Source organism: Curtobacterium sp. 24E2 (genome assembly GCF_016925595.1).
GTDB lineage: Bacteria > Actinomycetota > Actinomycetes > Actinomycetales > Microbacteriaceae > Curtobacterium.
Window position 1 is genome coordinate 3,589,952 of record NZ_CP068987.1, and the last position, 112,213, is coordinate 3,702,164.

Consider the following 112,213-nt stretch of genomic DNA (forward strand, 5'->3'; position numbering starts at 1 on the left):
GGGACCGTGCGATGGGGCAGCGCTCGTCGCCGCCGAGGATGCCGAGCATGCGTTCATCCTAGCTGGGTTCGATTTCTGGACACACGTGCTAGGTTCGGGTTCCGTACTCAACTTCTCTCGTCTGGAGCCCCTCATGACCGACCTCACCAACGCCATCGTCCTCGTCACCGGAGCGAACGGCGGCCTCGGCGCCGAGTTCGTCCAGCAGGCCCTGGACCGCGGCGCCGCCAAGGTCTACGCGACCGCCCGCACCCCGCGCACCTGGGACGACGAGCGCATCGTGCCGCTCGCCCTCGACGTCACCAGTCAGGAGAGCGTCGACGCCGCAGCCCGCGCCGCAGCCGACACCACGATCGTCGTGAACAACGCCGGGATCGCCGGCGCCGACCCGCTCGTCGACACCTCCGTCGAGGAGGTCGAGCGCATCTTCGCCACGAACGTCTTCGGCGCGCTGCGCGTCGCCAAGGCCTTCGCCCCTCGATCGGCGGCGGCGCACTGGTCGACGTGCACTCGGCCCTGAGCTGGATCGCCCTCGCCGGTGCGTACTCGGCATCGAAGGCGGCGTTCTGGTCCATCACGAACTCGCTCCGCCTCGAGCTCACACCCCAGGGCACCCAGGTCGTCGGCGCACACCTCGGCTACACGGACACCGGCATGACCGCGGGGCTCGACGTCGAGAAGTCCGACCCGGCCGACATCGTTCGGCTCATCTGGGACGCCGTCGAGGCCGGCGAGCACGAGGTGCTGGCGGACCAGGTCAGCCGTGACGTCCGCGCCGGGCTCAGTGCGCCGCTGACCGCGCTCTACCCGGCGCTCGCGACCGCTTGAGGCTCGTTCTCGTCGGGGCGGTGACGGTTCTGGTTCGCGAACACCGGGATGCGCGAACCAGGACCGTCAGTCACCGCAGGCGACTTCCCTCGCCCTGCAGGTACCCTGGCCCGATGACGGCGGGGAAGCGTCTGCTCGGCAGCGCGGCGGGTGGACATCCCGCGGGCGCGCTACGGCCTTCTGGGTGACGGCGGCGCTCGGGACGGTCGCGGGCTACGCCACGTGGCTCTGGCTGTACCTCGCGTCGGACGTCGACAACCGGCGTTCGGCTGACGACTACGCTCACCCGAACGAGGGCGCCCTGTCACTCGGTCTCCCCGTCGTGGTGCTGGCGCACGCGATCGGCTTCGGGTTGCTCCTGCTCACCGCCCGACGCGCCCGTCGCGACCGTCGGTCGGCGTGGTGGTTCGCCGCGGTCGCACTGCTCACGGGCTCCCTCGTCGGGATGGCGGCGCTGATGCCGCTCACCGAGGGCCACCTCCTGATGCCGTACCCGCCCGCGTTCGCGCCGTGAGCGCCACGGCTCAGCCGCGGGCGCCTCTGTCGGTGATGTCGCGGTTCACTTCGGCGATCGCGGCGCGCTCCTCGACGGAGATGCCTGCGGCAGCCAGGACGCGGCTGAGCACGCCGCTCTTCCGCTCGATGTAGTCGTCGATGTCCTCGGCCTCGGCGGCCGCCCGGCGCTTCACGGCGGCGTACTCCTCGCGCAGGACCGGGTCGGCGCACAGCACGTCGCGGACGGCGAGGTGGTTCCGGAGCGAGAGCGATCCGGCGGTGGCGACGTAGGTGTTGCTCGGGGCGAAGCGCTCCGGTGTCCGGAAGGCCTGCCGGTCCGGGACACCGAGGTCTCCCCGTGCCTCGAACCCGATCATGGCCAGCGCTGCGACCGCCGCCGCGACTTCTTCGGGATCGACCACGATGTCCACGTCGATGACGGGCTTCGCTGCCAGGCCGGGTACCGAGGTACTGCCGACGTGTTCGATGCTGCGGTACCGAGCGCCGGCGGCGTCGAGAGCCGCGGCGTACGCGTCCCGCAACACCGCGAACCGCTCGGGCCACGACGGCTGGTACTCGACGACCTCGATCATCGAGTGCGCCGCGTGGCAGGCGGTGGTGCGAGGAGCTGGAACATGACGTGGTCGCGCCATGCTCCGTCGATCGTGATGTACTCCGGCGCGAAACCGTACCGGGTGAAGCCAGCGGACTCGAGGGCACGCTGCGACCCGATGTTCTCCGGAAGGGTCTCCGCCTGGACGCGGTGGAGTCGGAGGACGTCGAACGCGTGGGCAGCAGCAGCGGCGACGGCGCGGGAAGCGTGGCCCTGGCGCAGCCGGTCAGCGCGGATCCAGTACCCCATCGCGCAGGACTGCAGGGCCCCGCGGGTGATGCCGCTCAGCGTGATGCGCCCGAGGAGTTCACCGTCGGTCGACTCGATCACGAACGGGACCGCGGTACCGGCACGCTCCGCAGCGAGCGACTGCACGATGACGTCGTGCTGGCCCTGCTCGGTGAAGTACGCCGGTGCCCGGGACGGCTCCCACGGTCGGAGGTGCTCGGCGCTCGCGGTGATGACGGCGGCGAGCGTCGCCGCGTCGTCGACGCGGAGCAGGCGCAACCGGGTGTCCATGGCGGAGGGTGTGGGATTCGAACCCACGAGACATCTCTGCCCACCTGTTTTCAAGACAGGCTCCATCGGCCGCTCGGACAACCCTCCAGTGACGCGACCACGTGGCGAGACGTGACCGCGTCCCGGGAAGTCTAACGGGCCTCCCGTCCGCCGTGCGCGTCAGCGCATGCCGGGGTCAGCGCGGCAGGGAGTCGAGCGCCGCTGCCAGGCCGTCGTCGGACACCCCACCGGTGAGTTCGTTGCCGGCGTCGACGACGTCGTCGGGCGCCTGGCCCATCACGACGCCACGGCCTGAGGTCGAGGCCCACCGCAGCATGTCGATGTCGTTGCGACCGTCGCCCGCGGCGAAGACGCGCGACCGGGGGATGTCGAGCCACTCGCGCACGCGTTCCATGGCGGTGGCCTTCGTCACGCCCTCGGGTGCGATGTCGAGCCACGCGGTCCAGCCGACGGTGTACGAGACCTTGTGCAGGCCCATGTCCTCGACGATCTGCAGGAACTCCTCGAGCCCGTGCTCCGGCGAGATCACGACGACGCGGGTGGCCTCGACCGTGAGCAGCTGCTCGAACGGCACCAGCTCGCCGGCGTTCGTCATGGTGTCGGCGGGGAAGTTCTCGGACAACCGGAAGTGGCCGGTCTCGTCCTCGACGCCGAAGGCCGCGTTCTCCAGGGCGCCACGGATGGTCTGCAGGACGTCGCTCGGGTCGAAGTGCTCGACGTGGATGCGCTCGTAGGACCCGTCCGGACGACGGGCCAGGGTCAGCGCGCCGTTGGCGCAGACGAGGTACTTCGGCTCGATGCCGAGCGTCTCGAGCAGCGGCACCGTCATGCCCTCGCTGCGGCCGGTCGACAGCATGACCTCGTGCCCGGCGGCCTCGGCATCGCGCACGGCGGCGACCACCGCCTCGGTGATGACGCCGTCCTCGCGCATGGTGGTGCCGTCGATGTCGAGCGCCACCAGCCACCGCTTCGTGCGGGCGGGAGCACCGGCGCCCGCGTCCTGCGCTGAACCGTCGACGAACCGCCCCTGGGAGGTCATCGGGGTTCGATCAACTCGACGCCCCCGAGGTAGGGGCGCAGCACCTCGGGCACGACGACGGAGCCGTCGGCCTGCTGGTGGGTCTCGAGGATCGCGACGATCCAGCGGGTGGTCGCGAGGGTGCCGTTCAGGGTGGCGACCGGGGCGGTCTTGCCGCTCTCGGTGCGGTACCGGATGTCGAGGCGACGGGCCTGGAACGTCGTGCAGTTCGACGTCGAGGTGAGCTCGCGGAAGGTGCCCTGCGTCGGGACCCAGGCCTCGATGTCGTACTTCTTCGCCGCGCTCGTGCCGAGGTCACCCGCGGCGACGTCGATCACGCGGTAGTGCAGCCCGAGGTCCTGCAGCATCTGCTCCTGGTACGACACCAGCTTCTCGTGCTCGGCCTCGGCCTGGTCCGGGTGGACGTAGGCGAACATCTCGAGCTTGTTGAACTGGTGCACGCGCAGGATGCCGCGGTTGTCCTTGCCCGCTGAACCGGCTTCGCGCCGGTAGCAGGTCGACCAGCCGGCGTAACGGTGCGCGGTGTTCTCGATGTCGAGGATCTCGTCGGCGTGGAAGCCGGCGAGGGCGACCTCGCTCGTGCCGGTCAGGTACAGGTCGTCGGCCTCGAGCCGGTAGACCTCGGCCGCGTGCTCACCGAGGAAGCCGGTACCCGCCATCGTCTCGGGGCGGACGAGCGTCGGGGTGATGAGCGGTTCGAACCCGGCGGCGATGGCGCGGTCGAGTCCGAGCGACATGAGCGCGATCTCGAGCCGTGCGCCGAGGCCGCGCAGGAAGTAGAAGCGCGACCCGGAGACCTTCACGCCGCGCGGGATGTCGATGATGCCGAGGTGCTCGCCGAGGTCGGCGTGGTCCTTCGGCTCGAAGTCGAACTCGGGCTTGGTACCGACGGTGCGGAGGGTGACGAAGTCCTCTTCACCACCGGCGGGGACGCCGGGCAGCACGACGTTCGGGATGGCGCGCACGACGGAGTTGAAGGTCTCCTCGGCCGCGGTGACGGTCGCCTGGGCTTCCTTCACCCGAGCCGAGAGCGCCTGGGCCTGCTGCACGAGCGCGGCCTTCTCGTCCTTCGGGGCCTTGGCGACGGTCTTGCCGAAGGCGTTCTGCTCGGCGCGGAGCGACTCGAACGCGGTGATCGCGCTGCGTCGGGCGGCGTCGGCGGCGACGGCCTCGTCGACCACGGCGACGGATGCACGGCGGGACTCCTGCGAGGCCTTGATGACGTCCGGGTTGTCACGAAGCAGCTGGGGATCGATCACCGCTCCATCCTAGAGGCGGCGACATGGGGAGGAACCCGCCGCTCGCAGCGTCCGGTCGGTACCGTTGGTCGCATGTCGACCCCTTCGGAGACCGCGCCCGCGGACCAGGACGCCCTCCCCACCGAGCACCGGACGGCAGCCGTGGTCTACAACCCGGTCAAGGTCCACCTGCCCACCCTCAAGGCCACCGTCGAGCAGCACCAGCAGGAGGCCGGCTGGTCCGAGACCCTGTGGTTCGAGACCACCGAGGAGGACCCGGGCGGAGGCATGGCACGCGCAGCACTCGACGCCGGGGCGGACGTCATCGCCGCCGCGGGTGGTGACGGCACCGTGCGCGCCGTCGCCGAGGTCGTGCACGGCTCCGGTGCTTCACTCGCGCTGCTGCCGAGCGGGACCGGCAACCTGCTCGCCCGCAACATGAAGCTCCCCCTCGACGACCTGGCCAGCAGTGCCCGCACGATCTTCTCCGGGCACGACCGGGCGATCGACTTCGGACTGATCGGCATCGAACGGCCCGACGGTGCCCGCGAGCAGTTCGGCTTCGTCGTGATGGCGGGCCTCGGGCTCGACGCCCGGATGATCGCGAACACCCGCCCCGAGCTGAAGAAGCGCGTCGGATGGCTCGCCTACCTCGACTCGCTGCTGCGCTCCGTGCGGGACACCGACGGGTTCGAGTTCAAGTACCGGCTCGACGAGTCGGCCCGCAACGGTTCGGTGCGTGCGCACTCGGTCATCGTCGGCAACTGCGGCATGCTGCAGGCGAACGCGATGCTGCTGCCCGACGCCGAGATCGACGACGGCGTGTTCGACATCGTCGTGATGCGCCCCCGCGGCTTCTTCGGCTGGGTGCGGATCGGTGCCCGCGTGTTCTGGGAGAACGGGATCCTGCGCTGGTTCCGGCGCTCGGCCCTCTCCGAGACCCTGATCGGTCGACGCATCACGACGGCGGCGAAGCAGGAACGCCCGCTGCGCTACATGCGCGGCGAGGAGTTCACGCTGCGGCTCGAGAAGCCCGACGAGTTCGAGATCGACGGCGACCCCGTGGGCGAGATCACGGCGTTCCGTGCGCGGATCGACCCCGGTTCGCTGACCGTCAAGGTGCCGACGGTCGAGCCGAAGCCGAGCTGGGTGCGCGGCCGCAAGCGCTGAGCGGCGCGGCCCGTGCGGCCCGTGCGGCGTTGCTCACTCGGTGCGAGGTTGTTCGGGCGCACGGAGTGATCAACCTCGCACCGAGCAGCAGCGACCGACCGACCGACGAGCACAGCGCCGCGCGGCAGCACAGCGCCGAGCGTCAGCCCGCGTCGGGCTCGCCGGACACGATCGCACGCAGCCAGTCCCGGGCCTCGACGAACGCGGCGTCCGAGTAGCGCGCCGGAACCTCGGGCTGCGCGCCGTCGGCTCGCGGGTACGACCCGAGGAACGTCACGCGCGGGCTGAACCGACGCAGGCCGAGCAGGGCGTCGGCCACGCGCTCGTCCTGCACGTGCCCGTCCAGGTCGATGACGAACCGGTAGCGGCCGAGCTCGTCACCGATCGGCCGCGACGACAACAGCCCCATGTTGATGCCGCGGGTCGCGAACTGCTCGAGCATGTCGACCAGGGCGCCGGGGTGGTCGGCGGGCAGCTCGACGATGACGCTCGTCTTGTCGGCACCGGTCGGCTCGGGCAGCGCCAGCGTCTTCGACACGAGCACGAAGCGGGTGACGGCCGAGGCGTTGTCGCCGATCGACGACGCGAGCACGACGACGTCGTGGTGGTCGGTGATGCCGGGCGGTGCGACGGCGGCGTCGGCGGTGGGGTTCGCCTCGAGCAGGGCGAGCGCGGCGGCGACGTTGGACGACGCCGGGATGTGACCGTGGCCGGGCAGGTTCGCCTCGAGCCAGTTGTGGGTCTGCGCGTACGCCACCGGGTGGGCGTTCACGGTGCGGACGTCGGCGAGCACGGTGCCGGGGCGCGCGACGAGCACGAAGTCGACCGGGACCAGGTACTCCCCACGATCCGCACGCCGGGGATCCGGGCGAGGGCGTCCTGCGTCGCGCTGACGCCACCGTCGACGCTGTTCTCGATCGCGATGACCGCACCGACCGAGCGGCCGGACATGACGTCGTCGAGGGCTTCACCGACGTTGTTGACGCTCCGCCACGGCTTGCCTGCCGCGGCCTCGACGAGCTTCAGGGCCGCCTCGGTGAAGGTGCCGGCGGGTCCGAGGTAGGAGTACGTGTCGGACGGCGCGGCGGGGTCGGTCATGGGCCGAGCCTATTGCAACGACCGAGCCTGCAGCCCCGGGCGCACAGCGCCGTTCAGTCGGTGCTGGCGCCGGTCAGCCGGGCCTCGCAGATCGCGGTGTCGTCGTCGTCCCGCGGGTACGTCAGGGCAGCGAACCGCCCCTCGGGGTCGAGCCGAGTCAGCAGTGCGGCCGCGATGCCGTCGAGCTGGACGACCTGCTCGTCGCTCAGGGCGTCGATCACGACGTGGCGTGCGGTGCGGACGTGGTCCGGAGCGGCCTCGACGATGGTGGCGTACCCGGCGTCGGTGAGCCGGACGTCGGTCGCCCGGCGGTCCGAGGTCGACGGGCAGCGCGTCACGAGCCCGCGCTTCTCGAGCCGGGACACCACGTGCGACAGCCGGGGCAGCGAGGCGTTCGTGGCCGAGGCCAGGGCCGACATCCGCAGCGTGCGGCCGTCGGTCTCGGAGAGCATCGCGATGACCATGTAGTCGAAGTGCGTCAGGTCCGCGTCACGCTGGAGCTGCTGGTCGAGCGCCGCCGGCAGCAGTTCCATGACGGCCACGAGCTTCATCCACGCGCGCAACTGCTCGCGGGTGAGCCACGGGGTCTCGTCGGTCATGTCGGCATCCTACCGAAAGGTTGTCGCTTTAACCAGTGGTCTGCGAGCCGCGCACGACAGATCGCCGCGCCCGGACCACCCCGATGACGAGCACCGCCACCACCACGAGCAGCAGCACGCCCTCGACGATCAGCAACCGCGTGCCGTAGTCGAACGGCAGGATCGTGGGGTTCTTCTGCCCGTGCCGCTTCGCCGCGATCTCGGGCAGCACCACGAGGGCCAGCACGCTGCCGAGCACGATCGCCGTCTGCACCACGACGAGCACCCACGCCCGGAGCGACCGTCCCGCGCGACGCAGGAGCAGTCCGGCGCCGACGACGAACGGCGACAGGATCGCGTCGTGCAGGATCACCGCGCCGAGCAGCCAGGCGGCCAGCCCGCCGATGCGCTTCGGGGACACGGACGTCACCAGGACGTAGGCGCCGAACGCGATCACCAGCACACCGAGCACGACGAGCACGATCCGTGCGGCCTTCACCGCAGCACCTCGATCTTCTCGATCCACTTGGTCTGCAGCACGCCCGGTCGCCCCGGGGCGATGATCCGCGCCGGGAACCCGTGGTCCAGGTCGAGCGTCGAACCGTTCAGCTCGAGCGCGACCAGGGTGGTCGGGTCCTCGGCGTACTCCGGCCCCATGTCCATGATCCGGTAGCCGCCGTGCCGTTCCAGGCTCGTGACGCGCACGTGCGAACCGGGTTCGGCTTGCACGGCGCCGAGCAGGTCACGCATCCGCACGCCCTTCCAGCTGGCCATCTGGCTCCACCCCTCGACGCACGAGATCGGCAGGTCGACCTCGGTGGTGCCGAGCGCGACGAGTTCCGCGCGCACGAAGGTCCGCGTCACGTCGAGTCCGACGACCGTCAGCGTCCAGTCCGCGGCGGTCGCGCTGGCGAGCACCCCGCCGCGCGGGCGGTGCGGTTGACCGGCAGGCCGTTGGCGCCGAGACCTCGCTGGCGCGCGCCGAACACGTTGAACGGTTCGGCGAGCTTCGAGGACTGCCCCGCCGTCAGGGCGACGACGCCGACGACCGCGGCCGTCACGCCGCCGAAGAACCCGCGTCGTGCGATCCGCTGGCGTCGGCCCTGTGCGCGCTCGTCGACCGACCGGGAGGCCCGGGTCGGCTCCGGCACGTCGGCCGTCGGCTGGTCCGGGGCTGCGTCGACCGCGTCGACGCCGTCGATCCAGCGGAACACGCGGCCGAGCAGGCCGGGGGCCGTGGAACCGGCCGTCTCGGCGACCGCAGCCGGCGGGGCGGACGCGGGGCGGGCCTCCCGGACGGGTGGGAGCAGCTCACTGCCGGACGCGGGATCCGCGATGAACCGGCCCTGCTCGTCGTAGGAGTCGCGCTTCCGCCAGTAGCGGGCGATCACCGGCAGCTTCGACGCGATGTGGATGACGAGCGACCCGATGATCACGTACGCCATCGCGTTGTGGGCCTGGCGGAACGGGAACGGCCACGGGTACCACTGGTACGTGTTGAGCAGGCCGGTCGTGACCTGGATGATCGACGCCGACACGAGCACGGCGATCGACAGCCGCTCGAACAGGTGGAGCACGCCGCGCACCGGCGGGACCTGCACCAGCGCGGGCATGACGGTGTTGAGCTTGGCCAGCAGCAGCGGGATGATCGCGATGCCGGTGGTGATGTGCAGGCCCTGGGTGAACTGGTAGAGCTGCGTCGGCCGGGTCGGGAACCGCATCCAGCCGAGGGGCTCCTGCAGCAGGTGACTGTAGATGCCGGTGCCGAAGCAGACCACGAAGGCGATGCCGAGCAGTCGTCCGAGCACCACCGCGGAGCGCGCGTTCCGGTTCGGCGAGGCCAGTGCGGCCCGCGCCTCGAACAGCAGGTGCCGCACGCCCGCTAGCCTCGACGGACCATGAGCGACCGACTGCGTGCCGTCCGACCGTCCTCCGCCGTCGGCCCCGGTGCCCGCCTCGCCCTCGTGGGAGCGGTCGTCGGAGTACTCGCCCTCGCGGGCGTCATCGCCTTCGGCGTCACGCATCTGGGGTTCCTCCGATCCGACACTCGTTCGTCATTCGTTGCGTGGACGCTGATCGCTTGGACGGTGTTCGTGATCGCCGTGCTCGCGCTGCGGTTCGTGCCCGCCCGGTGGACGACCGCCGTGGTCGTGGTCGGGGCAGTGGTGGTCGGTCTCGCGGCGTTGGCCGGCCCCCGAGCACGAGCACCGACTCGGCGCGGTACGCGTGGGACGGCATCGTCCAGCATGCCGGAGCCTCACCGTACGCGCACACACCCCAGTCCACGGCACTCTCCGGGCTGCGGCCGGACTGGCTGTTCCCGGACAAGGTGAACGGCACGTGCGACGACCTCAAGCCCCGGTTCCGTGGCCTCGGCGACGGTGCGGACGGCCACTGCACCCCGATCAACCGCCCCGACGTGACGACGATCTACCCGCCGATGGCGCAGCTCTGGTTCGCCGCGGTCCGCGCCTTCGTGCCGGCGACCGCGCAGTACATGCCGTTCCAGGTCGCGGGGCTGCTGCTGTCGCTCCTCGTCACCGTCGCGCTCGTCGTGGTGCTGCGGAAGACCGGTCGCCCGACGTGGTGGGCCGCACTCTGGGCCTGGTCGCCGCTCGTGGCCTCCGAGGCCGTGACGAACTCGCACGTCGATGCCCTCGGCGCGGCGCTCGCGACCGCGGGTGCCGTGCTCGTCGCGTTCGGCCGACCGATCTGGGGCGGGATCGCGCTCGGAGCGGCCACGGCCACGAAGCTCATCCCCGCGATCGTGTACCCGCCGTTGCTCGGCCGGTGGCGTTCCTGGTGGGCGATCCCGGTCGGGATCGCCGTGTTCGGGCTGCTCTACGTGCCCTACGTGCTCACGACCGGGCTCGACGTGCTCGGGTACCTGCCCGGGTACCTGAGCGAGGAGGGCTACGAGGACGGCTCGCGCTTCGCTCTGGTGTCGATGGTCTTCCGCGGCGACGCCGCAACGGTGGTGGTCGGGCTCGCCGTGCTGCTCGCCGCCTTCGTCGCGTGGCGACTGTCCGACCCGTCGCGGCCGTGGTCCGGCGAGGTCCTGATGATCGGCGTCACCTTCCTCGCCGTGACCCCGCGCTACCCCTGGTACGCGCTGCTGCTCATCCCGTTCGTGGTGCTGTCCGGGCGGTGGGAGTGGCTGTCGATCGGGCTCGCCATCGCGCTGCGCGGGGTGTGGCCGTCGACGGACGCCTACCGGTGGTGGCTGCTCGCCGCCGTGGCCGTCATCGTGGTGGTGACGCTCCTGCGCACGAGCCGGTCGGACTGGCGACGCTGGTGGGAACGGCTGTCGTTCCGGCGCGTCGAACACGTACGCTGAGCCGCATGGCACCCGCGACCCTGCTCGGCACGACCGTGGACCCGGCGTCCGCCGGGCTCGTCGACCGCTTCGGGCGTCGTGCGATCGACCTGCGGGTGTCGCTGACCGAACGGTGCAACCTGCGCTGCACCTACTGCATGCCGGCCGCCGGGCTGCCCTTCGCCCCCGACGACGCCCTGATGACCGCCGCCGAGATCGAGCGGCTGGTCCGGATCGGGTCCTCGCGCTTCGGCGTGCGCAAGGTGCGCTTCACCGGTGGCGAGCCGATGCTCCGGCACGACCTGGTCGACGTGATCGCCCGGTGCGCCGCGCTGCCCGACGCCCCGGAACTGTCGCTCACCACGAACGCCATCGGTCTCGCCCACCGCGCCCAGGCCCTGTACGACGCCGGGCTGCGGCGCGTGAACGTGTCGCTCGACACCGTCGACCCGGACGTGTTCACCACCGTGACCCGCCGCCCGTTCCTCGACAAGGTCATCGCCGGGCTGTCCGCCGCCCACGACGCCGGCCTCGACATCAAGGTCAACGCGGTGCTGCTGCGCGGGATCAACGACGAGGCCGCGCCGGAGTTGCTGCGCTGGTGCCTCGACCGGGGCTACGAGCTGCGGTTCATCGAGCAGATGCCGCTCGACCCCGACCACGCCTGGGACCGCACCGAGATGGTGACCGCGGCCGAGACCCGGGCGATGCTGGCGTCGTCGTTCGTGCTGACGCCGGACGAGGCCCCGCGTGACGGCGCCCCGGCCGAGCGGTACCGGGTGCACGCACGCGACCACGCCGCTGCGTCGGGCATCGGCGTGCTGCTCGGCACCGTCGGGATCATCGCGAGCATCACCGAGTCCTTCTGCGCCGACTGCACCCGCACCCGGTTGACCGCCGACGGCAACGTCCGGAGCTGCCTGTTCTCCGACGCGGAGACCGACGTCCTCGGGCCGATGCGCGCCGGGGTCTCCGACGACGAGGTGACCGAGCTGTGGCGCCGGGCGATGTGGGCGAAGCCGCGCGACCACGGCGACGACAGCGACGAGCTCGTGCACCCGACGCGCGGCATGAGCGCGATCGGCGGCTGAGACATGACCACGATCCGGTTCTTCGCCGCTGCCCGTGCGGCGGTCGGTGCGGACACGCTCACCACCGCGGCCGGCACTCTCGACGAGGCGCTGCGCGAGGTCACCGCCACCGACCCGTCGCGCTGGAGTGCGCTGCAGGAGCGGTGCTCGTACCTGGTCGACGGCGTGACGACCCGCGACCGGGCCACCGCGCTCGATGGGGTCGCGGTCGTCGACGTCATGCCCCCGTTCGCCGGCGGCTGAGCGGCCCCCGCTCGTTCTTTCCCAGAGCGCCCGCGATGCCTGGTGTTTCCGGGCGTACCGGGGCAGAACTTCCGACCAGGTACGCCCGATCCGGCCAGGTACGCCGCCCGCCCGCCGCCGCCCGGCCGCCGCCCGGCCGCCCGGCCGCCCGCCCGGCGGCCGCCGCCCCTACGGCGAGACGGACAGCACGATGAACGCGGCGAAGATCACCAGGTGCACCCCGCCCTGCAGTCGCGTCGCCCGACCCGGCAGCACGGTGAGCACCGCCGCGACGATCGTCAACGCGAGCAGCACGATCTGACTCGGCCCGAGCCCGAGCAGCAGCGTGCCCGGCATGAACAGCGACGCCACCGCGATGGAGGGATCGTCAGACCGATCGACGCCATCGCCGACCCCATGGCCAGGTTCAGGCTCGTCTGGATCCGGTTGCGGGCGGCGGCCTTCGACGCCGCGATGCCCTCGGGCAGCAGGATGAGCAGGGCGATCACGACGCCGACGAACGACGGCGGGAACCCGACCGCGGCGACACCGGCCTCGATCGCCGGCGACTCGACCTTGGCGAGCCCGACGACGGCGACGAGCGCGACGACGAGCAGAGCGAGCGAGGTCATCGTCGCGCGTCCGGTCGGCCGGGCGGCGTGGGCGTCCTCGGACTCCGTGAGCACGCCGCCGGAGCGGTTGACCGGCAGGAAGAAGTCGCGGTGGGCCACGGTCTGCGTCACGACGAACAGCCCGTAGAGCACGATCGACGCCACCGCGACGAAGACGAGCTGCGTCCCGGTGAAGGACGCGTCGTCGGTGCCGGTGGTGAACGTCGGCAGCACCAGGGTCAGGACGGCGAGCGCGGCCACGGTCATCGTCGCGGCACTCGCGCCCTCCTGGTTGAACCGGACGGTGTTGTGCCGGAGCGTCCCGATCAGGATCGCGAGGCCGACCAACCCGTTCATCGTGATCATCACGGCCGAGAACACCGTGTCACGCGCCAGGGTCTCGGCCTGAGCACCACCGGAGCTCGACAACGAGATGATCAGCGCGACCTCGATGATCGTGACCGCGACGGCGAGCACGAGTGAGCCGAAGGGTTCCCCGACCCGGTGTGCGACGACCTCGGCGTGGTGCACCGCCGCGAGCACGGTGGCGGCGAGCACGACCGCGACGATCGCCACGACCACGGTGCCGAGTCCGTAGCGGCCGTACGAGAACGCGAGCACGACGGCCGCCAGGATCGGGATGGCCACGGGCCACGCCTTGGGGAACCAGGAGGTCATCCGTCCATTGTCTCAACCGCGCGGCGCGTACACCGCCAGTTCCGAGGCCGGGACGTGCACGCGGACTGCGTCGCCGGGTCCGATCCCGAGTGCCGTGACGCGCGACAGGGTCAGGTCGGCGACCAGGTCACCGGCGCGCACCCGCACCAGACCGTCGCGCGGTTCGAGCGACGTGACGGTGCGCTCCGGTCCGGAGCCGTCCCGCGTGAGCACCGCGGCCGTCGGGTGGAAGGCGCCCAGGGCGGGCCGACCGGGAGGCACGGCGTGCGTCCCCGACGCCAGCTCGCCCCCGCCGTCGGTCGCGATCCCACCCGCGGTGGCGGTCCCGCGCACCAGCGCGAGTCCGGAGAACGCCGCCGCGAAGGCACTCGTGGGCCGTCCGAGCACGGCCGTGGGAGTGCCGTCCTCGACGACCCGGCCGTGCTCGACGACGACGACCCGGTCGGCCAGGGCGACGACCTCGACCGGGTCGTGCGTGACCAGGACGCTCGGGCGCCCGCCGATCGCGGTCCGGAGGGCGGCACGGACCTCGTCGCGTGCGGCGACGTCGAGCGCCGACGTCGGTTCGTCGAGCAGCAGGACCGCCGGGTCGGTGGCGAGCGCCCGGGCGATGGCGACGCGTTGTGCCTGGCCGCCGGACAGCGCGTCGGGGCTCCGTCCCGCCAGGTCGTCGATGCCGACGTCCGCCAGGGCACGGAGCGCGCGAGCACGGGCCGCTGATCGTCGGACGCCGGCTGCCCGCGGGCCGAACGCCACGTTGCCGATCACGTCGAGGAACGGGAACAGGTCGGGCCGCTGGGCGACGAGTCCGATGCGGCGGCGGTGGGCGGGGACGGTTCGCCGCCGGTCCGACACGACGGTGCCGCCGAGGGCCACCTGTCCGGCGTCGATCGGCAGCAGGCCGGCGAGGGCCTCGACCACGGTGGACTTGCCCGCGCCGTTCGGCCCGATGACGGCCACGCACTCCCCGTCGCGACCTCGAGGGCGACGTCGACCCCTCGTCGCTCGACGACGATCCGCGCGGTGACCCCGGTCACGCTGCCACGCCCCGGGTCCGGAGCGACGAGGCGCCGATGACCACGACGGCGACCACGACGAGCACGACGGCCAGTGCCACGGCCGTGTCCGGGTCGACCTCGCGCTGCAGGTAGATCTCCAGCGGCAGGGTCCGGGTGACCCCCTGCAGGCTGCCCGCGAAGGTCAGGGTCGCGCCGAACTCGCCGAGCGCTCGCGCGAAGCAGAGCACCAGCCCGGAGACGATGCCGGGCAGGACCCTCGGGGTCGTGACGGTGAGGAACGTGCGGGTGGGACCGGCACCGAGGGTCGCGGCGGCCCGCTCGTACCGGTCCCCCTCGACGCGGAGCGCGCCCTCGATCGAGGACACCAGGAACGGCATGGCGACGAACGTCTGCGCGATGACGACCGCTGTCGTGGTGAACGCGATGTGCAGGCCGTGGTCGTCGAGGAACGCGCCGATCACGCCGAGGCGACCGAACGCCGCCAGCAGCGCGAGTCCGCCGACGACGGGCGGCAGCACGAGCGGGAGCAGGACGACGGCGCGGGCGATCCCCACCCACCGTGATCGGGACCGGGCGAACAGCACGGCGAGCGGGTAGCCGAGCACGAACGCGACGGCCGTGGCGGTCAGGGCGGTGCCGAGGCTGAGCCCGAGGGCAGTCAGCGATGCCGTCGAGGTGACGAGGGCGACGAACGACGACCAGTCGACCCGACCGAGCATCGCGAGCACGGGGACGACGACGAACAGGCCGCCCAGCACCGCGGGCAGCGGGAGCCACCAGGCGACCGGTGGCCGTCCGTCAGCCCGCGAGGCCACGGGTCACGGCTTCCCGAACCCGGCGGCGGTGAGTACCTTCTGGCCGGTGTCGGACCGGACGTAGTCGGAGAACGCCTGCGCGAGCTCCGGGTCCTCGGACTCCTCGAGCACGCCGATCGGGTACGTGTTGACGGCTCCGCTCGACTCGTCGAACGGGACACCGTCGACCTTGCCGTCGGCACCCTGCACGTCGGTCACGTAGACCAGTCCGGCGTCGGCCTGACCGGACTCGACCTTGCCGAGCACGTCGGTGACGGACTGCTCCTCGCTGACGGGCTGCAGGTCGACGCCGGAGGCGGACTCGACCTTCGCCGTCGCGGCACCGCACGGCACCGGGGCCGCGCACGTGACGAGCTGGACGCCGGAGCCGGTCAGGTCGTCGAGGCTCGTGATGCCCTTCGGATTGCCCGGCGCGACGGCGATCTCGAGCACGTTCGTCGCGAAGTCCCGCGGCGATCCGCTCGCCAGGTCGGTCGACGACAGCTTCGCCATGTTCGCCTCGTCGGCGGACGCGAACACGTCGGCGGGGGCACCGTTCTGGATCTGGGTGACGAGGTCGCTCGACCCCGCGAACGAGAACTCGATCGAGGTGCCCGGGTGGGCGGTCTCGAACTGCTTGCCGAGTGCGGTGAAGGTCTTCTGGAGCGACGCGGCGGCGAAGACGGTGATCGAACCCGACACGGCTGCGTCCCCGCTCGACGACGAGGACGGCGACGACGACCCCGCCGGAGCGTCAGCGGTGGAACACGACGCCAGGCCGAGCGCCGCGACGACGGCGAGGGCACGAGCAGCGAGCGGGAACGACGGGTCATCGGGGGTCCTCCTGGTGGGTGGGCGCCTCGACGGTGACCATCGTGGCCTTGACGGACGCCACGGCGACGGACCCGACCTCGAGCCCGAGGTCGCGCACCGCCTCGGCGCTCATGAGCGAGACCACGCGGTGCGGGCCGCACTGCAGCTCGACCTGCGCCATCACGGTGTCGACGACCAGGTCGGTGACGATGCCGACGAAGCGGTTCCGTGCCGAACTCTTCACACCGGTGTCCGGGGCGGCCAGCTCGGTGCTCCGCGCCCGGGCGTACTCGGCCACCTGCCGACCGTCGACGACGGCGCGACCGGCGTCGTCGGTGGCCCGGTCGAAGGTCCCCCCGTCGACGAGTCGGCGCACGGTGTCATCACTGACCCCGAGGAAGGCAGCAGCGTCGCGTATCCGCAGTTGCGTCATGATGCGACGATCCTAGCCGCGGAAGCGGCGCTCTGGACCCGATCCGTGTCGGATCAGGACATGCGCCCGATCGCCGCGGGCAACCCTTCGCGGCGCCAGGCCTCGAACCCGCCGTCGAGGACCACCACGTGCCTCCAGGCCGGTTGGGCGGCAGCCCACGCGTCCGCACGCGGACCACGGGCGCAGTAGACGACCACGTCCGCCGCGTCGGTGTCGTCGGTGACGGCTCCGGCGACCACGCCGTCCACCCGTTCGGCGTCGGTGCGCACGTCGACGACGACCACCGGATCCGCGGGGTCGGCCAGGCGCGCGGCGAGTGCGGACGGGGCGATGCGCTCGGTCCGGGACGGAGCGACCGCGACGGGACGGCGTGATGCCGGCCCGCGCCGGACGGTGCTCTCGCTCCACCGCCAGCGGCGTGCATCGACGGTCAGGACGCGTCCGAGCAGCGGTTCGCCGGTGCCGGTGACCAGGGCCAGTACCTGTCCGGCCATCACCGCTCCGACGGCGCCGCACAGTGCCGGGACGACGCCGTCGAGGGCGCAGGAGCCCTCGTCCGGCAGGGCTTCGGGGTGCAGGTCGTGGAAGTCGACGCCGTCCGGTCCGGCGTCGCGGAAGACGCTGACCTGTCCGTCGTGGCCGAGCACGGTGCCCCAGACGAACGGTACGCCGGCGTCGGCGCAGGCGTCCGAGACGGCCCGGGTGACCAGGACGGCGTCCGCCGCGTCGACGACCACGTCGTGCCCCGCGACGAGCTCCGGGGTGAAGGACCCGACCACGGCGACCGCGTCGAGTTCCGGGTCGACGGCGCGGGCGCGGGCGACGGCGACCTCGGCCTTCGACGATCCGACGTCGACCGCCGTGAAGAGCGTCTGACGCGCGAGGTTCGACGCGTCGACCACGTCGGGGTCGACGACCGTGAGCCGTCCGACCCCGGCGAGGTACGCGACCACGGGAGCCCCGAGGCCGCCGGCCCCGACCACCAGGACGCGTGAAGCGGCCAGCCGCCGGAGCCCGACGGCGCCGACGTCGGACAGGGCAGCGGTCCGCGAGCCGAGCCGTGTCCGCCACGGGGAGAGTGCTGCGACCGGGGCGACGAGGGGGTCCATCCCGTCATTCTCGCCGGTCGCGCCGAATCCCTGCATGTGAAAGCTCAGCGGAGGATCGCGGCAGATGCTCAGAGCCGCTCGGTACGGTCTCGGACGTGAGCTCTCCCCGCACCGGCACCGTGACCGTCCGACGCCCGACGTCGGACACCTCGGTACGCGCCCGGTCGCGGGCACTCGCGCTGACGGCCGTCCATGCCCTCGCGCGCACGCCGGAGATCACCATCGGCGCGCTCGGTGTCGTCGTCGCCGCGGCCTTCACGTGGGTGCCGTCGGTCTGGTACGACGAGGCCGCCACGGTGACGAGTGCACAGCGCAGTTGGCCTGCCCTCTGGGCGGAACTGCAGAACGTCGACGCCGTGCACGGTCTGTACTACGCGCTCATGCACGTCTGGTTCGCCCTGGTCGGCTACACCCCGTTCACCCTCCGCTTCCCCAGTGCCCTGGCGATCGGGGTCGCCGCCGCGCTCGTGGTGGCGCTCGGGCGGCGGCTCGGTGGCGTCCGGTTGGGAGTCGTCTCCGGTCTGGTCTTCCTGCTGCTGCCCCGCGTCGCCTGGGCCGGTACCGAGGGCCGCCCGTACGCGACCGTCACCACGTTCGCCGCGCTGCTCACGCTCGTCGGCCTGACCGCGGTCCGTCGCACCCGGGTCCGGCACCACGCGACGCGGTGGTGGGTCGCCTACGGCGTGCTCGCGGCCGTGGCCGTCCTGTTCAACGTCTACCTGTCCCTCGCCGTGGTGGCGCACGGCGTCGTGCTCGCCTGGACCGCTGCGGCCGACCGGGCGGCCCGTCGACAGGCCGCGGTCACCGAGCGCACCGGCACCGTCCGTTCGGCGATGGTCGACCGTGCCGTCGTCGTCCGCTGGGCAGTCGCCGCCGCGGCCGCAGCCGTGGTCGTCCTGCCGTTCATCGGGCTCGCGGCCGGTCAGGCCAAGCAGGTCGGCTGGATCACCGGCATCGGGTGGGCCACCCTACGGCAGGTGTTCGCGACGGCCTGGTTCGGCGTCGTCTACCCGTACGCGACCCTCGGCTGGGTGCTCATGATCGTCGCCGTCGTGCTGACGGTGCGCGCGGCCCGACGCCCGTCGCCGGCAGCCCGCGACCTGCTCCGCATGCAGGCCGTCCGGGTCGCCGTGCCCTTGACGATCCTGCCCACCGCACTGCTGGTCGCCGCGACCGCCGCCGGCGAGCACCTGTACTCCCCAAGTACGCGAGCATCAGCCTGCCGTTCGTGGCGCTCCTGATCGGACTGGCGATCACGGCCATCCGCCCGCGACGCTGGATCGCGATGGCCGTCGTCGCCATGGTCCTGGTGTCCGTACCGACGTCGACGATCGTGCGACTGCCGCACGCCAAGCAGTCCTCGCACTGGGCGAACGCCGCGGCGGTGATCGAGCGCGAGCGCAACTGGGCGACCGACTCCGACGAAGGTGTCATCTACGGCAGCGTGTACGGGCACCCCACCACGACCGCGCAGGTCATCGCCGACGCCTACCCCGAGGCCTTCACCGGCATGCGGGACCTCGCCGTCACGAGCACGGGAGCCGAACGCGGCCAGCTCTGGAACACGAACGGCGACATCGCCACGACGGTGCCCGCTCGCCTGGACGACATCGACACCGTGTGGTTCGTCGGTGCGACGTCGCGGAACATCCGCCCGCAGGTGTCCGAGACGCTGAAGGCCCAGGGGTTCCACGTCGTGCGCTGGTGGCACGAGGACACGGTCATCCTCTGGAAGTACAGCCGCTGACCGTCAGGACGGTCAGTGCACGACGCGGGCGCCGTGCACTGGACCGGTGGCACGGAGCGCGACCAGCCCGGCGGCGCTGAGTTCGACCTGCAGTTCGAGCGCGGCGTCGCGGTCGCCGACGAGGAACGCCACCGTCGGACCGCTGCCCGACACCAGACCCGCGAGCGCTCCGGCCTTCTCGCCGACTTCGAGGGTCGACGCGAGACCGGGCTGCAGCCGCATGGCCGGGGCCTGCAGGTCGTTGTGGACGCAGTCGGCGAGCAGGTCGGGGTCGCCGGCGCGCAGCGCCTGCAGCACGTTCGACTCCACCACGGGGTGGGACGGCGCCGGTGCGATGTCGGCGCGGTAGCGCTCCCGGTGCTCGTCGAGCGCACGGTAGACCGCCGGGGTCGACAGGCCGTCGTCGCTCAACGCGAGGACCCAGTGGAACTCGCCCTTCGCCAGCGCGGGGCTCAGTTCGTCGCCGCGCCCGGTGCCCACGGCCGTGCCCCCGGCGAAGGCGAACGGCACGTCCGCGCCGAGCTGTGCGGCGAGACGGAGCAGTTCTTCGCGCCCGAGGGCGGTGCCCCAGAGCGTGTCCACGGCGAGCAGCGTGGCCGCGGCGTCCGCCGAGCCCCCACCCATGCCGCCGGCCACCGGCACCTGCTTGTCGATCGTCAACCGGACCCCACCCCGGTGCCCCGCGGCGTCGGCCACGAGCCGGGCCGCACGGATCGCCAGGTTCGACTCGTCGACCGGCACGTTCGACGTGTCGATCGGACCGGTGAACGTCACCGAGAAGTCGTCGGCGTGCTCGGCCGTGACGTCCTCGTACAGCGACACGGCCTGGTACGCGGTCGCCACGTCGTGGTAGCCGTCGTCCTGCAGCGCACCGACGGACAGGAACACGTTGATCTTGCCGGGGGCGCGCGTCCGCACGCGGGTCGGGGCGGCCAACGTGGTCATGCCCCCAACCTATCCCGCTGCGGCTGCCGCGAAGCCCCGCGCCAGGTCGGCGAGGACGTCGTCGATGTGCTCGAGGCCGATCGACAGCCGGATGAGCCCGTCGCCCACACCTGCAGCGGCGCGCTCCGACGACGTCATCTGCACGTGGGTCGTCGACGCCGGGTGCACGACGAGCGACCGGACGTCACCGATGTTCGACACGTGGTCGAACAGCTCGAGGGCGGCCACGAACCGCCGTCCGGCCTCGACCCCGCCGTCCAGGTCGAACGCCAGGACCGCCGACGGCCCCTTCGGCACGTAGCGCTGTTGCAGGTGGTGCCACGGCGACGACGGCAGCCCCGCGTAGTGCACGCCGAGCACCTGGTCGTGCGCGTCCAGCCACGACGCGACGGCGGCCGCGTTCGACACGTGCCGGTCCATACGAAGGGACAGCGTCTGGATGCCCTGCAACACCAGGAAGGCGTTGAACGGCGCGATCGCCGGACCGAGGTCGGCGGAGAGCTTCGACCGAGTGCGCTGGATGAATGCTCGCCGCCCGAACTTCGACGCGAAGTCCGTGTTCGCGAACCCGGACTGCTCGGTGGTCGCGAGCTGCGGGAACCGGTCGGCGTGGGCCGCCCAGTCGAAGTTGCCGCTGTCGACGATGAGCCCGGCGATGGCGCTGCCATGACCGGCCAGGTACTTCGTCGCCGAGTGCACGACGATGTCCGCACCGTGCTCGATCGGACGGACCAGGTACGGCGTCGCGATGGTGTTGTCGACGATGAGCGGGACGCCGGCGTCGTGCGCGACCCCGGCCACCCCCGCGAAGTCCAGGACGTCACCGCGCGGGTTCGGGATCGACTCCCCGAAGAACGCCTTCGTCTCCGGACGCACCGCGGCCGCCCACTCGTCCAGGTCCGTGGGGTCCTGCACGAAGGTGAACGCGATGCCGAGGTCGTGCAGCGTCGACGCGAACAGCGTGTACGTCGCGCCGTACAGCGAGGCACTCGACACGACGTGGTCACCGGCCCGGGCGACGCCGAGGACGGCCAACGAGGTGGCCGCCTGGCCGGACGCCAGGGCGAGCGCACCGACGCCGCCCTCGAGGTCCGCGATGCGCCGCTCGAGCGCGGCCGCCGACGGGTTGTTCACACGCGAGTACGTGTGCCCCGGGGCGTTGAGCATGAAGCGGTCCGCCGCGTCCTCACCGGACGGGTAGACGAAGGCCGCGGTCTGGGCGATCGGCGGGACGTTGCCACCGAACCCCGGATCGGCCTTGAAGCCCGCACGGATCTGCCGGGTCTCGAACGCCCATCCGTCCTCGGCGCTGGTCTCCGCGTCCCCCATCAGGACTGCGCCCCGACGGACGGGCGGACGAGCGGGATGACCTGTTCGCCGAAGCGGTCCATCTCCTCGAGCTGCGGCGAGAACTGCAGCAGCAGCGTGTCCACCCCGGCGTCCTCGAACTCCTTGATCCGGGCAGCGACCTGCGCCGGCGTGCCGACGAATCCGGGGCGCAGGCCGCGGTTCGACACCGAGTAGTCCTCGAGCGAGGGGACGTGCTCGAGCTGCGACTTCGAGATGAAGTCCTGGTACGACTCGTAGGCGTTGCCGTGCTGCACGTCGGTGATCCGCGCGAGCTCGGCCTGTGCCTCTTCCTCGGTCTCGCGGACGATGACGTACGCGGCCATGCCGAACGCCTCGAACGGCGGCAGCCCGGCGTCGACGCGGCGCTGCTTCATCTCGGCGATCTTCGTGCGGAGTTCTTCGACCGTGCCGCCGTGGGTCACGTAGGCGTCGGCGTACCCGGTGATCGCGGCCTTGCCGGCCTCGCTCTCGCCGCCGGCGTAGATGCGGGGCGTCACGCGCGGCTTCGGCTCGAGGTGGGCGTTCTGGACGTCGTAGTACTCGCCCGAGAACGAGTACGGCGTCTCCCGCCACATCCCCTTCATGACCTCGACGAACTCCGCCGTCCGCTTGTAGCGGTCGTCGTGCTCCGAGAAGATGCCGCCGTACTGCTTGGCCTCCTCCGCCCACCACGCGCTCACCACGTTGAACGTGAAGCGGCCGCACGAGATGTCGTCGATCGTCGCCGCCTGCTTCGCCGTCACCGCGGGCAGGTGGTAGCCCGGGCGCATCGCCGCCATGATCTCGAGCCGCTCGGTCGTCGCCGCGATCGCCGCCGCGAGCGACCAGGCCTCGAGCGACGGCGCCGCCGTGCCCTTGATGTCGTTGAGGTTGAGCTCCGGCACCAGCGTCAGGTCGAAGCCGATGCGCTCGGCGCGCTGCGCCAGGCGCTTCACGTAGTCGAAGGTGACCGGCATGTGCTCGTTCTCGACGTTGCGCAGCCAGCCGCCGAAGAGCGGGGTCCAGTATCCGAATCGCACGGGGTGGGTTCCTTGGGGAGGTGGGGAGTGCCCGGGAAGGGGCGCGGAACGGACTGGAGGCGCGGGGCGGGCCCGCCACGGGCCTCCAGACCGGTGGTTCTTGCGTGCTCAGGCCGTGAGTTGCGCCGCGTACTGCGTCTCCAGCAGGCCGCCGAGGTAGCGCGCGATGGAACGCGGGCCGGAGGCCGGCGCGGACTCCTCGACGGCGGGGTTGTAGTTCGTGTTCGTGTTGATGTCGTAGACGACCGTGCGGCCGTCGGTGGTCTCCATGAACTCGACGCCCGCGATCGTGATGCGCTGGTCGGCGAGGAACGTGCGGAGCTGCTGGACGAGCGGGTGCTCGGCGGTGACCTCGGTCCGGACGCTGAACGCGCTCGGCTGTTCGGCTCCCGGCACGTCACAGACTGCTCCAGCGATCACCTGGGGGACCTCGCACGCGTCGGCCGGGCACAGCTCGAAGCTGCCGGCGCTCGTGTCGACGCGGACGGCGTACACGAACTCGCCGCCGACGAACTCGACGCGGGTGATGAAGGGCTCACGGGCCGTCAGGAACTCCTGCAGCAGCGTGATGCCGTCGACCGGCGCCTCGAACTCCGGGGAGTCGACGTAGGCGTCGAACTCGGCGAGCGAGTCGAACCGGCGGACGCCCAGGCCCTTGCCGCCCTGGTTGTGCTTCGTGATGAACGGGACGTCCTGGCCGTTCGTGAAGTCCCGTGCCGCCTGCTTGAGCGTCGTCGTGCCGAACACGGCGGTGGTGCGGGGCACGTCGAACCCGGCGTCCTGCAGCAGCCCGTGCTGGGCCACCTTGGAGACCTCGAGCTCGAGCACGTGGCTGCCGCCGACGACCTGGCGACCCGCTCGTTCGAGCCAGCCGAGGACCGCGCGGGTGTACTCCTTGCTGTGCTCGTGGCCGCGGGTGTGGCTCGACGCCGACATGCGGGACCAGTACACACCGGGCTCCGGCTCGGCACCGAGGTCGATCTGTCCCTCGGTCAGCAGGATCTCCTGCACCGGGACGCCCTCGGCCTCGAAGGCTGCGGCGAGCGGCGGGAACCACTCGGGGTTCTCGTGGATGACGTACACGCGGGGAGTGCTCACCCGCCCACCCTAGGCACGGTATACCGCACGCGGCCAAGTGTGTGACGCGCGGTTGCTTCGTGTGGTGGGGTCGGGAGGGGGAGCGAGAGCCGGGGTCCGGGTCGCACGGTGCGCGCTTGTCCGGCCGGTGCGAGGTTGATCGCTCGGTGGCGGGATGAAGCGCGGCACCGAGCGGCCAACGGCGCACGGGACCATCGACCTCGCACCGTGGGGGCTCGACCAACCTCGCACGAGCCGGGCGGACCCGCACCGTGCGCGGCGTCAGTGCGCGAACGCCTGCTGGCCGACGACGCCGAGGAGCTCGAGCTTCTGCGCATCCTCGGACCCTGGGGGTGCGGTGAAGAGCAGCAGCGCCTGCGCCTGGTCGTCGGTGTGCAGGACCTGGCAGTCGACGGTGATCCGGCCGAGCGCAGGCTGCACGATCGTCTTGTTGTCGGACCAGCGGCTCGTCACTTCGTGCAGTGCCCAGAGCTCGCGGAACTCGGGGCTGCGGGTCGCGAGCTCGGCGATGAGCTCGGTGGCCCGACGGTCCCCCGGTCCGGCCAGCCCCACCGCCGCCCGCAGCGACGCCACCACGACCCGGGCCAGTCGCTCGTGTTGCTCCGGCGCGTACTTCGCCAGCTCGTCGCCGGTCACGAACCACCGCCATGCCTGGTAGCGCTCGTTGCCGGGCAGGTCGACGGACGACCCGAGCAGCGCCGCGGCGAGCCGGTTCTCGACCAGCGTCTCGCCCAGGTGACTGACCACGATCGCGGGGGTGTCCTCGAGGCGGTCGAGCACCCGCAGGATCGCGGGGTCGACGTGGTCGGCACGGTGCATCCGGGTCGGGGCGTTCTGCCCGGCGAGGTGGAACAGGTGGTCGCGCTCGTCGAGACTGCAGCGGAGCGCCCGGGCGATCGCGGCGATCATCTGCTCCGACGGCTGCGGCCCACGCTGCTGCTCGAGGCGCGTGTAGTAGTCGACCGACATGCCCGCGAGCGCAGCGACCTCTTCGCGCCGGAGACCAGGCGTCCGGCGTCGTGGTCCCTGGCCGAGGCCGACGTCCTCGGGGCGCAGCAGTTCGCGGCGACGGCGGAGGAAGTCGGCGAGTGCAGCGCGGTCCATGGTCCCGATTGTCGTCCGGTTCCCGCCGCTGTGCCAGGGATCGCCGATCCCCCGATGACCGAGGTCTGGCAGGGCCGTCGAAGACGGCGCATGGTGGTGGACATGGACATCACGAACTCCACCGTCTTCATCCCCGGCGCGACCTCCGGCATCGGCCTCGCCCTGGCCCAGCGCCTGCAGGCCGCGGGCAGCACCGTCGTCATCGGCGGGCGTCGTCAGTCGCTGCTCGACTCGCTCGCCGCCGAGCACGGCTTCGGCACCGTGCAGATCGACGTCAGCGATGCGGCCTCGATCGAGGCCGCTGCCGCCTCGGTCCTCGAGACCCACCCGTCCTTGGACACCCTCGTCACCATGTCGGGGATCATGCGCAACGAGGACCTGCGCTCCCCGACCACATCCACGACGCGCTCGAGATCATCCAGACCAACCTGGTCGGCACGATCCGCCTCATCGACGCGTTCCTGCCGCACCTGCTGACGCAGCCCGCCTCGACCATCGTCACGGTGTCGTCCGGCCTCGCGTTCGTCCCGCTCACCGCGACGCCGACGTACAACGCCACGAAAGCCGGCGTCCACTCGTACACGCAGTCGCTCCGTCAGCAGCTGCTCGGGACCCCGGTGTCGGTGCTCGAGCTCGCTCCCCGGCGGTGTCGACCGACCTGATGGGCGGAGCTGACTTCGGCGGTATGCCCCTCGACGCCTTCGCCGACGAGGTCCTCGCGCTGCTGGAGTCGGGGGCATCGCCCGAGATCCTGGTGCAGAACGTGCTGCCGCTCCGGTTCGCCGAGCGCGACGGCACGCACCAGCAGGTCTTCGAGGCGATGGCGTCGCGCGCGCACTGACCCGCGGCACGTCAGTCGGCCGCGCCCTCGCCCAGCTCGTCGCGAGCGATCCGGCGGTCGAGGGCGCGGTTCAGCACGGGGAGACCCGTCGCGATCACCGCTCCGCCGAGCGCCCAACCGACCGGCACCTGGTGCCAGCGGGTGATCGCGTAGATCGCGGTGAACACCGTCACCGTCAGCGCTGTGCGCAGGAGCCGGTGCACGCGGTCGCGGTGCACGCGCGGCACGGAGTCGACCGCCGTCGTGTCCGGTTCATCGGTGTCCGGCCCGTCGTCCAGGTACGCGAAGGCGACCCCCACACGACGATGCTCAGGCCGAGCACCACCGCGACCCACGCCCCGTCGCTGGACGGATCGCGGACGACGACCGACGCTGCGAAGCAACCGATGGCGAGCCCGCCGAGCACGGCGATGATCGTGATCCAGCGGGGGAGGGTGATGCGAGGCACTCACCGATCGTAGGGCCGAGGCGACCGTGCGCGCGGTCCCCCGTTCGCGGCGTCTGGGTCCGGCGAGCAGCTGCTGCAGTTCGGCCTCGGCGTCGCCGCGTCGATCAGCGCATGCCACTCGCCCGGTGACTTACCCGTCTACTCCGCAGCCGCCAGGACCGTCCGACCGAGCCGCACGAAGTCGTCGACACCGATCGCCTCGCCCCGGGCCGTCGGGTCGATGCCCGCCGCCGTCAGGACCTCGGAGGCGTGGGCGCTGCCACCGAGCACACCGGACAGGCTCTGCCGCAGCATCTTCCGCCGCTGCTGGAACGCCGCATCGACCAGGGTGAACACCCGCGACCGCAGCCGCTCGTCTCCCGGGGGCTCGTGCCGGTCGAACGCCACGAGCACGCTGTCGACGTTCGGGACGGGCCAGAACACCTGCCGGCTGACGAGCCCGGCCGTGCTCCACGAGCCGTACCAGGCGGCCTTGACGCTCGGCGACCCGTAGACCTTGCTGCCCGGGCCCGCCGCGAGACGGTACCCGACCTCGGCCTGCACCATCACGAGCGACCGCTCGATCGACGGGAAGGTCGCGAGCAGGTGCAGCAGCACGGGCACCGAGATGTTGTAGGGCAGGTTCGCGACGAGGTGCGTCGGTTCGGTGTCGAGGTCCGAGGCGGCGACGGTCATCGCGTCCTGCTGCACGACCGTCAGCGTCGCCGCCGGCTGCAGCGCGCTGACCGTCGACGGCAGCTTCGCCGCGAGCCGCTTGTCGATCTCGACGGCGGTGACGGGCGCGCCGGTCTCGGTGAGCCCGAGCGTCAGGGAGCCGAGGCCCGGCCCGATCTCGAGCACCTGGGACGACGGCGTCACGCCGGCGACCGACACGATCCGTCGGACGGTGTTGGCGTCGTGCACGAAGTTCTGCCCGAGCTTCTTCGTCGGGGTCACGTCGAGTTCGGCGGCGAGTTCCCGGATCTCGGCCGGGCCGAGGAGCGCGCCCACTACTCGTCCACCGTCACGGGCTCGGCGTCCCACGCGCCGTAGACGAGCTCGGTGTTCGACGCGATCTGCGCGGCGAGCATCGAGGCATCGGTGCCGAGGGTCTCCGCCATCGACCGCAGGGTGAGCGGGATCAGGTACGGGGCGTTCGGCCGGCCGCGGTACGGCGTCGGGGTCAGGAACGGCGCGTCCGTCTCGACCATGATCAGGTGCCGTGGCGCGACGACGAGGGCTTCGCGGAGCAGTGCTGCGTTCTTGAACGTCACGGTGCCGGCGAACGACATGTACCAGCCGCGCTCGGCACAGAGCCGAGCCAGGTCGGGTCCGCCGGAGAAGCAGTGGAACACCGTGCGCTCCGGAGCCCCGACGCGGTCGAGCACCTCGACCACGGCGTCGTGCGCGTCGCGGTCGTGGATGGTCAGCGCGAGGCCGTGCTCCTTCGCGATGCGGATGTGCTCCTCGAACGAGCGGATCTGGGCGTCGCGCCCGTCCTCACCGGTGCGGAAGAAGTCGAGACCGGTCTCACCGATCGCCCGGACACGGGGCAGTGCCGCCAGGGCCTCGATCCCGGCGAGGTGCTCGTCGAGCAGCCCCTGCTCCTGCAGCGAAGGGGCCTCGTTCGGGTGCAGTGCGACCGCTGCGAGCACGCGGGGTTCGCGGGCGGCGATCGACGCGGACCACTGCGAGGTCGCCAGGTCGGTGCCGACCTGCACGACACCGCGGACGCCGACGCTCGAGGCACGGCCGAGGTGCTCGCGGTAGTCGAGCGCCCCGTCGCCACCGTCGGCGATCTCCATGTGCGTGTGGTTGTCGTAGACCGGGACCACGAGCGCCTCGGGCAGGGGCGGGTAGGTCAGGTCGCGCTTGGAGCCGTCCCCGTCGCCACGGGAGCGGAGGTGGGCGTCGGTCACGCGGCGCCCTGCTCTGCCTGCTCGATGCGCGGGAACAGCCCGCTCTCGAGCGGGACCACCTGGTCGGCGCCCTGCCACTCGAAGGCACGATCGACACGCTGCTCGGCGATCGAGCCACCGGCACCGATCGACGCCCACAGCTTCTCGGTGGCCTTCGGCATCACCGGGGAGAGCAGCACCGCGACGGTGCCGAGGCCACGGAGTGCCGTGGTCAGGACGGTGCCGAGCCGCTCGCGGTTCGCGTCGTCCTTCGCCAGGGCCCACGGCTGCTGCTCGGTGATGTACCCGTTCAGGGCGTCGACGAGCTCCCAGACGGCGGCGATCGCCTCGTGCGGGGCGAACGCGGCGATGGCTGCGTCGGCACGCTCGGTGACCGACACCGCCAGGGCGTCGACGGCTTCGTCCGACTCGGTCAGCGGCCCCCGCGCGGGCACTGCGCCGTCGAAGTACTTCTGCAGCATCGCGACCAGGCGCGAGGCCAGGTTGCCGAAGCCGTTCGCGAGCTCGGCCTGGTACCGCGCCGAGATGTCCTCCCAGCTGAAGTTGCCGTCCTGCCCGAAGGTGATGGCGCGGAGGAAGTAGTAGCGGAAGGCGTCGGACCCGAAGGTGTCGGTGATCTCCGACGGCGCGATGCCGGTCAGCTTCGACTTGGACATCTTCTCGCCACCGACGAGCAGCCAGCCGTGACCGAAGACGCGCTCGGGTACGGGCAGGCCGGCAGCCATGAGCATCGCCGGCCAGATGACGGCGTGGAAACGGGCGATGTCCTTGCCGACGATGTGCACGCTCGGCCACAGGCGCTTGAAGGCCTCGTCGTCCTCGGTGCCGTAGCCCAGCGCGGTGACGTAGTTGAGCAGGGCGTCGAACCACACGTACAGGACGTGGTCGCTGTCCCACGGGATCTTGATGCCCCAGTCGAAGCTGGACCGCGAGATCGACAGGTCGCGGAGGCCCTGCTTCACGAACGAGATGATCTCGTTGCGGACGCTCTCCGGTTGGATGAACAGCGGGTTCGACTCGTACAGGTCGAGCAGGCGCTGCTCGAAGTCCGACATGCGGAAGAAGTAGTTGCGCTCGGACAGCACCTCGACCGGGATCGAGTGGATGGCACAGACCTGCTGTCCCTCGTACGCACCGGTGCCGGGGACCAGGTCGCTCGGCTGCTTGTACTCCTCGCAGCCCACGCAGTAGAAGCCCTCGAACTCGCCGGCGTAGATGAAGCCGTCGTCGTAGAGCTTCTGCAGGAACGCCGTCACGCCGCGCTCGTGGCGCTCGTCGGTCGTGCGGATGAAGTCGTCGTTGGCCACGTCGACGGTGTCGAGCAGCGGCTTCCACGCCTCGGTCACCAGGCGGTCGGCCCATTCCTGGGGCGTGACCTCGTTCGCCGAGGCGGTGCGCAGGATCTTCTGCCCGTGCTCGTCGGTGCCGGTGAGCAGCCAGGTGTCGTCACCCCGCTGCCGGTGCCAGCGCGCGAGGACGTCCGCGGCGACCTCGGTGTAGGCGTGCCCGATGTGGGGCACGTCGTTCACGTAGAAGATCGGCGTGGTGATGCTGAACGAGGACCCGTCGGACATGCGGACCATCCTACGGGCGCGCGGAACCCGGATGACGCGCGCGGCGGTGGACTGTGGAGAACCGGATCCGGGAGGCCCGTGGCGGGCCCGCCCCGCGCCTCCCGACCGGCCGACGCGAACGTGACGAGCCCCGCTCAGCGCGCCGCAAGCGCCCCTTCGTACAGGTCCCGCTTCGACAGCCCGGTCGCGTCCGCGACCGCCGCTGCGGCCTCCTTCATGCGCATGCCGGCGGCCACCCGCTCGAGGACGAGTCGGACCCCGTCGTCGAGCGTCGCCTCCTCGGTGGCCTCGGCGGCCCCGGCGACGACGATGCAGATCTCACCCCGGACCCCCGCTGATGCCCACGTGACGAGCTCGTCGAGCGGACCACGACGGACCTCTTCGTACAGCTTCGTGAGCTCGCGGCAGACCGCTGCGCGACGGTCGCCCCCGAACCCGACGGCCATGTCGGCGAGCGTCTCGGCCAACCGGTGCGGCGACTCGAAGAAGACCATCGTGCGCTGCTCCCCCGCGAGCGCCTGGAACGCACGGCGACGCTCCCCGCCCTTGCGCGTCGGGAACCCCTCGAACGTGAAGCGGTCCGTCGGCAGTCCGGAGACGGCGAGCGCCATGAGCACCGCCGACGGGCCGGGCAGTGCCGTGACCGTGACGCCCGCGGCGGCCGCTGCCTCGACGAGCGGGAAGCCGGGGTCGCTGATCGCGGGCATGCCGGCGTCGGTGAGGACCACGACGTCCTCGTCACGGGCGAGCTCGACGACCTCGGACGCCTTCGCCCGTTCGTTGTGCTCGTGCAGGGCGATGAGCCGCGGACGGTTCTCGATGCCGAGGGCGCGCATGAGGTGGATGGCGGTCCTGGTGTCCTCCGCCGCGACCACCGTGGCGTTGGAGAGGGTCTCGACGAGACGGCGCGAGGCGTCCCCGAGGTTGCCGATGGGGGTTGCTGCGAGGACGATCACGCCACCCATTGTCGTCGCAGCACCGACGCAGCGCGGACATGCGCTCGATCCGTAGGATGCTGAGCGATGACCAGCGAGCTGACCGACGACCGCACGGCCGTGCCCGACGGGCCGGTCGGCTCGCGCCTCGACGACTGGTGGGGGCGGGTGCTCTCCACCGCCCAGCGCGTCGCGGTGTGGCGTTGGGCCGGACCGATCGCGGTGACGCTGCTCGCCGCTGTGCTCCGCCTGGCGAACCTGGGGAACCCGCACTCCCTGGTCTTCGACGAGACCTACTACGTCAAGGACGGCTGGTCGATCGTGCACCTCGGCTACGAGGGCACCTGGCCGGCGAACCCGAGCAGCGACTCCGCCCCGACGACCGACGACCGGTTCTCGAGCGGTGAGACGGACATCTTCACCAGTGCTGCGGAGTTCATCGCGCACCCGCCGCTCGGCAAGTACCTGATCGGGCTCGGCATGCTCCTGTTCGGGGCGGACAACTCGTTCGGCTGGCGGTTCGCCGTCGCCGTGCTCGGCATCGCGACGGTGTTCCTCACCGCCGTGATCGCCCGGTCGCTGTTCCGCTCCACCCTGGTCGGCACGCTCGCCGGCGGCCTGCTCGCGATCGACGGCCAGGCCATCGTGATGTCCCGCGTCACGCTGCTCGACGGGATCCTGACGTTCTTCGTCGTGCTCGGGTTCGGGGCGCTCCTGCTCGACCGGCGCCGGAGTCAGCGGCGGCTCGACGACTGGGTCGCCGAGCGGGTCGCCGCCGGCCGGGACACCCTGTGGGGGCCCGTGCTCTGGTGGCGCCCGTGGCTGTTCGCGATGGGGCTGACGATGGGGTTGGCCACCGCGACGAAGTGGTCGGGGATGTACTTCCTGGCCTTCTTCGCCGTGTACTCCGTGCTGAGCGACATGCTGATGCGCCGCCGTGCAGGGGTCGAGTTCTGGTCGTCGAGCGCGCTGCTGCAGCAGGCCCCCGTGTCGTTCGTGCTCACCGTGCCGATCGCCGCCGTGACCTACGTCGCGTCGTGGACCGGCTGGTTCGTGTCGAAGGACGGCTGGGACCGGAACTGGCTGGCCTCCGGAGGAGAGCGCTGGACCGGGGTGCTCCGGTGGGTGCCGGACAGTCTGCAGAACTGGTGGCACTACCAGTCGGAGATCTACGACTTCAACATCGGGCTGCACACGCCGCACTCGTACCAGGCGAACCCGCTGCTGTGGCTCGTGATGCAGCGCCCCACGTCGATGTTCTACGTCGGCACCGACGCCGGCCAGGACGGCTGCTCGGCGAGCCGCTGCGGCGAGGCGATCACCGGCGTCGCGAACCCGTTCATCTGGTACGCGGCGGTCATCGCGACCGTGGCACTGCTCGTGCTCTGGCTCCTGCGCCGACAGTGGCAGTACGGCTTCGTCCTGCTCGGCGTCGCCGCGGGCTACCTGCCGTGGCTGATGTACGTCGACCGGACGGTCTTCCAGTTCTACACGATCGCCTTCGAGCCCTTCATGGTGATGGCACTGGCGGCGGCGATCGGGTTGGTGCTCGGGTCACGGTCCGATCCGCGGCCCCGACGGACCCGGGCGGTCGTCTGGGTCGGCGTGTACCTGGTCGTGGTGGTGCTCGCGTCGGCGTACTGGTACCCGATGTGGACCGCGATCCAGGTGCCGTGGGACTTCATCCGGTCGCACTACTGGCTGCCGAGCTGGCTGTAGCGCGCGTCGGGTCGGCCCGGCGCACTGGTCGCGACCAGACCGCCGGACGGGAGGCACGGGTCGGCTCCGCCACGGGCCTCCCGTCCGGAGTCGGTTGGCACCCGAGCCGCGCGCGGTCCGCGGTGACGCGTCAGGACTGCGCGTGCAGCGCGCGCTCGATGGACTCGCGGTCGAGCGGATCGCCGACCATGCTCGGCGCGGTCCGGGTCTGCGGCAGGACGCCCTCGATGAGGAGTTCGGCGTACCGACGCCAGGCGTTCGGGTCGTGCTCGCGGGTGGCGTCCGCGACGGCGCCCACCATGGCCGTGAGCATCGGCAGGTCGCGGTAGTCGAACCCGGCGCGGACCACCCCGGCGGTCTCGGCCCGACCGATGATCGCGGAGACCTGGCGCTCCAGCCGGTCTCGCTCCTGCACGATCGACGGACGCGCCTTGCCGGCACGCACGATGGCGTCGGCGAGCGCACGGTCGCGGGCGCGGAACTCGAACACCCCGGTCAGGTAGACCCGCAGGGCCTCACGCGGGTCGACGACGTCGGCGGCGCGGGCGGCCGCGTCGTTCATCGCCTCGAACTTGGTGGCGAGCAGCGCCTCGATCAGGGAGTCCTTGTCGGCGAAGCGTCGGTACACGGTGCCGACGCCGACCCCGCTTCGTGCGCGATGTCGTTCAGGGTGACCGACAGCCCGCGCTCCGCGAAGCACTTGCGAGCGGTCTGCAGGATCAGCTCGCGATTGCGTGCCGCATCGGCGCGCAGCGGGCGCTCGAGGTCGGGCGCGGACTCGGTGGTGCTCACGGTGCCGAACCTAGTTGAACTTTCTGGGAATAAGTGGATGCGGACCTTCCGTTTCGGTCTACACTGTCGACAAACGGATGCGGCGCATCCGTTTGACACCTCCCCTCTTCGAAACGCCCGACGGTGCGCGCTTCGTGCTCCCCCTCCAACCTTCTCGAAGGAGGCTGCCGTGACGGCAGAACACACCGTGCCGACCCCCACCGGGGCAGCACCCACGACCTCTGGCCCCACCCCCGCCAAGAGCAACCACCGCTGGATCGCCCTGGCGGTCATCGCCCTCGCCCAGCTGATGGTCGTGCTCGACGCCACCATCGTGAACATCGCGCTCCCGTCGGCCCAGGCCGACCTGGGGTTCGGCACCGACCAGCGCCAGTGGATCGTCACCGCGTACTCGCTGGCGTTCGGCTCGCTCCTGCTGCTCGGCGGGCGCCTCGGCGACCTGTTCGGCCGCAAGAACACCTTCATCATCGGCCTGGTCGGCTTCGCGGTCGCATCGGTGCTCGGCGGCCTCGCCGACTCGTTCGGCCTGCTCGTCGCGGCGCGCGCCCTGCAGGGTGTCTTCGGCGCCCTGCTCGCACCGTCCGCGCTCGGCATGCTGACCACCACGTTCCGCGACCCGAAGGAGCGCGGTCGTGCGTTCGGCATCTTCGGCTCGATCGCCGGTTCCGGTGCCGCGATCGGTCTGCTCCTGGGCGGCGTGCTCACCGAGTACGCGTCGTGGCGCTGGTGCCTCTACGTCAACGTCGTCTTCGCCGTGCTCGGCGTGATCGGCGCACTCGTCTTCATGGAGAAGCCACCGAAGGTCGACCGCCCGCGCATCGACGTCGCCGGCGTCATCACCATCACCGCCGGCCTGGTCGGCGTCGTCTACGGTTTCTCGAACGCCGAGACCAACGGCTGGGACTCCCCGTCACCATCGCGATGCTCGCCGGTGGCGTCGTCCTGATCGCCGCGTTCGTGTTCATCGAGACCCGTGTCGCGCACCCGCTGCTGCCCCTGCGGGTCGTGCTCGACCGTGACCGCGGTGGGTCGTTCATCGCGATCGGCCTGGTGGCGATCGGCATGTTCGGCATCTTCCTGTTCCTGACCTACTACCTCGAGCAGACCCTCGGGTTCAGCTCGCTGCAGACCGGTCTGGCCTTCCTGCCGATGCCGCTGTCGATCATGATCTCGGCGACGCAGATCGGTGGGCGACTGCTGCCGCGCATCGGCCCGAAGATCCTGATCTTCGCCGGTGGCCTCGTCGCCGCGATCGGCCTGCTCCTGCTGCTGCGCACCGACCTGGACAGCTCCTACGCGGGCACCGTCCTGCCGGCGCTGATCGTCATCGGACTCGGCATGGGCACGATCTTCTCGTCCGCGATGAACACCGCGACCACCGGAGTGGCCCGAGCCGACGCCGGTGTGGCCTCGGCGACGGTCAACACCATGCAGCAGATCGGTGGCTCGATCGGCACGGCGCTGCTGTCGACGATCTTCGCCGACGTCGTGAAGAACAGCCTGACCGGGCTGTCGGCGGCACCCACGAAGCTGCAGCAGGCCCAGGCCACGCTCGACGGCTACCACGTGGCGTTCGGCATCTCGGCCGGTGTGCTCGTGCTCGTCGCCCTCGCGGGTGGCCTGCTCATCAACCGGCAGTCGGTGCGGCTCGACCGGCTCGCCCACGCTGCGTCCACGACGACCGGGAGCATCCCCGCCGCCGCGCACTGACGCGTCAGCTCGTCCGAACGGCCCGTCCTGGTTCTGCCGGGGCAGGCCGTTCGTGCGTGTGGGCGGGGCGGGGGCGCGGGCTGGGGTGCGGGTGCCGCGTCGCGCGGGTTTTGCGACGTTCCACAAGTCGTTCAACGCGTGGATCGTCGGAACATGCACCCGCAGTCATTGCGCACGCGCCACCACCCGCGCCCCGGTTGCGCAGTGTGTCGGTTTCCCTGTCACCCGTCAGTGGTCCGCATTATCGTGTGCGGCATGGCCCCCGTCCTGACCTCGCCGCTCGTGTCGACGCAGTGGCTCGCCGACCACCTCGGTGGTGACGAGCTCGTCGTCCTCGACGCCTCCGTGCACACGGTGGGGACCGGACTCGAGACGATGTGGCACTCCGCGGTCGACTCCTACGAGCAGCGCGGGCACGTCCCCGGTGCCCGCTTCGCCGACCTCGTCGACGCGTTCTCCACGCCGGGCGCTCCGGTGCCCTTCACCCGCCCGAGTGCCGAGCGGTTCGAAGCAGCTGCTGGTGACCTCGGCGTCACGAACACCTCGACGGTCGTGGTCTACGACGACAGCGTCGGCGAGTGGTCAGCACGGCTGTGGTGGATCTTCCGGTCGTTCGGCTTCGACTCGGTCGCGGTCCTCGACGGCGGGTTCACGAAGTGGCGCGACGAGGGCCGGCCGGTCCGCGTCGGTGCACTGCGCCAGGCGCCCTCGCCGGCGAAGGCGGTCGATGACGACAGCGTCTTCCTCGCCGGTGAGGAACGCCCGCTCTGGGCCGACCACGCCCGTGTCCGCCGAGCCGTGTCGGGTGAACAGCCCGCCGCGCTGGTGTTCGCGGCGCCCGAAGCGGCCCTCGGCGACGAGCACCCGCCGATCATCCCGGGAGCACCCCGATCACGGTGGACACCCTGGTCGACCCGGACACCAACGCGTACCTGCGCGGGGCGAAGCTCGCCGCGGCGTTCGCCGCGGTCGTCGGCCAAGACGAGATCGTGACGTACTGCGGGGTCGGCAGCGCCGCGTGCGTCGACGCGCTGGCGCTGACCGTGCTCGGCCACGACAAGGTGACCGTGTACGACGGGTCGCTGCTGGACTGGTGGCGGCACGAGCCCGAGGCACTCGCGTCCTGAGACTCCGGACGACGGCCGCCGGACGCTGGACGCTGGACGACGAACGACGGCCGCCGGACGCCGTCCCGCTAGCGTTGGGGCATGAGCTCCAGACGCGCGGTCATCCTCGGCGGTACCGGCGGGATCGGTTCGGCCGTCGCGCGTGAGCTCCTCGACGCCTCCGGGCGGGGCGGCGACGACTGGCAGGTCGACGTCCTGGCCCGCCGCGGTGGCCCGGCAGCCGATTCCCTCACTGCCCGTGGCGCGACCTTCACCGCGGGTGACCGACGGGACACGAGCACCCTGCGCGACCTCCTCCGCCCCGGCGCGGACCTGCTCGTCGACACCGTGGGGCTGACCCGCGACGACGCGACGCAGCTCCTGCCGTTCCTCGACGACGTCGGGTCCACCGTCTTCGTCTCCTCGCGTGCGGTCTACGCCGACGAGCAGGGCCGGCACGCGAACTCGACGGACAAGCCGGTCTTCGGCGCCGCGGTCACCGAGATCCAACCGACCGTCACCGCGGGCAACGGCGACCCGACCAGCCGTGACGGCTACGGCGCGGCGAAGGTGGCCTCCGAGCAGGTGCTGCTCGACCATGGCGCCCCGGTCACGGTGCTGCGCCCGTCGAAGGTGTACGGCGTCGGCATCGGCCGTCCGCGCGAGTGGTTCGTGGTCCGCCGGGTCCTCGACGGCCGCGAACGCATCCTGCTCGCGGACCACGGCCGCGGTGTGGACCACACGACGGCGGCGAGCGGCATCGGCTCGCTCGTCCGACTGGTCGCGGACGCTCCGGACCGGCGCATCCTCAACGTCGCCGACGACACCGCTCCGACGGCGCTCGAGATCGTGCGGACCATCGCCAGTCACCTCGACCACCGGTTCTACGAGGTCCTGCTCGACGCCGACGCCCCTGCCTTCGTCGGCACGACCCCGTGGTCGTCGCCGTCACCGTTCGTCCTCGACACGACGGCGGCACGCGCGCTCGGGTGGCAGCCGCCGACCTTCGCGTCCGCGGTCCTGCCGGAACTCGACTGGTTGGTGGAGACCGCGCAGTCCACACCGGCGGACGGTGACGTGCCGTGGGCCGACGACCCGTTCTGGGAGCGCATGTTCGACTACGGCCCCGAGGACGCTGCCCTCGCGCTCCTGTCGATGGGCCTCGGGTGACGGTGCCGAGCACGCCCCGCCCCGAGGTCCTGTTCATCGGCGGGCGGTCCGGTGTCGGCAAGTCCACCGCTGCCGAGGCACTGCACGATCTGCTCGTCGCTGCCGACGTCCGCCACGCGGTGATCGAGGGTGACCTGCTCGACCTGGCACACCCGGCACCGCACGTCGAGCACCCCGAGGCGCGGCTCGCCGAACGGAACCTCGCCGCCCTGTGGACGTCCTACCGCGAGGCTCGGCCACCATCGGTTGGTCTACACGAACACCGTCTCCGTGCTCGAACACGAGCGTCTGGCGGCCGCCATGGGCGACGACCCCGTGGTCACGACGGTCCTGCTGCGAGCGGCAGACGGTCCCACCGCCGAGCGCCTCGCGCGACGGGCAGGTGGCGAGGTCCCGCAGGCGCAGCTCGCGCACAGCACGCGGACGGCCGGGAGGCTCGACTCGGCTTCCGGGGACACGGTCACCCGGGTGGACACGGACGGTCTCACCCCCGCCCAGGTCGCGCAGCGTCTCGCCGCGCTGACGGGGTGGCTCCCCGCTGACCTGGCGTCCGGCAGCTGTGGACATCGTCAGTCCGTCCACAGATCGCGGCGATCGCTGGCCCGCTCAGTCACCACGGGGCACGCTGGAGCCATGAACGACAACCGACTCGGCACCTCGGTCAGCCCGTACCTCCGGCTGCACGCCGACAACCCCGTGGACTGGCGCGAGTGGGGCCCCGAGGCCTTCGCCGAGGCACGTGAGCGCGGCGTCCCGGTCCTGGTGTCCGTCGGCTACGCCACGTGCCACTGGTGCCACGTCATGGCGCGCGAGAGCTTCGCCGACCCGGAGATCGGTTCGCTGCTCCGCCAGGACTTCATCGCCGTCAAGGTCGACCGCGAAGAACGTCCCGACGTCGACGCCAGCCTGATGGCCGCCGCGAGCGCGTTCACGCAGCAGCTCGGGTGGCCCCTGACGACGTTCCTGACGCCCGAGGGCCACGTGTTCTTCGCCGGCACCTACTTCCCGCCGACCCCGGTCGGTCAGGTGCCCGCGTTCCGACAGATCCTGGCGGCGGTCCTCGACGCGTGGACCGAACGGCGGCACGAGGTCGACGCGAACGCCGCGGCCATCGCGACGGCGATCCGGCAGGGGGCCGAGGCGGACGCGACCACCCGCGCGGCCGAGGGTGCTGACGGAGCCGACCCGCGCCTCCCGTCCGTCGATAACATCCGGGCCGTCACCGGTCAGCTCTCGCAAGCCGAGGACACCACCTACGGTGGTTTCGGCGGCGCACCGAAGTTCCCGAGCACGCCACTGCTGGAGTTCCTCGCCGACGCAGCACGCGACGGCGATGCCGAGGCCGACGGCCTGCTCGACCGGTCGCTCCACGCGATCCGGGCCTCCGAGCTGACCGATGCGGACGGCGGTGTCTTCCGGTACGCGACCAAGCGCGTCTGGAGCGTGCCGCACTACGAGCGGATGCTCTACGACAACGCCGGGCTCCTCGCGGTCGCCGGGGCCGAGCAGGCGCGCGGCATCGCGGACTTCCTGCGCGACACCCTGCGGCAGGACGACGGGGCGTTCGTCGCCGCGCAGGACAGCGAGTCCACGATCGACGGCCAGCGAGTGGAGGGCGAGTGGTACCGACGGCCGCTGTCGGAGCGCGTGCTCCTCGACCCGCCACCACTCGACGACCAGGTCCTGACCGGGTGGAACGGCCTGGCGATCCGCGGACTCGCGATCGCCGGTGACCGTCACGACGACCCCGAGATGATCGGCCTCGCCCGGGATGCAGCCGATGCACTGCTGCGGTCGCACGTGCGCGACGGGCACGTCCTGGTCCGCTCGAGCACGCCTCGCGGCGCGTCAGCAGCACCGGCGACCATCGAGGACGTCGGGCTGCTGGCCGAGGGTCTGCTCGAGCTCGCCCTGGTGACCGGCGAGGTCACCTACGCCGTGGCGGCTCGTTCCCTGGTCGACGACGGCCTGGCGAACCGCTTCGACGTCGACGCCGTGCTCGCAGGAGCGGGCACGGCGACCGAGGAACAGCCGCAGACCGCGATGCGCTCCGGTACGGTGGCGCTGGCCGCAGCGGCAGCCGGCCTCGCGGCGTTGACCGGCGACTTCGCGTACCGGACGGCGGCCGAGCGGTTGGTGGCCGACCGCGCGGCGACGGGTACCGAGCGGCCGCTCGGGCACGCCGACGCCCTCGGTGTCGCACTCGGGCTGCAACGACCCTCGCGCGAGGTCGTGGTCGTGGCGTCGGACTCGCACGACCCACTCCGCGATGCCGTCCGCGCCGCGCGCCGACCCGGCACGGTCATCGCTCGCGTGACCCCGACGCAGGCTGCGGAGTGGGCGGCTGCGAAATTCGAGCTGTTCGAGGCACGGGACGCGCTCGACCCGGCTGCGTACGTCTGCCACGACCGCGTGTGCGCCCTGCCCGCTCGATCCGCGGCGGACCTGGCCGCCGGGCTCGCAGCACCGGCGGCGTGACGGTATCCTGGAATGCTCATGTCTCCCACGCCGCCAGTCATCACGTACCCGCCCGAACTGCCGGTCTCGCAGCGGCGGGACGACATCGCGGCTGCCATCCGTGACAACCAGGTCGTCATCGTCGCGGGGGCCACCGGCTCGGGCAAGACCACCCAGCTGCCGAAGATCTGCCTCGAGCTGGGGCGCGAGCACATCGGACACACCCAGCCCCGTCGGATCGCCGCTCGCACCATCGCCGAGCGCGTGTCCGAAGAACTCGGCAGCGACCTCGGCGACCTCGTCGGCTACCAGGTCCGGTTCACCGACAAGGTGTCGTCGAACACCCGCATCAAGCTGATGACCGACGGCATCCTGCTGAACGAGATCCACTTCGACCGCGACCTGAAGCGCTACGACACGATCATCATCGACGAGGCGCACGAGCGGTCCCTCACGATCGACTTCCTGCTCGGGTACCTCAAGCGGCTCCTGGTCCGGCGGCCCGACCTCAAGCTCATCATCACGAGCGCGACGATCGACCCCGAGTCCTTCTCGAAGCACTTCGGTGACGCCCCGATCATCGAGGTCTCCGGGCGGACCTACCCCGTCGAGATCCGGTACCGCCCGCTCGTGTCCGAGGACGCCGACGACACCGACGAGGACGACGAGACCGACTCGCGCACGGCCGACCGCGGCGGGGCGAACGGCGCCGACGACCGCGACACCCTGCAGGGGATCACCGACGCACTCGACGAACTCGCGCGCGAAGAACCCGGCGACGTGCTCGTGTTCCTGTCCGGCGAGAACGAGATCCGCGACGCGCAGGACGCGATCGAGGGCAAGCGCTACCAGGGCACCGAGGTCCTGCCCCTGTACGGCCGGCTCTCCGCCGCCGACCAGCACCGCGTGTTCGACCGACGCACCACGCCGGGGATCCGCCGACGCGTGGTACTCGCCACGAACGTCGCCGAGACCTCGCTGACGGTGCCCGGCATCAAGTACGTCATCGACACCGGGACCGCCCGCATCTCGCGGTACTCCCCACGCGCCAAGGTGCAGCGGCTGCCGATCGAGGCGATCTCGCAGGCCAGCGCGAACCAGCGTTCGGGTCGAGCGGGCCGTACCAGCGCCGGCATCGCGATCCGGCTCTACTCCGAAGACGACTTCGAGCGTCGCGACGAGTTCACCGACCCCGAGATCCTGCGGACGAACCTCGCCGCGGTGATCCTGCAGATGATCTCGCTCGGGTTCGGCGACATCGAGTCGTTCCCCTTCCTGCAGCCGCCGGACTCCCGTGGGGTGAAGGACGGCCTCGACCTGCTGCGCGAACTCCGCGCCGTCGACAAGGACGGCCGGATCACCAAGTCCGGACGACAGCTCACCCGGCTGCCGATCGACCCGCGGCTCGGCCGGATGGTGCTCGAGGCCGGGCGGCAGGGCGTCGGTCGCGAGGTCGTCGCGGTCGTCAGCGCCCTGAGCATCCAGGACCCCCGCGAACGCCCGCTCGAGAAGCGCGCCCACGCCGACCAGATGCACGCCCGCTTCGCCGACCCGACGAGCGACTTCCTCACCCTGCTCGCGCTGTGGAACTACATCGAGGACAAGCAGGACGAGCTGTCGTCGAGCGCGTTCCGCCGGCTCTGCAAGGCCGAGTTCCTCAACTACCTGCGCATCCGCGAGTGGCTGGACCTCTACCGCCAGCTCTCCCGCGCCGCGAAGCAGGTCGACGTCCGGGTCGGGCAGTCCCGCTCCGACGACGGCGACGCGGTGCACCGGTCCCTGCTCGCCGGTCTGCTCAGCCAGATCGGGCTGCGCGACCGCGAGAAGCGCGACTACCTCGGCTCGCGGAACACCCGGTTCGTGGTGTTCCCGGGCAGTGTGCTCGCGAAGAAGCAGCCCGATGCGGTGATGGCGGCCGAACTCGTCGAGACCAGTCGGCTGTTCGCACGGACCGTCGGCCGGATCGACCCCGCGTGGGTCGAGCCCCTCGCCGGTGACCTGCTGAAGCGCACCTACGGCGAACCGCACTGGGAGAAGAAGCAGGGCGCGGTCGTCGCCTACGAGCGGGTGACCCTGTTCGGCGTACCGATCGTGCAGCGGCGCCGGGTGCAGTACGCCCGGATCGACCCGGAGCACTCGCGCGAGCTCTTCATCCGCCACGCCCTGGTCGAGGGCGAGTGGGAGTCGCAGCAGGCGTTCGACCGTGCCAACCGGAAGCTCCGCAAGGAACTCGAACAGCTCGAGGAGCGCACGCGTCGGCGCGACATCCTGCTCGACGACGAGAACGTCTACGAGTTCTACGACGCCCGCATCCCCGCCGACATCGCGACGACCCGTGACTTCGAGGGGTGGTGGCGGACGACGCGCCGCGACCAACCGGACCTGCTCACGATGCGCCGGGCGGACCTCCTGGACGAATCCGCTGCCGAGGCGGCGGAGGACGACGTCGAGTACCCGACCCAGTGGCGGAGCGGCGACCAGCGACTCGCGATCCAGTACCGCTTCGAGCCGGGCGCGCAGGACGACGGCGTCAGCGTGCAGGTGCCGCTCGCACTGCTCCCCGCATGCGCGAAGAGGGCTTCGACTGGCAGGTCCGCGGCCTGCGCAAGGAGCTCGTGACCGCCCTCATCAAGTCGCTGCCGAAGCAGATCCGCAAGAACGTCGTGCCTGCAGGCGACTGGGCCGAGAAGATCGTCGCCGAACTGCCCGACGACGCCCCGACCGAGCCGACGGAGTCATTCCGCGCGACCCTGGCCAAGGCGATCCAGCGGATGACGTACGTGCCGGTGTCGGAGTCCGACTTCGACCTGTCCCGCGTGCCGTCGCACCTGCTGCCGACCTGGGCCGTCGTCGACGAACGTGGTCGGCGGGTCGAGGCCGGCAAGGACCTGTCGGTCCTGCAGACGAAGCTCAAGGACCGCACGCAGCAGAGCGTCGCCTCCGCCACGGTGCGGGCTGCCGGACAGCCAGGAGGCGCGGCTCGCGTCGCCGCCGCTGGTGGCGGTGCCGGGGTGGAGCAGTCCGGCCTGACGACCTGGCCGGCCCAGGACCTGCCGCAGACCCTCGACACCAAGCAGGCCGGTGGCGTCATCCGCGCGTACCCGTCCCTGGTGGAAGAGGGCTCCGGTCCGAAGGCGACCGTCGGGGTGCAGTTGCTCGCGACGCCGTCCGACCGGCAGGTGCGCATGCCCGCCGGGGTCCGTCGCCTGGTGATGCTCGCGGTGCCGTCGCCGGTGTCGTACATCCAGTCGCATCTGACCGCGCAGGAGAAGCTCGCACTCGCTGCGAGCCCGTACGCCTCCACGAACGCACTCTTCGACGACGTGCTCGCGGCCGTCGTCGACGCGGTGATCCGTCGCGCTCACCCGGACGGGCTCGTGTTCACGAAGGCCGCGTTCGAAGCGGTCCGTGACGCTGTGTCGGCGACGGTCGTCGACACGATGTTCACGGCCGTGTCCGAGCTCGCTGCCGTGCTCCTCGCCCAACGGTCCGCCGAACGAGCACTCAAGCAGGCGAACTCGATGTCCCTGCTCGGTGCGCTGACGGACATGCGCCAGCAGATGGAGCGTCTCGTCTCCCCGGGGTTCGTCTCCGTCGCCGGGACCGACCGGCTCCGGCGCATCCGGGTCTACCTGCAGGGTATCGAGGCACGCGTGCAGAAGCTGCTGCAGAACCCCGGGCGCGATGCCACGTGGATGCGCGAGGTCACCGTCGCCACCGACCGCTACGTCGACGCCGGCGGGGCCTTCCCTCCGGCAGTCGGTTCGCACCCCGAGCTCGTGCACGCGCGGTGGATGCTCGAGGAGTTCCGCCTCAGCCTGTTCGCGCAGGAACTCGGCACCGCCGAGACGGTGTCGTTGCAGCGGATCACGAAGGCCCTGACCGCGGCGCGCTGACCGGTCTACCGTGACGGCCATGATCGGCACACTCGACATGGTCGTCCTGGACTGCGCAGACCCTCGCGGCCTGGCGCGCTTCTACGCGGAGCTGCTCGGCGGCGAGATCGTCGGCTTCGACGAGGACTGGGCCGAGGTCGCGCTCCCCTTCACCGACCAGCGGCCGCTCCTGGCGTTCCAGCAGGTCGAGGACTACCGCGCACCGGAGTGGCCCGGCCAGCTCGTCCCGCAGCAGAGCCACCTCGACGTGAAGGTCGAGGACCTCGACGACGGCGAGGCAGCGGTCCTGGCGATCGGTGCGACCGCCACGGGATCGGCGACGGACACGTACCGCGTCTACCTCGACCCGGCGGGCCACCCGTTCTGCCTCATCCGCCCGAACGACTGATCAGGCTTCGGTCGCCAGGCCCTCGACGACCTGCACACCCGGCAGCGCTCCGAGGACGGAGCCGGGCAGGAACACCTTCGCGCCGCGTCGTCCGGCTCCGATCACCGCATCCGGTGCATCGAGCACGCGGGAATCGACGTACACCGGCCAATCGGAGGGCAGCCCGATCGGGGTGATCCCGCCGTACTCCATGCCCGTCAGCTCCACGGCCTGGTCCATCGGCGCGAAGCTCGCCTTCCGCACGTCGAGCAGCTTCCGGACGACAGGGTTCACGTCGAGGCGGGTGTGGGCGAGCACGATGCACGCGGCGAACCGGACGTCCTCGCCGCGCTTGCCCGCGACGATGATGCAGTTCGCCCCGCCGTCGAGTGGGAAGCCGTAGGCCTCCGAGAACGCAGCGGTGTCGGCCAGGTCAGGGTCGATCGGAGCGGCCTCGATCCGTTCGGCGACGCCGGCGGGCAGTGCGGCGAGCGCTGCGGCGACGGGTGCGGCCAGCAGTCCCGGGGCGGTCATGGCAGGAACCCGTTCGAGCGTCGGCATGGCTCCACCCTAGGCACTGCCCGCTCGCGCGAGACTGACGGCATGACGGAGCTCCGACCGATCGACCTGGACACCTGGCCCCGACGCGAGCACTTCGAGCACTACCGGCAGCGTGTGCAGTGCTCCTACGAGGTGACCGTCGACGTCGACGTGACGGCGTTCGTCGCGGCGGTCCGCACGAGCGCGGCGAAGACCTACGCGTCCCAGATCTGGGCGATCGCGACGGTGGTCAACCGTCACGCCGAGTTCCGGATGCAGCTGCTCGACGACGGCTCCCCCGGCGTCTGGGACGTCGTGCACCCGATGTTCACGGTGTTCCACCCGGACACGGAGACCTTCTCGGCGTTGGTCGTGCCCTACGACGAGGACCCCGGCCGGTTCCACGCCGCCGCGGTCGACACGATGGATCGGTACCGGGACGACGTCCGGATGTTCCCGCAGGACGACCGGCCCAGGAACGTGTTCGACGTCTCCACCTTCCCCCGCACGTCGTTCACGGGGTTCGCGCTGCACGTCCGCGACGGGTACGACCACCTGTTGCCGATCGTCACGCTCGGCCGCTACCGGATCGAGGGTGACCGCACCGTGATGCCGATGGCGCTGCAGATCAACCACGCGGCGGCGGACGGTTTCCACACCTCGCGGTCGGTCCAGGAGCTCGAAGACCTGTTCGCCGACCCGTCGTGGCTCGTGTGACGGTCCGACCCGCGCTGCCGACCGATGCGGCCGCGATGGCCCGCGTCCACGTCGCATCGTGGCGGACCACGTACCGCGGCCTGATGCGGGACGAGGTCCTCGACGACCCGTCCTTCGTCGCCCGTCGCGAAGCGTTCTGGACGGCGGCACTCACCGATGCCCGGTTCGCAGCGAACCGGGTCGCCGTGGCCGAACACGAGGGAACGGTCGTCGGCATCGCCATGGCGGGTCCGGCGACCGGCGGGGCGGGTGCCGGAGAAGTGCACCTCTTCGTCCTCTACCTGCTCGACGGTCACCACGGATCCGGCGCTGGCAGCGGGCTCCTCGACGCGGTGGTCGGCCCGGACGAGCGGGTCACGCTGTGGGTTGCCGACCCGAATCCGCGTGCGCAGGCGTTCTACCGCAAGCACGGCTTCGCGCCGGACGGCAGCGAGCAGGTCGACGACGGCGTCCGCGAGGTCCACATGGTCCGCGCTCCAGTGGCCTGAGTCCCGCGCCGGGAGCACAACGGCCCCATGACGAACGCCGTGGTGCACGTCGAACTCATCGGCCCCGACCCGGAACGGTTGCGCGCGTTCTACGCCGCACTGTTCGGGTGGGATGCGCCACCCGGGGCGCCGGTCGCTGCGGCGGTCTCCGATCAGACGTCGTACTCGTTCCTCGACCTCGTCGACGGCGCGGGTCCGGTCGCGGGCGGCATCGGCGGCGGTCCGGGCTTTGCCGCGCACGCGGTCTTCTACGTCGGCGTCGATGACGTCGCCGCCGCGCTGCAGCACGCGGAGCGCCTGGGCGCGTCGGTGGCACTGCCACCGACCCGGAACGAGGGCGGCGGGGTCACCGTCGCGCACTTCCGCGATCCTGCGGGCAACCTGGTCGGGGTGGCCGGGCCACGCTGACGGACGGGAGGCCCGTGGCGGACCCCGCCACGGGCCTCCCGTCCGTCCTTCCCCTGCTCAGGGCCGCGCACGACGACCGCGTCTGGGCGCCGCACCACGCGACGACCGCCCCGTCAGGACGACCGCGCCGCCAGTGCCTGCTGGTTCTCGCGCCGGATCGCGTCGCCGCCCCGGCGACGCCACTCCCGCACGGTCCCCTTCCACGACGACACCTTCGCCCGCCCGAGCAGCACGTCGTTGATCGCGTTCGTCGCGAAGGTGCCGAGGGCCGGGCCGGTCGTCGAGTTCGTCGGCGAGTACAGGCCGTAGGCGGGGTTCGGCAGCCCGCGGTCGACCCACGACGACAGCGACTCGTACACGGTGTCCGTCATCGTCGGGTTGCCCGAGTAGTACAGCGGCAACGGGCACTCGGTGAAGTACTGCAGCGGGAACTCGCCGAGCGCGGTCTCGCTGTTGCCGGTCTTCGTGAGTACCGGGGCTCCGTCGCGGTACTCGAAGTCGCGGCCCTCGATGCCGAACTTGCGGTACATCCAGGCCTCGGTACCGAAGGGCGACGCGCACCAGTTCAGGACCTCGAGAAGCATCTTCACGCGGTCCTCACCACCGGCGGCGACGGCCGCGATCGCGTTGTTCGGATCGCCGAGCCACGGCTTCGGCTCCGCTCCGGACGGTCCGACGAAGGGGGCGATGGTCAGTTCGAGGCCGCTGCCCGGGGTGGCCTGCTGCAGCAGTCCGGGGATGGCGCTGTACGTGTCGGAGAGCATGAGGGCGGAGCCCTGCACGAACCAGACCTTGCCGTTGTAGGCGGTGATGCTGTCCGGGTGGACGAGGTCCTCGGCGATGAGCTTCCGCGACACCTCGAGCAGGTCCTGGTACTCGTCCTGCTCGTACATGTGGGTGAACCGGCCACTCTCGACCTGCCACTGGTTCGGCAGCCCGAGCATCGGGCCGAGGACGTTCGTCGGCACCGAGGCCAGGGCCCACCGGTTGCTGTGCGGGTCCGAGACGTCGCGGCAGACCTGCACGAACTCGTCGACGCTCGAGAACGCGGGGTCGACGCCGAGGGCTTCGAACCGGTCCTGCCGGCGGTACAGGGCCTGCGACGTCAGCGGTCCGCGCGGGACGGGGACGCCGTAGATGCCGCCGGAGAAGACGGTGCCGCGCCACGACGCGGTCGGCAGGTTCGCGAGGTACGGGTAGTCGCGGACGCCGCTGCCGGACAGGTGCGGACTGAGGTCTGCGGCCTTCGCTTCGAGGAACTGCGGCAGGTACGGGAACGACCCGAACACCGTGAACACGTCGCCGAGGGTGTCGCCCGCGACCTGCGTGGCGAACTTGTTGCCGAAGTCGGCGTTCGGCGTGATGGTGAGGTCGAGGTCGATCCCCATCCGCTGGTCGAGCCCCTGCCAGTACGGGTTGCTGCCCTTCGAGGGCGGCACGGGCGAGTTCGTCGGCACGCTGCCGTGCACGGTCGAGCCGTCGCCCGGCGTGCCGTCGGTGGGCACGAGCGTCGCCGGGATCGTCCGGAACGCGCTCGGCATGAGGGCGCTCGTCTTCGGGAACGCCGGCTCCGGCCCGCCGGCCCACGGCACGTAGTCCGGCAGCGTGACCGCCCGGTTGATCGCCGTGACGTCGGTCGAGCGGGTCACGGTCGAGCAGCTGGCCAGGAGGCCCGTGGCTGCGACCCCGAGACCGCCCGCGATGAGCGCGCGGCGGGTGATTCCGTTGTTCGTCACGCTGGTCAGCCCTTCACCGCACCGGTCAGGACACCCTTGGCGAAGTGCCGCTGCAGGAACGGGTAGACGATGAGGATCGGCACGATCGAGACGACGAGGATCGCCATCTGGATCGAGGCCTGCGGAGGGAGGGCGTCAGCGGACGCCCCGAGGTCGGCGCCGCCGAGCTGCGCGTTGTTGATCACGTAGGTGCGGAGCACGAGCTGCAGGGGCCACTTCGCGGTGTCGTTGATGTACAGCAGCGCGTTGAAGAACGCGTTCCAGTAGCCGACGGCGTAGAACAGGCCGATGACGGCGAGGACTGCCTTCGACAACGGCAGCACGATCCGCCAGAACACCGCGAAGTCCCCGGCGCCGTCGATGCGTGCCGACTCGAGGAGCTCCTGCGGGATCGCCATGAAGAACGACCGCATCACGATGACGTTGAAGGCGCTCAGGGCCGTGGGCAGGATGAGCGCCCAGTACGAGTCGAGCAGCCCGAACTGCTTGACCACGAGGTAGTTCGGGATGAGCCCGGGCGCGAACAGCAGACTGACGAGCACGAGGCCGAGCACGGCGCCCGACCCGTAGGAGCCCGGACGGCTGAGGGCGTAGGCGAGCATCGCGCTCACGAACAGGCTGATGAGCGTCCCGACGGTGGTGATGCCGATGCTCACGACCAGGGCTCGGGTGACGACACCGCCGGCGAAGATGCTCTCGTAGGCGCTGAGGTCGAAGCCCTTCGGCCACATCACGAACCCGCCGGCGTCGTTCACCTGGCTGGTGGGCGCGAGGCTCGTCGACACGATGCCGACGAACGGCAGGATCACGACGAGGCAGATCACGAGCAGGACCGCTCCGGTGAGCAGCCGTCCGGGCAGCGGAGCCGCGTCCGGACCACCGCGCCTGCGCTTCTTCGCCCGTGGGACGGTCACGGTGTGCGTGGCGGTCATCGTGACTCCTTCTGGTAGACGCCCGCTTCGCCGAAGACGTGCGCGAGCTTGTTGGCGCCGAGCACGAGCAGCACGCCCACGACGCCCTTGACGAGTCCGACGGCCGCGGCGACGCCCCACTGCCCGCCGAGCACGCCGTTGTTGTAGACGTAGGTGTCGAGGACCTCGCTGGCAGCGCGGCCCACCGCCTGCTGCTGCAGGATGATCTGCTCGAAGCCGACGGTGAGGGAGTCGCCGAGCCGCAGGATGAGCAGCAGGATGATGATGCCGCGCATGCCGGGCAGGGTGACGTGCCACAGCTGGCGCCAGCGCGAGGCACCGTCCATCTTCGCCGCCTCGTACAGGCTGGCGTCGATCGAGCTGAGGACGGCGAGGAACAGGATCGTCGCCCAGCCGGTGTCCTTCCAGATCACCTGGCTGGTGAGCAGGGCGATGAACCCGTCGGGGTTGCCGAGGAAGTCGATCGCGTCGCCGCCAGCGGAACGGATCGCGTTGTTCACCAGCCCGGAGCCGCCGAGGATCTGCTGGAACACCGCGACGACGATCACCCACGACAGGAAGTGCGGCAGGTACAGGATCGACTGCACGACGCCCTTGATCCGCTCGGACAGCAGCGAGTTGAGCATGAGCGCCAGGACGATCGGTGCGGGGAACACGAACACGACCTGCACGAGGGTGATCACGAGGGTGTTCCGGAGCGCGCCGAGGAACTCGCCGTTGCCGTCGAACACCACCGAGAAGTTCTCGAACCCGACCCACGGGCTCCGGCCGAGCGGGACGAACGGCAGGTACTCCTGGAACGCGATGAGGTTGCCGAGCAGCGGCAGGTAGTGGAACCCGAGCAGCAGGGCGACACCGGGCAGGCCCATGAGCAGCAGCACGCGGTCGCGGCGGATCCGTTGCCAGGTGCTCCGTCGGCGGAGCCCGGGGTCGGGTGGTGGTGCGGTGTGCGCGGTGTTCGTCGCGCGGACGTCGAGCTTCGTCACTCGGTGGCCTCCTCCGTTGGATTCCTGCAGCGACCCTGGCGTGCGGAGTTACAACGTGGCAATCCGTTGCCAGAACTTTCCACCGGCGACCCCGGACGATTCCGAGATTCGTGTGAGCAGGGCTCGACACGGTAGGTTCGCTGCGCGCGGCCCGGACCGCGCGCAGCATGCAGAACAGGGGATGGGCTCGTGACCCTCGCGCCGCCGCGCACCGCGCGTCACTCGCCGGTCGCCCGCCATCGCTCCGGTCGAACCAGACGTCACCCCGGCACCGCGGCGACCGCGAAGAACCTGCGGCTCGAGGTGCAAGCCGTCCGCGCCATCGCCATCGCCGCGGTGGTGCTCTACCACCTGTTCCCCGGCGTCCTGCCCGGCGGCTACATCGGTGTCGACGTCTTCTTCGTCATCTCCGGGTTCCTCATCACGGCGCACATCGTGAAACCGCTCGCTGCCGGCCGGTTCAGCTTCCGCGCGTTCTATGCACGTCGAGCGTGGCGACTGCTGCCCGCCTCGATGGCGACGCTCCTGGTGTCGGTGATCCTGACGGCGGTCTTCGTCCCGCGCACGCTCTGGATGGACTTCGCCGAGCAGATCATCGCCAGCGCGCTGTACGTCGAGAACTGGGCCCTGGCCGGCAACTCGGTCGACTACTCGGCGCTGGCATCCGACTCGAGCATCGTCCAGCACTTCTGGTCACTGTCCACCGAGGAGCAGTTCTACGCGGTCTGGCCGCTCGTCCTGTGGTCCTGCGCCGCACTGCGGTACCGACGCCGCCGCCGGAACGGTGTGTCCCTGGCACCCGCGATCGCCATCGCGCTCGGCGCCGTGTTCGTGCTGTCACTGGCCTACTCGATCTGGGAGACCGACCGGTCCGCCGCCGCCTACTTCCTGACGACGACGCGGGCGTGGGAGTTCGCGGCCGGTGGTCTGCTCTGGCTCGGGTTGCAGCGCGTCCGGATCCCCGACGCACTCGCGGCGACGATGAGCTGGTCGGGGATCGCGCTCATCGCCGTCACCACGCTCACGTTCGACGAGTCGACGCCGTTCCCGAGCTGGACCGCCCTGCTGCCGATCGTCGGGGTCGCGCTCGTCATCTCCGGCGGGATGCCCGAGGCGCCGTGGGGACCGGGGTTCCTGTACCGACTGCGCCCCGTGCAGTGGCTCGGCGACGTGTCGTACTCGCTCTACCTCTGGCACTGGCCCCTGCTGATCGTGATGCCGTTCGTCATCGGACTCGGAGCAGGGACGGCGACACCGCTCTGGGCGAAGGTCCTCGTCCTCGTCCTCGCTCTGGCGTTCGCCCACCTCTCACGCCGACTCATCGAACTGCCCGTCATCGCGTTCTCCAGCCAGCGGATGCGCGCCCCGCGCCCTCGACACCGCGGCGTCCTGGTGCTCGCGATCGCCGGGATGCTCGTGGTCGCGGTGCCGGCTGCCGGCATGTACGGCTCGGTCGCACGGGAACAGTCGGCCGGCACCTCCACCGGGGTCACCACGGCGTCGGACGGCACCCTCTCGAGCCCGGCCTGCCACGGAGCCGCCGCGATGCAGCCCGGTGCCGACTGCCCGCAGGTGGCAGCGGCCGACATCAGCCCGAGCCCCGTGCAGGCCGCGAACGACGCCTTCGCCGACACGACGGGCGTCGGGTGCCAGATCGCCGGCGAGGACACCACCGTCAAGGGCTGCGAGGTCGGCGACCCCGACGGCACGGTCCGGCTCGCGATCGTCGGCGACTCGCACGCCGCCAACTACGTGCCGTCCCTGGCGCTCATCGCCCAGGCCGAGCACTGGAGCCTGACCACCTACCTGCACTCCGGCTGTCCCATGACCCGCGCGCTCGTGACCCCGTCGTGCAACACGTGGAAGGCCGACACGCTCGAGCGGCTGCAGCGGGAGCGGTACGACGTCGTGTTCGTCGCCGCGATGTCACGCACGCCGTGGCCGCACGGCATCGTCAGCGATGCCGCCGCCCTGACGCCCGAGGTCCGCGACGACGCCGCGGCGGCCTACGCCACGACGTGGAAGCGGCTGCAGCAGGCCGGCTCGAGCGTCGTCGCGCTGCGGGACAACCCCGACCCGGGCATCGGCGGGGTGTCCGACGTGCCGAGCTGCGTCGAGCAGCACGGCGACGGTGCCGCGTGCGACTTCGCCGAGGCCGACGGGCTGCTCGACGACCCGGTCGCCCAGGCCGCGAGGTCGACGCCCGGTGTGACCCTCATCGACTCGAGCGCGATGTTCTGCGCGGACGGCACCTGTCCGGCGGTGATCGGCGGCGTCGTCGTCTACCGCCAGGTGCAGCACGTCACGCAGACCTACGCGCGGTCCATGGCGCCGTTCCTGCAGCCCGAGGTCGTGGCGGCCGTCGCACGGGCCCGCGCCGGCTGACGTCCGGGCCCGCGCCGGCTGACGCCCGGGCCCCGGCCCGCGCTACGCTCGTCCCGATGCGCGCAACCGTGCGGGACGTGGCCACCCTCGCCGGGGTGTCGCCGAAGACCGTCTCCAACGTCATCAACGGCGGCGTGGTGGTGCGCCCGGAGACCCGCGAGCGCGTCGAGCGGGCCGTCGCCGAACTCGACTACGTGCCGAACCTGTCCGCCCGCGGGCTGCGGAACGGCCGCTCCGGTGCGATCGCCCTGACCCTGCCCGAGATGGGCAGCGCCTACTCGGCCGAACTCGCGCAGTGGTTCGTCGAACTCGCCCGCGAGCGCGGGTGGGTCGTCCAGCTCGACCAGACCGGCAACGACCCGGCCCGCGAGCGCGAGCTCGTCTCACGAGCCCGCGCCCACCTCGTCGACGGCCTCGTGCTCAACCCGGTGTCGCTCAGCGCGAGCGTCCTGGCCTCGACCGAAGGGCTGCCGCCGACCGTCGTGATCGGTGAGGTCGAACCCGAGCACGTCGACCAGGTGCACGTCGACAGCCGGGCCGCCGCCGAGCAGGTCACCGCCTACCTGGTGTCCCGGGGCCACCGCCGGATCGCGGTCGTGGGTGCCGCCCGATCGTCCGAGCCCACCGCCACCAGCGAGCTGCGGGAGCGCGGGTACCTCGCCGCGCTCGCCGCCGCCGGGATCGAACCGGACCCGGCGCTGCGGGTGCCGCTGCCGTCCTGGACGACGAGCGCGGCGGCGACGGCGTTCGCGGCCTGGCTCGACGAGCACCCCTGCCCGACGCCGTGTTCGCGTTCACGGACTCGATCGCGTTCGGCGTGCTGCACGTCCTGGCCGCCCGAGGCGTCCGCGTCCCCGAGGACGTCAGCGTCATCGGGTTCGACGACATCGACGGTGCGGCGTACGCGATCCCCGCGCTCAGCACGGTGTCGTTCGACCGACGGGCGTTCGCGACGGCAGCACTCGACCTGCTGACCCGACGGATCGAGGACCGGGGCCTGCCGCCCGAGACCGTGGTGGTGCCGCACCGCATCGTCGAACGCGCGAGCGTCGCTGATCGCTGATCGCTGATCGGCGTACGCTCCGCGGCATGACCAGCGAAGACGCCTCGATGCCGACGCTCGCCGCGACCGTCCTGCAGTCCCCGGAGCCGATCGCCCTCGCCCGGTTCTACGGCGCCCTGACCGGGTGGACCGTGTACGAGGACGACCCGACCTGGGCCCGCATCCGCCCCGCCGAGGGCCCCGGCCTGTCCGTGCAGTACGAGCCCGAGTACGTCGCGCCGACCTGGCCCGGCACCGCCGACGCCCCCGGCATGCAGTTGCACCTCGACTTCCAGGTGGAAGACCTGTCGGCAGCCGTCGCCCGCGCCGAAGAGCTCGGTGCCACACCGGCCGCGTTCCAACCGCAGGACGACGTCCGGGTGCTGCTCGATCCCGACGGGCACCCGTTCTGCCTGTTCCTGCCCGGGGCCTGAGGCAGGCTGGCCGCGCCCCGAGGTTCCACGACTCGCCGGGTGATCATCGCCGAGGTTCCGAACTGCGGCGAGCCGAGCGCCGACATGCCGAGATCTCGGAACCTCGGGGACGGGACGGGCGCGGGGACGGGCGCGCTTCAGGCCGGGTCGGCCGCCGCCAGCACCGCGTCGCGCGTGCGGACGTCACCGAGGATCCGGAAGTGCCCGCCCACCGGCAGCCGCACGTTCGTCGCTCCGGACAGTTCACTGCCCTCGGGGATGAGCGTGTCGAACACCCCGTAGACCGAGGTGATGCGGGCGTTCGCGTCGAGCTCCCGCGCCAGTCCGGCGAGCACGGGGTCGGCCGCCCGGAACACCCGCAGGTGCCGCACCGGAGCGAGCCGCGCGTAGCCCGACCCGGCGAAGGGCGTGGACACGGCGACCATGCGGTCGATGCGGCCGTGGTCGTCGAGCTGGGTCATCGCGTACTTCCCGATGAGTCCGCCCTTGCTGTGCGCGAGCACGAGCACGTTCCGCAGGTCGTGCTGCTCGAGGTACGCGAACACGTCGCGCGCCGAGTCCGGCACCGGCCGCAGGTTGTGCCGCAGCACCGGCAGCACGTGCACCGGGTGCCCGCGGTCGTGCAGGGCGTCCATGAGCGGCCGCATGAAGTGCCAGGTCTCGTAGACGCCGGGGATCACGACGACGGGCTGGCCGTCGCCGGTCCGGTAGTCGTCAGCGGTGGTGGGTCCGAGGCTCCGCACCTGCCACGAGATCGCGTACCACCAGTCGAGTGCGGCCCACCTCGCGCGTCGCAGCAGCGGGATGCCGGGAGGCACGGGTCGGCCCGTGCGCGCCGGTCCCGTCGCCGAGGCGGTCGGCTCGGTCATCGGATGTCCTGCGCAGCGTGCGAGCGTCGGAACTCGCCGACGAGTCGGGCGAACGCGACGGGTTGCCGCTCCTGCACGTGGTGCGGCCCCGGGAGTTCGACGAACGATCCTCGCGGTGCACGGGCTGCCACGCCGACGGCCCAGTCACGGCGCACGATCGGGTCGTCGGTGCCCCGCACGACGAGGACGGGTCGGCGCACCTCGGCGATCGTGTCCTCCAGCCGGTAGCGGAGCATCGGGCGCAGCTCACGGATGTACTGCCGGACGCTCCGCAGGTAGTCGGTGACGAGCACGCCGTTCATCCGGAACCCTCACCCGCTCCGTCGCGGAGCAGGTCGGATGCCACCAGCGGCAGGGACCGCCGCTCCACCGGGATCACCGGGCTGACCAGGACGACGGAGCCGACGGCCCCGGGGTGCTGCCGGGCTGCCTCCGTCACGACCTGCGCACCCATCGACTGCCCGACGAGCACGAGGTCGTCGGCACCCCGCGCACGGACGGCCCGGACGACCAGGTCGCCGAGTTCGGCCATCGGCAGGGTCCGGCCGGCACCGGGCAGCCCACCGAAGCCGGGCAGGTCGACGCTGACGGTGCGGTGGGTCGTGGCGAGCGCACACTGTGACCGGGCGAACGAGCGATGGGACATCCCGATGCCGTGGACGAGCACCACGGTGGGGGCGACGTCGCTGCGCACACGTCCGGCGGGCGCCGCGGTGTGCAGGCGCACCGGCAGGCCGTCGATCCGGATCGTCTCCACCTTGGCGCGCACGAACCGAGGCTACGCGGCGGTTCGCAGCACTGGATCAGCGTCGTCATCGGCCACGCATAGGCACGCGGTGTGCACTGCCTCCCATGAGCGACACCACTCCCCTGAACGGCCACGAGCCGGGCGACGCCGCCCGCACGCCCTCGGCAGCGGCACCGGCCGGCTGGGGGTCGGCCCCGACGCCGACCTCGACCGCCACGCTGGACACACCCGCACCGGCACCGGCACCGGCACCGGACCAGTACGCCCAGCAGCCCTACCGCTCCGACGCCGGATCGTGGAACGCCGGCGACCCGAACGGCGCCACTCCGTGGTACGGCGCCTCGGCCCCGACGAACCGGAAGAGCGCACCGAAGCCGCCGTGGTTCTGGCCCGTCCTGGCTGCGATCGTCGGACTCGCAGCACTGCTCGTCGGCGGTGGCATCGGCTTCGCCATCGGGCACGCGATCGGTGGGAACCAGTCCCAGTCGACCACCCAGGTGCCCGGCACGAACGGCGGGACCAACGGCGGCACGAACCAGTTCCCGGGCAACGGCACCGGGCAGCTCCTCGGGTACGGATCCGGCAGCGGCACGGACGGCAGCAGCGACAGCGGCACCGGCAGCTGATCCGCAGTACGCTCCGGCCATGCGCAAGGTCACCGCAGGGCTGTTCACGTCGGTCGACGGCGTCGTGCAGGACCCGTACGAGTTCCAGTACGACAGCTTCGACGACGAGCTCGGGGCCGGGATGGGCGCGTTCATGGCCCGCACCGACACCGTCCTGCTCGGCAGGAACAGCTACCGCGAGTGGTCCGAGTGGTGGCCGGCGCACCCCGACGACCCGTTCGGACAGTGGATCAACCCGATCGAGAAGTACGTGGCCTCCACGACGCTCCGCGACGACCTGACGTGGCAGAACACCACCAGGATCCCGGGCGACCTCGACACCTTCGTCCGCGAGCTCAAGGAGCGCGACGGGGCCGACATCGCGGTGTGCGGCAGTGTGAGCGTCGTCCGGCACCTGCTGTTCGCGGGGCTCCTGGACGAACTGCAGTTGATGGTGCACCCGGCGATCGCCGGCGCCGGCCGGAAGCTCTTCGAGCCGACCGACCCGGCCACGCGTCTGCGGCTGGTCGACAGCACCGTGACGAGCAAGGGGAACGTCGTGAGCACCTACGCACGGCTCGACGCCTGACGGAGCCGACCCGGGCCTCCCGGTCGGCAGTGGACGGGAGCGGTCCACAGCGCGCGTACCCTCGTGGGTGACCACCTCACGAACCGAAGAAAGCCGGATCAGCATGCCCCAGGACACCCGCCCGCACGTCGTCATCGTCGGCGGTGGATTCGCCGGTGTCGCTGCCATGCGCGAGCTGGCGGACGCTCCCGTCCGGGTGACGCTCGTCGACCGCCACGTCTACAACATGTTCCAGCCCCTCATGTACCAGGTGGCGACCGGCGGGCTGAACGCCGGCGACGTGACGTACTTCCTCCGCAGCCTGCGCGCCAAGCAGGACAACGCCGAGTTCCGGCACGGCCTGCTCACCGGCATCCGGACCGACGAACGCGTGGCCGAGATGTCCGACGGCGAGCACCTGCACTACGACTACCTCGTGCTCGCGAACGGCGTGAACACGAGCTACTTCGGCACCCCGGGTGCCTACGAGTACGCGTACTCGATGTACTCCCGCTCGCAGGCCCTGCGGATCCGCGACGAGCTGTTCACCCGGCTGGAAGAAGCTGCCGCGAACCAGGGTCCCGACGAGATCAAGATCGTCATCGTCGGCGGCGGCGCGACCGGCGTCGAGATGGCCGGTGCGCTCGCGGAGCTCCGCGACCAGGCACTCGAGGGGGCGTACCCCGAACTCGACAAGGGTGCCATCACGATCACCCTCGTGCACCGCAGCGGCGAGCTCCTCAAGCCGTTCGCACCCCGCCTGCGCCGGTACGCGGCCAAGGTGCTGCGGAAGCGTGGCGTCGTCCTCCGGCTGAACACCGGCGTCTCCGAGGTCAAGACCGACGGCGTGATGACGGCCGACGGCGAGTTCATCCCCGCCTCGCAGGTCATCTGGGCCACCGGCGTCGCCGCCCACAAGGAGGTCTCCGGCTGGGGCCTGCCGCAGACGAGCGGCGGACGCATCCAGGTCGGCGACGACCTGCGCGTCAACGGCGCCGAGCGGATCTTCTCGGCCGGCGACATCGCGGCGCAGTCCGAGGCCCTCGCCCAGCTGGCCCAGCCGGCGCTGCAGGGTGGACGACACGTCGCGAAGCAGATCAAGCGTCTGCTCGAGGGCAAGCCCACCGAGCACTTCAAGTACTTCGACAAGGGCACGATGGCGACCATCGGCACGAACGCCGCGGTCGCGCAGCTGCGGGGTGGCATCACGCTCGTCGGGCCGGTCGCGTGGCTGGCGTGGGTGGCGGTGCACATCGCGTCGCTGCTCGGCAACGGCAACCGGCTGTCGACGCTGTCGCACTTCTTCGTCCGCTACCTGTGGTTCATGCGGAAGCGTGCCATCCCGATCGTCGGCGACGTCCGGCCCGTGCGCCCGAACGGCGACCGCGAGCCGGAGCCGTGGCAGATGCAGAAGTCCGAGTAGCCGGCGCCGACCCGGAACGACATGGTCGACGTCGTGCGACATCGACCATGTCGTTCGGAGTCGGGCGGGAACCAGCCGCCTACGCGACCCGCACGCCGGAGTAGGCGCCGGCCGCGATGTCGTCGAGCAGTCCGGGGCCGGTCGGCTGCCATCCGAGGAGCTCGCGGGTGGCCTCGGAGGTGGCGGACATCTCCATGCCGAAGAACCGGCCGATGAACCCGAAGTGCGCGTCCGCGTCCGCCGGGTCGATCGAGGTCACCGGCAGCCCGAGGACCTCGCCGATGGCCTCGGCGATCGCCCGGGTCGTGATCGCGGTCTCGGCGACGGCGTGCAACCGCGTGCCGGCGGGGGCCTGCTCCAGACCGAGGCGGACCAGCCGTGCGGCGTCGGTGACGTGCACGGCGGACCAGCTGTTGGTCCCGTCGCCGACGTAGCCGGAGACGCCACGCTGCCGGGCTGCGCCGACGATCGCGGCGACGAAGCCGTGGTCACCGGTGCCGTGGGTGGTGGGCGCGAACCGGGCCGCGATCGTGCGCACGCCCTGGTCGACGAAGTCGAAGCCACGGTTCTCGCTGCCGCCGCGCATGCTGTCCGGGCCGACGAACGGGTTGGCGTCCGCTTCGGTCGAGGGGCGGCCCTGGGCGAGCCCGGCGACGCCCGACGCGAGGACGAACGGGCGGTCGGTGCCGACGAGCGCTGCACCGATGGTCTCGACGGCGGCCCGCTCGCTGGCGTTCGTGGCGGCGGCGTTCGCCCAGTCGTGCTTGTTGGCGAGGTGCAGGACGCCCTCGGCCCCGGCCGCCCCGCGGCGGATGGCGTCCAGGTCGTCGAGGTCGCCCCGGACGACGGTGACGCCCTTCGCCTCGAGCGCTGCGGCCGAGGCGTCGGAGCGGGCGAGCCCGGTGACGGTGTGTCCGGCGGCGAGCAGGTCGTCGACGGTGTGGGAGCCGATCCAGCCGGAGGCCCCGGTGACGAACACGTGCATGAGTGGTCCTTTCGCAGGCGTCCACGGCGGTGATGTCATGAACTGACATCACCGTAGCACTCGATGTCAGCCACTGTCATCAGTAGACTCCGCACATGGCTCGATGGCAACCCGGAACGCGTGAACGACTGCAGGCGGTCGCGCTGCAGCTCTTCGCGTCCGAGGGGTACGACGGCACCACGGTCGCGCAGATCGCTGCCGAGGCCGAGGTCACCGAGCGCACGTTCTTCCGGCACTTCGCCGACAAGCGCGAGGTCCTGTTCGCCGGGCAGGACGACTTCCTCGCGATGTTCGTCGACCCGATCACGGCCGCCCCGGACGACGCGGCACCGTTCGACCTGGTCGGCCGCGCCCTCGACGCCGCCGGCGCGTTCTTCCCCGAGGACCGCCGGTCGTGGTCACGGGCCCGGCAGGAGATCATCGACGCCAACGCAGCGCTCGGCGAACGGGAGCTCGGCAAACTCGCCACCCTGAAGGCACGCCTGGGCGAGGTCATGCGCGAGCGCGGCGTCCCCGAACCAGCGGCGACGATGGCCGCCGAGACCGCCGTGACGGTGTTCCACCTGTCCTTCGCACAGTGGATCGCCGCCGGTGAGGAGCGCCCGTTCGCTGCGATCGTGCACGAACGACTCGATGCCCTGGCGACGCTGGTGCACCCCGGGCGTTGAGTCGGCTCTTACCTCCCGCGCGCATCATGTGACGATCCGGTCACGGCGCGTCCCGCTGCCGTGGCCTCCCGATCGCGCAGGAGGTGCCCGTGACGACCGACGTGCTCTCGCCCGAGCGGATCCGCACGACGACCGCGCCCGGCCACGCGACGACCGCGCCCGGCAACGGGACGACCGCGCGGGGCCGGACCGAGGGCGACCCGACGGGCCGGACGCCACCACCCCCGCTGACCCGCCGTGCACCCGCCCTCGACGGACTCCGGACGATCGCGATCCTCGCCGTCGTCCTGTACCACCTGCACGTCCCGCAGTTCGAGGGCGGGTTCATCGGGGTGACGGTGTTCTTCGTGCTGTCCGGCTTCCTGATCACCACGCTGCTGCTCGGTGAGCGCCGACGCACCGGTCGTGTCCGGCTGGGTTCGTTCTGGCGCAAGCGCCTGCTCCGGCTCTACCCCGCGCTGCTCGTGTTCGTCGCGGTGGGTCTGCTGCTGTGGAACTGGGTCGGTGACTACAAGGGCGCGTCGTTCTCCGCCGGCGAGGCCGGGGTCATCGCCCTGACCTACACCGGCAACCTCTTCCGCGCGTTCTGGGACACCACGCAGGGCGTGTTCGCGCACACGTGGAGCCTGTCGATGGAGGAGCAGTTCTACCTGGTCTGGCCACCCGTGCTCGTGCTGCTCGCGACGCTGCGGACCCGACGGCGCTGGCTGCTGGCGGGCCTCGGCGTCCTGGTGGTCGGAGCGTCAGCGGCGTCGTGGGCGAGCTACCGCACCCCGAGCGGCGGCGCCACCCCGACGTGTACTTCTCGCCGGTGCTCGGCGTCGTGCCGCTCGCGATCGGGTGCGCGCTCGCGCTGCTGCTCGACGACGAACGGGTGCGCGTCCGGGCAGCCGGGATCGCCGGACGCGTCGCGACCTGGCTCGGCCTCGGTCTCCTGGTGGGTGTGCTGCTCTGGATCGACGACGACTGGACGCAGCACGCCTGGACGTTCGGTGTCGTCCTGCCGGTCACGGGGTTGATCTCGGCGGTGCTCATCGGTGGGCTGGTGTCGGTGCGCTCGCCCGTCGCCACCGCGCTGAGCTGGACCCCGGTGGCGTGGTTCGGTCGACGGGTGTCGTACTCGGCCTACCTGTGGCACCCGCTCGTCATCGCGCTGCTCGGCACGTTCGCGATCGGAGCGTGGGGCACGGTCGGGCTGATCGGCGTCGTGCTGCTCGTGTCGATCGGTGCCGCCTACGCGGTCGAGGTCCCGGTCGAGCGGCTCCGGCACCGGCTGCGCTCGAGCAGTGCAGCTGGACGCGGCTCGGCCGCCCGACCGTAGGCTCGGCCTGTGACCACGGAGCGCACCGACGTCCTCGTCGTCGGCGGTGGTCCCGTCGGCCTCTTCCTCGCCGTGCTGTTGGCTGCACGGGGCATCGCCGTGCAGGTGTGGGAGCGTCGTCCCGGTCCACCCGAGGGGTCGCGCGCCATCGGCATCCACCCGCCGTCCCTCGATGCCTTCGCCGTGATCGGGCTCGACGTCGCGGTGCTCGCCGAGGCGACCCTCGTTCGCACGGGCGTCGCGCGGAGCCGGGGGCGGACGCTCGGCACGCTGACCTTCGACCGCGCCTCGGACACCCACCCGTACGTCGCGACGCTCGACCAGCACCGCACCGAGTCCCTGCTGCGGGACCGGCTGGCCGCTACCGACGTTGCAGCGCTGCGCACCGGGACGACGGTGACCGCCCTGTCCCGGCACCGTGACCACGTCGACGCGGTCGGCACCGGCCCGGACGGCCAACCGGTCACCGTCCGGGCGGCGTTCGTCGTCGGGGCCGACGGCGCGAGGAGCGTCGTCCGTGACCTGCTCGGCATCGGCACCACCGGACGCGACTACCCCGACCGCTACGTGATGGGCGACTTCGCCGACCCCGAGGGCGCCGACGCCCGGACCGCCGCCCTGGTGGACGTCGGCCCCGGAGGCGTCGTCGAGTCCTTCCCCTGCCGCACGGTCGACGCCGGTACGTCGCCCTCGTGCCGGACTCGCTCGCGTTCGCCCCGAGCGGCGCGGCCCCCGACCCGGAGACGGCGGCACGACTGGCCGCGATCGTCACCGCACGCACCGGCGTCGTCCCGGACCCGTCGTCCTGCACGATGCTCAGCGGTTTCCGGGTACGGCGCCGCGCGGCCGACCGCGTCGGGGTCGGCCGGGTCGTGCTCGTCGGCGACGCCGCCCACGAGATCAGCCCGATCGGCGGACAGGGCATGAACCTCGGCTGGCTCGACGCGGCCGAGCTCGCGCCGTTGCTCGCCGCCGCCGTCCGGACCGGGGTGGCCGGACCGTGGCCCGGCTACGCCGCGCGCCGCCAGGCAGCCGCCCGCCGTGCAGCCCGGCAGGCCGAGGCGAACATGGGGCTCGGTCGTCCGCTGGGTGCCGTCTCCACCATCGGACGGGAGGCGCTGCTCCGGACCGTCCTGTCACTGCCGACCGCGCACGGCCTGGCCCGGCTCTACGCCATGCGCTGGGCCTGACGGCTCGCGCCGGCGACGAGCGGCGCGGTCCGAGCCACGCGGGAGCGCGTCAGGCGACGAGCCGCGCGGAAGCGTGTCAGGCGACGAGTCGCGCCCCGGCGAAGCCGAGCTCGACGACGAGCACCAGGGACGACGCGATGACGAGCCGGAACAGGGTCCGCGACGCCCGCCCCGCCAGCACCAGCCGGACCCCCACCGCGGCGAGCGCCAGCACGACGACCGCCCCGACCACGGCGAGCACGACCCCGACACCGCCGACCGGATCGTCACCGAGCACCTGTCCGCCGAGCACCAGGCCGGCCGCGACGACGAGCGACCCGAACGCGACGATGCCGGCTCCCCGGAGCCCGAGGCGGTGCGGGAACCCACGGACCCCGGTGGCGGCGTCGTCGACCAGGTCGGGCAGGACGTTCGTGCAGTGGATCGCGACGCCGAACACCGCGCCGGTGGCGATCGCCCACCACGCCGGCCACAGCCCCTCGGGGCCGGCGGACACCGCGACCACGGGCAGCAGCCCGAACGCGACGACGAACGGCACGACCGACCACACGGTGCGCTTGAGTCCGGCGTCGTAGGCCCACCCGGCGGCGACGAGCACCAGGTGCGCCACGGCGGCTGCGGGCCCGAGGAACAGCGAGAGGACCACGGCGGCACCGGCCGTCACGAACGCGGCCGTGCGGACCGTCTCGACCGCGATGAGTCCGCGCGCGACCGGCTTGTCGCTCCGACCGACGGCACGGTCGCGGTCGGCGTCGATCCAGTCGTTCGCCAGGCCGATCGACAGTTGCCCGGCGACCACCGTCAGCGCGACCAGGACCACGAGCCACACGGGGTGTCCGACGGCCGCGGCGATGACGGCGGCGAGCACCGTGACCGTGACGGTCGGGCCGGGGTGGGACGAGGCGAAGAGCAGTCGCACCACGTGGGGGTCCCGGCCGGAGGTCACCCGGCCAGCGTACGGGCGGGGCGTGCCGGGCGACGCAGACTCCGCCGGCCGAGCACCCCCGAGGCCAGCGCGATGCCGAGCAGCACGACCATTCCGCCCACCGGCTCGTTCCACCGCACGCGCTCACCGAGCACGAGCACACCGAGCGCCACGCCGACGACCGGCGTCAGGTAGGTGACCGTCGACGCCCGACCGGCGCCCCATGCCTGGACCAGGCGCGTGTTCCACGCGTAGGCCAGCCCCGTGCCGACGCAACCGAGCGCGACCATCGCGGCCACGATCCTCCCGTCCAGCTGTACCGGGCCGGTGGCGATGGCGGGCGCGACCAGCAGGAGCATGCCCGACGCCAGCGTGAGCTGCACCGTCGCGATCGTGACCGGGTCGTACGCGCTGCCCACCGCCACGCGCCGCAGGTAGGCGAGCCCGACGCCGTAGGACGCCGTCATGCCGAGCAACGCCACCTGCCCCGGGACGCTCGCCAGGACGGCCGGGTCGCCGAGCAGGTCCCACGGACCGACCAGCACCAGCACGCCCACGATGCCGACCACGATCCCGGCCACCTGCCGGCCCCGCAGCCGCTCGGAGGGCACCAGCACGGCGAGCGCCGCCAGCGTCATGATCGGGGTCGTCGCGTTGTAGATGCTCGCGAGCCCGGACGGCACGGTCTGCTCGGCCCATGCCATCAGCGACGACGGCAGGGCGTTCAGGAAGAACGCGACGACCGCCAGGTGCGCCCAGACGCGGGGCTCCCGCGGCCAGCGCCGACGGGTCGCGAGCAACAGCACGACGAGCGTCACGCCGCCCAGGACGGTCCGCACGGTGGCGACCTGCTGGGGCGCGAGTCCGTCGAGGCCGATCTTCGCGAAGAGGAAGCTCGAACCCCAGGTGAGGGCGACGAGACCGTAGAGGAGGGCGTTCACGTGGCCTAGTGTCGAACCACCTGCACCCATGCGGCAAACGCATGGGATTCATACCGACATGAGGAGCACGCATGACCGTCTCGGTTCCCCAGCTCCGTGCGTTCGTCGCGACGCTCGACGCCGGGTCGTTCACGTCCGCCGCCTCCGTGCTCGGCGTCGGCCAGTCCGCCGTCTCGCACGCCGTCGCCGGGCTCGAGCGCGAGGTCGGCGGGCCGGTGGTCCGGCGCGGCGCGGTCGCCGTCCCGACACCCCTGGGCGACCGCCTGCTCGCCCACGCCCGCAGCGTGCTCGCCTCGGTCGACGCCCTGGAAGCAGTGGTCCGCCCCGCAACAGCGCGCGGCACCGTGCGACTCGCGGCCGTCCCCACAGTCTGCCAGGGCCTGCTGCCGCGGCTCCGCGAGCTGTGGGCGGTGACATTGCCCGACGTCGACGTGCAGGTCTACGAGGGCGACGACGACGAGATGCCCGAGTGGCTCGAGAGCGGCACGGTCGACGCCGCCGTGCTCGTCGACCCCGCGCCGGTACCGGCCGGGGGCGTCGTCGTCGCCCGGGACGAGATGGCCGCCGTCGTGCGGCGCGACCACCCGCTCGCCGAGCTGCCCGCGCTCACGCTCGACGACCTGCACGAGGACGGCCTGGTCGCGGGTGGCGGCGGGTGCGAGTACCAGATCCAGAAGCTGCACGAGCTCGACGGACGCCCGTTCCGGTACGCCCACCGCGTGCGGGAGATGAGCACCATGTTCGGGATGATCGAACGGGGCGAGGGCGTCTCGATCGTGCCGACGCTCGGCCGGGTGATGCTGCCGCCGGACCTCGTGATGGTGCCGATGGCCCGGCGACTCGAGCGGACCCTGGTGCTGAGCGGGCCGTCGTCGCGCGAGTGGCACCCGCTGGCGAGGGCATTGGTCGACGCGGTCTGACGGCCCGCTGAACGGACGTCGACGGCCCCTCGGCAGGATGGACCGATGGCCGAGACGCACGTGAAGACCTTCACCACCCCGGACGAAGCAGCCGCCGAAGCCGCCGGACTCGTCTGGCTCGCCGAGGCCGAGGACGCGGGCGGCACCAGGATCGCGCGGGTGCTGGACCGGCCGAGCCCGACCGTGCTCGACCTCGAGCTGATCTCCGACGGCTCCCCCACCGCCGCGCAGGCCGAGCGCTTCGGACGCTCCCTCGCGCACACCCACGCCGCCGGCGCCGACCACTGGGGCGCACCGCCCGCCGGCTGGACGAGGGGCGCCGCGCTCCGGATGGGACGCTCCCGCACGCCGTTCGTCGACGCCGCGCACGCACCGACCACCTGGGGTGCGTTCTTCGCCGAGTACCGGATCCGCGACTTCGTCCGGCGCATCGTCGACGCCGGCGGGTTCGACCACGCCCAGGCAGCCGTGTTCGACCGGGTCGCCGACCGAGTGCAGGACGGCACGCTCGGGTCGCCGCAGCCCGCACTCGTCGGGGACCGTCCCGCACGGCTGCACGGCGACCTGTGGGCCGGCAACGTGCTCTGGCCGACGGACACGTCCGAGCCGACCGGCGCGGTGCTCATCGACCCGATCGCGCACGGCGGGCACGCCGAGACCGACCTGGCGCTGCTCGGACTGTTCGGGCTGCCGCGCCTCGAGACGGTGCTCGCCGCCTACGACCGCGAATCGCGGCTCGCCGACGGCTGGCAGGAGCGCGTCGGGCTCCACCAGCTCGCGCCGCTGCTGCTGCACGTGTTCCTGTTCGGCGGGTCGTACACGGGGGCGGCGCTGCACGCGGCGCAGCGGTACGCCTGACCGCGCACGGTGCGCGTTCGATCGGCCCGTGCGAGGTTGCCCACTCCGTGCGGCGCTACGACCGCACACCGAGTGGGCAACCTCGCACCAGTCGGGGAACCACGCGGTCTTAGGCCGCGCACAGGCGGCGCAGTGCCGCGTTCGGGGAACGCCCCGGATGCTCATCGACATGACCACGTACCCGATACCCGTGACCGATCGACGGGGCCCCGCGCTGACCGACGCGCAGGATCGGCGTCGCAAGCCGCTCGCCCGTCTGTTCCTCGGTGAGCGCGAGGACGCCCGCTGGCTCCGGCCGGCGTTCTGGGCGCTCCTCGCCGTGACCGCCGTGGTGTACCTCTGGGACCTCAGCGTCTCGGGGTACGCCAACAGCTTCTACGCCGCCGCCGTGCAGGCCGGCACGAAGTCGTGGGAGGCGTTCTTCTTCGGCTCCCTCGACTCGTCGAACTTCATCACGGTGGACAAGCCCCCGGCGTCGCTCTGGGTGATGGTGTTGTCGGCCCGGCTGTTCGGTTTCTCGAGCTTCAGCCTCCTGCTCCCCCAGGCGCTCATGGCCGTGGGCACGGTCGCGCTGGTGTGGGGCACGGTCCGCCGCACCCTCGCCCGCGTCGGCACCACCACCGCGAACGTCGGCGCGCTGCTCGCGGGCTTCGTCGTCGCGGCCACCCCGGCGGCGGCGCTGATGTTCCGGTTCGACAACCCGGACGCCCTGCTCGTGTTCCTGATGACCGCCGGCGCGTACTGCACCGTGCGGGCGCTGCCGCGGGGCAGCTGGAAGTGGATCGCCCTGGCCGGGGTCGCCCTCGGTTTCGCGTTCCTGACGAAGATGCTGCAGGGCCTGCTCGTCCTGCCGGCCTTCGGCCTCGTCTACCTGTTCGCCGCCCGCACCACCTGGGGCAAGCGCGTCATCGGGCTGCTCATCGCCGCGGGCTCCCTCGTGGTCGCCGCCGGCTGGTGGGTCGTCGCCGTGTGGTTGTGGCCGGCCGATTCCCGCCCGTACATCGGCGGCTCGACGAACAACACCGTCCTCGACCTGGTGTTCGGCTACAACGGGCTCGGTCGGATCTTCGGCGGCTCGGGCAACGGCGGCGGAGGCGGCGGCATGACCGGCGGCACCGCGGGTGGTTCCTTCGGTGGCTCGACCGGCCTGAACCGGCTGTTCTCGTCCGAGATGGGGCTCGAGATCTCGTGGCTCCTGCCCGCAGCGCTCATCGCGCTGGTGGTCGGCCTGGTCGTCGTCGGGCGCCGTCACCTTGCCGACCCTGCCCGCGCCGGGCTCGTCCTGTGGGGCGGTTGGCTCCTGGTCACCGGACTCGTGTTCTCGTACATGTCCGGCACGATCCACCCCTACTACACGGTGGCGTTGGCACCGGCGATCGCCGGACTCGTCGGCACCGGCGGCGCGCTGCTCTGGCACGCACGAGAACGCTTCACCGGCCGGATCGGCCTGGCCGCCATGATCGGCATCACAGCCTTCTGGGGCTGGTGCCTGCTGGGCGAGAACCCGACGTGGCTGCCCTGGCTCCGCTGGGTGATGCTGGCCGGCGGGCTGCTGTCAGCAGCGCTGATCGTGATCGGCAGCATCCCGACGCTGCGGAAGCTCGTCACGGTCGGCGTGCTCGCCGGCACCCTGTTCGGGCTGTCCGGCACCACCGCCTACGCCCTCGCCACGACGACCGTCGCGCACTCCGGTTCGATCCCGAGCGTCGGTCCGGCGGGCAGCAGCTCCGGTGGGATGGGCGGCGGCACCGGTGGCTTCCCGGGAGGCACGGGCGGACCGGGTGGGTCGACCTCCGGCTCCGACGACGGCGGCTCCGACAGCACGTCCGACTCCCAGCAGGGTCCCGGCGGGACCCCGCCGGAGGGCGCGTCCGGCGAGGCGCCGGAGATGCCGGACGGCACGTCCGGCACGGCACCGGGCAGTGGCCAGGACGGCACGGACGACGCGACCTCCGAGGGTGGGTCGGGGACGGGCCTCCAGACCGGGGGCGGTGGCGAAGGTGCGTCGACCTCGTCCGCCCTGCAGGAGCTGCTCGAGGCGTCCGACGCGAAGTGGGCGGCCGCCGTCAACGGATCGCAGTCGGCGGCGCAGCTCGAACTCGACACCGACACCGCCGTCATGGCGATCGGCGGCTGGTCGAGCGACCCGGCACCCACGCTCACCGAGTTCAAGGCCTACGTCGCCGACGGGGACATCGGGTACTACGTCTCGTCCGGCTCGGGTGGCGGCGGGATGGGCGGCGGGTCGTCCACCGCCTCGGCGATCCAGGAGTGGGTCGCGGCGAACTACGAGTCGACCACGGTCGGCGGGCAGACCGTCTACGACCTGAGCACCGCCAAGTGATCGACGACGAGGGCGCGGTGGATAGGCTCGCGGACGTGACCGGCCAACCGCTGCAGCGCACCGACGGCACCCCCGTCCGCGCCCTCGTCGTCGACGACGAGCACGCCCTGGCCGACGCCGTCGCCCTGGCGTTCGAGGGGGACGGCTGGGCCGTGCGAGCCGTGCACCGCGGGCGAGACGTCCTGTTCGCCGCGCGGGAGTTCCAGCCCGACGTCATCGTCCTCGACGTGATGCTGCCGGACATCGACGGCTTCGAGGTGCTCGAACGACTCCGCGACTCCCGCGACGCCGTCCGTGTGCTCTTCCTCACCGCGCGCGACGCCCCGGAGGACCGGCTCGCCGGACTCACCGGCGGCGGCGACGACTACCTGACGAAGCCCTTCGGCATCGACGAGCTGCTCGTCCGGGCGCGGATCCTGGCACGGACCTCCGCTCGGGTCGCTGCGGTGGGCGGGAGCGCTGAGGTGGTGGTCGGTGACCTCCGCCTCGACGAGGACGCCCGCGCCGTCAGCCGTGCCGGCGAACCGATCGAGCTCACCCCGACCGAGTACGAGCTGCTGCGGCACCTGGCGCGGAACGCCAACCGGGTGCTCTCGCGGGAACAGCTGCTCGCGGGCGTCTGGGGCATGGACTTCGGGTCGTCGTCGAACCTGGTCGACATGTACGTGTCGTACCTGCGGAAGAAGCTCGACGCCGGACGCGAGCCGATGCTGCAGACGGTGCGCGGGGCCGGGTACGTCCTCCGGCCGACGACGTGAGCCGATCGACGAAGGCGATCCCGGCCCGTCCGACCCGCGCCGGACGGGTGCCGTCGTTGCGGTGGCGGGTCGTGGCGGCCGTCGCGCTCCTGCTCGTCGCGACGAACGTCGTCGTCGGAGCGGTGACCGTCGTCGCGTTCCGGGGGTACCTGGTCGACCGCCTCGACGCGGAGCTGTCGACGGCGGCGAACCGGACCGTCGGCGGCCGGGACGGTGCGGACGCGCCCACCGGCCCACCGCCCGGGTCGTCCGGATCGTCATCTGGATCGTCGTCGGACCGCCCGGATCCGGACAACGCCTTCATCGGAGCGCCCGGGCAGTCCGCCGGCACCGTCGTCGCGATCGTCCGCAACGGCACCGTGGTGCTCGGCGGGTACACCGACAGCGACGGCGACCAGCACGGGCTGTCGTCGGCGCAACGGAAGACCCTCACCGCGGTCGACAGCGGTGTCGACCCGGCGACGATCGACCTCGGCTCGCTCGGCACCTACCGGGTGCAGGCGGTCGGGGACGACGGCGACGTGTTCGTGACCGCGCTCCCCCTCGGCGACCTGAACGCCGCCATCGGTCGCCTGTTGCTCGTCATCGGGATCGTCACGGTGCTGGGCCTCGTCGTCGCCGCGTGGGCCCTCGCCCTGCTCGTGCGGCGGTCCCTCCGACCGCTCGAACACGTCGCCGCGGTCGCCTCCGGGGTGACCGACCTCGACCTGGAACGCGGCGACACCGACATCCCGGTGCGGGTCGCCGACGCCGACCTCACCGCGAACCGCGAGGTCGGGCAGGTCGGCACTGCGCTGAACCGGCTGCTCGGGCACGTCGCCCGAGCCCTGACGGTGCGCCGCGACGCCGAGGCCGGCATGCGGACCTTCGTCGCCGACGCCTCGCACGAACTGCGGACGCCGATCGCGACCGTCCGGGCCTACGCCGAGCTGACCGCGCGCTCGTCGGACCTCGACGCGATCCACCGGAACGTCGACCGGATCGGCCGCGAGGCCGTGCGGATGGGCGACCTCGTCGAGGAGCTGTTGCTGCTCGCGCGACTCGACGCGACGGCCCTGGCGTCCGGAGCAGGGTCCGGATCGCCCGCGCCGCTCGCTGCCGCGCAGGTCGACCTGACGTCGCTCGTGGTCGAGGCCACCATGGACGCCCGGGCCATCGCGCCGGGCCACCGGTGGACCCTGCAGATCGTCGACGACCACCCGCTGACCGTGCACGGCGACGCGGAGCAGCTGCGCCGCGTCGTGACGAACCTGCTCGCGAACGCTCGGACGCACACGCCGCCCGGGACCGCGGTGGTGGTGTCGTTGCAGCAGACGGGGCCGTCCGCTGATGGTGCGGCCGCTCGCCTCGTCGTGGCCAACGACGGGCCGCCGATCCCGTCGGACGCCCTGCCGACGCTGTTCGACCGGTTCACCCGCGTCGAGGCGTCGCGCATGCGCTCCCAGGGCCAGGGGACGAGCGGGCTCGGGCTGGCGATCGTGCAGGCCGTGGTGTCGGCGCACGGCGGGAGTGTGCGGGTGGCCTCCGGTCCCGGTCGGACGGCGTTCACGGTGGACCTGCCGGGGCCGCCCGCTTCGCCAGCCTCGTGATGTCCGCCTCGCCCGCGTCGCCCGCGTCGCCCGCCTCGCCCGCGTCGCCCGCCTCGCCCGCCTCGCCCGCGTCGCCCGCGTCGCCCGCGTCGCCCGCCTCGCCCGCGTCGCCCGCCTCGCCCGCCTCGTGAGCAGAAACGGTCGCCTGCTCTGGCGCCACTCGACCATTCCTGCTCACGAAACGCACTCGCGACCAGCGAGGGTGGCACACCTTCGCGGCGCTGGACGGATCGTCAGACGATCGTCCAACGTCCGGGCCGAACGCGTGCAACCCGGCACCCGACGACGCAGGCTGGGTCCTGTCCGAGCTGGACGACCCACACGGGTCACCACCGCAGAGATGGGAACACGATCATGAACTCGTTCAAGCGCAAGTCCGTCAAGCTCCTCGCCGGCACCGCACTCGGTGGCGCCGTCATCGCCGGGGCGTTCGTCGCGGCACCGGCACAGGCCGCCGAGCCCGCACCGAGCACCTCGGCTTCCGTCGGCGGCAACGTCAACGTGAACCTCGACCCGGTCGCGATCGTCAACGCGATCAAGGACGCCGTGAACGACCAGAGCGACCGCGGCGGCGCCGTGCAGGCCGCGCTCGACGTCGGCTACTGGAACGCCGGCAACCCCGATCGCCTCACCGTCGCGGTGGTGAACAAGAACCAGGACATCACGGTGTCCGGCGACGTCGCGGACGCGCAGTCGATCGACATCAAGGGCGGCAACTACGTCATCTACTGGTTCAAGGGCCCCGGATCGATCACGAACAACGGTGACGGTGGCTGGCTGAACTGGGGTGCGTTCGGCAACATCGAACGCATCGACAACGTCATCCACGTGAACGGCGGCTGATCCGCCGGCACCGCACCGGCGCCCCCGGAGACCACGGTCTCAGGGGGCGTCGTCGTGCGTGGCGGGACGCTCGGCGGCCGGCTCGATCGCCGGGGGCCAGGTCCGTGCTGCACCGCGGACCTCGCGCCGTGCACGGATCCACCCCTTCACGAAGGCGACCGACACCAGCGCCGTCCGGTTCGGCGCCTTCCACGACTTCATCAGCCGTCCGAGGTGCCACGCGACGGCCTGGCGGCTGTAGGCCGTCTCCTTCGCGATCTCGTCGTTGGAGAGCCCCTGCGCGGCGAGCGCGAGCATCTGCTCCTCGGTCTCGTCGAGGCCGGGCGCACGGGCGACGAGGTCGATCTCCCCGGTGGTGACCGCCGCCGCCGCGGACGCGCTCGCCGATCGCCGTCGCTGCTGGGCCCAGGCCTCGGCCCAGCACGAGCCGAGTTCGTGGGCGACGAGCGAGGCGCGGCTCATCGCGAGCATCGTCCGGCCGGCGTGGTCGAGCGTGACGGCGTGGTCGCGGGTGGCGGTGTGCATGACGAGGGCGAAGACCCGGATCGCCGGCAGGGCCCCGCGGAGCACGACCGACACGTCGACGCGGGGGTCCTCGGCGCTCGCGGCCGCCACCGCGCGCAGCTGGGCGAGGCACTCGCGGTCGACGGGTTCACCGCGCTCGACGGCCCGCAGCGCGGCGGGGAGCACGAGCGGGACGATCTCGGCGTACCGGCGTCGCAACCAGTCGTGGCCGTCCGGTCGGATGCCGTGCAGCGGAGGCGTGAGCAGGAGCTCCTCGAACTCCGGACACCGTTCGTCGAGCGCCAGGCCGAGCCGCTCCCCCGGGAGCAGCACCGCCGATCGGTGTGCGTCGTCGCGCTCGGTCGTCATCGTCCGTCGACCGTATCCGCGCGACACCTGTCGTGTTCGACCGTGACGTGAACGGTCGCCGAACGCCGTTCTTACCGGGAGCACAGCGCACTGCCTCGGTCCGCATGTGCCCGCTGCCGAGCATGAGCGGCATGACGGAGACGAACCAGACCCTCGACATCGACATCGTCGTCCCCTGCTACAACGAGCAGGACACGCTCGCGGCCCACGTGCGACGCCTGCACACGTTCTGCCGGACGTCGTTGCACCACTCGTGGCGGATCACGATCGCCGACAACGCCTCGACCGACGACACCGCGCGGATCGCCGACGACCTGGCCGCCATGCTGCCCGGCGTGCACGCGGTCCACCTGCCCGAGAAGGGTCGTGGGCGGGCGCTCAAGGCCGTGTGGGGTGCATCCCCGGCGACGGTGCTGGTGTACGTGGACGAGGACCTGTCGACGGACCTCGCGGCACTCGAGCCGCTCGTGGCGCCGTTGCTCTCCGGGCACTCCGACCTGGCGATCGGCACGCGGTTGGCGGACTCGTCGCGGGTGGTGCGGGGCAGCAAGCGCGAGTTCATCTCCCGCTCGTACAACCTGCTGCTCCGCACGACGATGGGGGTGTCCTTCTCGGACGCGCAGTGCGGGTTCAAGGCCGTCACGAAGCGGGCGGCCGACCAGTTGCTGCCGCTGTGCGAGGACGACGCGTGGTTCTTCGACACCGAGATGCTCGTGCTCGCCGAGCACGCGGGGCTGCGCATCCACGAGGTCCCGGTGGACTGGGTCGACGACGTGAACTCGTCGGTGCAGATCGCGTCGACCGCCACCGAGGACCTCAAGGGCATGTGGCGCGTCTCGCGGGGCATCGCCAGCGGGCGGGTGCCCGTGGGCGCCGTGTACGAGACCATCGGCCGACGCCCGTTCACGCCGCCGCACGTCGGGTTCCTCGGTCAGGCGCTGCGCTTCGGGGCGATCGGGGTGCTGTCGACCGTCGCGTTCGCGGTGCTGTACGCGCTGTTCCGTCCGGCGATCGGGGCGCAGACGGCGGACTTCACCGCGCTGTTGCTGACCGCGATCGGCAACACCGCACTGAACCGGCGCTTCACCTTCGGCCTCCGCGGGCGGGCCGGGGCGGGGCGGCACCACGTGCAGGGGCTGGTGGTGTTCGGCATCGCCTGGGCGATCACGTCGGGGTCCCTGGTCGTGCTGCACAGCAGCGTGCCGGGAGCGTCGCACGGTGCCGAGATCCTGGTGCTGACGGCCGCCAACCTGGTCGCGACCTGCGTCCGGTTCGTGCTGTTCAAGGCGTGGGTGTTCCGCAGTGGCCGCCGTCGCCCGGAGCTCATCCGCCCCGGCACGACCCCCGCCGCCGACGCCAGCACGGCGGTGACGCAGCCGATCGCCGTCGACGAGCGGACCGGCGAGCACGCAGCCTGACACCGTGCCGGGCTGGCTACTCGGTGCGGGGTCGTTCGGCACGTGCTGCCCGCCGCACCGTGCGGTGTGGCCCATCCCGTGCGGGGTTCCACGCTCCGTGCAGCGCAACAACAGCGCACCGAGGGCGCAACCTCGCACCAGCCGAACAGGCACGCACCGTGCGCCGCACCGCGCGGTGTTGCGTGGGCGGTATACCGCGCCGTAGCATCGCCGTACCGCACCACAACCCCACAGGGCCCGACTGTCACCACCGGTCCGCCCGCGGCGAGCGCTCCATCGATGCAGCCTGGCCGTCCGCTGCCGGCAACGCCCCACTGGACCCGCACACGTGAACCCCACCTCCTTCGGTCTCTACGACCCTGCCCGCGAATCGAGCGACTGCGGCGTCGGTTTCATCACCCGACTCGACGGCACGCCCCACCACGACGTCATCCGCAAGGGTGACGAAGCGCTCTGCGCCATCCCCACCGCGGCGGCAAGTCCGCCGAGGGTGTCGGTGACGGCGCCGGCGTGAGCATCGACCTGTCGGTGGAGTTCTTCAGCGCCATCACCGGCCAGGAGCTCCGCGCCGGTCACTTCGGCGTCGCGAACTGCTTCGTGCCGAGCGGCACGGGTGCGGCAGCGGACGCCGAGCGCGCCCGTGCGCAGCAGACCGTCACGGACGCCATCGAGCAGCAGGGCTTCGAGCTGCTCGTCGTCCGCGACGTCCCGGTGGACCACTCCGTCGCCCGACCCGAGGCCGAGCAGTACCAGCTGCCGATCGTGCAGTGGGTCTTCCGCGCGCCCGAGCAGTGGGACCGCACCGAGGTCGACGCGGCGGCGAACCGTGCCCTGCTCGCGATCGAGTCGGTGTCCTACGGCGAGGCCGCCGAGCAGCGCGCCGAGCACGCAGCGCTGTACCCGCTGTCGCTCAGCGCCAGGACCCAGATCCTGAAGGGCCGCCTGAACTCGGGCGAGGTCATCGGGTACTTCACGGACCTGCGGGACCCCCGCCACTCGGTGCGGACGCTGTACTTCCACACCCGGTTCTCGACGAACACCGAGCCGCACCCGACGATGGCGCAGCCGTTCCGCCTGATGGCGCACAACGGCGAGCTGAACACCGACCGGAAGAACCGGCTGTCCGACGAGGCCCTGGCCCGCGCGCGCACCCGCAGCATCGTCCGCCCGCCCGGGCAGTCCGACTCGAGCCGCCTCGACCAGACCCTGCAGAGCCGGGTGTTCGACGACGGACTCGAGATCGTCGAGGCCGTGGTGTCGCTCATGCCGCCGGCGTGGGAGAACGACCGCACACTGACGCCCGACGTGCGGGACATGCTCGAGTTCTTCTCGCTGTACGAGGAGAAGAACGACGGGCCCGCCGCCGTGATCTTCAGCGACGGCGACGTCGTCGGCGCGCGGCTCGACCGCCTGGGCCTCCGCCCGCTGCGCTCGGTGCAGACCGCCGAGTACCTGATGGTGTCGTCCGAGGCCGGTCAGGTCGAGTTCGACGCCGACGAGGTCGTGCACCGCGGCCGCATCGAGGCGGGCGGCATGCTCGTCGTCGACCACCGCACCGGCACGCTGATGCGCACCCGCGAGGTGCTCGAGATGCTCGCGGCGCGCAAGCCCTACGGAGCCCTGCTCGACGCCGCCCGCGTGAACCTCGACGACCTGCCGGCGCCGGAGTACCAGCGCACGACGACGACGCTCGGCTACGACGGCGACCTGTCGCTCGCGGGCCGCTACGTGGCGTACTCGCTGAACCAGGAGAGCTTCCGGTTCATGCTCGACCCGATGCTGCAGAACGGCTCGGAGCGGATCTCGGCGATGGGCTACGGCAACGCCATCAACGCCCTGAGCGACACCGAGGGCGGCATGGCGAAGTACTTCTCGCAGCGCTTCGCCCAGGTGACGAACCCGCCGCTCGACTCGATCCGTGAAGCCGACGGCATGAGCATGCGCGTGGCCCTCGGCGCGAAGCCGGACGGCACGGGTTCGACGAGCCGGCAGCTCGTCGTGCAGTCGCCGATCCTCGGCCACCTGGACATGGTGCGCCTGCGCGACCAGGACATCGTGCCGCTCGAGCGCTTCGACATGCTCTACGTTCCGGTGCTCGGCGACGAGCAGGCGAACGCGGACGCCGTGCGCGACGCTGTGGACGCCCTGTGCGACGCCGTGGAGCAGTTCGCGGGGACGTCCGGCGGCATCGCCGTGCTGACCGACCGCGAGGTCTCGTCGACCCGTGCGCCCCTGCCCGTGATCCTGGCCGTGGCCGCCGTGAACCAGCGGCTCATCGAGACCGGTCTGCGCCTGCGGGTGTCCGTCGTCGCCGAGAGCGGTCAGCTGCCATCGTCACACCACGTGGCGACGGCCCTCGGCTTCGGCGCCTCGGCTGTGTACAGCTTGAGCGCGCGCCTGCGTGCCGAGGAGAAGTACCCCGCGGCGCCGGCACCCGCCGGTGAGCTCACCGCGACGGACCTCGCGCTGAAGCAGTTCCGCAAGGCCGCCGAGAAGGCGCTGGCGAAGACCATGGGTCGCGTCGGCCTCTGCACCGCCGAGAGCTACATCGGTGGCGCGTTCTTCGAGCCGAACTACCTGGACACCGGCGACGACGTCCTGGCGCGGGTGTTCCCGCACATGCAGGCCCCCGTGGGCGGCGTCGGCTTCGCCCGCATCGCCCAGGCGGCGACGGACTGGCACGAGCGTGCCCGCTCGGTCGCGGCCGAGGGCCAGGTCCCCCTGCTCGGCCTGTTCAAGGAGCGCTCGGACGGTGCCGGCCACTCGTTCGGCGTCGCGAGCGTGCGCGGGTTCGGCGGGATGACCGAGGAGCGTCCGTCCTTCGAGCGCTCCGGCGACTCGGACGCACTGCGCCTGCTGACGCTCGGCCAGCTCGACGACTCGTTCGGCATCACCGACTCCGCCTACCGCAACACCGGCTACGACCGCCTCAGTGACACCGAGATCGACCAGCACCGGATCACGCCGGGCTACGTCACGTTCCTGCAGACCACGCACGACGAGCGGTCGCGCCGCCCCGCTGCGCTCCGCGACGTGCTCGCGCTGCCCGCGGACGTCACCGGCATCGACACGGCTGAGGACTTCGCCCGCGAGCTGGGTCGGTTCTCGACGACCGGCAACGCCAGCGTCACCGTGCGCGGGCTGTCCGGCTCGCGTCCGTCCTCAGACGGGCTTCCGGGAGGCACGGAGCGGTTCCGCCTGGAGCTCGCGTCGACGGGCACCACGGGTGCACTGCGCCACCGGGCCCTGGCAGACGGCCTCGCGCTGCTGTTCCCGGGCCAGGTCGACGTCGACTCCGTCGACGACACCCAGGTGACGCTCCGCGCCACCGGCGCGGCCGTCGGGCTGCTCACCCTGCTCGAGAGCGCGCCCGACAGCGTCGAGCTCGACGAGGTCCAGCCGGCACACGAGATCACCCGGACCCTGGCGTCCGGCGCGATGAGCCACGGCGCGCTCGTCGCCACCGCGCACGAAGCGGTGGCGCACGGCACGAACATGGTCGGCGGCATGTCGAACAGCGGTGAGGGCGGCGAGCACCACTCCCGCTACGGAACCATCCGCGGCTCGCGGATCAAGCAGTTCGCCTCGGGCCGCTTCGGCATCTGGGCGGGCTACCTCGCCGACCCCATGCTCGAGGAACTCGAGATCAAGATCGGTCAGGGCGCGAAGCCCGGCGAGGGCGGTCAGCTGCCCGCGCCGAAGGTCACGGTGGACATCGCCGCGGCCCGTGGTGGCACGCCCGGCGTCGAGCTCATCTCGCCGCCGCCGCACCACGACACGTACTCGATCGAGGACCTGGCGCAGCTGATCCACGACTGCAAGGCGGCCCGTGTCCGGGTGATCGTGAAGCTCGTGTCCTCCGAGGGCATCGGCACCATCGCGGTGGGCGTCGCGAAGGCCGGCGCGGACGTCATCAACGTCGCGGGCAACACCGGTGGCACCGGCGCCGCGGCCGTCACGAGCCTGAAGTACGCGGGACGTTCGGCGGAGATCGGCGTCGCCGAGGTCCACCAGGCCCTCGTCGCGAACGGCCTGCGCTCCAAGGTCACGCTCCGCTGCTCGGGCGCGCACCAGACCGGGTCCGACGTCGTGACGAGCGCCCTGCTCGGCGGCGACAGCTTCGAGTTCGGCACGACCGCGCTCATGATGCTCGGCTGCGTCATGGCGAAGAACTGCAACGTGAAGTGCCCGGCCGGCCTCACCACGAACGCCGAGGCGTTCGAGGGCGACCCGCGTGCACTCGCGCAGTACCTGCTCAACATCGCCCACGACGTGCGGCAGATCCTCGCCCGGCTCGGCCTGCGCTCGCTGCGCGAGGCCCGGGGGCGCACCGACCTGCTGCAGCTCCTCGACCACCCGGCGAGCGTCGGGCGTCTGGACGCCCGTGCCCTGCTCGCGCAGGTGCCGGAGAAGGTCGTGACGGACCCGGAGTACCTGGAGAAGGACTTCCACACCGACGACGCGCTGCTCGAGCGCATCCGCACGGCGCTGGTCGACCACGCCCAGGAGCACGTGCTCGTGCACGGCGTCCTGCTCGGCAACAGCGACAAGTCCGTCGGCGGTCAGCTCGGCATCGACGTCGAGCGCCTGCTCAACCACGAGCTCGGCGCCGAGGACGTCCAGGGGTTGCCCGCCGTGGCGACCGATGACCGCGGGCGCCGCCGGCTGGTCGACGGTGCGGTCACGATCCGCACCCAGGGCTCGGCCGGGCAGTCGTACGGCGTGTTCAACAACGACGGCATCGTGCTCGAGCACACCGGCACCGCGAACGACGGCGTCGGTAAGAGCCAGAGCGGCGGTCGGATCATCGTCCGCGCACCGGGCGGCGGCAGTGCTGACCAGGGCGGGAACGTGCTGATCGGCAACTTCGCGCTCTTCGGGGCCACCGGCGGCCGCACGTTCGTCGAGGGCGAGGCCGGAGACCGCTTCGCCGTGCGCAACTCCGGCGCCACGGCCGTGGTCGAGGGCGTCGGCGACTTCGGGTGCGAGTACATGACGGGCGGTGCCGTGTTCAACCTCGGCGCGTTCGGCAAGGGCCTCGGCAACGGCATGTCCGGCGGGTTCCTGTACCAGTACGACCCGTCCGGTCAGGTCGCGCAGCGCGCCAGCACCGACTCGCTCCTCGTGTTCCCCGTCACCGACACCGAGCGCGGGGCGTTCCACGAGGCCGGCGCACGACTGCTGCTCGAGTGGCACCTCGAGGCGACCGGGTCGGCGCTGGCCGAGCGGCTGCTCGCCGACTGGGAGACCACCCGGCAGCACGTCTTCGTCGGCATGCCGCGCGCGCTCCTGCTCTCGCAGGACGCCGGCGAGATCCTCGCGGCGGCCACCCGCCCCGAGCTGCTCGACGAGCTCGCGACCTCGATCGCCACGGACAAGCTCCGTGCGTTCAAGGTCGACTACCGCGACCAGCGGACCGTCCTCGACGGCCGTGCCCCGGCGCTCGGCGACCAGGGCGACGACATGTTCTCGCTGCTGTCGTCGTACACGGTGCTCGGCGTCGCCCAGGACGTCGCCCTCGAGCGCGTCCCCGGTGCGGGTGCGAACGACCCCCGCGTCACCGAAGCGGTGAAGAACCTCGTCCTGACCGAGGACTTCTCCGTGAAGCAGCGCGTCGTGAAGTACCTGCGCGGCACGCTCGACCGGTTCGCGGACGACCAGCTCGCGACGCTCATCGCGATCAAGCGGCTCGACGACTACAAGCGTGCGCTCACGCAGCGGAACAACCGCAGCATGGACGCACCGGGCACCACGGGGTGGATCATGCACCAGAACGCCAAGAACGACGGCCGCGTCCGCGAGGCCCGCTTCGACGAGCTGCTCGCCACCGCGGCACTCGAGGACATCGCCCGCCGTGCACCCCAGGCGCCGACCGAGGCGGTGTCAGCGTGAGCCTGCTCCCCCGACCGGCTCGCTGATCCCCGTCGACGCACCGTTCTCGGCCGCCCAGGAGTCCTGGCTGGCCGGGTTCATCGCGGGCATCGCCGCCGCCGGCAAGAAGGCGTCCGGCGCCGCCCCCACGACGACGGTCGACGTGCTGTTCGGCACGCAGACCGGCAACGCGGAGTTCCTGGCCGACGAGCTCGTCGCCGGGGCGAAGGCCCGCGGGCTCGGTGGCCGTGCCGCGGCGCTCGACGCCGTCACCCCGGAGCAGCTCGCCGGGATGACCCACGTCCTCGTCGTCACCTCGACGTACGGCGAGGGCGAGATGCCCGACAACGCCGGCCTGTTCTGGGACGCGGTCCAGGCGTCCACCGTGCCGCGGCTCGAGGGGCTGCAGTACGCGGTCCTCGGCCTCGGGGACACCAGCTACGACGAGTTCTGCCAGGCCGGCAAGCTCCTCGACACCCGCTTCGAGCAGCTCGGCGCGACCCGGGTGCACGACCGCGTGGACTGCGACGTCGACTTCGAGGACGCCGCCGCACTCTGGAGCGCCGCCGTGCTCGACCGGCTCGCTGCGGAGGCCGGCGCGACCGGCGCACCCGGCGCGACCACGGGCAGTGGTGCCGGCGACGGTGCCACCGCGACCAGCGGGGCGGGCGCGGGCCGTGCCTCCCGGCCGGGGTCGCAGTGGAACAAGCGCAACCCGTACCCGTCACGGCTGGTCGAGAACCGGCTGCTCTCCTCGCCGCGCAGCGCGAAGGAGATCCGGCACTACGAGTTCGACCTCGGCGACTCCGGCATCGAGTACACCGCCGGCGACGCCCTGGCGGTCGTGCCGGTCAACGACGAGGTCTTCGTCGCGGAGCTGCTCGAGCAGGTCGGCGCGAACGGCGGCGAGTCGTTCGACGGCCGACCGATCACCGAGGTCCTGCGGAGCGACCGCGAGGTCCGGACACCGTCGAAGGACCTCATCGCGGACCTCGTGCAGCGTGCCCCGGCGAGCGAACTCGCTGCGGTCGTCTCGCACGGCGACAAGCACGAACTGGACCGCTGGCTGTGGGGTCGTGACGTCCTCGACCTGCTGCGCGACGCCGGACCGGCCGCTCCCGGACTCGACGAGCTGCTGCCGAACCTGCGCCCGCTGCAGGCACGCCAGTACTCGATCTCGTCGAGCCCACTGGCGCACCCGGACCGCATCCACCTGACCATCGCGTCCGTCCGGTACGGCGACCCGCACCGGATGTACGCCGGTGTCGCGTCGACGTTCCTGGCGGACCGGGTCGCCCCCGACCGTACGGTCGACGTCTACCTGCAGCCGAACGCGTCGTTCGGCGTGCCGGCCGACGCGTCCGCGCCGATGATCATGATCGGTCCGGGCACCGGCATCGCTCCGTTCCGCGGGTTCCTGCACGAGCGGGCCGCGGCCGGTGCGACGGGGCGCAACTGGCTGTTCTTCGGCGACCAGCACCGCGACACCGACTTCGTCTACCAGGACGAGCTCACCGAACTGCAGGAGCAGGGCGTGCTGAACCGCCTCGACCTGGCGTTCTCTCGCGACCAGGCCGAGAAGGTCTACGTGCAGACGCGAATGCGGGAGCAGTCCGCCGAGCTGTTCGCCTGGCTCGAGGACGGCGGCCACGTGTACGTGTGCGGCGACGCCTCGCGGATGGCGAAGGACGTCGAGGCCGCGCTGCTCGACGTCATCCGCACCGGCCGTGGGCGGGACGAGGACGACGCACTGTCGTACCTGGCCGACCTGCGCCGCACGAAGCGGTACGTCCGCGACGTCTACTGAGTCGGCACCCCACGCCCGATCCGGGCAGCAGGACGCCCCGGCAGCAGAACGCCCCGGCAGCGGAACCCGAATCCGACTGCCGGGGCGTTCTCTGGAGGGTGCCGGTCAGTGAGGCCTGACCGACGAGCCCAGTGGCGTGACGCAAGGACCCGGGTGCGATGACCCGGCTTGCTGGACGACGAGTCTCCTGATCCGGGACTCCCGTCGTGCACGCCGCTCGCTCGCCGATGGTTGGTCGGCGCCGGGCGCGCACTGCGTCACGGTCATTCGGGTCCCCCTCCTGCCGCGGTTCGTCGCCGTCACCGGCTCCCTGGATGCCGGCCCGAAGGGACGACTCTGATCCGCGGTACAGAAACGGTACGACGATCAGCGGATCTTCGGAACCCGTTGACGGGAATCACTCAGCCGTGCTACCGCTCGGTGTCCCCGAAGCGTCGTCGGCGTCCCCCGGGGCGACCGCTCGCGACCACGCCGAGTCGGCCGCCGTGCTCGTGTCCGGCGGCTCCGGCGTCAGGACGAGCCCCGAACCCGACGTGGCCGAGGCGTAGAGGTCCTCGAGCCAGCTGCGGTTGATCGACGGCACCCGGCTGCCGGAGAACTTGAAGTGCAGGCTGACGTTCGGGTTCAGCCAGATCGTGCTGCGACCGTTGCCGTGGATGACGTCGTCCTTCCACGAGAACGCGAACCGGTGCTCGCGTCGGAGCATGTTCACGATCACGATCTGCAGGTGTGTCATGGCGCGGTCGTCGATGCGGAGGTCGAGCGGCTGGCCGTCGTAGATGAGCTGACCCATGGCTCCTTCTACTCCATGATGCCGGTGTGCCCGAGCGATCTCGCCCAGGTCGTGATCGTGGTGTCGAACCAGACGGCGTCGACGTTCCGTTCCCAGGCGTGCTCGGCGGGCTCGCTCACCGCCAACGTCACGGTGTCGGGGTGCGCGTCGGCGAACTCCCGGCTGACGGCGAACGGCACGGTGGTGTCCCCCGACGAGTGGATGAGCAGGGTCGGTGGCAGGCTCCGCGGCGCGTGCAACCAGGAGAGCGCGCGGACGTCCACGGGTGATCGGAGCCCGACGAGGCGGTACACGAGCGGCAGTGCCATCGCCCGGAGCGCAGCACCGACGACGAACCCGGGGAGCCCGGCACGACCGGCCTGGGAGCGCACCGTGGTCGCCCAGTCGAGCGCCGGCGACACGAGGACCAGTCCCACGAACCGGTCGCGGTGCGCCGATCGGGCGAGCATCTCGTGGGTGATCGTCGCGCCCATCGACCACCCCACGACGACGAGCCGTTCGGCTCCGTTCGCGACGGCGTGGTCGAGTGCGGCCTCGACGTCGGGCCACTCGCGGGCACCGAGGTGCGAGGCGCGGCCCTGCCAGGGTGCTTCGCCGTCGCCGCGGAACGACGGGACGATCGAGGTCCAGCCGACCTCGAGGGCCGCCGGCACGGTCCGGAGCGCCGTCACGCGGGTGGTGCGGATGCCGTGCACGTGGACGGCCCAGGTCGTGGCGGCGGGTGCGTCGGCGGCGGCCGGCGCGTCGGCGGCGGCCGGCGCGTCGGCGGCGGGTGCGGGCGCGGGCGCGGGCGCGGGGCCAGCGGGCCGGATGACCCACGCTGGTGCAGGGCCCACGGCCGTCGGCAGGTCGACCTCCGCCCAGTCGACGTCCATCGCGGCGGGGTCCGGGTGCACGTGCCCGCTCCACCGCACCCGTGTCGACACGTCACCCGTCGTCCGGACCACCGCACGCCGGACGGTGCCGGCGGCCTCGTCGACGTCGAGCACCGGCCCGACCGTGGTGTGCCCGGTGCCGTCGTGCCACAGGCCGTACTCCCCGGGCGGACGGTGTCGTCGGTGATCGGGAGCCGGATCGAGTCGTCGGTCGTCTCGAGCACCGGGGTCCAGCGGTCGCCGCCGGGCAGCACGATCTTGCCGACGACCTTCCGCACCACGAGCAGGAACGCCGCCGCCAGCACGACGAGCACGCCGAGCACCCACCAGACGATCGTCATCGCATCAGCCTCCGAGACTGCGGGTCAGGGTCAGTTCCGCCGAGCGCACCTGGGCGAGCTCGGCGTCGTCGAGGGTCCGGCCCTGCACCTCGGCGTCGCGGATCGCGATGACGAGGTCGTAGGTCCGCGCCTGCACGTCGCCGTCCCGTTCGACGGCGCGCAGCTCGTGGCGCCGGGCGATGCGGCGGAGCAGCCGGTGGTGCCGACGGCACGTCACGTCCCGCCACCACCGCCGGAACGTCAGGGACGCCATCGCGACGACGATGAGGACGATGCCCAGGTAGAACGGCGGGTCGAAGCCCAGACGGAGTCCGTCGCGCAGCGGAGCGGGGAACCACCCGAAGTGGTCGGCGGTGAGGGAGAGGAGCTCGTCGATGCTCGCGATGACCACGAGCGAGAGCCCCACCCGGAAGACCACGAGCGCGACCGGATTGCGCAGCACGCCGTACCGGAGCGTCGCGGCGGCGATCACGCCGACACCCACCATGTAGACCGACCCGTAGAGCCACATCGCCGGCTGGTGGATCTCCCGCACGATGAAGTGGAAGTCCGTGCCGCCCCGGTCGCGCACGGCGAAGAACGGGACGGCGAAGGCCACGACCACCACGAGGAGCGCCAGCGGGCTCGCCAGCCCCGGCCGCTTCGGCAGGTCGGACGTGCTCGCCCGGAGCATCAGCCAGAAGGCCGCCGTGGCGCACACGTTCTGCACCAGGTTGATGAGGTTCGTGCCCCCGAGGGCACCGTCGAGCACGGTCTGCGGCACGACGCTGCCGAGCGTCAGCAGCCCGAGCGCACCGACGCCGGTCGCACCCCAGGCTGCGCGGCCACGTGGGTTCCGCAGCACGTAGGGCGTGCGGGCGAGGAAGATCAGCGCCGCGCACCAGAAGGCGGCGGCGTGCAGGACGGCCATCAGCCGTAGGCCCGCTCGTCCGCGCTCGCGCTGCCGGCGAGCAGCACGGTCGCCAGCTCGTACGCGAACCGCTCGGCGAAGTGCTCGTCGTCGTCCGAGATGCTCACCAGTCCGGTGTCGCCGTCGAGGGCGCGGCGGCACACGTGCCCGCCCGAGGCGAACTCGGCGATCGAGGTGGTGGTCGGGGCTCCGGCGTCGCCGTGCACGAGGTGTCCGAGCTCGTGCAGGACGCAGTGCATCCGGTACAGCTCGGGAGCGCCGGCCGGCACGAGGACGAGGTTCTCGTGCTCGAACTGCGAGACCAGCGCGGTGAGCGGTCCCCAGCTCGGACCGTCGACGTCGACCACGCGGGTCGGTTTGCCGACGAACCGACCGACCCCGGCGACGACGTCGGGGAGCCTCGGCGACGGGGGAAGGGTCGCGACGAGGGCACTGACGGTGTCCGACGCGCTCGTGCCCACTGACATCGCCCCTTTCGATCTCCGCGGACAGACTACCTGCACGTCCCCCTTGCGCACGAGGTCGCGCGGACGGAGCCTGAGACCAAGACCGAACCCGACGACGAACCGACGACCAGGAGCGACGATGCCCACCACGTCCGTCCACACCGACCCCGAGGCCCTCGCGATGACGCTCGTCGCCGAGTTCCCCGTCCCGGTCGAGCGCCTCTGGGGCGCCTTCGCCGATTCCCGTCAGCTCGAGCGCTTCTGGGGCCCGCCCGGGTTCCCCGCCACCTTCACCGCGTTCGACCTGCAGCCCGGCGGCCGCGCCGACTACCGGATGACGTCGCCGCAGGGCGAGCGGTTCCACGCCGTCTGGCAGGTCACCGAGGTCGACGAGCCGCACCGCATCACCTTCCGCGACCTCTTCACCGACGCCGACGGCGAGGTCGACGACGCGTTGCCGGCCAGCGAGACCGTCCTGTCGTTCGAGACCGTCGGAGCCGGGTCGCGTGTGACCGTCCGGTCGTCGTTCAAGTCCGCCGCCGACCTCGAGACCATGGTCGACATGGGCATGGTCGACGGCTACGAGCAGGCCTTCGGACAGCTCGACACCGTGCTCGCCGACCTGCGCGAGCACGCCCTCGGCAAGGGCACCGTCACCGAGCTCGTCGACGACACCCACGTCCGCATCACCCGGGCCTTCGCCGCACCACGCCACGTGCTGTGGCGGGCGCACACCGAGCCGGAGCTCGTCTGGCAGTGGTTGCTCGGACCGGACGGGTGGGAGATGACGGCGTACGAGAACGACCTGACGCCGGGCGGCACGTTCCGGCAGGCATGGGCGCCGACCGGTGACACCGAGGGCGAGCCGTTCGGCTTCGAGGGCGAGAACCTCGTCGTGGAACCGGAGCGGCGGATGGTGTCGACCGAGCGGATGACCGGTGCGCCGTTCCCCCCGAACACGAACGACCTGCAGTTCGACGAGGCCGACGGCGTCACCCTGCTGACACTGCTCGTCACCTACCCCGACCGGACGCAGCGGGACATGATCCTGGCCACCGGCATGACCGACGGCATGGAGACCAGCTACCAGCGCCTGGAACGCGAGGTCCTGTCCGCCACGTGACCAGCGGACGGACGGGAGGCCCGTGGCGGCCCCGCCACGGGCCTCCCGTCCGTCACGCGGAAGCGACAGATCCCTGCGAACCTTCCGCACGGATCTGTCGCGTTCGCGGAGGGGTCGAGCCCGCGCGGAGGGGTCAGGCCTGCGCGGTCGCCTCGTAGTGGCGCGCGCCGCCGCGCACCCCGGCGAACCGGTACGGCCCCGCCGTGACGCGCGGACGCTCGACGTCCTCGCTCGTCGCTGCGCCGGTCGCGTGCAGCTCGCGGTACGCGTCCACGGTCAGCGGTACGCGGGTCGAGAGCAGCTGCCGGACCCGGCCGACCCGACGGTGCTCGCGGTAGGACGGCTGCACGATGCCGGTGAGGAGCTCGCCGACGCTGCCCGAGCCGTAGCTGAACAGGGCGATGCGCTCACCCGCCAGGTCCTCGTCGAGGTCGAGGAGTGCGGCGAGCCCGATCCAGAGCGACGCCGTGTACGTGTTGCCGGTCTGCTTGTTGTACGTGAAGCCGACGAACAGTTCCGACTCGTCGAACGGCACGCCCACGTGCTGCGTGAGCTTCCGGTGGGCCTTGAGCGCCATCTTCGTGAACGGCTGGTGGTGGACGAAGCGCACGATGTCCTCGTACGCCGGTCCGCCCTGGTCCGCCAGGTCGTCCCAGGCCCCGACGAACGCGTCGACGTAGGCGCTGACGGACAGGCGGCCGTCGACCAGCGCGGTGGAGCGGTCGTTCGGGCGCCAGAAGTCGTCGACGTCGGCGGTGAACACGCCCGCGGCCGGCTCGATCTCGATCAGGTCGGGGTCCGCGGACATCAGGATCGCGGCGGCACCGGCACCCTGCGTGGGTTCGGCGGCGGTGTCGACGTCGTAACGGGCGACGTCGGCGGCGATGACGAGCACGCGCTCGTGCGGTGCCCGGGCGATGATGCCGAGCGCGAGCTGGACGGCAGCGGTCCCGCCGTAGCAGGCCTGCTTCAGCTCGACGACGCGGACGTTCTTCGGCAGGCCGAGCAGGCCGTGCACGAAGACGCCGGCGGCCTTGGACTGGTCGACGCCGGACTCGGTGGCGAACAGCACGGTGCGGATGCCCTCGACACCGTGGCGGTCGATGACCTCCTTGGCCGCGGCGGCCCCCATCGTGACGATGTCCTCGTCCGGGGCGGGCACGCTGAAGGCGTCCTGGCCGATGCCGACGTGGTACTTCGCCGGGTCGACGCCGAGGCGCTCGGCCAGGTCGTCGAGCTCGAGCACGTGGTGCCCGGTCGCGATGGCGATGTCGTGGATGCCGACGCGGAGCGCGCCGTCGCCGGTCACGCTGCGCCTCCGGCCGGCTTTGCGCCGCGGCGCTCCATGGCGACGTGGGCGGCCATCAGCTCACCCGGGTTCGTCTGGGCGGCGAGGAGCGAGAGTTCCCCGCACAGCACCGTGGCGGCGCACAGGGCGGCGAGACGACGGGCGTTCGCACCGGGCTCGCGGTCCTCGCGGCAGCCGAGGCGCACCAGGGCGTCCTCGACGACGGGCAGGTCCCCGCCCTTGCCGTTGCCGACCGTGCCGACGATCAGGTGCGGCAGCGAGGTGGCGAAGTACAGGTCGCCGTCGCGGTTCTCGGCACTCGTGATGCCCTGCGAGCCCTCGACGATGTTCGCGGCGTCCTGCCCGGTGGCCAGGTAGAAGCCGAGCAGCATGTTCGCGTAGTGCGCGTTCGCGGAGCGGAGTGCCCCGGCGATGGTCGAGCCGATGAGGTTCTTCGCGATGTTCAGTTCGACGATGCGTTCGGTGCTCGACCGCAGGCGCTTCTCGACGACGTCGCCGGGGATCACGATCTCGGCGATGGTGTTGCGGCCACGACCACGGATTCCGTTCACCGCGGTGGCCTTCTTGTCGGTGCAGAAGTTGCCCGAGACGGACACGTAGCGCAGGCCCGGCTGCCACGCCAGGATCGCGGGCAGGAGCTTGTCCGCCGCCTGCGTGACCATGTTGTGGCCAGAGGCGTCACCGGTCGTGAAGGCGAACCGCAGGAACAGCAGGTCACCGACGATCTCGGGGTGCACCTCGATGAGCTTCGCGAACCGGCTCTGCCCCGCGACCAGCGCCTCGAGCTCGTCCTGTCGCGCCAGGATCTGTCCCGCAGCGACGTGCGCCGCCGCGGCACTGGCTGCTCGGACGACGACCGAGCGGGTCATGCGCTCGTCGACGACGGTCGCGACGATGCCGTCGTCGACCATGCGCGAGATCCGGGCGCCGCGGCCGACGGACGGCCAGAGCGGCGACTCGTACGTGGCGAGCGGGACCTCGTGCTCGCCCTGGACCGCGTTGCCGCTGATGCGGATCGGACCGACCCACTTGGTCGGGATCGGCGTGAGCAGGTCACTCATCGAGGGCTCCTTCTGGTGCTCGCACCGCGACGCTGAGGTGTCTGATGTCGTGCGCCTCCCAGGCGCGGTGGATGCCGGCGGGGTCGATGTCCGCGGGGACGAGTGCGATGCCGCAGTCGCCGCCACCGGCGCCGGACGGCTTCGCCGCACCGCCGGCCGCCTCGACGACGTCGCACAGGGTCGCGAGGCGTTCGGTCTCGATCTTCGACCCGACCGAGTCGCCGAGGCGCTGCATGAGCACCCGGGCACGTCGGAGCGCGTCGAGCGTCTGTTCCGCGTCGCCGGTCTGGAGGCCCGTGGTCAGGTCGTCGACGCAGCTGCGGCTCTCGTCGAGGAACTCCTGGTACCCGCCGTTGCGGTGCCGGCGCACCACACCGACGAGCTTCGTGGTCGAGGCCGGCGAGCCGGTCCAGCCGACCAGGAGCTGCAGGTTCTCGGGGGCCGGCAGCCGCTGGACGTCGAACCCCGCCCACGCATCGGCGTCGGTGAGGATGTCGGACACCCGGCGTTCGTCGACGAGCGAGGCGAGGCGGTCACGGTCCGGGGCGCTGTAGCGCAACCAGCCGCCGAACGTGCTCGCGGCGAGGTCCCCGCCGGACGCCCGCGGGTTCACCCGGATGGTGGCGAGCATCGCGACCTGGAAGCGCTGCCGCTGCGTCAGGCCGATGCCGTAGAAGCGGTCGAGGGCGCCGACGGTCGCGACGGTCACCGCGGCCGAGGACCCGAGTCCGAACTTCCGGCCGCTGGCGTCGTCGAGCTGGCTCTCGATCCGCAGGTCGTGGAACCGCGGGGCGATCCGCCGCTCGGCGCGGAGCTTCTCGACGAGGTCGATCGTCGCCATGACGTAGTCGTAGGGGTGGTGCTCGCGGTCCAGGGCGAGACCGTCCTCGTCGCGCGTCCACGTCAGCGGTAGGTGGCCGTACTCCTCCGAGTGCACGCTGCCCGCACCGTGCGCCTCGGACACGCGTGCCGTGATGGCGCGGTCGAGGGCGATGAGGACGGACGGCTGGCCCGGCTCGACGACGGCGTACTCGCCGGCGACGAACAGCTTGCCGTGGGCGCGGAACTCGATCACTGCACGGACTCCTTCTGGTCGGGGCTGTCGCTCGCTGCGGCGACCCCGATCTCTTCGGAGCGGAGCACCCGAGCGGCAGGTCCGGTGCCGGACTCGATGACGTCGCCGAAGGACGCCAGCGCGGTGGCCACGGCGGAGCGGTCCTCGGGCCGGCAGAGGACGACCACGTTCGGGCCGGCGTCGGCGGTGGCGTAGGCCTCGAGGCCGGCGGCGCGGAGTTCGCCCACGGCGTCGAACACGGCGACGCTGCGCGCGTTGAGGTAGCGGATGGGCGGGAAGGCGCCCTCGATCGTGGCGTGCATGCGCAGGGCGTTGCTCTCGGTGATCTCGCCGATGCGCGTGAAGTCGCCGGCTGCGCACGCGTCGAGCATGTCGCCGACGGTCTCGGTGGTCGACGTGACCCACGCCGGGTAGAACGGCGACGTCGCGATGGTGCGGCGCATCGCCTCGCGCGATCCGATGGGCTTCGGTCCGGCGTCGATCGTCACGACCACCATGGCCATCGGTGGCGCCGGGATCGGCTCGGCGAAGGAACCCTGGTCGTCGCCGGCGTGCCAGACGGCGACGCCGCCGGGGATCGACCGCGTGGCCGAACCCGAGCCGCGTCGGGCCAGGCGGGACAGGTCGCGCGGGGACAGGTCGAGGCCGTACGCCGCCGAGGCCGCGGTGGCGAGCGCCGCGAACCCCGACGCGCTGGAGGCGAGCCCTGCGCCGGTCGGCACGGTGTTCTCGGACACGACGGACGCGCGGGCGGTGCTGCCGGCGAGCTCCCGCACGAGGTCGAGGAACTGCTGCACGCGCGCCAGCGCACCGTCGTCGACGACGTGACCGTTCAACGTGAACGCATCACGCGCCTCCTGACCGTCACCGGAGCCACCGTCCAGCGTGACGGTGGTCGTCGTCGGGAACACGTCGAGACCCATGGAGACGCTGCCCGTTGCGGGCAGCGCGAGCTGCGCGTCCGCCTTGCCCCAGTACTTGACGAGGGCGATGTTGGGGTGCGCGACGGCGGTGGCGGTCATCAAGCGCGGGCTCCGATCGTGGTGGTCCAGGTGGCTGCGGCCCCTGCGCCGCGGAGTGCGGCCGCGATGCGGTCCGCGTGGTCGTCGTCCGCGGCGAGTGCGAGCACGCACCCGCCCCGCCCGCCGCCGGTCAGCTTCGCGCCGAGGGCGTCCGCAGCACGTGCGGCGTCGACGAGCCGGTCCAGGTCGGCACTCGACACGTCGAGTGCACTGAGCAGGTCGTGCGCGGCGTCCATCGTGGCACCGAGCCCCTGTGCGTCGCCAGCCTCGAGTGTCCCCCGCGCCCGGCGTGCGAGCGCGCCGATCCGGTCGATGACCGCGTCGACGACGACCGGGTCCTGGTCGTGCCGTTCCCGCACGGCCGCGACCGCCTGCCGGGTGTGGCCGGGGACACCGGTGTCGGCGACGACGAAGGTGAAGCGGGCCCCGAGCGCGACGGGCTCGATGCGGCCCCCTCGAACCAGACCGGCACCGCGGCGACGACACCGCGGGCGTCGAGTCCCGACGGGCGACCGTGGGCGACCCGCTCGCACTCCTGGATGAGGTCGTGGTGGGTGTCGGCGTCGAGGGTCTCGCCGAGGGCGTCCGCGACGGCTGCCGTCACGGCGGCGGCGACCGCTGCGCTCGACCCCATGCCCCGGGCGGTCGGGACCTCGCTGTCGACCCGGACGTGGAAGTGCCGGTCGGTCACGCCGAAGTGCCGCAGCGTCGCGGTGACGGCGGTGACGGTCGGCATCACCGCAGCGGGCGCGAGGTCGAGGGGACCGGTGTGCACCGTGGACTCGAGGGTGTGGCCTGGGGCCCCGCCGGAGACCGGCGTCACCGTCGCGACGACCCGGGCGTCGAGCACCGGCAGGACGAGTGCGGGTGCGCCGTAGACCACGGCGTGCTCACCGATCAGGATCGTCTTGCCGTGGGACGACGCGGTCCCGGAGCCGGGGGTCGTGGTGGAGTCGAGGTCGCTGCTGGTCATCGTGGGTCACGTCAGCCTAACCGTCCGGGCCGGAGCACGTGTTGGGTTGTGCACAACCGGGTTGCGTGACAGGCTGAAGCCATGCCCGTGACCGACGAGATGGTGTGCTTCTCCCTCTACGCAGCGAGCCGCGCGACCACGCAGGCGTACCGCACGATGCTCGAGCCCTGGGGCCTGACCTACCCGCAGTACCTGGTACTCGTCACCCTGTGGGTGGAGGGCGACCAGACCGTCTCGAGCCTCGGGGAACACCTGCAGCTCGACTCCGGCACCCTCTCGCCGCTGCTCCGCCGGATGGAGCAGAGCGACCTGGTTCGCCGTGAGCGCCGCAGCACCGACGAGCGCGTCGTGACGATCACGCTCGGCGACCGCGGCCGCACCATCCGTGCCGACCTCGCGCACATCCCGGCGACGATCGCCGCCGGCATGGGGCTCCCCGACGAGCAGGCAGCCACGGAGCTCATCGCGACCCTGCACCGGCTGACCGAGACGATGCACGCCGCGGCCACGAACACACCGACTCGAGACTCGGCCTGAGCGACACTTCTCGCCGCGCAGCGCCCGAGATCTGTCGGCCAGCCCGAGTCTCGGGCCAGGCCGCCACTGACCCCACGAAGGAAGGAACACCATGGAAGCCCTCTACACCGCCGAGGCCCTCGCCACGGGTGACGGCCGCAACGGCCACGTCGCCACGAGCGACGGCACGGTCGAGTTCGACCTCGCCATCCCCAAGGAGATGGGCGGCTCCGGCAACGGCGCGAACCCCGAGCAGCTGTTCGCCGCCGGGTACGCCGCGTGCTTCCACTCCGCACTGCAGGGCGTCGCCCGCAGCCAGAAGGTGAAGATCGCCGACTCGTCCGTCGGCGGTCGCGTCCAGATCGGCCCGAACGGCGACGGCGGCTTCCAGCTCGCCGTGCTGCTCGAGGTCGTCCTGCCCGGGCTCGAGCACGACCAGGCCCAGGCCCTCGCCGACGCTGCGCACCAGGTCTGCCCGTACTCGAACGCGACCCGCGGCAACATCGAGGTCACCATCACCGTCTCGGAGGACTGAGCATGACCGACACCACCCCCACCACCATGCGCGCCGTCGTCCACGAGACCTTCGCCGAGCCCGCCGAGGTCCTCGGCGTCCAGGAGCGCCCGGTCCCCACGCCCGGCGCCGGCGAGGTGCTCGTCCGCACGGTCCTCTCCCCCATCCACAACCACGACCTGTGGACCGTCCGCGGTACCTACGGCTTCAAGCCCGAGCTGCCCGCAGCCTCCGGCACCGAGGCGCTCGGCGTCGTCGAGGCCCTGGGCGAGGGCGTCACGAACCTGACGGTCGGCCAGCGCGTCGCCGGCGGCGCCTTCGGCGTCTGGGCCGAGTACTACACCGCGAACGCCGCCGGGCTCGTCCCGGTGCCGGACGCCATGAGCGACGAGGCCGCAGCCCAGCTCGTCTCGATGCCGTTCAGCGCCATCAGCCTGCTGCACTCGCTCGACCTGCACGAGGGCGACTGGCTGATCCAGAACGCCGCGAACGGTGCCGTCGGGCGCATGGTCGCCCAGCTCGGCGCGGCCCGCGGCATCAACGTGATCGGCCTGGTGCGTCGCGCCGCCGGTGTCGAGGAGCTGCGCGAGCAGGGCATCGAGCGCATCGTCGCCACCGACGCGGACGACTGGAAGGACCAGGTCGCCGCGATCACCGGAGGCGCCCCGATCGTCGCCGGTGTCGAGTCCGTGGGCGGCAAGGCCGCCGGGGACATCGCCAGCGTGCTGGGCGAGAACGCGACCCTCGTCGTCTTCGGCGCGATGGCCTCGCCCACGCTCGAGATCCCGTCCGGCAAGGTCATCTTCGGCCAGCTCACGGTGAAGGGCTTCTGGGGCAGCGTCGTCAGCAAGACGATGCCGGCCGAGACGAAGGGCCAGCTCTTCGGCGAGCTCATCACCCGCGTGCTGGACGGCTCGCTGACGCTCCCCGTCGCGGAGACCTTCGCGTTCGAGGACGTCCGCGACGCCGTGCGCGCCTCGGACACCGCCGGCCGCGTCGGCAAGGTCCTCCTGCGCCCGTAGACGCGACAGCGTGACGGACGGGAGGCCCGGTGCCAGCTGGCACCGGGCCTCCCGTCCGTCTGTGCGCGCGATCACCGCGCCACGTGCGCGACCTAGCCGCGCGACGCCTTCTGCGGGACGGTGAAGATGTTGCCGGTGGTGACGCCCTCTTCCACTTCCTCGAGGGTGCGACCGCGGCTCTCCGGCACGAACTTCCAGATGAAGAGCAGCGCGAGCAGACCGACGATCCCGAATCCGAAGAACGTGCCCGTGATGCCGGTCGCGGCGACGATCGTCGGGAAGTACAGCCCGAGGAACGCGTTCGCGATCCAGAGGCAGAACACCGAGATGCCCATGCCGAGCGCGCGGATCTGCGTCGGGAAGATCTCCGACAGCACCACCCAGACGGCGATGTTGAGGAAGGTCTGCATCGAGCCGACGAACGCGACGACGAGGAACAGGATCACCCACGGGCGGGCCGGGTTGCCCTCGGGCAGCGCGACCGAGGCGATGCCGATCAGGAAGTGGCAGACCGTCGTCAACGAGAACCCGATGATCAGGGTCGTCCGGCGGTTGATCTTCTCCATGTTGTACAGCGCGATGACGCCACCGACCACGGCGATCACGCCGGGGGCGATGTTGGCGATGAGGGCCGCCGACGCCTGGAACCCGGACTCGATGAGGACGGTCTGGCCGTAGTACATGATCGAGTTGATGCCGGTGAGCTGCTGGGCGACGCCGAGCCCGGCACCGATCAGCACGATGCGGATGAGCCATTTGTTCCCGCGCAGCGTCTGCCATCCGCTGACGCGATCTTCCTTCGCCTCGAGGTCGTTGCTCCGCTTGATGTCGTCGAGCTCGGCGGTCGCACGCTCCGTGGTCCGGACCTGCTGCAGGACGGACAGCGCTTCGTCGTACCGCCCCTTCGACGCGAGCCACCGCGGCGACTCCGGCACCCGGAGCATGCCGACGAAGAGTGCGATGGCCGGGAGCGCACAGACGGCGAGCATGACGCGCCAGACACCGTTGCCCTCACCCCACAGGTTGCCGATGATGGCGTTGACCACGAACGCGGCGAGCTGCCCGATGACGATCATGAGCTCGTTGCGGCCGGACAGCGAACCCCGGATCTCGAACGGGGCGAGTTCGGCGAGGAACACCGGGACGACGGTCGATGCCCCACCCACCGCGAGGCCGAGGAGCACGCGGCCGACGACGATCACTCCGAACGTCGGGGCGACGACGCAGATGAGCGTGCCGAGGAAGAACGTCACGGCGAGGGCGATGATCGTCTTGCGGCGGCCCCACCCGTCGGCGATGCGGCCGCCGAGCATGGCACCGATCGCGGCACCGAACAACAGGGAGCTGGTGACGACGCCCTCGGTGAAGTTCGTGAGGCCGAGCTCGGCCTTCATCGGGTTCAGGGCACCGTTGATGACACCGGTGTCGTACCCGAAGAGCAGCCCACCGAACGTGGCGACCAGGGCCAGGACGCCGAGGCGGCGTCGGTGCGGTCCGGTCCCGATCGGGGGCAGTGCGACAGTCGGGGCTGTCGGCTTGATGTCGACCATTCGGTGACTCCTTCGTCGGTGATCGCGCTTCAGTGCGTGCACCGATGGTAACCCGAATCCATGTCCTGTCAATTGGACATTCTGTCGTCAGGACGATTGGATCGGTCCACATAACGCCTGATCAGAGCGGGAGCGCTCCAACAGACCCTGCGGGTGCGTCAAGACTCGTCGGGCGCCGGGCTGTCCCCCAGCACGTCACCGAGCGACGCCATGTCCGCGCCGTGGTCGGTGTAACGCCGGACGGTTCGTCGTGCTGCTGCGCTCGCGGCACCGGACAGTGCCGGGTTGCGACGCGCGGCATCGGCCACCCGGCCCGCGTGCCCCGCGGTCGAGAGCAGGACGTTCGCCAACGCCCGGGCGTCACCGCGCTCGGGCACCCCCGTCACGGTCCACGCCGTGCGCACCTGGGCGTCCGGCGTCACACCTCGTCGGGTGCCCATGCGGTGCCAGTCGGACAGCACGCCCTCGGTCCGGGACGCCGCCCGGTCGGCCTCGCCGGCTCGACGGCGCGCGGCGTCGCGCGCGTCGGATTCGCTCGCGCCCTCGACCGTGTCGTAGCGGTCGGTGAGGCCGTCGGCTCGGCGGCGGACGCTCTCCGCCCGTTCACGAGCAGCGCCGTCGTCACCGCCTTCCTCGGCGATGCGGGCGGCGTGCGCGGCGGCAGCCGCGGCGAGGATCTCCGAACGCTCCATGGCCTCGACGGTAGCCGTTCCGACCGACACCGGCGACCGCTCAGACGATCGACACGTCCCAGCCGAGGTCGGCGGCCCGGTCACCGAGGACCCGGGCGTTCGCGCCGCACACCGACTCGGTCGACCCGGTCGGGTAGTACCGACGGATGGCTGCTTCCGGGACGAACCGACCACCGAGCGGATCCGTGGCGGCATCACGCACGCTCCACCACCGATCGGTCGCCTGCGCGATCGCCGTCTCGAGCGGGACCTCGACGGTGACGATGCGCAGCTTCTCGTAGCCGGCGTCGTCGAGCTCGGCGAGGAGGTCGTCGAGGTAGTCCACGCTCGACAGGGTGCCGTGCACGACGACGTTCTCGCCGTTGCGGAGGGCGCGGCGGCGCAGCGTGTCGGCCACGGTGGTCGACTCGGCGTGCACGAACCCGGCGATCTCACGCAGCTGCACCGGCCGGTCGTCGGCCAGGCGGCGAGCCGTCCACCGGTCCACCAGACCGTCCGCCTGTGCGCGCAGGAGCAGCGGGTCCTTGAACTCGTCGGCGTCGATCGACCGGTACCCGCACAGCTCCGGCATCCGCTCCAGGGCGGTCGACTTCCCCGACCCCGGCGGACCGGCCGTCACGACCACGGCGAGCGAGCCGTCGGTGACCGGCGACGGGGTCAGCGCGCGGTGCTCCTCGAGCACGGACTCGTGGAACCGCAGGCGACTCGCCTCGTACAGGAAGCCGTCCGGCGCGTAGATCGTCCTGGTGCTCGCGCCCGCCGTGTCCGACCAGGGGTTGTCGAGCGAGTCGGCCCGGAGCGCTCGGCCCAGCTCGACGGCCACCCGGTCGCGGAGCTCCGTCACCGGGTGCGCTTGCGGGTCTGCCGTTCGGCGATCGCCCGGCGGACGGTCTCGTACTCGACCTCGGACAGGAGGCCGTCCTGGAACGCCGCCGCGAGTTCTTTGGTGGTGCCGGTGGCCGAGGCGGCACCGTCGAACGCCGCACCACGCTTCGGGGTGCGGTGCGTCAACGCCATCGACGACAGCTCGCGCAGCATCGTCTCCGAGTCGATCTGGCCGCCCTCGCGCCGGGAGATGACCTCACGCGGAGACGGCCGCTTGGTGGTCAGGGTTCGACGGGAGAGCCGCCGCGAGACCTCGGGCTGGGAGATCCCGGCGAGCTTCGCGATCTCGCGCTGCGGGACGCCGAGGTCGGCGAGCTTGAAGATCCCGCGCCGCAGTTCCATCTCGGCGTGGTGTTGCTGCTCACGACTGTGCAGGACGTGCTCGACCGCCGCACGGACGGTCGCGGGCGCACTGTCGGTCCGACCGGCCAACGCTCGCACGACGGCTTCCGTGTCGGGCCGACGGGGTCCGACCCACCGCGTCGCCCGGGGACCACCCTGACGCCCATGACCACCTGCTCTCGTTGATACCGATGGTATCACTCGTCGTGGACGACCGAGGATCCGCGGTACGTCCACGGACACACGGCGGGAGCACGGCGTTCGCCCCGGGGGCACCGCGCGGTTAGCATCGAGCTGAGGGGGAATCATGAACCGGACGCTCGCGATCGGGGTCGTCGTCGCGGCCACCGTGGCACTGTCGGGGTGCTCGCTGCTGCGCGGATCGGACCGAGCCCTTCCCGCCCCGTCCACCCCGGCGACGACGCCGAGCTCGTCGGCCACCCCGACGCCGACGCTCGGCGCCGACCCGGAGGGTGACCTCCTCGAGTCGTCGGCGCACCCCCGCACGCCGACCCCGGAACCGACCGAGTCGGCGGCTCCGGCTCCGACGCTGACGCCGATCCCCGCCGGGACCGTCCTCGCCCAGGGTGACGTCGCGTCGCCGAAGGGCAGCGTGCACTTCCGGTTCCGCGTGGTCGCGGTCGGCGACGACACGTTCACCGCGCAGTACTCCGGCTTCACCTCGACCCTGCCGGTGCCGGTCGGGGTCGGCCTGTTCGACCTGCCGCGCGCGGTCGGCGACGGCCTGACCTACCCCGGCGTCGGCGACCGGACGCTCGGTGGGCCGACCAGCACGGCGACCGCGGTGGACGTCCCACTGAGCGGCTCCGGTGTCGACCCGTCGCACCTCACCACGCTCGTGACCTACTCCGCGGCGGCTCCGGGGCAGGAGGTCCCGGTCGAGATCGGGGCCGGCAAGGTGCTCGCGGTGACCACCGTGCGGTGGTCCGTCCCGGCGCGGCAGACGAACGTGCACCCGAAGGACGCCGGTGCCCGGGCGAACGCGACCGGTCCGGTCACCGCGACGACGACCGGCGGGGCGCCGCGGTCGTACACGGTCGCGCCGGACGACCTCATCGGGGACGTCGCCGCGCGGTTCGGCATCAGCGTGCGGGCGCTCGTCTGGCTCAACGAGGGCGTGCAGGTGTTCGGGACGGACCAGCACCTGTACGAGGGAACGACGCTCAACCTCGACCCGCTCGGCCGCTGACCGCGAGTCTCGGAGCGCAGACGGACGGTAGGCCCGTGGCGGATCCGCCACGGGCCTCCCGTCCGTCAGGTGAGTACGTCGCTACTTGCGCAGCTCCAGGTACTTCGCGATGAGCGCCTTCGTCGAGGCGTCCTGCGCGTCGAGCGCGGCCTGGTCGCCCTCGACGGCAGGCGTGACCTGCAGCGCCAGCTGCTTGCCGAGCTCCACGCCCCACTGGTCGAACGAGTCGATGCCCCAGATCGTGCCCTCGGTGAACACGATGTGCTCGTAGAGCGCGATGAGCTGGCCGAGCACGCTCGGGGTGAGCTCCGGCGCCAGGATCGACGTCGTCGGCTTGTTGCCCGGGAACGTGCGCGCCGCGACGATTCCCTCGTCGGTGGTGCCCTCGGCACGGACCTCGTCGGCGCTCTTTCCGAACGCCAGCGCCTTGGTCTGCGCGAAGAAGTTCGCCAGGAACAGCGTGTGCACGTCGGTGCCGGGTGCGACACCCTTGCCGTCACCGGTCTCGTCCTTGAGCGGACGGGCCGGGTTCGCGACCGTGATGAAGTCGGCCGGGATCAGGCGGGTGCCCTGGTGGATGAGCTGGTAGAACGCGTGCTGGCCGTTCGTGCCGGGCTCGCCCCAGAAGACCTCGCCGGTCTCGGTGGTGACGGGCGAGCCGTCCCAGCGGACGCGCTTGCCGTTCGACTCCATGGTGAGCTGCTGCAGGTACGCGGCGAAGCGGTGCAGGTACTGCGTGTACGGCAGGACCGCGTGGCTCTGCGCACCGAGGAAGTTCGTGTACCAGACGTTGAGCAGGCCCATCAGGACGGGGACGTTCTGCTCGAGCGGCGTGGTGCGGACGTGCTCGTCGATGGCGTGGAAGCCGGCGAGGAACTGCTCCCAGTTCTCCTGACCGATCGCGACGATGACGCTCGTGCCGATCGCGGAGTCGACGGAGTAGCGGCCGCCCACCCAGTCCCAGAACCCGAAGGCGTTCTCGGGGTCGATGCCGAAGGCTTCGACCTTGTCGAGCGCGGTGGACACGGCGACGAAGTGCTTCGCGACGGCGTTCTTCTTCTCGTCGTCACCCGCGTCGGTCAGGCCGAGCTTCTCCCAGAGCCACTGGCGTGCGAGTCGCGCGTTGGTCAGGGTCTCGAGGGTGCCGAAGGTCTTCGACGCGACGATGAACAGCGTGGTCTCGGGGTCGAGGTCCACGGTCTTCTCGTAGATGTCCGCCGGGTCGATGTTCGACACGAAGCGCGCCTCGAGGCCGGGCTGGACGTAGGGCTTGAGTGCTTCGTAGACCATGACGGGGCCCAGGTCGGACCCGCCGATGCCGATGTTGACGACGGTCTCGATGCGCTTGCCGGTGACACCGGTCCAGGAACCGTCACGCACCTGCGACGCGAACGCGTAGACCTTGTCGAGCGTGGCGTGCACGTCGGCGTCGACGTCCTGGCCGTCGACGGTCAGCGGCGCCGCCGGGACGAGGCCCTCGGTCGCCTTCGGACGGCGGAGCGCGGTGTGCAGGACGGCGCGGTCCTCGGTGACGTTGATGTGCTCGCCGGAGAGCATCGCCTGGAAGCGCTCGGCGACGCCGGTGTCCTTCGCGACCTGCAGCAGGGCGGCGAGGACGTCCTCGGTGACGAGGCCCTTCGACAGGTCCACGGTCAGGTCGGCGGCCTGGAACGTGTACTGCTCGGCACGGCCGGGGTCGCTGTCGAACCACCCGCGCAGGTCAGGGGTGAAGTCGGCAGCGATGCTGTCGAGCTTCTTCCAGCCTTCGGTCGATGTGGGGTCGACGGGAGCGGATTCGGTCACTTCGGTCCTCCTGGGATCACGTTCGAGACGTACAGCCCGCAGGTCACCGCACCAGTGCGTCGCGGACCGTCTTCGAGCGTAGTGCCGTCGGCACCGTCGTGCGCACCGCCGGACGGGAGGCGCGGGGCGCGTTCGCTGCGCGCGTCACGTCCGGCGGGTGGTCGGCCTCAGGGCCGGGGTGCGAAACGCCGCAGCCGCAGGCTGTTCGTCACGACGAACACCGACGAGAACGCCATGGCGGCACCGGCGAGCACCGGGTTGAGCAGCCCCGCCATCGCGAGCGGGATCGCCGCCACGTTGTACGCGAACGCCCAGAACAGGTTGCCCTTGATGATGCCGAGCGTGGCGCGCGACAGCCGGACCGCGTCGGCGACGACGGTGAGCCGACCGCTCACGACCGTGATGTCGCTGGCCGCCATCGCGGCGTCGGTGCCGGCACCCATCGCGATGCCGAGGTCGGCCGCGGCGAGCGCCGCGGCGTCGTTGACGCCGTCACCGACCATGGCCACGCTCCGCCCCTGGGCCTGCATGCCCCGGACGGCGTCGAGCTTGCCGGCCGGGGTCACGCGGGCGTGGACCTCGTCGATGCCGACCTGTGCGGCGACGGCCCGTGCGGCGCCGTCGTTGTCGCCGGTGAGCAGGACGGGGTGCAGGCCGAGCGCCACGAACCGCGCGACCGCGTCGGCTGCCTCGGGCTTGACGGTGTCGCCGACGACCACGACGCCGAGCACGCGGCCGTTCCGCGCGACGACCACCGCGGTGCCCCCGTCGGCCTCGGCAGCGGTGACCGCGGCCGTGGCCTCGTCGGGGACGGCGACCGCCCAGGACGCCGCGAGCCAGCGGGTCCCGCCGACGAGCACGACATCGCCGTCCACGACGGCCTGCACGCCGGCGCCGGCGGTCGACTCGAACTGCTCGGCGGTCGGGACGTCGAGGTGCCTGGCCGTCGCGGCCCGCACGACCGCACGCGCCACGGGGTGTTCCGAACCCTGCTCGACGGCCGCGGCGAGCCGGAGCACGGCGTCCGCGTCGAGGGTCGCGTCCGTCGAGGTCACGGCGCGCAGGGTCATCTCGCCGGTGGTGACGGTGCCGGTCTTGTCGAGCACGATGGTGTCGACACCACGGGTCCGTTCGAGCACCTGCGGGCCGCCGATCAGGATGCCGAGCTGCGACCCGCGGCCGGTGCCGACGAGCAGTGCGGTCGGCGTCGCGAGCCCGAGGGCGCACGGGCAGGCGATGATGAGCGTGGCGACGGCCGCGGTGAACGCTGCGGTGACCGACCCGCCGAGCACGAGCCAGCCGACGAACGCCAGCACGGCGAGCGCGATGACGATCGGCACGAAGACGCCGGAGACCCGGTCGGCCAGGCGTTGGACGTCGGCCTTGCCGGTCTGCGCGTCCTCGATGAGCCGTCCCATCCGGGCGAGCTCGGTGTCGGCGCCGACGCGGGTGACGGCGACCACGAGCCGGCCGCCGACGTTGATCGTCGCGCCGGTCACCCGGTCGCCCGGTCCCACCTCGACGGGGACGGATTCGCCGGTGACCATGCTGCGGTCCACGGCCGAGGACCCGTCCTGCACGAGGCCGTCGCTGGGGATCCGCTCCCCGGCCGCACGACGACGACGTCCCCGACGACGAGCGCCGACGCCGGGACACGCTGCTCGACGCCGTCGCGCAGCACCGCGGCCTCCTTCGCGCCGAGTTCGAGCAGGGCGCGGAGTGCCGCCCCGGACTGCTTCTTGGCGCGGGCCTCCATGTACCGGCCGGCCAGGATGAACACCGTCACGGCCGCGGCGACCTCGAGGTACAGGTCGGTCGCCTCGGGGTCGGTCGCGATCCACGAGAACGTCATGTGCATGCCGGTCGTGCCGGCGTCGCCGAGGAAGAGCGCGTAGAGCGACCAGCCGAAGGCCGCCAGCACACCCACACTGACCAGGGTGTCCATGGTCGCGGCACCGTGTCGGGCGTTCACCCAGGCGGCGCGGTGGAACGGGAGCGCACCCCACACCGCGACGGGCGCGGCGAGCGTCAGGGCGAGCCACTGCCAGTTCGGGAACTGCAGGACCGGCACCATCGAAAGCAGCACGACCGGCACGGCCAGGACCGTCGACACGACGAGTCGTCGGCGCAGCGCACCGGCCGGGTCGTCGGCGTCGTCGTCCGGCTCCGTCGTGTCGGCCGGCGGCGCGGGGACGGTCGCACCGTAGCCCGCCGACTCGACGGCGGCGATGAGGGCAGCGGGGTCGGCGGGGCCGTCAGGAGCGACCTGCACCTGTGCCTTCTCGGTGGCGTAGTTGACGGTGGCGGTGACCCCGGGGAGCTTGCCGAGCTTCCGTTCGATGCGGTTCGCGCACGAGGCGCAGGTCATGCCCGTGATGTCGAGCTCGACGATGCCGTCCGTCACGACGGCACGACCTCGTACCCCGCCTCGGCGACCGCGCCGCGCAGCGCATCGGGGTCGACGGGTGCGTCCGAGGTGACGGTCACCGACGAGGCACCGCCGGGGACGAGCGCGACGGCGACGTCGGACACCCCCTCGAGTTCGGTGAGTTCCTCGGTCACGCTCAGCACGCAGTGCTCGCAGGTCATGCCCTCGACGAGCAGCAGTTCGGTGGTCACGGTGTCTCCTCCTGTGATTCGGGTGCGGGCGGCGGTCACGAGCGCACGAGCCGGGCGATGGCCTGGCTCGCTTCGCGGACCTTCTCGTCCGCGGCGTCGCCGCCCTCGGCGACCGCCTCGGCGACGCAGTGCTTGAGGTGGTCCTCGAGCAGCGACAGCGCCACGCGTTCGAGCGCCCGGTTCGCCGCCGAGATCTGGGTGAGGACGTCGATGCAGTACGTCTCGTCCTCGACCATGCGGGCGATGCCGCGTACCTGGCCCTCGGCGCGACGGAGCCGCTTGAGCAGGTCGTCCTTGTCGCCGATGTACCCGACGTGTTCGTGCATGGCAGCCTCCACGGTCCTCAATACGGTACCCCCTAGGGTATTCCCTCAGTTGAACGCGCGGACACGAACGAGGGTATTCACCTCGCCGTGCCGTCGATGTCATGATTTCGACCATGACCGATCCGGCGACGAACGGCTTCCGCAGACTGCGGTTCGCCGACGGCGACGGCTCCGACTACTCCGACATCTTCGAGGCGGAGTACCGCGGGTCCGACTTCGCCTCGGAGACGTACGCGACGAACGACACCCGCTACGAGTACACGGTGGTGGGCGACGACGACCTGACGCTGCGGACCATGCGCGCCGAGGGCGGGCGACGCGGCGGGGTGATCGGGGCGCGGGAGGACCACGTCGTCTTCTGGCTCACCAGGGGCCGGCTCGAGATGCACTTCCCCGACCGCACGCGCGTGGTCGAGCCGGGCAGCCCGTACATCGCGAGTGCGTCCGAGGCGTACCGCTTCGAGTCCGACGGCACCGTCTACAACGGGGTGCACATCGCGGACTCGTTCCTGCGGACCGTCGGGCGCGACCTCGGCTACCGGCTGCCGGACGGCCCGCTGCTGTTCGAGCAGCAGGACGAGGTCATCGCCCGCCGCGAACCGCTGCGCCACCTCATCGGGGAGCTCGGCCCGGCACTCGTGGACGACCGCGTGGTCGGTCCGATGCGGACGGCGCTGAACCGTCGACTGGCGGTCGTCGTGCTCGACACCTTCCCGATCCGCAACCGCGGCGACGACGTCCCCGTCGCGAACCGTCTGCGCGACGCGATCCGCTACGTGGAACAGCACGCAGCCGAACGTCCGGCGGTGTCGGACATCGCCGCGGCCTGCGGGCTCAGTCAGCGGGGGCTGCAGGACGTGTTCGCCCGCACCCTCGACTCCACGCCGCACCGGTTCCTGCGCGAGCACCGGCTCGACCGTGCCCGGAGCGAGCTCCTGCGCGCGGGCGACGACCGGGCCCCCGGTGCCGACGGGGTCGCCGTGGTCGCGCGTCGGTGGGGCTTCACCAATGCGGGCCGGTTCGCCTCCGCCTACCGCGAGCGGTTCGGCGAGGACCCCGCCACCACGCTCCGCACGTCGCTGTCCGCACGACCCGACAGTGGTCGGTCGTCGTGGCGTGTCCGCCGCGCGGTGGCGTTCATCGAGCAGCACGCCGACGACGACCTCTCCCTGCAGGACATCGCCGACGCCGCCGGGGTCCTGCCGCGACGCCTGCAGCAGCTCTTCCGGGCCGAGCGGGGCGAGTCCCCGATGGCGTGCGCCCGGGCGATCCGCGCCGCTGCAGAGCGCAACGCGGCGGACGGAACACGCGAAACCGCCTGAGCGAACGACCAGGGGTACAGCCAAATCCCCGTGTTTCCGCGGATTCCTGGATCTCTGCCGAATCCGGAAAGTCATGTGTGACGAATCTCTGGTGCAGCCCGTCTCATCCGTGAACAGCAACCGCTGGGAACGCCCGGCGGGTCAATCGGAAGGAACGAACCATGGCTGACTCCATCACCACCACCCCGGCCACCACCGCCGCGGCCCGGACCACCTCGCACGCCGGCTCGAACAGCGGCGTCACCGGCAAGACCGTCATCGACGACACCGTCGTGTCGAAGGTCGCCGGCATCGCCGCCCGCGAGGTCAACGGCGTGCACTCGCTCGGTGGCGGCGCAGCCCGCGCGATCGGTGCGATCCGCGACGCGATCGGCCAGCGCGACTTCGGTCAGGGCGTCAAGGTCGAGGTCGGCGAGAAGCAGGTCGCCGCGGACATCGTCATCGTCGCCGAGTACCCCGTGTCGCTCCAGCAGGTCGCCGACGGCGTCCGCAGCAGCGTCGCACGTGCCCTCGAGCAGATCGTCGGCATGGAGGTCGCCGAGGTCAACGTGACCGTCCAGGACGTCTTCATCCCGGGCGATGACGACGACAACGAGAACGACGAGAAGAAGGAAGCGCGAGTCGCATGAGCAACACACTGATCGGTGCCCTCATCGGTGCCGTCCTCGCAGTCGTCGCGCTGCAATTCGGGTTCTGGGGCTTCGTCCTGGTCATCGTCTTCGGTGCGATCGGTGCCCTCGTGGCTGCCCTCGCCACCGGCAAGATCGACCGTGGCGCCCTGACCGACGTGCTCACCGGGCGCCGGAGCTCCCGGTGAACGCCGGCCCGGACGTCGTCCCGGGCCGCGTCGAGATCACCGCTCGTGCACTGACCTCGCTGGCGCGGGCCGTCGCAGCCGAACGGCTCGGCGCCCCCGCCAAGCGGGTCAGGGTCGGTCTCGGAGACGCGGCCGGAGCGATGGCCCTCGACGTCACCGGCCCCATCGCCGCAGGCGACGACCTCGTCGCCCGTTCGGCCCAGGTCGCCGACGAGGTCAAGCGCCGCGTGAGCGAACTCACCGGCCGACGCGTCGGCAGTGCCCACATCGAACTCACCGGGATCGTGCGCGAGCGCGAGTCCCGAACCCGGTAGGAGACCATCATGAGCAACGGTTCCGTCGAACGACGCATCCGTCGTCGGAGCGTGCACCGCTCCCGCTCGACCGCAGTGGCGGTGGCGCTGGTGGTCCTCGCACTGGTCGCCGCGTGGATCGGCACGGAGTCGGTCCTGCGGGCGATCGGGCGGCCTCCGCTCCTCGCCGACCCGCAGACCGCCGTCGATGCCGCGCTGCAGCCCGACGCCGCGTTCGTCACGATCGCCGAGGTCATCGCCGTCGTGCTCGTGGTCCTGGGCGTCGTGCTGATCGTCCTGGCCCTGAAGCCGGGTCGCCAGCACCGTTCCGTCGTCCAGCACGACCGCGGCGCCGTCGTCATCGACACCCGCATCGTCGCCTCCACGGCGGCCAACGCCGCCGGCACGGCAGCAGGGGTTCCCGAGGGCAACGCCTCGGCCACAGCCCGCGGTCGGCGCACCGACGTCCGGATCGTGCCCGTCACCGGCATCCCGGTCGACGAGCAGGCCGTGCAGGCAGCCGTCCGTGACCGCCTGAGCGGCCTCGACGAACGGTTCGGCCACAACGTCCGCGTCCGCATCGACGAGAAGGGGACCCTCGCATGACCAAGAGCAACCGGACCATGAACCGGATCATCCTCTTCGTCCTCGGCCTCGTCGCCGTCGTCGTCGGCCTCACGATCGGCGCGGGCGTCCTGCCCGCCGTGCAGGACGCGATCAAGCCCTACGTCGACCTGCCGAGCAACCTGGACGTCTCCGCGTCCTCGCTCTGGATCGTCGCCGCCGCCTGCGCCGTCGTGATCGTGCTCGCCCTGGTCTGGGCGTTCAGCCGCGGCAGGGGCGGCACGTCCGTCGCCGTCCGCGAGCGCTCGGGCGAGGACGCCGTCACGGTGAACGTCGCACTCGTCCGCGACGTCGTCGAGCACGAGCTCGCCGGTGTCCGCGACGTCGTCGGCTCGCGCGTCGACACCTACCTGGTGCGCAAGCAGCGCGCCGCTCGCATCCGCGTCGCGGTCCGCCGCGGCGGGGACGCCGTCTCGGTGCTCGACGCCGTCGACCGCGCCGTCGCGGTCCTCGACCGCACGCTCGGCCGCCAGGTGCCCGTCCTGGTCCACCTCACCGGTGGGACCCGTTCGGCGCTCGCGAAGTCGACCCGCGTCCACTGACACCCGTCAGGCGGACGCAACCCCGGGCCTCCCGGCCCACCGAAGACCCTCGCAACACCCACCACCGGGCGAACGCCCGACCGATGAAAGGACCCGTCATGGGACTCGACGACAAGATCAAGAACGCTGCACAGGACCTCGCCGGCAAGGCGAAGGAGGCCGTGGGCAAGGCCCAGAACGACGACTCCAAGGTCGCCGAGGGCCAGAAGGACCAGGCCGCTGCGAGCGTCAAGAAGACCGGCGAGGACGTCAAGGACGTCTTCAAGAACTAGGACGCTCGATGCGTGTCGGGGCACTCGCGACGTCGAGTGCCCCGATGCGTTCCGCGGACCCGAACGAGGAGGAACCATGCAGCACGACCCCCATGCGCACACGCAGGTCACCGAGGTGGCCCTGCCCGCAGAACTGACGGAGCCGCTGCCCGACGACGCGACCCCCGCGATGCTCATCGCGCGCACCGCGGCGGAGACGGCGCTCGGCGTGCCCGGCGTGCACCACCTCGGCGGGACCGTGTCCCGAGCCGCCGACGAACTGCGGAAGCGGCTCGGCCGCTCCGCCGGGACCGCAGGCGTGCAGGTCGACGACGAGGACGGCACCTTCGCGGTGCAGGTCTCCGTGATCGTGACCTACCCACGGAACGTCCGCGAGGTCGCCGACGAGGTGAAGCGACAGGTCGCCGCAGCAGCCGGCCAGGTCGCCTCCGTGCCGACGACCGTGGACGTCCGCGTGCTGGACGTACACGGACCGTTCGACGACGAGCCCTCACCCGTCGAGCGTGCGGCCACCGCTGTCGGTGATGCCGTGCAGGACGCCGCCAAGGCGACGAGCGAGACCACCAAGCGCGTGGCGACGGCGACCGTCGACGCCACGAAGCAGGCAGCCGACCAGGCCGCCGAGGCGACGAAGCGCGCTGCGGACGCCACGGCCGACGTCACGAAGCAGGCGGCCGAGGTCACCGCGGACGCCACCAAGCGTGCCGCCGAAGCGACGGTCGACACTGCTAAGCGTGCTGCCTCGGCCACCGCCGAGGCCACGAAGCAGGCCGCCGACCAGGCCGCGGACGCCACGAAGCGTGCCGCCGACGTCACCGCGGACGCCGCGGAACAGGCCGTGGACGCGACGACCGCCACCGCCGGCCGCGTGCACGAAGCCGCGTCCGATGCGCTCGACCGTGCATCCGAGGGCGCACGGGACGCCGCCGACACCGCGCGCGACGCCGCTGGCCGCGCACGTGCGGCCGTCGCCGACGAGGACACTGCGACCCCCGTCATGGTCTCCGAGACGGCTGCCGACGCCGCCGTGCGTGCCGCCGACTCGGCCGAGGACGCCGCGCAGGACGCCGCCGACGCCGCAGCCGACGCGAGCGAGGCAGCGCGGGCAGCAGCCCGCGACGGCGACCAGCCGATCGTCCCGACCGCGGACCGACCGTGACCACCGCCTGGTCCGGCGGCCGTCGGCCCCGCACCCGGCGGCCCCGGCCGCGCGGCGTGTGGATCGCCGGTGGCATCGGCGTGGTCCTGGTCGCCGGGGTCCTGCTCGGGGCGTTCCTGCCCCTGGTCGGGTTCCTCGGCGGCGTCACCGCCACCACCGCGGGCCTCGTGCCGTTCCCGTTCGTGCGGGTCACGGTCGTCGCGGTCCTCGGGCTGGTCGTCGTGCTGGCGCTCCTCGCGCTGGCGCTCACCCGTCGACACACCACGACGGCGACGATCTCGGTCGTGCTCGCCGTCCTGGTGAGCATCACCGTCACGATCGTGCCCGTGGTGCTGGTGGCCGTCGGGTCCGCCGACCGCGCTGGCGACGTGTGGCCGATCGTCACCGAGCTCTGGCAACGCTTCACCGGCTGATCCGACAGCACCTGCACCATCGACCAAGGAGTCCCACCATGCGCAACCGCATCATCGTCATCGGCCTGATCGTCCTCGTCGGGTTCTGGTTCGGCTCCCGCGCCAACCGTCCGGTGATCAAGACGTCCAAGAGCGAGACCGTCCGCAAGGCCTGGAACGACCCGCACGCTCGCAAGGCCCGCAAGAAGCTGGGCAAGAAGATCGCCAAGGCCGCCAAGCGGCACGGCTGACACCTCCCGCATCACCATCGGATCACGACACGGACGAATCGTGTCGTGATCCGTGTCATGTTCGGCCTCTTCTCGACATTGTCGTAGTGAAGGGAGCACCGTGGACAACACCGCAGATGACGACGCCGGCCTCGCACGGCGCCTCGCCTCGGGGGACAGAGCAGCACTCGCGACCGCGTTCGACCGGTTCGCGCCCACGCTCACCCGGTACGCGTGGGCGATCGCGGGCAGCAAGCAAGACGTCGAGGAACTGGTCCAGGACACGTTCCTGACGCTCTGGCAACGCGCCGACGGCCTCCAGCTCCCCACCGGCACGCTCCTGCCGTGGCTGTTGGTCGTGTGCCGCAACCACGCGAAGAACCTGGGTCGCCGCAACGCGAAGCACGCCGGCGACGAACTGCCCTTCGACCTCGCGGCCCCCGCCGACACCACCGATGCTTCCGAGCAACTCCGGTGGGTCCGGAGCGAGATCGCCGCGCTGCCGGAGACCGATCGCCGCATCTGCGAGCTGTGCCTGCTGCAGGGGTACTCCTACGCCGAGGCCGCACAGCTGCTCGGACTCAGTGTCGGAGCGGTCACCCAGCGGGTCTCGCGGTCCCGCCGACGACTCAGGAAGGCGGTGACGCACGATGAACACTGAACCTCCCGAGGGAGACGACCTGCAGCGCATGCTCGTCTCGATGAAGCAGAACGTCCTCGAGCAGGCCACCCCTCGCCCGAAGCGCCACGGCCGTCGAGTCGGCATCGCGATCGGCGTCGTCGGGGTGCTCCTGCTCGGAGCCGCCGGCGGTGGGGTCGCACTCGGCCTGATCCCGACGTCGATCACCGCGGAACCCTCGCCGACCGCGCCACCGTCCACGGAACCGACGCCGACCGAGACGCCGTCGGGCGCCCCGGTCGTCGGACAGCCGACGCCGACGTCGACGCCGTCGGCGACGCCCACCTCCACACGGGCGCCGTACTCGCTGTCGGACCCGGACACGTGGACGATCTCCGGCAGCGAGGTGGGGCCGATCGCGCTCGGCGGGGAGTACACCGCCGAGACGGACGACCTGGACGGCGTGTACACGGCGAGCGACGGCTGCCTCAACCCGAACGTCGTGTTCTGGTACCCCGACGACCGCAACAACCCTGCACTGACCGTCGTGAAGGGCGACGACGGCACTATCGCGAGCGTCATGGTCGGGACGAACTCCGACGAGGTGACGGGACCGACGACGGCTGCGGGACTCGGGACCGGCAGCACCCTCACCGAGTTGCGGACGGCGTACCCGGACCTGCACTACACGGAGCCGGGCAACGACGCCGCCCAGCCGTCGGACTCGCCCTACGGCGGCTGGACGACCACCGTCAACGGGGTGTTCGTGAGCTTCCGGTTCCCACCCGTGGGCTCGGGCGATCGGGCGAACTCGGTCTGGGTCAGCACCGTCGACCAGTCGCCACCGCCGGAGTTCTGCGGCTGACGCCGCGTCCGGACAGGAGGCCCGGATCACCTGCGCCGATCGGCGCACGTGGTCCGGGCCTCCCGTCCGCTACCCTCGCGACGTGAAGCGTCTCTCCCCGGCCAGCGCTGGGTCATCGGTCTCGGCGCGTTCGCGCTCGTCTGTCTCGTCGTCGGCATCATCGCGATCGCCGTCGGCGCCGGTTGGGGATCCTCCTCGTCGTCGCCGGACTGCTGCACCTCGGCCTCACCGGCGTCACCGGCGCACTCGTGTGGACGTCGACCCCGACGATCGGTCCGAAGCCGATCCGACGCTCCGCAGCGTGGCCCGGCACCACGCACCGGGTGTTCTCGTACGGCACGCTGCGGCAGCCGCTCGTGCAGGAGTCGCTGTTCGGCGAACACGTCCCCACCACCCCGGACACGCTGCCCGGCTGGCGACTCGACTGGGTGACGATCACCGACCCCGAGGTCATCCGGGCGAGTGGCTCGGACCGCCACCCGATCCTCCGCCGGGGCGCAGCGGGCGACGTCGTCGACGGCGTGGCCCTGACCCTGGGCCACGAGTGGCACCTGCGTGCCGTCGACGCCTACGAGGTGTCGGACTACCAGCGCATCCGGGTCGAGCTCACCTCGGGTCTGTCGGCCTGGGTCTACGTGGCGGCCGACGAGGTCTGAGCCGCTGCCGAGACTCGTTCGCGTGTGCGCGAGACTCGGGTGCCGTCCGCCGCCGCCAAGCGCGCGAGGCCCTCGTCGATCGACACCGACGGGGCCCACTGCAGATCGGCACGGGTACGGCGCTGGTCGAACCAGTGCGCCGTCGAGAGCTGCTCGGCGAGGAACCGCGTCATCGGCGGCTCGTCCTGCCCCGGACGCACCCGCCACACGGCCTCGACCAGCGACCCCGCGGCCCGTGCGACCGCTGCCGGCACGTGCCACCGCGGTGCCGCGACCCCCGAGGCCGCGCAGATCCCGGCGAGCAGGTCCGCGACGGGCCGGGGCTCGCCGTTCGTGACGACGTAGGCGTTGCCGTGCACGTCGTCGTCCGCAGCGTGCCCGAGCGCCGCGACCATGGCGGACGCTGCGTTGTCGACGTACAGGGTGTCGATCAGGGCGGCACCGGAGTCGAGCAACGGCAGTCGCCCGGACCGTGCCCGTTCGACGATGCGGCCGATCAACTGCGTGTCCCCCGGGCCCCACACCAGGTGCGGCCGGATGGCGACGACAGCGAACCCGGGGGCGTCGGCCTCGAGCGCGAGGAGTTCGGCCGCGGCCTTCGTGCGGGCGTAGTCGCCGCGCGCGTGCTGCGGTTCGGCGGCACCGGCCCCGGCGCCGACGAGCGACGACCCGGTGTGCGCGACCGACGGTGACGAGACGAACACGAACCGCTGGACACCGGCACGCCGCGCGGCGTCGACGAGCGCTCGGGTGCCGTCGACGTTCACGCGGACGAAGTCGGCCGGGTCACCCGCCAGGGAGACCTTGGCGGCGAGGTGCACCACGGCGTCGACCCCGTCGACCGCGCGGGCCACCGCCGCGGCGTCGGTCATCGAACCGGCGACGTCCTGCACGCCGTTGACGCCGGACGGCCGTCGCTGGAACGTGCGGACCTCGTGCCCAGCGTCCCGCACGGCAGCGGCCGTCGCCTGTCCGAGGAAGCCGCTCGCCCCGGTGACCAGGACCGTCACGGGCGGGCCATCCGTCCACCGGACAGCACCGAGGTCGCCCAGCGGGACAGCCGGGCGCGGTCGACCTTCGAGTTGTGCCGGATGTCGGTCGGCAGCACGGGGACCGTCAGCACGGCAGCGAGCGGGACCCCGGCCGCGGCCCGGACCGAAGCAGCCAACGCCGGCGGAGCCAGGGCAGGCCGTCGGGCACGTCGCCTGCCGGTGGTCTCGACGACGGCCACGACCTGTTGCGTGCCGCGCGGGCCGATCCCCGCGACGCCGGCACGGCCGACCCCGGGTACGCCCTCGATGCGTTGCTCCGGTCCGACCGGGGTGACGACGCCGTGCGGGGTGGTGAGTACGTGCTGCATCCGCCCCTCGACCCAGAGCCGCCCGGAGGCGTCCAGGTGTCCGACGTCGCCGGTGCGGTGTCCGCGCGGGTCCTCGACACCGAGGCGCGCGACGCGGTTCGTCCGCCAGAGGCGGTCGTACCGGTCGCGCACGTGCGGTGCCGCGACGACGATCTCGCCGGTGACGCCCGCCGCGTCGGTGAGCGCACCGGTCGCAGCACCCGCGGTGTCGAGCGGCGCGATCCGCACCCGGACGTTCGCCGCCGGGAACCCGACGCAGATGCCCTCGTCGTCCGAGGCCGCCGCCGAACGGACGCCGTCCAGGTCGACGTCGGTCATGAGCAGCCCCTCGGTCATGCCGTAGGGGGTGTGCGCACTCGCGTTCGGCATCAGCTCGGTCGCAGCTGTCAGCAACGCCGCCGACACCGGGGCACCCGCCGACAGGAACAACCGGACGCTCGCGAGCGCTGCACGGTCGGCGTCGGTCAGCTCCGACGCCGTCGCCACGACGTTCGCCAACGCCGCCGGCGACAGGAACACCACGGTCGCGTCGGCCGCGGCCACCGACGCCGCGACGGCGCGCGCCGTCAGGGTGCGGGGCGCGGTGACGTCCATGTCCGGCGCCACCGACCGGGCCCCGAGGG

The 112,213-nt window shown here is 71.8% G+C and carries 113 protein-coding genes, 1 tRNA gene and 10 pseudogenes (2 of these 124 cut by a window edge); 63 read left to right on the top strand and 61 right to left on the bottom strand.

The genetic code is table 11. The annotated features are described in order from the left end of the window. Positions 1-49 (bottom strand): annotated as a pseudogene (locus JN350_RS21220) (winged helix-turn-helix transcriptional regulator) (it extends 412 nt beyond the left edge of the window). A gap of 84 nt (positions 50-133) precedes the next feature. On the opposite strand from JN350_RS21220, the gene JN350_RS21225 reads away from it, so the two are divergent. The 3 genes from JN350_RS21225 (at position 134) to JN350_RS17575 (ending at position 1,342) form a co-directional block, all read left to right on the top strand. Next, positions 134-520 carry an SDR family NAD(P)-dependent oxidoreductase gene (locus JN350_RS21225; RefSeq protein ID WP_461963283.1) on the top strand — a complete coding sequence of 129 codons (387 nt, stop codon included), beginning with the start codon at positions 134-136 and terminating at the stop codon, positions 518-520. Then, positions 505-828, top strand: a complete 324-nt coding sequence (locus tag JN350_RS21230; protein ID WP_461963285.1) for an SDR family NAD(P)-dependent oxidoreductase — start codon at positions 505-507, stop codon at positions 826-828. Before JN350_RS21225 ends, JN350_RS21230 begins: the two co-directional genes overlap by 16 nt. 184 nt (positions 829-1,012) lie before the next feature. Next, a complete protein-coding gene (locus JN350_RS17575) occupies positions 1,013-1,342 on the top strand; it encodes a hypothetical protein (protein WP_205462999.1) in 330 nt (109 codons plus the stop codon). A gap of 10 nt (positions 1,343-1,352) precedes the next feature. On the opposite strand, the gene JN350_RS17580 is transcribed toward JN350_RS17575, so the two are convergent. The 5 genes from JN350_RS17580 to serS all read right to left on the bottom strand — a co-directional run bounded on the left by JN350_RS17580 (position 1,353) and on the right by serS (position 4,753). Further along, positions 1,353-1,916, bottom strand: a complete 564-nt coding sequence (locus tag JN350_RS17580; protein ID WP_205463000.1) for a GrpB family protein — start codon at positions 1,914-1,916, stop codon at positions 1,353-1,355. Continuing rightward, positions 1,913-2,455 carry a GNAT family N-acetyltransferase gene (locus tag JN350_RS17585; RefSeq protein WP_205463001.1) on the bottom strand — a complete coding sequence of 181 codons (543 nt, stop codon included), beginning with the start codon at positions 2,453-2,455 and terminating at the stop codon, positions 1,913-1,915. The genes JN350_RS17580 and JN350_RS17585 overlap by 4 nt, the downstream gene beginning before the upstream one ends. Next, positions 2,455-2,542, bottom strand: a tRNA-Ser gene (locus tag JN350_RS17590). The genes JN350_RS17585 and JN350_RS17590 overlap by 1 nt, the downstream gene beginning before the upstream one ends. 88 nt (positions 2,543-2,630) lie before the next feature. After that, complete coding sequence (locus tag JN350_RS17595) at positions 2,631-3,494, bottom strand: HAD-IIB family hydrolase (protein WP_205463002.1); 864 nt, start codon at positions 3,492-3,494, stop codon at positions 2,631-2,633. Further along, positions 3,491-4,753 carry a serine--tRNA ligase gene (gene serS, locus JN350_RS17600; RefSeq protein WP_205463003.1) on the bottom strand — a complete coding sequence of 421 codons (1,263 nt, stop codon included), beginning with the start codon at positions 4,751-4,753 and terminating at the stop codon, positions 3,491-3,493. Before serS ends, JN350_RS17595 begins: the two co-directional genes overlap by 4 nt. 72 nt (positions 4,754-4,825) lie before the next feature. On the opposite strand from serS, the gene JN350_RS17605 reads away from it, so the two are divergent. Continuing rightward, entirely contained in the window at positions 4,826-5,902 is a 1,077-nt protein-coding gene (locus tag JN350_RS17605) for a diacylglycerol/lipid kinase family protein (RefSeq protein ID WP_205463004.1), read from the top strand. A gap of 142 nt (positions 5,903-6,044) precedes the next feature. On the opposite strand, the pseudogene pheA reads toward JN350_RS17605, so the two are convergent. The 5 genes and pseudogenes from pheA to JN350_RS17625 form a co-directional block, all read right to left on the bottom strand. Further along, positions 6,045-7,000 (bottom strand): annotated as a pseudogene (gene pheA, locus JN350_RS17610) (prephenate dehydratase). A gap of 53 nt (positions 7,001-7,053) precedes the next feature. After that, positions 7,054-7,599: a MarR family winged helix-turn-helix transcriptional regulator gene (locus JN350_RS17615; protein WP_123291838.1), complete on the bottom strand. Its 546-nt coding sequence runs from the start codon at positions 7,597-7,599 to the stop codon at positions 7,054-7,056. Positions 7,600-7,627: 28 nt separating this feature from the next. After that, a complete protein-coding gene (locus JN350_RS17620; RefSeq protein WP_205463005.1) occupies positions 7,628-8,077 on the bottom strand; it encodes a hypothetical protein in 450 nt (149 codons plus the stop codon). Then, positions 8,074-8,496: a molybdopterin-dependent oxidoreductase gene (locus JN350_RS19945; protein WP_240347409.1), complete on the bottom strand. Its 423-nt coding sequence runs from the start codon at positions 8,494-8,496 to the stop codon at positions 8,074-8,076. Before JN350_RS19945 ends, JN350_RS17620 begins: the two co-directional genes overlap by 4 nt. Beyond that, on the bottom strand, positions 8,460-9,602 hold the full coding sequence (locus tag JN350_RS17625; protein ID WP_240347410.1) for a hypothetical protein: 1,143 nt from the start codon (positions 9,600-9,602) through the stop codon (positions 8,460-8,462). Before JN350_RS17625 ends, JN350_RS19945 begins: the two co-directional genes overlap by 37 nt. A 305-nt stretch (positions 9,603-9,907) precedes the next feature. Between JN350_RS17625 and JN350_RS17630 the strand changes: the two genes are divergently transcribed. Genes JN350_RS17630 through JN350_RS17640 form a run of 3 tightly spaced genes read left to right on the top strand, consistent with a single transcriptional unit; the run spans position 9,908 to position 12,228 of the window. Further along, complete coding sequence (locus JN350_RS17630; protein WP_205463006.1) at positions 9,908-10,915, top strand: glycosyltransferase family 87 protein; 1,008 nt, start codon at positions 9,908-9,910, stop codon at positions 10,913-10,915. 5 nt (positions 10,916-10,920) lie between these two features. Next, entirely contained in the window at positions 10,921-11,985 is a 1,065-nt protein-coding gene (gene moaA, locus JN350_RS17635) for a GTP 3',8-cyclase MoaA (RefSeq protein WP_205463007.1), read from the top strand. Between the two features lie 3 nt (positions 11,986-11,988). Next, positions 11,989-12,228: a MoaD/ThiS family protein gene (locus JN350_RS17640; RefSeq protein ID WP_111084689.1), complete on the top strand. Its 240-nt coding sequence runs from the start codon at positions 11,989-11,991 to the stop codon at positions 12,226-12,228. Positions 12,229-12,396: 168 nt separating this feature from the next. Here JN350_RS17640 and JN350_RS17645 read toward each other — a convergent pair. From JN350_RS17645 to JN350_RS17670, 6 genes and pseudogenes are all read right to left on the bottom strand, one after another. Continuing rightward, positions 12,397-13,496 (bottom strand): annotated as a pseudogene (locus JN350_RS17645) (calcium:cation antiporter). Positions 13,497-13,508: 12 nt separating this feature from the next. Continuing rightward, positions 13,509-14,456, bottom strand: coding sequence for an ABC transporter ATP-binding protein (locus tag JN350_RS17650; protein WP_240347411.1), 948 nt, complete (start codon positions 14,454-14,456; stop codon positions 13,509-13,511). 73 nt (positions 14,457-14,529) lie between these two features. Further along, positions 14,530-15,330 carry an ABC transporter permease gene (locus tag JN350_RS17655; protein ID WP_205463008.1) on the bottom strand — a complete coding sequence of 267 codons (801 nt, stop codon included), beginning with the start codon at positions 15,328-15,330 and terminating at the stop codon, positions 14,530-14,532. A 3-nt stretch (positions 15,331-15,333) separates the two neighbouring features. After that, on the bottom strand, positions 15,334-16,086 hold the full coding sequence (gene modA, locus JN350_RS17660; RefSeq protein ID WP_205464506.1) for a molybdate ABC transporter substrate-binding protein: 753 nt from the start codon (positions 16,084-16,086) through the stop codon (positions 15,334-15,336). A 52-nt stretch (positions 16,087-16,138) separates the two neighbouring features. Continuing rightward, positions 16,139-16,555 (bottom strand): TOBE domain-containing protein, encoded by a 417-nt coding sequence (locus JN350_RS17665; protein ID WP_111084694.1) that lies wholly within the window; start codon positions 16,553-16,555, stop codon positions 16,139-16,141. A gap of 53 nt (positions 16,556-16,608) precedes the next feature. Continuing rightward, positions 16,609-17,664, bottom strand: a complete 1,056-nt coding sequence (locus JN350_RS17670; protein WP_205463009.1) for a ThiF family adenylyltransferase — start codon at positions 17,662-17,664, stop codon at positions 16,609-16,611. A gap of 95 nt (positions 17,665-17,759) precedes the next feature. On the opposite strand from JN350_RS17670, the gene JN350_RS17675 reads away from it, so the two are divergent. Beyond that, positions 17,760-18,905, top strand: coding sequence for a glycosyltransferase family 39 protein (locus JN350_RS17675; protein ID WP_205463010.1), 1,146 nt, complete (start codon positions 17,760-17,762; stop codon positions 18,903-18,905). Continuing rightward, on the top strand, positions 18,893-19,411 hold the full coding sequence (locus JN350_RS17680) for a hypothetical protein (protein ID WP_205463011.1): 519 nt from the start codon (positions 18,893-18,895) through the stop codon (positions 19,409-19,411). Before JN350_RS17675 ends, JN350_RS17680 begins: the two co-directional genes overlap by 13 nt. Before the next feature lie 12 nt (positions 19,412-19,423). Here JN350_RS17680 and JN350_RS17685 read toward each other — a convergent pair whose 3' ends face one another. The 5 genes from JN350_RS17685 to JN350_RS17705 form a co-directional block, all read right to left on the bottom strand. Beyond that, entirely contained in the window at positions 19,424-20,356 is a 933-nt protein-coding gene (locus JN350_RS17685) for a 4-(cytidine 5'-diphospho)-2-C-methyl-D-erythritol kinase (protein ID WP_205463012.1), read from the bottom strand. A gap of 9 nt (positions 20,357-20,365) precedes the next feature. Beyond that, the gene (locus JN350_RS17690; protein WP_205463013.1) at positions 20,366-21,685 is read right to left on the bottom strand and encodes an O-acetylhomoserine aminocarboxypropyltransferase/cysteine synthase family protein; all 1,320 of its coding nucleotides are present in this window, start codon (positions 21,683-21,685) and stop codon (positions 20,366-20,368) included. After that, a complete protein-coding gene (locus JN350_RS17695; protein ID WP_205463014.1) occupies positions 21,685-22,725 on the bottom strand; it encodes an LLM class flavin-dependent oxidoreductase in 1,041 nt (346 codons plus the stop codon). The genes JN350_RS17690 and JN350_RS17695 overlap by 1 nt, the downstream gene beginning before the upstream one ends. A gap of 108 nt (positions 22,726-22,833) precedes the next feature. Then, on the bottom strand, positions 22,834-23,823 hold the full coding sequence (locus tag JN350_RS17700) for an ATP-grasp domain-containing protein (protein WP_205463015.1): 990 nt from the start codon (positions 23,821-23,823) through the stop codon (positions 22,834-22,836). Positions 23,824-24,084: 261 nt separating this feature from the next. Then, positions 24,085-24,927, bottom strand: coding sequence for a helix-turn-helix transcriptional regulator (locus JN350_RS17705; RefSeq protein ID WP_205463016.1), 843 nt, complete (start codon positions 24,925-24,927; stop codon positions 24,085-24,087). A gap of 102 nt (positions 24,928-25,029) precedes the next feature. Between JN350_RS17705 and JN350_RS17710 the strand changes: the two are divergent. Both JN350_RS17710 and JN350_RS19950 read left to right on the top strand, forming a co-directional pair. Beyond that, positions 25,030-25,511, top strand: a pseudogene (locus JN350_RS17710) (SDR family NAD(P)-dependent oxidoreductase); the annotation flags it as partial. Between the two features lie 77 nt (positions 25,512-25,588). Further along, a complete protein-coding gene (locus JN350_RS19950; RefSeq protein ID WP_240347412.1) occupies positions 25,589-25,768 on the top strand; it encodes a hypothetical protein in 180 nt (59 codons plus the stop codon). Between the two features lie 11 nt (positions 25,769-25,779). Here JN350_RS19950 and JN350_RS17715 read toward each other — a convergent pair whose 3' ends face one another. The 5 genes from JN350_RS17715 to rsmI all read right to left on the bottom strand — a co-directional run bounded on the left by JN350_RS17715 (position 25,780) and on the right by rsmI (position 30,644). Further along, complete coding sequence (locus tag JN350_RS17715; RefSeq protein WP_205463017.1) at positions 25,780-26,067, bottom strand: hypothetical protein; 288 nt, start codon at positions 26,065-26,067, stop codon at positions 25,780-25,782. A gap of 287 nt (positions 26,068-26,354) precedes the next feature. After that, positions 26,355-27,206, bottom strand: a complete 852-nt coding sequence (rsmA, locus tag JN350_RS17720; protein WP_205463018.1) for a 16S rRNA (adenine(1518)-N(6)/adenine(1519)-N(6))-dimethyltransferase RsmA — start codon at positions 27,204-27,206, stop codon at positions 26,355-26,357. Then, positions 27,206-28,114, bottom strand: coding sequence for a TatD family hydrolase (locus JN350_RS17725; RefSeq protein ID WP_205463019.1), 909 nt, complete (start codon positions 28,112-28,114; stop codon positions 27,206-27,208). Before JN350_RS17725 ends, rsmA begins: the two co-directional genes overlap by 1 nt. Then, a complete protein-coding gene (gene metG / locus JN350_RS17730) occupies positions 28,111-29,688 on the bottom strand; it encodes a methionine--tRNA ligase (protein ID WP_205463020.1) in 1,578 nt (525 codons plus the stop codon). Before metG ends, JN350_RS17725 begins: the two co-directional genes overlap by 4 nt. 134 nt (positions 29,689-29,822) lie before the next feature. Further along, positions 29,823-30,644, bottom strand: coding sequence for a 16S rRNA (cytidine(1402)-2'-O)-methyltransferase (gene rsmI, locus JN350_RS17735; RefSeq protein ID WP_123673757.1), 822 nt, complete (start codon positions 30,642-30,644; stop codon positions 29,823-29,825). A gap of 66 nt (positions 30,645-30,710) precedes the next feature. Between rsmI and JN350_RS17740 the strand changes: the two genes are divergently transcribed. Further along, entirely contained in the window at positions 30,711-32,342 is a 1,632-nt protein-coding gene (locus tag JN350_RS17740; protein WP_205463021.1) for a dolichyl-phosphate-mannose--protein mannosyltransferase, read from the top strand. Positions 32,343-32,472: 130 nt separating this feature from the next. On the opposite strand, the gene JN350_RS17745 is transcribed toward JN350_RS17740, so the two are convergent. Together JN350_RS17745 and JN350_RS17750 are read right to left on the bottom strand one after the other, a co-directional pair. Further along, positions 32,473-32,970 (bottom strand): TetR/AcrR family transcriptional regulator, encoded by a 498-nt coding sequence (locus JN350_RS17745; RefSeq protein WP_205463022.1) that lies wholly within the window; start codon positions 32,968-32,970, stop codon positions 32,473-32,475. After that, a complete protein-coding gene (locus JN350_RS17750; RefSeq protein WP_205463023.1) occupies positions 32,937-33,134 on the bottom strand; it encodes a TetR family transcriptional regulator in 198 nt (65 codons plus the stop codon). The genes JN350_RS17745 and JN350_RS17750 overlap by 34 nt, the downstream gene beginning before the upstream one ends. A 169-nt stretch (positions 33,135-33,303) precedes the next feature. Here JN350_RS17750 and JN350_RS20365 point away from each other — a divergent pair, with 169 nt between their 5' ends. The 8 genes and pseudogenes from JN350_RS20365 (at position 33,304) to JN350_RS17790 (ending at position 43,861) form a co-directional block, all read left to right on the top strand. Beyond that, positions 33,304-34,080: an MFS transporter gene (locus tag JN350_RS20365; protein ID WP_275898001.1), complete on the top strand. Its 777-nt coding sequence runs from the start codon at positions 33,304-33,306 to the stop codon at positions 34,078-34,080. Further along, entirely contained in the window at positions 34,056-34,844 is a 789-nt protein-coding gene (locus JN350_RS20370) for an MFS transporter (RefSeq protein WP_275898002.1), read from the top strand. Before JN350_RS20365 ends, JN350_RS20370 begins: the two co-directional genes overlap by 25 nt. Before the next feature lie 255 nt (positions 34,845-35,099). Continuing rightward, on the top strand, positions 35,100-35,837 hold the full coding sequence (locus tag JN350_RS17760) for a sulfurtransferase (RefSeq protein ID WP_205463024.1): 738 nt from the start codon (positions 35,100-35,102) through the stop codon (positions 35,835-35,837). After that, complete coding sequence (locus JN350_RS21235) at positions 35,741-35,971, top strand: rhodanese-like domain-containing protein (protein WP_461963299.1); 231 nt, start codon at positions 35,741-35,743, stop codon at positions 35,969-35,971. Before JN350_RS17760 ends, JN350_RS21235 begins: the two co-directional genes overlap by 97 nt. An 81-nt stretch (positions 35,972-36,052) precedes the next feature. Next, positions 36,053-37,120, top strand: a complete 1,068-nt coding sequence (locus JN350_RS17770; protein WP_205463026.1) for an NAD-dependent epimerase/dehydratase family protein — start codon at positions 36,053-36,055, stop codon at positions 37,118-37,120. A gap of 246 nt (positions 37,121-37,366) precedes the next feature. Then, positions 37,367-39,598, top strand: a complete 2,232-nt coding sequence (locus tag JN350_RS17780) for a thioredoxin domain-containing protein (protein ID WP_461963302.1) — start codon at positions 37,367-37,369, stop codon at positions 39,596-39,598. A gap of 18 nt (positions 39,599-39,616) precedes the next feature. Beyond that, positions 39,617-43,473, top strand: a pseudogene (hrpA, locus tag JN350_RS17785) (ATP-dependent RNA helicase HrpA). A gap of 19 nt (positions 43,474-43,492) precedes the next feature. After that, the gene (locus JN350_RS17790) at positions 43,493-43,861 is read left to right on the top strand and encodes a VOC family protein (RefSeq protein ID WP_205463027.1); all 369 of its coding nucleotides are present in this window, start codon (positions 43,493-43,495) and stop codon (positions 43,859-43,861) included. Here the strand turns inward: JN350_RS17790 and JN350_RS17795 are convergent, their stop codons facing one another. After that, positions 43,862-44,401, bottom strand: a complete 540-nt coding sequence (locus tag JN350_RS17795) for a YbaK/EbsC family protein (RefSeq protein WP_205463028.1) — start codon at positions 44,399-44,401, stop codon at positions 43,862-43,864. A gap of 42 nt (positions 44,402-44,443) precedes the next feature. Between JN350_RS17795 and JN350_RS17800 the strand changes: the two genes are divergently transcribed. From JN350_RS17800 to JN350_RS17810, 3 genes are read left to right on the top strand one after another with little or no spacing between them, the layout of a single operon-like run. Next, complete coding sequence (locus JN350_RS17800; RefSeq protein WP_205463029.1) at positions 44,444-45,097, top strand: CatA-like O-acetyltransferase; 654 nt, start codon at positions 44,444-44,446, stop codon at positions 45,095-45,097. Continuing rightward, positions 45,094-45,585, top strand: a complete 492-nt coding sequence (locus JN350_RS17805; RefSeq protein ID WP_240347413.1) for a GNAT family N-acetyltransferase — start codon at positions 45,094-45,096, stop codon at positions 45,583-45,585. Before JN350_RS17800 ends, JN350_RS17805 begins: the two co-directional genes overlap by 4 nt. 27 nt (positions 45,586-45,612) lie before the next feature. Then, positions 45,613-45,993 (top strand): VOC family protein, encoded by a 381-nt coding sequence (locus JN350_RS17810; RefSeq protein WP_205463030.1) that lies wholly within the window; start codon positions 45,613-45,615, stop codon positions 45,991-45,993. 113 nt (positions 45,994-46,106) lie between these two features. On the opposite strand, the gene JN350_RS17815 is transcribed toward JN350_RS17810, so the two are convergent. Genes JN350_RS17815 through JN350_RS17825 form a run of 3 tightly spaced genes read right to left on the bottom strand, consistent with a single transcriptional unit; the run spans position 46,107 to position 49,647 of the window. Continuing rightward, on the bottom strand, positions 46,107-47,729 hold the full coding sequence (locus tag JN350_RS17815) for an extracellular solute-binding protein (protein ID WP_205463031.1): 1,623 nt from the start codon (positions 47,727-47,729) through the stop codon (positions 46,107-46,109). Between the two features lie 5 nt (positions 47,730-47,734). After that, positions 47,735-48,661: a carbohydrate ABC transporter permease gene (locus JN350_RS17820; RefSeq protein WP_123338546.1), complete on the bottom strand. Its 927-nt coding sequence runs from the start codon at positions 48,659-48,661 to the stop codon at positions 47,735-47,737. After that, the gene (locus tag JN350_RS17825; RefSeq protein WP_240347414.1) at positions 48,658-49,647 is read right to left on the bottom strand and encodes an ABC transporter permease subunit; all 990 of its coding nucleotides are present in this window, start codon (positions 49,645-49,647) and stop codon (positions 48,658-48,660) included. The genes JN350_RS17820 and JN350_RS17825 overlap by 4 nt, the downstream gene beginning before the upstream one ends. A 189-nt stretch (positions 49,648-49,836) precedes the next feature. Here JN350_RS17825 and JN350_RS17830 point away from each other — a divergent pair, with 189 nt between their 5' ends. From JN350_RS17830 to JN350_RS17840, 4 genes and pseudogenes are all read left to right on the top strand, one after another. Further along, positions 49,837-52,032, top strand: a complete 2,196-nt coding sequence (locus JN350_RS17830; protein WP_205463032.1) for an acyltransferase family protein — start codon at positions 49,837-49,839, stop codon at positions 52,030-52,032. A gap of 56 nt (positions 52,033-52,088) precedes the next feature. Next, positions 52,089-52,745 (top strand): annotated as a pseudogene (locus JN350_RS17835) (LacI family DNA-binding transcriptional regulator); the annotation flags it as partial. Beyond that, positions 52,640-53,095: pseudogene (locus tag JN350_RS21240) on the top strand (substrate-binding domain-containing protein); the annotation flags it as partial. The pseudogenes JN350_RS17835 and JN350_RS21240, both read left to right, overlap by 106 nt. Before the next feature lie 26 nt (positions 53,096-53,121). Beyond that, positions 53,122-53,508, top strand: a complete 387-nt coding sequence (locus JN350_RS17840; RefSeq protein WP_240347415.1) for a VOC family protein — start codon at positions 53,122-53,124, stop codon at positions 53,506-53,508. A 137-nt stretch (positions 53,509-53,645) separates the two neighbouring features. Here the strand turns inward: JN350_RS17840 and JN350_RS17845 are convergent, their stop codons facing one another. Genes JN350_RS17845 through JN350_RS17855 form a run of 3 tightly spaced genes read right to left on the bottom strand, consistent with a single transcriptional unit; the run spans position 53,646 to position 55,146 of the window. Then, positions 53,646-54,377, bottom strand: coding sequence for an esterase/lipase family protein (locus tag JN350_RS17845; RefSeq protein WP_461963307.1), 732 nt, complete (start codon positions 54,375-54,377; stop codon positions 53,646-53,648). Continuing rightward, on the bottom strand, positions 54,374-54,679 hold the full coding sequence (locus JN350_RS17850; RefSeq protein ID WP_205463033.1) for an alpha/beta fold hydrolase: 306 nt from the start codon (positions 54,677-54,679) through the stop codon (positions 54,374-54,376). The genes JN350_RS17845 and JN350_RS17850 overlap by 4 nt, the downstream gene beginning before the upstream one ends. Then, positions 54,676-55,146: an alpha/beta fold hydrolase gene (locus JN350_RS17855; protein ID WP_205463034.1), complete on the bottom strand. Its 471-nt coding sequence runs from the start codon at positions 55,144-55,146 to the stop codon at positions 54,676-54,678. The genes JN350_RS17850 and JN350_RS17855 overlap by 4 nt, the downstream gene beginning before the upstream one ends. Positions 55,147-55,229: 83 nt before the next feature. Here JN350_RS17855 and JN350_RS17860 point away from each other — a divergent pair, with 83 nt between their 5' ends. The 3 genes from JN350_RS17860 (at position 55,230) to JN350_RS17870 (ending at position 57,721) form a co-directional block, all read left to right on the top strand. Then, positions 55,230-55,751, top strand: a complete 522-nt coding sequence (locus JN350_RS17860; protein WP_205463035.1) for a hypothetical protein — start codon at positions 55,230-55,232, stop codon at positions 55,749-55,751. A gap of 19 nt (positions 55,752-55,770) precedes the next feature. Continuing rightward, positions 55,771-56,319 carry a dihydrofolate reductase family protein gene (locus tag JN350_RS17865; protein WP_205463036.1) on the top strand — a complete coding sequence of 183 codons (549 nt, stop codon included), beginning with the start codon at positions 55,771-55,773 and terminating at the stop codon, positions 56,317-56,319. A 103-nt stretch (positions 56,320-56,422) separates the two neighbouring features. Next, a complete protein-coding gene (locus JN350_RS17870; RefSeq protein ID WP_205463037.1) occupies positions 56,423-57,721 on the top strand; it encodes an NAD(P)/FAD-dependent oxidoreductase in 1,299 nt (432 codons plus the stop codon). Between the two features lie 79 nt (positions 57,722-57,800). On the opposite strand, the gene JN350_RS17875 is transcribed toward JN350_RS17870, so the two are convergent. Further along, complete coding sequence (locus JN350_RS17875) at positions 57,801-58,706, bottom strand: SDR family oxidoreductase (protein ID WP_205463038.1); 906 nt, start codon at positions 58,704-58,706, stop codon at positions 57,801-57,803. Positions 58,707-58,801: 95 nt separating this feature from the next. On the opposite strand from JN350_RS17875, the gene JN350_RS17880 reads away from it, so the two are divergent. The 5 genes and pseudogenes from JN350_RS17880 (at position 58,802) to JN350_RS20380 (ending at position 61,885) form a co-directional block, all read left to right on the top strand. Then, entirely contained in the window at positions 58,802-59,374 is a 573-nt protein-coding gene (locus tag JN350_RS17880) for a TetR/AcrR family transcriptional regulator (protein ID WP_205463039.1), read from the top strand. Between the two features lie 101 nt (positions 59,375-59,475). Further along, positions 59,476-60,111 (top strand): annotated as a pseudogene (locus JN350_RS17885) (acyltransferase family protein); the annotation flags it as partial. A gap of 86 nt (positions 60,112-60,197) precedes the next feature. Beyond that, positions 60,198-60,695, top strand: a complete 498-nt coding sequence (locus tag JN350_RS17890) for an acyltransferase family protein (protein ID WP_461963311.1) — start codon at positions 60,198-60,200, stop codon at positions 60,693-60,695. A 72-nt stretch (positions 60,696-60,767) separates the two neighbouring features. Beyond that, positions 60,768-61,187 (top strand): annotated as a pseudogene (locus JN350_RS20375) (FAD-dependent oxidoreductase); the annotation flags it as partial. A 200-nt stretch (positions 61,188-61,387) separates the two neighbouring features. After that, positions 61,388-61,885 (top strand): FAD-dependent monooxygenase, encoded by a 498-nt coding sequence (locus JN350_RS20380; protein WP_275898003.1) that lies wholly within the window; start codon positions 61,388-61,390, stop codon positions 61,883-61,885. A 76-nt stretch (positions 61,886-61,961) separates the two neighbouring features. Here JN350_RS20380 and JN350_RS17900 read toward each other — a convergent pair whose 3' ends face one another. Together JN350_RS17900 and JN350_RS17905 are read right to left on the bottom strand one after the other, a co-directional pair. Further along, positions 61,962-62,831: a UbiA family prenyltransferase gene (locus tag JN350_RS17900; RefSeq protein WP_240347416.1), complete on the bottom strand. Its 870-nt coding sequence runs from the start codon at positions 62,829-62,831 to the stop codon at positions 61,962-61,964. Next, the gene (locus JN350_RS17905; RefSeq protein ID WP_205463042.1) at positions 62,828-63,751 is read right to left on the bottom strand and encodes a DMT family transporter; all 924 of its coding nucleotides are present in this window, start codon (positions 63,749-63,751) and stop codon (positions 62,828-62,830) included. Before JN350_RS17905 ends, JN350_RS17900 begins: the two co-directional genes overlap by 4 nt. Before the next feature lie 71 nt (positions 63,752-63,822). Between JN350_RS17905 and JN350_RS17910 the strand changes: the two genes are divergently transcribed. The 5 genes from JN350_RS17910 (at position 63,823) to JN350_RS17930 (ending at position 70,220) form a co-directional block, all read left to right on the top strand. Then, positions 63,823-64,671 (top strand): LysR family transcriptional regulator, encoded by an 849-nt coding sequence (locus tag JN350_RS17910; protein WP_131880419.1) that lies wholly within the window; start codon positions 63,823-63,825, stop codon positions 64,669-64,671. Positions 64,672-64,716: 45 nt separating this feature from the next. Then, the gene (locus tag JN350_RS17915; RefSeq protein ID WP_205463043.1) at positions 64,717-65,529 is read left to right on the top strand and encodes a fructosamine kinase family protein; all 813 of its coding nucleotides are present in this window, start codon (positions 64,717-64,719) and stop codon (positions 65,527-65,529) included. 169 nt (positions 65,530-65,698) lie between these two features. After that, positions 65,699-67,873: a glycosyltransferase family 39 protein gene (locus JN350_RS17920; RefSeq protein ID WP_240347417.1), complete on the top strand. Its 2,175-nt coding sequence runs from the start codon at positions 65,699-65,701 to the stop codon at positions 67,871-67,873. A 35-nt stretch (positions 67,874-67,908) separates the two neighbouring features. Beyond that, positions 67,909-68,631 (top strand): response regulator transcription factor, encoded by a 723-nt coding sequence (locus tag JN350_RS17925; RefSeq protein WP_123339010.1) that lies wholly within the window; start codon positions 67,909-67,911, stop codon positions 68,629-68,631. Continuing rightward, positions 68,628-70,220 carry a sensor histidine kinase gene (locus tag JN350_RS17930; protein WP_205463045.1) on the top strand — a complete coding sequence of 531 codons (1,593 nt, stop codon included), beginning with the start codon at positions 68,628-68,630 and terminating at the stop codon, positions 70,218-70,220. Before JN350_RS17925 ends, JN350_RS17930 begins: the two co-directional genes overlap by 4 nt. Here the strand turns inward: JN350_RS17930 and JN350_RS17935 are convergent. Next, positions 70,177-70,380: a hypothetical protein gene (locus JN350_RS17935; protein WP_205463046.1), complete on the bottom strand. Its 204-nt coding sequence runs from the start codon at positions 70,378-70,380 to the stop codon at positions 70,177-70,179. The genes JN350_RS17930 and JN350_RS17935 overlap by 44 nt on opposite strands. A 194-nt stretch (positions 70,381-70,574) precedes the next feature. On the opposite strand from JN350_RS17935, the gene JN350_RS17940 reads away from it, so the two are divergent. Beyond that, positions 70,575-71,063, top strand: coding sequence for a hypothetical protein (locus JN350_RS17940; protein WP_111084734.1), 489 nt, complete (start codon positions 70,575-70,577; stop codon positions 71,061-71,063). A gap of 39 nt (positions 71,064-71,102) precedes the next feature. On the opposite strand, the gene JN350_RS17945 is transcribed toward JN350_RS17940, so the two are convergent. Continuing rightward, complete coding sequence (locus JN350_RS17945) at positions 71,103-71,936, bottom strand: helix-turn-helix transcriptional regulator (protein WP_205463047.1); 834 nt, start codon at positions 71,934-71,936, stop codon at positions 71,103-71,105. Between the two features lie 131 nt (positions 71,937-72,067). On the opposite strand from JN350_RS17945, the gene JN350_RS17950 reads away from it, so the two are divergent. The 4 genes from JN350_RS17950 to JN350_RS17960 all read left to right on the top strand — a co-directional run bounded on the left by JN350_RS17950 (position 72,068) and on the right by JN350_RS17960 (position 81,032). Continuing rightward, a complete protein-coding gene (locus tag JN350_RS17950; RefSeq protein WP_240347418.1) occupies positions 72,068-73,354 on the top strand; it encodes a bifunctional glycosyltransferase family 2/GtrA family protein in 1,287 nt (428 codons plus the stop codon). 328 nt (positions 73,355-73,682) lie between these two features. Then, positions 73,683-73,868, top strand: a complete 186-nt coding sequence (locus JN350_RS19955; protein ID WP_240347419.1) for a hypothetical protein — start codon at positions 73,683-73,685, stop codon at positions 73,866-73,868. Further along, positions 73,865-79,246, top strand: coding sequence for a glutamate synthase-related protein (locus JN350_RS17955; RefSeq protein ID WP_240347420.1), 5,382 nt, complete (start codon positions 73,865-73,867; stop codon positions 79,244-79,246). The genes JN350_RS19955 and JN350_RS17955 overlap by 4 nt, the downstream gene beginning before the upstream one ends. Continuing rightward, the gene (locus JN350_RS17960; RefSeq protein WP_205463049.1) at positions 79,209-81,032 is read left to right on the top strand and encodes a sulfite reductase subunit alpha; all 1,824 of its coding nucleotides are present in this window, start codon (positions 79,209-79,211) and stop codon (positions 81,030-81,032) included. Before JN350_RS17955 ends, JN350_RS17960 begins: the two co-directional genes overlap by 38 nt. 397 nt (positions 81,033-81,429) lie before the next feature. On the opposite strand, the gene JN350_RS17965 is transcribed toward JN350_RS17960, so the two are convergent. The 4 genes from JN350_RS17965 to JN350_RS17980 all read right to left on the bottom strand — a co-directional run bounded on the left by JN350_RS17965 (position 81,430) and on the right by JN350_RS17980 (position 84,418). Beyond that, entirely contained in the window at positions 81,430-81,825 is a 396-nt protein-coding gene (locus JN350_RS17965; RefSeq protein ID WP_111084738.1) for a DUF7882 family protein, read from the bottom strand. A gap of 8 nt (positions 81,826-81,833) precedes the next feature. Next, positions 81,834-82,814 carry an alpha/beta hydrolase family protein gene (locus JN350_RS17970; RefSeq protein ID WP_205463050.1) on the bottom strand — a complete coding sequence of 327 codons (981 nt, stop codon included), beginning with the start codon at positions 82,812-82,814 and terminating at the stop codon, positions 81,834-81,836. Between the two features lie 231 nt (positions 82,815-83,045). Further along, positions 83,046-83,951 carry a hypothetical protein gene (locus tag JN350_RS17975; RefSeq protein WP_205463051.1) on the bottom strand — a complete coding sequence of 302 codons (906 nt, stop codon included), beginning with the start codon at positions 83,949-83,951 and terminating at the stop codon, positions 83,046-83,048. After that, entirely contained in the window at positions 83,951-84,418 is a 468-nt protein-coding gene (locus tag JN350_RS17980; protein ID WP_146249711.1) for a hypothetical protein, read from the bottom strand. Before JN350_RS17980 ends, JN350_RS17975 begins: the two co-directional genes overlap by 1 nt. 118 nt (positions 84,419-84,536) lie before the next feature. On the opposite strand from JN350_RS17980, the gene JN350_RS17985 reads away from it, so the two are divergent. Then, entirely contained in the window at positions 84,537-85,520 is a 984-nt protein-coding gene (locus tag JN350_RS17985; protein WP_205463052.1) for an SRPBCC family protein, read from the top strand. A 133-nt stretch (positions 85,521-85,653) separates the two neighbouring features. Here the strand turns inward: JN350_RS17985 and JN350_RS17990 are convergent, their stop codons facing one another. From JN350_RS17990 to JN350_RS18015, 6 genes are read right to left on the bottom strand one after another with little or no spacing between them, the layout of a single operon-like run. After that, entirely contained in the window at positions 85,654-86,829 is a 1,176-nt protein-coding gene (locus JN350_RS17990) for a hydroxymethylglutaryl-CoA synthase (RefSeq protein ID WP_205463053.1), read from the bottom strand. Then, a complete protein-coding gene (locus JN350_RS17995) occupies positions 86,826-87,890 on the bottom strand; it encodes a hydroxymethylglutaryl-CoA reductase (protein WP_111084744.1) in 1,065 nt (354 codons plus the stop codon). The genes JN350_RS17990 and JN350_RS17995 overlap by 4 nt, the downstream gene beginning before the upstream one ends. Next, complete coding sequence (locus tag JN350_RS18000; protein ID WP_205463054.1) at positions 87,883-88,965, bottom strand: phosphomevalonate kinase; 1,083 nt, start codon at positions 88,963-88,965, stop codon at positions 87,883-87,885. The genes JN350_RS17995 and JN350_RS18000 overlap by 8 nt, the downstream gene beginning before the upstream one ends. Then, on the bottom strand, positions 88,962-89,987 hold the full coding sequence (mvaD, locus tag JN350_RS18005; protein ID WP_240347421.1) for a diphosphomevalonate decarboxylase: 1,026 nt from the start codon (positions 89,985-89,987) through the stop codon (positions 88,962-88,964). Before mvaD ends, JN350_RS18000 begins: the two co-directional genes overlap by 4 nt. After that, positions 89,987-90,223 carry a hypothetical protein gene (locus tag JN350_RS18010; RefSeq protein ID WP_205463056.1) on the bottom strand — a complete coding sequence of 79 codons (237 nt, stop codon included), beginning with the start codon at positions 90,221-90,223 and terminating at the stop codon, positions 89,987-89,989. The genes mvaD and JN350_RS18010 overlap by 1 nt, the downstream gene beginning before the upstream one ends. Beyond that, positions 90,118-90,960, bottom strand: coding sequence for a mevalonate kinase family protein (locus JN350_RS18015; protein WP_205463057.1), 843 nt, complete (start codon positions 90,958-90,960; stop codon positions 90,118-90,120). The genes JN350_RS18010 and JN350_RS18015 overlap by 106 nt, the downstream gene beginning before the upstream one ends. Positions 90,961-91,041: 81 nt before the next feature. On the opposite strand from JN350_RS18015, the gene JN350_RS18020 reads away from it, so the two are divergent. The 3 genes from JN350_RS18020 (at position 91,042) to JN350_RS18030 (ending at position 93,012) form a co-directional block, all read left to right on the top strand. Continuing rightward, positions 91,042-91,497, top strand: a complete 456-nt coding sequence (locus JN350_RS18020; protein ID WP_205463058.1) for a MarR family winged helix-turn-helix transcriptional regulator — start codon at positions 91,042-91,044, stop codon at positions 91,495-91,497. Positions 91,498-91,588: 91 nt separating this feature from the next. Next, entirely contained in the window at positions 91,589-92,011 is a 423-nt protein-coding gene (locus JN350_RS18025; RefSeq protein ID WP_205463059.1) for an organic hydroperoxide resistance protein, read from the top strand. A gap of 26 nt (positions 92,012-92,037) precedes the next feature. Next, positions 92,038-93,012, top strand: a complete 975-nt coding sequence (locus tag JN350_RS18030; RefSeq protein ID WP_205464513.1) for a zinc-binding dehydrogenase — start codon at positions 92,038-92,040, stop codon at positions 93,010-93,012. 92 nt (positions 93,013-93,104) lie between these two features. Here JN350_RS18030 and JN350_RS18035 read toward each other — a convergent pair whose 3' ends face one another. The 4 genes from JN350_RS18035 to JN350_RS18050 form a co-directional block, all read right to left on the bottom strand. Beyond that, positions 93,105-94,562: a sugar porter family MFS transporter gene (locus JN350_RS18035; RefSeq protein WP_111084748.1), complete on the bottom strand. Its 1,458-nt coding sequence runs from the start codon at positions 94,560-94,562 to the stop codon at positions 93,105-93,107. 158 nt (positions 94,563-94,720) lie between these two features. Next, positions 94,721-95,254, bottom strand: coding sequence for a hypothetical protein (locus tag JN350_RS18040; RefSeq protein WP_205463060.1), 534 nt, complete (start codon positions 95,252-95,254; stop codon positions 94,721-94,723). Positions 95,255-95,294: 40 nt separating this feature from the next. Continuing rightward, positions 95,295-96,098: a zeta toxin family protein gene (locus JN350_RS18045; protein WP_123338485.1), complete on the bottom strand. Its 804-nt coding sequence runs from the start codon at positions 96,096-96,098 to the stop codon at positions 95,295-95,297. Continuing rightward, complete coding sequence (locus JN350_RS18050; protein WP_123673706.1) at positions 96,095-96,580, bottom strand: hypothetical protein; 486 nt, start codon at positions 96,578-96,580, stop codon at positions 96,095-96,097. The genes JN350_RS18045 and JN350_RS18050 overlap by 4 nt, the downstream gene beginning before the upstream one ends. 208 nt (positions 96,581-96,788) lie before the next feature. On the opposite strand from JN350_RS18050, the gene JN350_RS18055 reads away from it, so the two are divergent. After that, positions 96,789-97,691, top strand: a complete 903-nt coding sequence (locus tag JN350_RS18055; protein ID WP_205463061.1) for a LysM peptidoglycan-binding domain-containing protein — start codon at positions 96,789-96,791, stop codon at positions 97,689-97,691. Between the two features lie 81 nt (positions 97,692-97,772). Here the strand turns inward: JN350_RS18055 and pgi are convergent, their stop codons facing one another. From pgi to JN350_RS18075, 4 genes and pseudogenes are all read right to left on the bottom strand, one after another. Then, complete coding sequence (gene pgi / locus JN350_RS18060; protein WP_205463062.1) at positions 97,773-99,494, bottom strand: glucose-6-phosphate isomerase; 1,722 nt, start codon at positions 99,492-99,494, stop codon at positions 97,773-97,775. A 167-nt stretch (positions 99,495-99,661) separates the two neighbouring features. Continuing rightward, a pseudogene (locus JN350_RS18065) lies at positions 99,662-101,862 on the bottom strand (heavy metal translocating P-type ATPase). A 32-nt stretch (positions 101,863-101,894) separates the two neighbouring features. Continuing rightward, complete coding sequence (locus JN350_RS18070; RefSeq protein ID WP_240347422.1) at positions 101,895-102,113, bottom strand: heavy-metal-associated domain-containing protein; 219 nt, start codon at positions 102,111-102,113, stop codon at positions 101,895-101,897. Positions 102,114-102,148: 35 nt separating this feature from the next. Continuing rightward, positions 102,149-102,439, bottom strand: coding sequence for a metal-sensitive transcriptional regulator (locus JN350_RS18075; protein WP_111084793.1), 291 nt, complete (start codon positions 102,437-102,439; stop codon positions 102,149-102,151). Positions 102,440-102,552: 113 nt separating this feature from the next. On the opposite strand from JN350_RS18075, the gene JN350_RS18080 reads away from it, so the two are divergent. The 13 genes from JN350_RS18080 (at position 102,553) to JN350_RS18140 (ending at position 110,230) form a co-directional block, all read left to right on the top strand. Further along, a complete protein-coding gene (locus JN350_RS18080) occupies positions 102,553-103,761 on the top strand; it encodes an AraC family transcriptional regulator (protein ID WP_205463063.1) in 1,209 nt (402 codons plus the stop codon). A 161-nt stretch (positions 103,762-103,922) separates the two neighbouring features. Further along, positions 103,923-104,390 carry an Asp23/Gls24 family envelope stress response protein gene (locus JN350_RS18085; protein ID WP_205463064.1) on the top strand — a complete coding sequence of 156 codons (468 nt, stop codon included), beginning with the start codon at positions 103,923-103,925 and terminating at the stop codon, positions 104,388-104,390. Continuing rightward, the gene (locus JN350_RS18090) at positions 104,387-104,578 is read left to right on the top strand and encodes a DUF2273 domain-containing protein (protein WP_123291766.1); all 192 of its coding nucleotides are present in this window, start codon (positions 104,387-104,389) and stop codon (positions 104,576-104,578) included. The genes JN350_RS18085 and JN350_RS18090 overlap by 4 nt, the downstream gene beginning before the upstream one ends. Continuing rightward, positions 104,575-104,892, top strand: a complete 318-nt coding sequence (locus JN350_RS18095; RefSeq protein ID WP_123291765.1) for a hypothetical protein — start codon at positions 104,575-104,577, stop codon at positions 104,890-104,892. The genes JN350_RS18090 and JN350_RS18095 overlap by 4 nt, the downstream gene beginning before the upstream one ends. Positions 104,893-104,901: 9 nt before the next feature. After that, positions 104,902-105,477 (top strand): DUF6286 domain-containing protein, encoded by a 576-nt coding sequence (locus JN350_RS18100; protein WP_205463065.1) that lies wholly within the window; start codon positions 104,902-104,904, stop codon positions 105,475-105,477. Then, complete coding sequence (locus tag JN350_RS18105; protein ID WP_205463066.1) at positions 105,474-106,037, top strand: FtsX-like permease family protein; 564 nt, start codon at positions 105,474-105,476, stop codon at positions 106,035-106,037. The genes JN350_RS18100 and JN350_RS18105 overlap by 4 nt, the downstream gene beginning before the upstream one ends. Before the next feature lie 98 nt (positions 106,038-106,135). Continuing rightward, complete coding sequence (locus tag JN350_RS18110) at positions 106,136-106,309, top strand: CsbD family protein (RefSeq protein WP_205463067.1); 174 nt, start codon at positions 106,136-106,138, stop codon at positions 106,307-106,309. A 76-nt stretch (positions 106,310-106,385) separates the two neighbouring features. Beyond that, positions 106,386-107,468: an Asp23/Gls24 family envelope stress response protein gene (locus JN350_RS18115; RefSeq protein WP_205463068.1), complete on the top strand. Its 1,083-nt coding sequence runs from the start codon at positions 106,386-106,388 to the stop codon at positions 107,466-107,468. Continuing rightward, on the top strand, positions 107,465-107,881 hold the full coding sequence (locus JN350_RS18120; RefSeq protein WP_205463069.1) for an MFS transporter permease: 417 nt from the start codon (positions 107,465-107,467) through the stop codon (positions 107,879-107,881). The genes JN350_RS18115 and JN350_RS18120 overlap by 4 nt, the downstream gene beginning before the upstream one ends. A gap of 38 nt (positions 107,882-107,919) precedes the next feature. Beyond that, a complete protein-coding gene (locus JN350_RS18125; protein ID WP_205463070.1) occupies positions 107,920-108,111 on the top strand; it encodes a hypothetical protein in 192 nt (63 codons plus the stop codon). A gap of 100 nt (positions 108,112-108,211) precedes the next feature. After that, a complete protein-coding gene (locus JN350_RS18130) occupies positions 108,212-108,751 on the top strand; it encodes an RNA polymerase sigma factor (RefSeq protein ID WP_123341163.1) in 540 nt (179 codons plus the stop codon). Next, the gene (locus tag JN350_RS18135) at positions 108,741-109,574 is read left to right on the top strand and encodes a hypothetical protein (protein WP_205463071.1); all 834 of its coding nucleotides are present in this window, start codon (positions 108,741-108,743) and stop codon (positions 109,572-109,574) included. Before JN350_RS18130 ends, JN350_RS18135 begins: the two co-directional genes overlap by 11 nt. 182 nt (positions 109,575-109,756) lie before the next feature. Then, on the top strand, positions 109,757-110,230 hold the full coding sequence (locus JN350_RS18140) for a gamma-glutamylcyclotransferase family protein (protein WP_240347423.1): 474 nt from the start codon (positions 109,757-109,759) through the stop codon (positions 110,228-110,230). On the opposite strand, the gene JN350_RS18145 is transcribed toward JN350_RS18140, so the two are convergent. Together JN350_RS18145 and JN350_RS18150 are read right to left on the bottom strand one after the other, a co-directional pair. Then, positions 110,206-111,240: an NAD-dependent epimerase/dehydratase family protein gene (locus JN350_RS18145; protein ID WP_205463072.1), complete on the bottom strand. Its 1,035-nt coding sequence runs from the start codon at positions 111,238-111,240 to the stop codon at positions 110,206-110,208. The genes JN350_RS18140 and JN350_RS18145 overlap by 25 nt on opposite strands. Beyond that, positions 111,237-112,213, bottom strand: the 3' portion of a protein-coding gene (locus JN350_RS18150) for an alpha/beta fold hydrolase (RefSeq protein ID WP_240347424.1). Its footprint extends 1,738 nt past the window's final position; only the last 977 of its 2,715 coding nucleotides appear in the window; its start codon lies off the right edge, out of view — the gene reads right to left on this strand; the stop codon is at positions 111,237-111,239. Before JN350_RS18150 ends, JN350_RS18145 begins: the two co-directional genes overlap by 4 nt.

Bases quoted from the DNA above. Each gene is read 5' to 3' on its own strand.
- JN350_RS17670 (WP_205463009.1), bottom strand. From the start codon at position 17,664: ATGGACCCCCTCGTCGCCCCGGTCGCAGCACTCTCCCCGTGGCGGACA.
- JN350_RS17920 (WP_240347417.1), top strand. From the start codon at position 65,699: ATGACCACGTACCCGATACCCGTGACCGATCGACGGGGCCCCGCGCTG.
- JN350_RS17965 (WP_111084738.1), bottom strand. From the start codon at position 81,825: ATGGGTCAGCTCATCTACGACGGCCAGCCGCTCGACCTCCGCATCGAC.
- JN350_RS17865 (WP_205463036.1), top strand. From the start codon at position 55,771: ATGCGCAAGGTCACCGCAGGGCTGTTCACGTCGGTCGACGGCGTCGTG.
- JN350_RS17690 (WP_205463013.1), bottom strand. From the start codon at position 21,685: ATGGGGGACGCGGAGACCAGCGCCGAGGACGGATGGGCGTTCGAGACC.
- JN350_RS18090 (WP_123291766.1), top strand. From the start codon at position 104,387: ATGAGCAACACACTGATCGGTGCCCTCATCGGTGCCGTCCTCGCAGTC.
- JN350_RS17705 (WP_205463016.1), bottom strand. From the start codon at position 24,927: ATGGACCGCGCTGCACTCGCCGACTTCCTCCGCCGTCGCCGCGAACTG.
- JN350_RS18040 (WP_205463060.1), bottom strand. From the start codon at position 95,254: ATGGAGCGTTCGGAGATCCTCGCCGCGGCTGCCGCCGCGCACGCCGCC.
- JN350_RS18035 (WP_111084748.1), bottom strand. From the start codon at position 94,562: ATGGTCGACATCAAGCCGACAGCCCCGACTGTCGCACTGCCCCCGATC.
- JN350_RS17880 (WP_205463039.1), top strand. From the start codon at position 58,802: ATGGCTCGATGGCAACCCGGAACGCGTGAACGACTGCAGGCGGTCGCG.
- moaA (WP_205463007.1), top strand. From the start codon at position 10,921: ATGGCACCCGCGACCCTGCTCGGCACGACCGTGGACCCGGCGTCCGCC.
- JN350_RS17625 (WP_240347410.1), bottom strand. From the start codon at position 9,602: ATGCGTGACGCCGAAGGCGATGACGCCCGCGAGGGCGAGTACTCCGAC.
- JN350_RS18125 (WP_205463070.1), top strand. From the start codon at position 107,920: ATGCGCAACCGCATCATCGTCATCGGCCTGATCGTCCTCGTCGGGTTC.
- JN350_RS17845 (WP_461963307.1), bottom strand. From the start codon at position 54,377: ATGACCGAGCCGACCGCCTCGGCGACGGGACCGGCGCGCACGGGCCGA.
- metG (WP_205463020.1), bottom strand. From the start codon at position 29,688: ATGTCCGACGGGTCCTCGTTCAGCATCACCACGCCGATCTTCTACGTG.
- JN350_RS17795 (WP_205463028.1), bottom strand. From the start codon at position 44,401: ATGCCGACGCTCGAACGGGTTCCTGCCATGACCGCCCCGGGACTGCTG.
- JN350_RS17595 (WP_205463002.1), bottom strand. From the start codon at position 3,494: ATGACCTCCCAGGGGCGGTTCGTCGACGGTTCAGCGCAGGACGCGGGC.
- JN350_RS17840 (WP_240347415.1), top strand. From the start codon at position 53,122: ATGACCAGCGAAGACGCCTCGATGCCGACGCTCGCCGCGACCGTCCTG.
- JN350_RS18075 (WP_111084793.1), bottom strand. From the start codon at position 102,439: ATGCACGAACACGTCGGGTACATCGGCGACAAGGACGACCTGCTCAAG.
- JN350_RS17940 (WP_111084734.1), top strand. From the start codon at position 70,575: ATGAACTCGTTCAAGCGCAAGTCCGTCAAGCTCCTCGCCGGCACCGCA.
- JN350_RS17870 (WP_205463037.1), top strand. From the start codon at position 56,423: ATGCCCCAGGACACCCGCCCGCACGTCGTCATCGTCGGCGGTGGATTC.
- JN350_RS17945 (WP_205463047.1), bottom strand. From the start codon at position 71,936: ATGACGACCGAGCGCGACGACGCACACCGATCGGCGGTGCTGCTCCCG.
- JN350_RS17810 (WP_205463030.1), top strand. From the start codon at position 45,613: ATGACGAACGCCGTGGTGCACGTCGAACTCATCGGCCCCGACCCGGAA.
- JN350_RS17770 (WP_205463026.1), top strand. From the start codon at position 36,053: ATGAGCTCCAGACGCGCGGTCATCCTCGGCGGTACCGGCGGGATCGGT.
- JN350_RS17685 (WP_205463012.1), bottom strand. From the start codon at position 20,356: ATGACCACGTTGGCCGCCCCGACCCGCGTGCGGACGCGCGCCCCCGGC.
- JN350_RS17860 (WP_205463035.1), top strand. From the start codon at position 55,230: ATGAGCGACACCACTCCCCTGAACGGCCACGAGCCGGGCGACGCCGCC.
- mvaD (WP_240347421.1), bottom strand. From the start codon at position 89,987: ATGACCGCCACCGCCGTCGCGCACCCCAACATCGCCCTCGTCAAGTAC.
- JN350_RS17790 (WP_205463027.1), top strand. From the start codon at position 43,493: ATGATCGGCACACTCGACATGGTCGTCCTGGACTGCGCAGACCCTCGC.
- JN350_RS17665 (WP_111084694.1), bottom strand. From the start codon at position 16,555: ATGACGCAACTGCGGATACGCGACGCTGCTGCCTTCCTCGGGGTCAGT.
- JN350_RS18085 (WP_205463064.1), top strand. From the start codon at position 103,923: ATGGCTGACTCCATCACCACCACCCCGGCCACCACCGCCGCGGCCCGG.
- JN350_RS19950 (WP_240347412.1), top strand. From the start codon at position 25,589: ATGGGCGGAGCTGACTTCGGCGGTATGCCCCTCGACGCCTTCGCCGAC.
- JN350_RS18030 (WP_205464513.1), top strand. From the start codon at position 92,038: ATGCGCGCCGTCGTCCACGAGACCTTCGCCGAGCCCGCCGAGGTCCTC.
- JN350_RS17640 (WP_111084689.1), top strand. From the start codon at position 11,989: ATGACCACGATCCGGTTCTTCGCCGCTGCCCGTGCGGCGGTCGGTGCG.
- JN350_RS17980 (WP_146249711.1), bottom strand. From the start codon at position 84,418: ATGTCAGTGGGCACGAGCGCGTCGGACACCGTCAGTGCCCTCGTCGCG.
- JN350_RS17975 (WP_205463051.1), bottom strand. From the start codon at position 83,951: ATGGCCGTCCTGCACGCCGCCGCCTTCTGGTGCGCGGCGCTGATCTTC.
- JN350_RS18020 (WP_205463058.1), top strand. From the start codon at position 91,042: ATGCCCGTGACCGACGAGATGGTGTGCTTCTCCCTCTACGCAGCGAGC.
- JN350_RS18100 (WP_205463065.1), top strand. From the start codon at position 104,902: ATGAGCAACGGTTCCGTCGAACGACGCATCCGTCGTCGGAGCGTGCAC.
- JN350_RS17850 (WP_205463033.1), bottom strand. From the start codon at position 54,679: ATGAACGGCGTGCTCGTCACCGACTACCTGCGGAGCGTCCGGCAGTAC.
- JN350_RS21225 (WP_461963283.1), top strand. From the start codon at position 134: ATGACCGACCTCACCAACGCCATCGTCCTCGTCACCGGAGCGAACGGC.
- JN350_RS17985 (WP_205463052.1), top strand. From the start codon at position 84,537: ATGCCCACCACGTCCGTCCACACCGACCCCGAGGCCCTCGCGATGACG.
- JN350_RS17760 (WP_205463024.1), top strand. From the start codon at position 35,100: ATGGCCCCCGTCCTGACCTCGCCGCTCGTGTCGACGCAGTGGCTCGCC.
- JN350_RS18080 (WP_205463063.1), top strand. From the start codon at position 102,553: ATGACCGATCCGGCGACGAACGGCTTCCGCAGACTGCGGTTCGCCGAC.
- JN350_RS18055 (WP_205463061.1), top strand. From the start codon at position 96,789: ATGAACCGGACGCTCGCGATCGGGGTCGTCGTCGCGGCCACCGTGGCA.
- JN350_RS17605 (WP_205463004.1), top strand. From the start codon at position 4,826: ATGTCGACCCCTTCGGAGACCGCGCCCGCGGACCAGGACGCCCTCCCC.
- JN350_RS18010 (WP_205463056.1), bottom strand. From the start codon at position 90,223: ATGGACGCCGCGCACGACCTGCTCAGTGCACTCGACGTGTCGAGTGCC.
- JN350_RS17820 (WP_123338546.1), bottom strand. From the start codon at position 48,661: ATGACCGCCACGCACACCGTGACCGTCCCACGGGCGAAGAAGCGCAGG.
- JN350_RS17615 (WP_123291838.1), bottom strand. From the start codon at position 7,599: ATGACCGACGAGACCCCGTGGCTCACCCGCGAGCAGTTGCGCGCGTGG.
- JN350_RS17740 (WP_205463021.1), top strand. From the start codon at position 30,711: ATGACCAGCGAGCTGACCGACGACCGCACGGCCGTGCCCGACGGGCCG.
- JN350_RS17580 (WP_205463000.1), bottom strand. From the start codon at position 1,916: ATGATCGAGGTCGTCGAGTACCAGCCGTCGTGGCCCGAGCGGTTCGCG.
- JN350_RS17950 (WP_240347418.1), top strand. From the start codon at position 72,068: ATGACGGAGACGAACCAGACCCTCGACATCGACATCGTCGTCCCCTGC.
- JN350_RS17875 (WP_205463038.1), bottom strand. From the start codon at position 58,706: ATGCACGTGTTCGTCACCGGGGCCTCCGGCTGGATCGGCTCCCACACC.
- JN350_RS18105 (WP_205463066.1), top strand. From the start codon at position 105,474: ATGACCAAGAGCAACCGGACCATGAACCGGATCATCCTCTTCGTCCTC.
- JN350_RS17800 (WP_205463029.1), top strand. From the start codon at position 44,444: ATGACGGAGCTCCGACCGATCGACCTGGACACCTGGCCCCGACGCGAG.
- JN350_RS17910 (WP_131880419.1), top strand. From the start codon at position 63,823: ATGACCGTCTCGGTTCCCCAGCTCCGTGCGTTCGTCGCGACGCTCGAC.
- JN350_RS18015 (WP_205463057.1), bottom strand. From the start codon at position 90,960: ATGACCAGCAGCGACCTCGACTCCACCACGACCCCCGGCTCCGGGACC.
- JN350_RS17585 (WP_205463001.1), bottom strand. From the start codon at position 2,455: ATGGACACCCGGTTGCGCCTGCTCCGCGTCGACGACGCGGCGACGCTC.
- JN350_RS18135 (WP_205463071.1), top strand. From the start codon at position 108,741: ATGAACACTGAACCTCCCGAGGGAGACGACCTGCAGCGCATGCTCGTC.
- JN350_RS18110 (WP_205463067.1), top strand. From the start codon at position 106,136: ATGGGACTCGACGACAAGATCAAGAACGCTGCACAGGACCTCGCCGGC.
- JN350_RS20370 (WP_275898002.1), top strand. From the start codon at position 34,056: ATGCTCGCCGGTGGCGTCGTCCTGATCGCCGCGTTCGTGTTCATCGAG.
- JN350_RS18025 (WP_205463059.1), top strand. From the start codon at position 91,589: ATGGAAGCCCTCTACACCGCCGAGGCCCTCGCCACGGGTGACGGCCGC.
- JN350_RS17915 (WP_205463043.1), top strand. From the start codon at position 64,717: ATGGCCGAGACGCACGTGAAGACCTTCACCACCCCGGACGAAGCAGCC.
- JN350_RS17995 (WP_111084744.1), bottom strand. From the start codon at position 87,890: ATGAGTGACCTGCTCACGCCGATCCCGACCAAGTGGGTCGGTCCGATC.
- JN350_RS18115 (WP_205463068.1), top strand. From the start codon at position 106,386: ATGCAGCACGACCCCCATGCGCACACGCAGGTCACCGAGGTGGCCCTG.